Source organism: Dawidia cretensis (genome assembly GCF_018598175.1).
GTDB lineage: Bacteria > Bacteroidota > Bacteroidia > Cytophagales > Cyclobacteriaceae > Ohtaekwangia > Ohtaekwangia cretensis.
Window position 1 is genome coordinate 173,014 of the sequence record NZ_JAHESE010000004.1, and the last position, 103,222, is coordinate 276,235.

The window sequence follows — 103,222 nt, forward strand, 5'->3', positions numbered from 1 at the left end:
GATGGCGAAAGCAACCCTTTGACCTCCGATCCGACCTTTTATAATTAAATTATCTATCTCTTCTATAGACTTATGGTGTGTGAAAGAAAAATTATAATACCTTTGCCGCATACGCTGTGAATCATCATGTAGTCACAGCACTATATAAAGAACCTATTCAAACGCTAACCGCTATGAAATTAAAAACAATCGCTTCGCCACTGTGCTGGATCCTGGGGCTGCTGGCACTGTCGGCTTTTTTGGAAAAGCCCGCGGAAGAAAAATTTGTAGTAGACACGCAAGCCAGTACCCTGGTGTGGACGGCTAAGAAAGTGACCGGGTCGCATACGGGCGCCGTAAAGGTAGGGGCAGGCGAGCTGGCGCTGGAAGGCAAGGCGCTGAAACGCGGTAGCTTTGATATCGACCTGGCGTCGATTACCGTGACGGATATTACCGATGCGCAGTCGAATGCCAAGCTGGTAGGACACTTGAAAGGTGAAGACTTCTTCTCGGTGAATGCTTTTCCGAAAGCCAGTTTTGTATTGTCATCGGCTACGCCACAGGCGGGTACCACGTACCTGGTAAAAGGCAAGCTGACGATCAAAGGCATTACGAATGACATTGAGTTTCCGGCGTCCATCGTGAAAGACGGCAAGAAGCTGACGGCCACGGCCAAGATCGTGGTGGACCGTACGAAGTATGACATTCGCTACCGGTCGACCAACTTTTTTGAGAACCTGGGCGACAAAGCCATTGAAAACGAATTTACACTCGACATTAAACTGGTAGCAGCAGCTCAGAAAGGAGTTTAGATAAAGGGGAAAGAGGGATTCATCGCTCTGGAAAAGTTTAGAATCTCCTTTCTCCCCATATCTGACCCGGCACATACAGGAAGTATAGCAAGATCATCAGGCTAAGGTAGTCAATTTAGTTGAGACGCTAAAGACCTCATTTTGTGGTCTTTCCCACCCTGATGTAATCGTGCTCTGGCATTGCCATGCCCCGCTGGACCATTACATCCAAGTTTCAACTCTACCGCATGAATTCTATTTTACAAACACGTACCGCTTTTTACCACCTTACCCGGCATGTATATGCTGTGCTGCTGGCTGCCGGCGCCCTGCTGGCTGTGCCCGGCTATGGACAAGACGGCAATATTACCATCAGCGGTAAAGTAACTGCCGACGATACGCCAGACGGTATACCCGGCGTAAACATCGTCGTGAAAGGATCGAACACCGGTGCCATTACCGACGCTGCCGGTTCCTATACTATTTCTGCACCCGCGTCGGCCACGCTGGTTTTTTCAAGCATCGGTTATACGACGACCGAGGTGGCCGTAAATAGCCGCACCGCATTGACAGTAGCCTTGAAGACGGACATCAACACGCTGTCGGAGATCGTGATCGTGGGCTATGATACCCGCGAGCGCAAGGACCTGGTGGGCTCTATTGCCAAGGTAGACCCGGCCGCGACGAAAGCTATTCCCGCCGGCAGCTTTGACGCGCAGCTGCAAGGCAAGATCTCGGGCGTACAGATTTCCAGCAATACCGGCGTGCCGGGTGAAGCCGTGAACGTACGCATCCGCGGGGTGACCTCGATTAATGCCGATGTCGACCCGCTGTACATTGTCGATGGCGTATTTGTCAACAGCAACAGCCTTCAGAAGATTAACACCGGTGGTAAGGCTACATCGCCCATTTCGGATATCAATCCAGCCGACATTGAAAGCGTGGAAGTATTAAAGGACGCATCGGCTACGGCGTTGTATGGTTCACGTGCCGCGAACGGCGTGATCGTTGTTACCACCAAACGTGGCAACTATGAGCAAAAGCCAACGATCAACTTCAATGCCTCGCATGGTTGGGCCAGGGCGGCGAAGCTGTGGGATTTGACCACAGGCCCCGAGCACGCGCAGCTGGTGAACGAATTTTATATCAACGCCTATAAAGACGCAGAAGCGGCGGGCAACACGGCCGACATGGCCAAGTATAAAACAGTGCCTTTCCGGGCGCTCGACGATCGCCCGGGCGACACGCCGGCAGCGCGCGGCTTGCCCGGAGATCAAAAGACCTACGACCGCTTGAGCGAACTGTTTCGTACCGCTCACCTGCAGAACTACGATCTGTCACTTTCCGGCGGTACGAAGACAACCAAGTATTATATCGGCGCCGGGTTTAATGAGCAGGAGGCAATCATTCGCCCCATCACGTTCGAGCGCGCCAGCTTTAAAGTAAACCTCGACCAGCGTGTGAACGACAACGTGCTGGTAGGACTGAGCAACACCTTTACGCGCACATACCGCAACCAGGCCCGTGCCGGTGACGGTCCGCAAGGTGGCCTACTACAGTCGGCGCTGCATACGCCCACCTATATTTCACCGTACGATGCCAACGGCGTGCTGGTGGCCGGTGGCAACTTTGACAACCTGACGCTGCTGCTGGACAACTACGATGTGAGCTCACGCAGCCTGCGCTACGTCGGTAACCTGTTTGTAGAGGCTGAGCTGCTGCCGGAGCTGAAATTCCGGACCAGCTTTGGTGCCGACTACAACAACTACGAAGAATCTGAATACTGGAACACGTTTACTACGGTAGGCGGCAAGACCGGTCTGGCTACGTCCGGCATAAGTCAAAACACGACGTTGCTGAACGAGCAGGTACTGACGTACCGCCATACGTTTGGCAACGCACATACTGTTGGTATACTGGTAGGGAACACGCTGCAGAGCGATGCCACGACGCGTACCTATGCGGAAGGGTCGGGCTTTGCCAACAACTCCGTGAAACTCATTTCGCAAGCGGCTACTGTGAAAGGCGCGCAGAGCTGGACCAAGAGCACGCTGGTATCGTTCTTTACCCGCCTGGATTATAACTACGCCGACAAATACCTGTTGGACGTGAGCTTCCGGGCCGATGGCTCGTCACGTTTTGGAGCGAACAACCGGTGGGGTTATTTCCCTTCGGTAGGAGCGGCATGGCGTATCAAGGAAGAAGGCTTCCTGCAAGACGTGGAGACGATCTCCGACCTGAAGCTCCGCGCAAGCTTTGGTATTTCGGGTAATCAGAACATCGGTGACTTTGCCTGGCAAGGGCAGTGGGCGGCGGGTGCATCGTACAACAGCAACCCCGGTATAGCGCCGTCGCAGCTCGCCAACCCGAATTTGAAGTGGGAAGAAACGCGCCAGCTGAACGTAGGCCTCGACCTGGCATTGCTGGATCGTCGCCTGACCTTTGAGCTCAACGCGTATGACAAATATACTTCTGACGGCCTGCTGAAGCGGAACATTCCCTCGAAGACCGGCTTTACATCGATCTGGGATAATGCCATCGAGGTGAGCAACCGCGGCTTCGAGCTCGGTATCACGACCGTGAACCTGCGCAAGACGGACCTGACGTGGACGACGTCGTTGAACGTTTCGCGTAACGTCAATAATATTGAAAAGCTGGAGACGCCGCTGCGGTTTGGCAGCCGCGACCTGATCTTACAAAAGGAAGGCTCGCCGCTGTATTCGTTCTGGGTATACAAACAAGACTATGTTGATCCGCAAACCGGTGACGTTGTATACCAGGATGTAGACGGCAAGGCGGGTATTACTGTAGACGACCGGCAGCTGATCGGCAGTATCTGGCCGAAATACTTCGGCGGCATTACCAACGAAGTGACGTATAAAGGCTTTGACCTGAACGCGTTCTTTGCGTTCTCCTATGGCAACAAGGTATACAATCTCAATAAGTTCTTTGGAGAGGGTGGTGGAGCGCGCGACGCAAGTCGTGTGATCTTTGCCAGCAATCTGGCGCGGTGGCAGCAGCCGGGTGACATCACCGATGTGCCGCGACCGCAGGTTACGAACGTCAACAACTACCGCGATGGTGGAAGTCGATGGTTGGAAGACGGTTCGTACCTGCGGCTGCGTTCCCTCACGCTGGGTTACACGCTGCCCGCGTCGATCACGGAGCGGCTGAAGCTGGAGAAACTGCGCATCTATGCGGTGGGCACCAACCTGTGGCTGTTGACCGACTACACCGGCCTGGACCCCGAGTCGAGCGCCAGCAGCAGCCAGAATGAACCGGGTCTCGACCTGGGCACACCGCCACAGCCGCGCGGTTTTCAAATCGGCATCGATCTCAGACTCTAATCATTCGCATCTATGAAAACATTCCATATATACCTGGGCCTCTTGCTAACGCTACTGCTGGCGGTGTCGTGCAGCGACTACCTGGACGTTCGGCCGAAGGAGACCATTCCCGATACCAACCCTATTTTTGATAAGACCTCGGCCGAGCAAGCAGTGCGGGCCATGTACAACAAGTTTTACTACGGTGCGGCCTCGTATACCGAGAATGGCACCAGCAGTGGCGGCAGCCCTTCGTTTGAAGCGATCGGCTACCTGTCTGGTGGCAACGTGAAGTGGACAGGCTCGCAGTCGCAGATCGGTGAATTTGAAAAGCACCGCGTAAACGCCGAGAACTCGACGGTGAGCAATACGTGGACGAATATCTACCGCGTGGTAAACCTGGCTAACAGTGTGCTGGCCAAGGTACCGCAGATCACGGGCGATCCTACATTAACGGAGGCGTTGCGCGATCAATACCTGGGCGAAGCCTACTTCGTTCGCGCAATAGCCTACTTTGACCTGGCGCGGGTGTGGGGTGGTGTGCCGATCATTACCAAGCCTACAGAAGTGGCGACCGACAACGTCGGCATCGGCCGCGGTACGGTGGAGGAGGCATATGCACAGGTGTTAAGCGACCTGGAAGCTGCGGAGCCATTGCTGCCGGAAACAACGGACCGCTACCGGGCTACCCGCAAGACCGTATGGGCGTTGCGCGCGCGGTACCATTTATACCAGCGCGAGTGGGCTCTGGCAGAAGGCTATGCCGATAAATTGATTGCCGACGAAGCCAACTATAAATTGGCGGGTCCTTATAACTCCTTCTTTTTCCCGGCCACGGTGCGGGGTTCAGTGGAGTCGGTATTCGAAATCTTTTTTAATGGTACCACCGAAATAAACAACCACTTCTCCTCGTGGCAGATACAGGCCAATGGTGGTACGCGTCAGTGGGCACCCAGCGACGAGATCGTGGAGCTGCTGAATGACCCGGCCATCGGCGGTAATCGCAATACGCTGTTCGCGAAAGACGGGTCGGGTAACTGGTATAACAATCTGTACTACCGCAAGCCCGGCTCCGACCCGGCCTTTGTGATCCGCATTGCGGAGCTATACCTCATTCGCGCGGAAGCCCGTGCGGAACAGGACGGGAAGCTGGTCGACGCTGTAAAAGACCTTGACGCCGTGCGGATACGTGCCGGACTGGCCGGCAGCACTGCGACAACACAAGAGGAGGTCCTGGAGGCTATTGCTCTGGAGCGCCGTGTGGAGTTTGCGTTCGAGCACCACCGCTGGTTTGACCTGGTGCGTACCGATCGCGCAGCGGATGTACTGAGCATTACCGATAAAGGACGCTACGTGATGCCGATACCGGCGGCGGAGCGGCTGGTGGACAAGACCCTCGATCAATACGCTCCTTATAATTAGACAACCCAATACCTTAACCGCCGATCGTTATGAACGTGGTAGAAACCCCCGTCGCGCCCGTACACCGGGACAAGGCCTACGCCGCTTCGCCCGTGGTGAAGCCGGCCGGCCAGCAAGAGCAGGCACCCGCCTGGAAAGGTTGGGAGAAAACGGCCTTCCGCTTCTTCTTTGTGTACTTCCTGATCCAGATCGTACCCCTCGACTGGAAGTATTACCGCGACTTGTTCGCGCCCGATGGCGCCTTCCTGTCGCTGCGTGATATATTTTATGCGGCCCGCTATACACCGCGTTTTTTTGACGACGTGCCCGTGCTCGCCGACTGGGGAGTGGCGGCGGCCCTGGCTATCGCCGCAACGGCGCTCTGGGGCTATTGGGACCGCGAGCGTAAAGAGTATAACAATCTTTATTACGCCCTGCGCGTGGTGCTGCGCTACCGCCTGGCTTTTGGACTGCTGGCCTATGCATTGATCAAGTTCTATCCGATACAAATGCCGCTGCCGTCGGTCGGTAACCTCAACACTCACTACGGAGACATCAGTGCCTGGAAGATTTTCTCGATGAGCACGGGCATTGTGCCCGGATATCAGTCGTTCCTCGGCCTGGTCGAAGCGGGCGCCGCGCTGCTGTTGTTATACCGAAAGACGGCTTCCATTGGAGCGTTTATTGTGCTGCCGTTTACGGGCAACGTGCTGATGTCGAACCTGGCGTACGAAGGTGGCGAGTATGTATATAGCTTGCTGCTGATCACGTTTGCAGCGTTCCTGCTGGCGTACGATGTGCCGCGCCTCTTACGGCTTACATCGTTCGAGCAGCCCACGGAGCCGAACCGCTATAAACCGGTATTCCAGCCGGGCTGGCAACAGTATGGACGCTGGTCGTTGAAGGTGCTGTTTGTGGTGTTTGTCGGCTGGTATGGCTATCAAAGCCTGCAAACATACCGACAGGGTGGCTACCAATTTCCGCAAGCTCCCGGGTTGGCGCATGCCGCAGGTCTTTACGACGTACGGACGTTCCGTCTCAACGGCCGGGATATACCGCCCAGCGCGACCGATGCACAACGCTGGCGCGATGTGGCCTTCGAGAAATGGGCGACGCTCAGCATCCGCACCAGCCAGCTGACGCCGTTGGTGACTGCCGGCACCGAAGAAATATTCGCAAATGACGATGACCGGAACTATGAGTACGCCGGCACAACGGGTCGTCACTACCTGCGCTATGAAGCCGACACGGTCAACCACGTGTTGACCTTCCGCGACGGCAGCAAACCCCTGACGCTGCACTACGCCCGCCCGGATGCCGCAACCATTACGCTGGCCGGTGTGACCGCGGAAAAAGACTCGGTATACATCGAGCTGCACAAGATCAATAAAAAATACCTGCTGGACGAAGCGGCCAAAGCCGGTCGTCGCAGAGGATTAAAACTATAAACCACGGCCATGCCTTCACGTACCACCGCATACCGACCCTGGAAGGAATACGAAAAGTTTGCCTTCCGCGTAGCATTTATATTCTTCATCAGCCTGAGCATTCCCAACAGCCCGGAGTGGTATAAGCATGTGTGGTCTATCGACTGGACCAACCTGCACTACCGCGATCTGTACGATGTTGCGCGGTTTGGCTCGGGATTAAACTTCTTTGGTAACGAGATCTTTGGCAGTCCACTGGCCGGTTACGCCAACTGGATCACAACGTTTTTGGTATCGCTTGGCCTGGGGGCCGTGTGGACGGTGATCGACCGCATCCGCAAGAAGCCGGAAGAGTACAACGTGTTATACTACTGGCTGCGCGCCATTGTGCGCTACCGGGCAGGGATCGGGATCATCGGTTTCGGCTTTACGAAGCTGCTGCCGGTACAGATGCCTTACCCCTCGACGGCATTGCTGAACACCGACTTCGGCGACTTTACCGCGCAGAAGATCTACTGGCTTTCGATCGGCATCGTGCCGTGGTACCAGGTGTTTGCGGGGATTGTAGAAGTGGCTGCCGGTACTTTGCTATTCTTTCGCAAGACGACGCTGCTGGGAGCCGCCTTGCTGTTCGGTGCGCTGGGCGATATTGTCTATGTAAACTTTGCCTACGACGGCGGTGTACACGTTTACAGCTCGTACTTTGTATTGCTGGCGGGCTTCCTGCTGGTACACTATATCCCGGCGTTGTATCGCTTGTTGATCCTGGAACAACCGGCCCGACTGGTGACGTTCTACCCGGCATTTGCAAAGCTCTGGCAGCAGGGTGCACGTGTAGGGCTCAAGTCGCTGACGATCGTGCTGTTCCTGGTGGTGCTCTTTTATCTTCAGCTGGTAAATTTCTGGTATGATCCGTACAAGCAGCCCTCTACAAAAGGTGTTTCGGCGCTGCGCGGATATTACAACGTGACGGAGTTTCGTATAAACAACCAGCCGCTGGCCTACCATCCGCTGGACTCGCTGCGGTGGTCGGAAGTGACCCTGGAGAACTGGACGACGCTGACCTTTAAAGTAAACAAGCCCACCGACCTCGACCTGTCGAACGGCGGCGGTGACCCGCAACGCGATATCAACCGCACCTTTGAGCTGGCCGGTGTTGGTGGCGGACGCCGGGCGTTCCATTACTACGCCGATACGGTGGACCAGGTATTATACCTGCAGGACAAGTATAAAGCAATTCCCGACCGACGCAACGTTACGGCAGGTGCCGGCGGCGATGGTGGTGACCCCGATGCGACACGGCTGGCAAAGAAGAAAAAGCCTGAAGTAAAAAAAGAAGGCATTTATGCGGACAATTGGATCAGCCCAAAAGCATGGACACACATTGGTGACGAGGTTACAAAAATCAATACCCAGGCGGCTTCGACCCGTCGTAACCGGGAGTTTGCCAAGGAGCAGGGTAAATACGACGATCGTAAACGCATGGTGCTGCACTACGCGGTAGAACGCGGCGGTGCACGGGTAATCTTGCAAGGCGTCGATGAGAAGCAAGATTCAGTGTATGTCGTGCTGGACAGGCAGGACAAACAATACGCACTGTCGGGCAGTACGCTGTCGGCAGGCGACTATCAATAATCAGTAAGGGAGTTGGCATGCGTTCTTTATTTGGGTTAGGTACGGTGCCAGCTTCACTTATTGCTGGTCGAGACAAACCAACAGTCTTTCAGGCAGGTGGGCGACGAGCGCTATACGTGGTGGTGTTAGCGTTCGCGCTTACCTCCTGTTTTTTTCGTAACAACGAGATCACAACAGGAGAAGGCGCCTGGCCGGCAACGTCGGGGTTGGGGCGCGTAGCCACGGCCGCGGAGATTGCGACGTTGGATATCGATGTTCGCCCGGATGGGCAAGGTCTGCCACCGGGCTCCGGAACGGTACGCAAGGGGCAGCGGCTATACCGGCAAAAGTGTGCGCGCTGTCATGGGTGCACAGGTGTAGAGGGGCCTTATAACGTACTGGTCTCTATTCAGGGTGATACTACCCGCAAAGGCAAACAAGAAAAGACCGTCGGCAATTACTGGCCTTACGCCAGCACCCTGTACGATTATATACATCGCGCTATGCCGTACGACAGCTCCGGATCGCTTACGCCGGAACAAGTATATAGCCTGACGGCATTCCTGCTACATGCCAACAATATTATCGATTCTACCACTGTACTAACCAATCAAAACCTGCCGCAGGTAGTGATGCCCGCGCGTGAAATGTTTGTGACGGACGACCGCAAGGGTGGCCCGGAGGTACGGTAACGCGAGAAGAGCTTATGGAGAAAGACAAAGAAGGGATACAGCACAATACAACGGCGCCGGAACGCACCAGTATCATGATGAAGCGGCGTACCTGGCTGGGTGGGGCCGCTACGGCGGCCGTTGTGTTGGTGCAGACAGCGTTTGGAAAGCGGCTACAGGCGGCGGTGACCCAAGCGGAGAAAAGCATTCAGGATTCCACAAAAAAGCTCGGTACGTCACCCGGTGTATTGGGCACGCGCTCGCCGTTTGAAACGCCGCACAAGAAACCGTCTGATACATCGTCGCGCACGCCGCTCCAAGAGCTTTACGGCATGATCACGCCGTCTGACTTGCATTTCGAGCGCAACCACGGCGGTGTGCCGCAGATCGACCCGGCGCATCATGAGCTGATGATACACGGCATGGTGGAGAAGCCTATGATCTTTACCCTGGCAGAATTGAAGCGTTTCCCCTCGGTATCGCGCATTTGCTTTGTCGAGTGCTCGGGGAATTTTCGCGGTGGCAGCGAGACGCTTACGCCGCAGGAAATCTGCGGCCTGACCAGTCAAAGTGAGTGGACGGGTGTCATGCTGTCGACGTTGTTTCGCGAAGTGGGCGTAAAATCTACGGCCACCTGGTTCCTGGCCGAAGGGGCTGACGCGGCTGTGATGACACGCAGTGTGTTGGTGAGCAAGGGCTGGGAAGATGCCATGATCGTTTATGCACAGAACGGAGAGGCAATCCGGCCTGAGCAAGGATATCCGCTGCGCCTGTTGCTGCCGGGGTGGGAGGGAAATACCAGTGTCAAGTGGCTGCGTCGCCTCGAGCTCTCAAACCAGCCGTTTATGACGCGCGAGGAGACTTCCAAGTACACCGAGTCCATCGGCGACGGTAACGTGCGGCAGTTCAGTTTTGTGATGGATGCCCGTTCGATCATTACGTTTCCGGCGTACCCGGCACATGTGGAGAGGGGATGGATCGAAATACGCGGCCTGGCCTGGAGTGGGCGGGGCAAAATTCAGGCGGTGGAGGTAAGCACCGACGCCGGCAAAACCTGGGCGCCCGCGCGCTTGCAGGATCCGGTGCTGGACAAGGCGCACACCCCATTCCGCTATATATGGCAGTGGAATGGTGAAGAGACTGAAATTATGAGTCGTGCAATCGATGAAACCGGTTATATTCAGCCTACTTTTCGTCAGCTTTCGGACGCCCGCGGGGGGAGCAAGGGGGGCTATCACTTTAATCCCATCACGGCGTGGCGCGTCAGGCGTACCGGTGAGGTACTGCTACAGCCGGAAGCGGGGAGAAAGTGACCAAATATGTAACGACGTGGGCAAAACAGAATATGATGCGATCGTGGTTGGGTCGGGGCCTAACGGTCTGGCCGCTGCGATTACCTTGCAGCAAGCGGGATGCTCCGTGTTGCTGATAGAGGGAAAAGACACTTTGGGCGGCGGCATGCGTTCGGAAACGCTGACATTGCCGGGCTTTACGCACGACGTGTGCTCGGCCATACATCCGCTCGCCATCGCGTCGCCATTCTTTAGCAAGCTGCCGCTGGAGAAGCACGGCCTGCGCTATATCCTGCCCGACATTGCTGCAGCGCATCCGTTGGAAGACGGCAGCGAGGCTTTTCTCGATATGTCACTCGATGTAACGGCCCATGCGCTACGCCACGACGAGCAAGCGTATCGTAACCTGATTAAACCGGTAGCAGACATGTGGCCAGACCTGGCCGAAGATGTACTGGGGCCGCTTTCTATACCGCGTCACCCCATGGCCATGGCGCGGTTTGGCATTCATGCGCTGCGTTCGGCCAAAGCGATTTCCCGCCGGTTCTCTACACCGCAAGGCAAAGGCCTTTGGGCCGGTATGGCGGCACACGGTATACAACCGCTGAGCAACCTCTCTTCTGCGGCCATCGGGTTGGTGCTGATGGCCAACGCGCATTTGAAAGGATGGCCCGTGCCTGTCGGTGGATCACAATCCATCGCCAACGCGCTGGTATCGTACTTTAAATCGCTTGGGGGTACCATTCAAACCGGCTTCTTTGTGAACAGCCTGCGCGACCTGCCGTCGTCGAAGGCGGTGCTGCTGGATGTCACGCCACGCCAGCTGTTGCAGATAGCAGGCCATACGTTCTCGTCGCTATATACCTGGCAGTTACAACGCTACCGGTATGGCATGGGTGTCTTTAAGATCGATTGGGCCCTGAACGGTCCGGTGCCCTTTACCGCGCCGGCATGCCGCATTGCGGGCACAGTTCACCTCGGCAATACCTTTGACGAGATTGCCCAGTCAGAATATGAGACGTCTACCGGCCGGCATGCAGACAAGCCGTTCGTGCTGCTGGCGCAGCAGAGTGTATTTGATCCGACGCGCGCTCCGGCCGGGCATCATACCGCCTGGGCGTATTGCCACGTGCCCCACGGCTCGACACGGGACATGACCGAGGTCATTGAAAAGCAGGTAGAGCGTTTTGCCCCGGGTTTCCGTGATCGCATCATGGCGCGCCACACCATGAATACCGTGCAGATGCATGAGCACAACCCCAACTATATAGGCGGCGACATCAACGGTGGTGTGATCGATCTCGGGCAGCTCTTTACGCGCCCTGCATTGCGCTTGTCGCCGTACCGTACTTCCGCCAAAGGCATTTATATCTGCTCGTCCTCTACACCGCCCGGTGGCGGTGTACACGGCATGTGCGGCTTTCATGCGGCGCGGCGCGCGCTAAGCGATATTTTCTAGATATATATTTTTTTATTCGATAACCACCTGGTATGAGCAACACAACAACTGCCAAAGCAAGAACCCCGCTACACGAAGATTGGGCCGTCGTGGCCCTTGGCTTCCTGATCATTTTCATCAGCTTCTTTTACCTTGTGCCGGCGCCGGCGTATGGCTGGAAAGATGGCGCCAGTCTGCGCGATACCGTGCTGACGGGGGCCAACCTCGCGGCGATACTCGTGCAGTTTGTTTTTGTATTTGCCGTGGGCTTGTTGGGTGCCTGGCTTACAGGCAAGTCGCTGAACGCTTTTGTGAAAGTGTTTCCGGTGATCGCGGTGCTGACGATACTCGCCCTGGTGATCGCCGGCAACAGCGGCATCAAAGGACTGGGGCTGGAGGCCGTGATCTTCAGTCTCTCGATAGGCTTGCTGGTGAGCAACACCCTTGACCTCCCGGAATGGTTTCGGTCTGCATTGACGGCCGAGATGTTTGTGAAGATCGGCCTCGTACTGTTAGGCACATCCGTGATTTTTACGGACATCCTCAAAGCCGGCTCCCTCGGTCTCATCCAAGCCCTGTTGGTCGTAGTGTCCGTGTGGTACTTTGCTTTTTGGGTGTGTAGGAAGTTTAAGCTCGACGACGAGCTGACCATGATGCTGTCAAGCGCGGTGTCGATCTGTGGTGTATCGGCAGCCATCGCGACGGCTGGAGCCATCAAGGGTGATAACAAGAAACTTTCCTATATCATTTCGCTGGTGCTAATCACGGCCATTCCGATGATGATCTTTATGCCATACATTGCCCGTTACTTCGACTTTCCGGAGGCGGTTACGGGCGCCTGGCTGGGCGGCAGCATCGATACAACGGGGGCAGTAGTAGCATCGGGAACGCTGGTAGGAGAGACGGCGCTCAAGATCAGTACCATTGTGAAGTTCTCGCAAAACGTACTGTTGGGATTGGCGGCCTTCGCCATCAGTGTTTATTGGACGTATACCAACAAGGGTAAAACCCAGGACGCCGTGAAACAGCCTACGTTGACCGTGATCTGGGAGCGCTTTCCGAAGTTTGTGCTGGGCTTCCTGGCGGCGTCGCTGCTGTTTACGTTGTTGTCTCCTACGGTAACCGAAGCGGGTACCGTGCGGGCTGGCTGGCTCCCGGATGACCAGTTAAAAAGTCTGAGTGCCAGCCTCAAAAGCGTGCAGCTGTTGTGGTTTGTACTGGCCTTTACGAGCATTGGTCTGGAAACCAAATTCTCAGACCTCTTCAACGCTGAAAGCCGCAAACCGCTATATGCGTTCCTGATCGCGCAGCTGTTTAATATCATCGTGACGTTGATTATAGCGTTCCTCCTTTTCAGCAATACGTAACGCCCTTCCCGAGCGGCTGCATACGTTGGAAATGATGATAATACTGTATATTCGCGGGATTGCCCTAGGGCGATCCCGCGTTTGTCTGTCGTCATTTCCCGCTTAAACTTCGATTACTCATGAATGGCATAACCGCCACCGCCGCGCTGAATAACCCCCGCACTGTACGGGCCTGGTACATGTTCGACTGGGCAAACTCCGTGTATTCCCTGATCATTATCACGGCCATCTTTCCGATCTACTACAAAGAGGTGGCCGTTTCCAGCGGAACGGATCAGGTGAACTTCCTGGGCTTTACACTGCAGAACTCCGTGCTATATTCCTACGCACTCTCGTTCTCATTCCTGGTGGTCGCTGCCATCCTGCCGTTGCTTTCCGGCATAGCGGATTATACCGGCAAGAAAAAGATCTTCATGAAGATCTTTGTATGGTTGGGCAGTCTGTCGTGTATGGGCTTATATCTTTTTGACAATGTATCGGCGTTGGAGTGGGGCATTGCCTGTTCTATTCTGGCCAGCATTGGCTACTCGGGCAGCCTGGTGTTTTACGATGCCTTCCTGCCGGAGATCGTTACCCGCGACCGTTACGATGCCACCAGCGCGAACGGCTATTCGATGGGGTATATCGGCAGCGTGTTATTGATGGTAGTCTGTACAGTTTTGATTTTGGGATTTGACACGTTTGGTTTTGATAACGGAGGCGCGGCGACACGCTTTTCATTTTTACTGGTAGGCTTATGGTGGGTAGGTTTCTCGATGATACCCTTTGCCCTGCTGCCCGAAAATGCGTCGGCGCGCAAGCTGGAAGGTAGTGGCAGTGTCTGGACGAAGGGTTATCAGGAAATTCGTAAAGTATGGCGCAGCCTGCGTGAACAGCCGGACCTAAAGCGTTACCTGGTAGCATTTTTCTTTTATAACGGCGGTGTACAAACAGTGATGTACCTGGCCACATTGTTCGGTACCGATGTACTACACCTGGGAACTACCAGCCTGATTGCAACCGTGGTCATCATTCAGTTAGTAGGCATCCTGGGAGCGTGGTTGTTCGCCCGCCTGTCGCAAGCCAAAGGCAATCGTTATTCGCTTACGGTCATGATCATGATCTGGATCGGCATCTGTATCAGCGCATATTTTATCACGACCGAATATCAGTTTTATGCGTTGGCATTTGTTGTCGGCATGGTGATGGGCGGCATTCAGTCACTGTCCCGCGCCACATACTCTAAGCTGATTCCCGACAACACCATCGATCATGCTTCATACTTCAGCTTCTACGACGTTACGTATAACCTTGCCATTGTGTTCGGTACATTCTCGTACGGGTTTATCGATCACCTGACGGGGAGCATGCGGTATAGCGCGCTGGCGTTGGCGCTGTATTTCATTGTTGGAGGGGGTGTTTTGTTTATGGTGAAGACGAAGTTGATACGGAAGGCTTAGTATCAACGTACTAAGACTGCCGGCAGCTATAGTCACAAGTTCCGTGCTTCGCACTTAAGCCTTGCGCTAGTAATCCGCTTTCTTCCCTTATAAGATATTGATTGTTAGGTTAATACCGCAAATGCTTCACCGTCATGCCATTGTTGATCAGCTGTCGCAGTGAGTCAATGCCAACACGGAGGTGAAGCTCGACGTAGTTTTTGGTGACGCTCAGATCGCTCACTTCGGTCTTGACGCCTTCGGGTACCATGGGTTGGTCGGATACCAGGAGGAGGGCGCCGGCGGGTATCTTGTTGTAAAAGGCCGTGGAGAAGATGGTGGCTGTTTCCATGTCGATGGCTTGCGCGCGAATCTTGCGCAGGTATTCTTTAAACTCTTCGTCCCATTCCCACACGCGGCGGTTGGTTGTATACACGGTGCCGGTCCAGTAGTCTTGTTTGTGGTCGCGGATGGTGGTGGAGATAGCTTTTTGTAGTGCGAAGGAAGGGAGGGCGGGCACTTCGGCGGGAAAGTAGTCGTTGGAGGTACCTTCGCCGCGGATCGCTGCGATGGGCAGGATCAGGTCGCCGATGTGGTTCTTGGCCTTGAGGCCGCCGCACTTACCCAGGAAGAGCGCTCCCTTGGGTTTGATCGCGCTGAGGCAGTCGATGATCGTGGCGGCATTGGGGCTGCCCATACCGAAGTTGATGATCGTGATACCTTCGGCCGTGGCGCTGCGCATGGCGCGGTCCTGGCCGATGATGGGCACGTTATGCCATTCGGCAAACATGCGCACGTAGTTGTCGAAGTTGGTCAGCAGTATATATTCACCAAACTGGTTGAGCGCCTGCCCGGTGTAACGGGGCAGCCAGTTTTCCACGATGTCCTGTTTCGTCTTCATGCGGCTAAAGGTACCAAAAGTTTATGTGCTAAAACTGCCTATCTTCGCCCCGGCATGTACGACCTCAACCTTCCGTCCTTTGAATATCAGGTCAAGAAAGCAGACGATCGTTATTGGATCTTCGATGTGCTGCGAAAGAAGTACCTGGTATTGACCCCTGAAGAGTGGGTGCGGCAGCATTTTGTGCATCATCTGTTGCGGGACCTGGCATACCCCCGCGCATTGATTCGCGTGGAGGGAGGGTTGTCGTATAACCAGCTGTCCAAGCGTTCGGACATTGTTGTATTCGACCGGCTGGGAGCACCCTGGATGGTGATCGAATGCAAAGCTCCTACCCAACCGATCAATCAAAATACCGTACACCAGGCATCGACGTATAACGCCACGCTACGGGCGCCCTACCTGGTAGTAACGAATGGCCTAAGCCATTATTATTTTCAAGTAGACTGGCAGGAAAACAAGACGGAGCGCTTGTCGTCCCTGCCAGCCTATATATCGCTTTAGTGGGTGATCACCAGCTTGCGGTGCATCACGCTACCTTCTGCCGAACGGACCTGTAAGATGTACACGCCGTCGGGAAAGCTTGCAGTAGAAATGGTTTTACGTTTATCGCCGCGTTGGAAGACCTGTTGGTATACGGTGCGTCCAAATCCATCTACCAGGCTTACGGGAAGATCTTGTGCCGCCTTCACAGGAAGGTCGATGTTTACTTCGCCGCGGGTGGGGTTAGGATATACACGTACCTGATCGCCAAAGGTAGGCTCGTTGGCTGTAACGAAGTCCGGCTCATCCGTAGCGTCGATCACCTTCGCCTGGAATACTTCTTTGTTTCCACCTTCAATGCTTTGCATGAATATGACCACGGCACCTTCACCGCTGGTCAGCAGGTCGCGGTTGCGCCAGACCACTTCGTCCAGCACGATGGTCTGCATGGGTGCGATGTCTTGTGTGAGGCGTATACCGGCCGCTGTCGGCAGCATTTCCTTTGCCACATAGTGGAACTCGGCGTTGCCGCTGGCACCCAGATAGGCAGGGTCGGTAATGGTCTTTTCAACGATGGTAGTGAAGACATTCACGCCGGCCGTAGGCAGTACCTGGCTTGTCGCGTTGGTGATCGAAGTCTTGATCTTGACCACTTCACCTTCCTTTGTCATCGTTACATCCAGGCGGATGGGTGACGGTGTCAGGATGCGTTCATTGTATAGGGCTTCCAGCGCCGGTGTGGTGTTCACTACGTTACCGTCGAGGCTGAAGGTAGGCGAGGTGGTGATACCATAGAAAGCGGTGCGCGCGTTGTTGATCTCTGCGTTGATGGCGTTCAGCGGGTCGCTGCCTGGGAATGCTGTGTGGAACTGGATCTTGGCGATCTCCGGAGAGTTTTGCGAGAAGGCATTGAACAGCGCATTGTGTGCCGTGCCGTTGGCAGCGGCCGACGAGTTGGTAAAGTTTTCGATCAGCACGGTACGGGTCCGCTCGCCGATAAAGATGTTGTCAAAAGCAAACCCTTCGCGGCGTGGGGCGTTGCTGGCAAAGGCGATACGGAAAACGACGTTGGCTTCGCCGATGAGGTTGTCGAGCTTGAACGTAGCAGTTTTCCAGTCTCCATAGGCACCGGTCCAGCCCAGGTCGTTGGAAGGCTGGTTGCCGGGACGGCTGGAGATACCACTTTCATCATACCAGTTCACGCCCTGGCCAATCTGGCCTACAACCTGCCACTGCGCTTCGTTCTCGATATTGCCGCTGGTATTGTATTGCAGCACCGCGCCGTCGTTGCCAGCAGGGGTGTCAGACCAGATGTCGAACGAGATGATGGGCTTCTGAGCCAACGAGAAATCGAAGCACCGGCTCATGACCCATGACTGCTCGCCGGCATTGCTGTTACCGGTGAGGTTGGTGTCCCAGGCGCCACCCAGGCCGTTGGGGGAAGCATCCTTGTTTACCGTGGCGCCGGCCGGGTGGCCGTGTGCCCACGACGAACGTATGCCACCGGTAATCCAGCCATCGGCCGTACCGTTGAAATCCTGCGTATAAGCATTGGTTTCGGTCACGGTGCCAAACGAAGGTACCATGTATACGGGTTTCTGGATTGTGTCCTTACACGATGCTGTCGTGGTGATGATCAACCGCACGGTGTCGGTCCCTACGGAGATATAATTTACGTTCGATATTTTGCCTGTGCCGGGAGCATTGACAGTGCCGACAACGAGCTGATTATGTTTTGAGAAGTTCCAATCATACGACTGGATATTCGCTTCCGAAATGTTGCTGGTACCAGCCAGGAACTCTGTATCCGAACCGCCGGAAGGATCGACGCAGACGTTGCGCCAGGCGAAGGTACCGTCGGGGTTCGGGTTGATCGTGATCGGGATCTTGGGGGGCGTGATGATACAGCCGCTGGATGTAACCATGGTGAATTCCGCCAGGAAGTTGCCAATGCCGTTAAAAATGTGGTTGGGGCTGAAATACGTTCCAGTAGTCTTGACCGTGTTGGGGCCGGGAAGAATCTCGCCGCTACCCGCCGAAAGCGAAGTCCCGTCGCCAAAGCTCCAGCTGGTAGAGGCAATGGTATCGGTAGCGTTAATGGGAACCATGGTTGAAGTATTCGTAATGCTGACAGGGAAGCCGTCGCAGGCAGTGCCGATGGTATAGCTCGGAGCGATAGTCGGTAGCACCGTCAGCGCCAGGTCTTTGGTGTTGGAGCATAAGGTGGTAGGATTTTGGTATACCAGGTGCAGTGTATAGCTATTCGGTAATAACAAGGACGCATTGAGCTGTACGGTACCGGCGGCAGCGATAGGAATGAGCGCCGAGTTAATACCGTTCGTACCAGACCAGGTGCCATTCTGAGCCGCCGCTCCGTTGTCGGTAGCCTGGAAGGTCTGTGAACCACCGGTCACACAGATTTTGTTCGGATCGCCCGTGGTCGGCAGAATGTCGAGGTTGGGCAGCGGTTTTATCATAACGCCTACTTTTGTTTTGGCGCCTTCGCAGCCGGCTACTGTTTGGGTAACCGTGAAGCCGTATGGCCCTGCCACCGTATTGTCAATGTCGAGGTCTGCTGCGGACGGGCTGCTGCCGGAGTGTGTCAACACGCTGTTGGCATCATACCACTTCACGGCCGTACCGGTCACCTGCAGCTCGCTGCTGGGAATATTCTGAAACTGGCAATACTCGCGGCTGAAGTCCGAACCGGGCGCAGCGGGGCTGGCCTTTACCTCGACGGTCAGCGACCGCGGAGCCTGTGTACTTTCGCAACCGTTGATGCTCTGCGTAACATAGAACGTCGACGTTCCGGCGATCAGGTTACTGACCGGAGGCACAAACGAGTTGCCGGCCCCTACGACGGTTGTCGGAGGGTTATTGGAATACCAAACGTATGAAGTTTGTGCCACCGCCGCAGCCGAGAATGAGCCAATGGTACCACCCTGACAAACCTCAATGGAGGTGCCGGGAGTAATGTTGCCCGAGGGCACGATCGGCGGGCGTAAGCTTACTTTGATCTGCTGCACCGCGGAGGTATTCTGACAACCTGTACTCGGGTCGCGATAGGTATAGGTCATGTTAAACGTTACCGGCGTAGAGGCCGTGACGCCTGTCACAGATGCCGGGTTGAACGACCACACACGGGGTGTACCCGAGGACGTCACCGAGGTAACGGCCGTGCCGGTAGCCGTGAAGAAGTCGTCGGAGGGGTTGTCGCCGTTCGCGGGACCACCGGTCAGGACGACAGGCGCCTCGTTCGAGCAGAACTCCATCTTGGGAATAAAGAAATTTACAGCAGGTGCCTGTTTGATCGGTACGAGCTGCCATTCCGGGAAAGTAGAAAAACCGTTCGATACGACAAATCCGATCCAGATGCCGTATGTGCCGTATATCGAGGCTGTGGCAGCATAGATGGGTTGGTACACCGCTTGCTTCGGGTCGAAGATATTGCTAGCAGGAAGCGCCATATCGGTTTGCCCGACGGAAGGATTAAAATACACAAACTTTTGAAACGCATAGCCTGGGCCATACTGGCTGGTGATATACGATGCGCTTACAGTCAACGTAGGAGATGGGTCTGCGTTATTGCAATACTCAATCTCGAGGTTGTTGATGTTGGTAACATATACTTCGAAGTCTTCGGTGTGTATAAATTCGCATTGCTGCGCAGTAGCGTCTTTATACGTATACGTGATGGTGTAGGTGTCGGCCGACAGGGTAGAAGGGTTAAAGCGGTATTCACCGCTGGTAAACGTTACACCCGGGCCGCTGAACACGCCACCGGCAGGTTGGCCGATCAGGCGTACAGCATTGGAACTCTTGCTGAAGCGTTTTTGGTTTGGGGCCACAGGCACTTCCCCTGTGAGCGCAGCAACGGTAAACGTAAAGGGCGACGGTGCGGTGCCGGAGACGGCAGTGACAGAACCATGAGGGTTGGCATCGCTCACCTGGTTGCCGGTAATGTTGGCGGTACCACCGAGACGGGTTATACTGCCAGAGGCTGCTGACGTGCCGGTATAGCGGACCTTCAATCCCGTGATTGTAATCGTCGAGAGCTTATCCGTTCCGACAACGGTATAGCTAAACTCCACTACGTTGGTGGCGGGGTAGCTCAGGTTGGAAGCATTCGAGATATCGGCGTTCGGTGCTGCGGGCGTGATGGTCGGATTGGTCGTGACAGTCTGATCGAAGACAAAGCCCGGGGGCAATGCCAGCGACACTGTGCCGGAGGTGGAGAAGTCGGTCACATCGGTTTCTGCGATGATAATATTGCCCAGCGGCCGGGCGATACCGCCAAAGCACAGATTTAGCGTTGCCGGTGGCGTGATCGTAACGCCATCACTGCTGATCGTTACGTTACCCGAAATATCGCTTAGATCGGGGTCGGGGTTGTAGGCGTCGTCGATTACTTTGAGCGTATAGGTGCCAGCGATGCTGAAATATATATTCGGCCAGGTATAGACGCCGTTGGACAGGGTCGGATGAAGATCGGTGCCGCCAGGCTGGATCGTTCCGGTGCCGCCGGTCACTTCCAGGTCTATCTGCTTATTGTAATCGACATCCAGGTTATTATAAGGGTTCCCGTCTACAGCACGCACCGTAAGGTTGAATGTCTGGCCGGTGCCTAGTGCTGCGCCGGGGAGCGCGGCATAGAGGAACTTGGAAGCCACGACGTTGATCTTGTTATCGGTTGACGGCGAAGAAACAGCGCCGCCACCGTTGGCCGCGGCAAATCGCGACGTAGGTGCGCTCGTGACGGTGGTGACCCCGGTAACAGTGAAGTGAATGGTTTGGTTGTCGTTTACGGAAGACTGAAACGTGGCCCGGATTGAAATGCTCGTATTGCCGTTGTCGTTTACCGTAATGGGAGTGCTGGGCGTGAAGGTGACTGAACTGCCCGCACTCTGTTCGGTGCCCGATATTTCCGTTGTGCCGTTGTACAGGGCTACGCGGCGCACGTTGGCGGAATTGGTGATACTGAAGGTAATGCTCTCTACAATGGTCGGCTTGTCGTCAGCATCGTTGTTAGACGCGCCCCCGTCACGGATCTGGAAGGTTCCCAGCGCGAGGCTGTTACTTCCGTCGTTGGTCATTGCGCCTGACTGGTAGATTCGGTAGGCAATGGTGGAGGCCGTTGTACCGGCTGTAAAGGCAACGGTCGAGATACTGGAAAGCGTTACGTCGTCGTCGGTAGTGAACGCGCCGCCGCGGTAATTATAGGTTTGTGCGTTTGTACCATTCCAGTTGTAGGGTACCACGGCATAGTAGTAACGCGTATTCGCGGTAAGGCCCGTGTTGGAATAGGTCGTTGTGCTGGTGTTGGTAATGGTGGTTACCAGCGTGGCGCCGTTCAGGTTTAGCGAGCCCGGAGCGACACCGTCCTGAATGCTGGCGGCGGTCGGGGCGGAGCCAGTAGTGCGCAAAATGATATATCCGGCCGCATCGGTAATTGTGCTGGCGGCGGGGAAGGTTAATGCGATCTCGGTGGGGCTTTGCGCTTCCGCGGTAACAGTCGGGTGCGTAGCCGGCGCCGTAGAGTAGGTATAGAATGAAGCTTCTGATGACAGGGTTGTGCCGACGGCGTTCGTTGCATAGGCGGCATAGTATATTCTTACACCCGACGGCAAGCTGCCGCGGTTATCCGTGAAGGTGCCCGTGCCGGTGCCGCCTTCGGCCAGTTTGTTGTCACCTATCGTTACGCCTGTGCCAGTTTTCCACACCGTGCCACGCTCTGTGATGTTGTTCGGAGAAGTACCAATTTCGCCGCCGAGGTCGGCACTGTTAACGGTAACGTTGCTGGCCGCCGTGGTAGAAACCATGACAGGCGCTTTGGTCGAGCCGGTAACAGAGGGTGGTGTGCCGTCGGTTTTATAGTACGGGTCGGGCGAACCGCCGGTCCTGTAAGGGTAGATAACGAAGGTAAAGGTCTCATTCGTGGGCAAGCCGTTAAACGTAAACGTGTTGGTTCCCACAGAATGGCCTACGTGTTCGAAGCCGACTCCGTCACCATAGTTGGCATCGTTGGGAGTCAATGTGCCATTGGTCGGTGGCGTAATGGTACCAGTGGAGGTTTTGACATACACCACATAGTTCGTCGGCAAGGTGCCTCCCGTGGATCCCGTCCACTCAACTTCGATGGAAGTGGCGCTGAGCGTTGTGGCGATTAGTCCCGTCGGGTAGTTGGTAGGTTGCGCGAATGCAGGCAGACCGGCCAGGACAAGCAGGATCGTAAAATACCTTCTCAGAGTAGAGTGATACATGCGTTAAACAATAAAAGATTTATACTAAAACTATAGCGTCAAGATGATGGCTGCTCGTGCGGCTGTCCGCCGGAGCAGGGTATTATTGTGTTAGTTCTCCGTTCTCGTCGGTCTTGATAATAAAGATCGAAGACAAACCCGATACTTCGTTGGAACCGCAAAGGAGCAGGCCGCCATCCGCTGTCTCGCGAATGCTGCTCACAGTCTCGTTGCCCGTACCGCCCAGGATCTTATTCCACATCACATTGCCAAACGCGTCGATCTTTACCAGGAATATATCTTTTCCACCTTTACCGCGCCCGGGCGTGGTCAGCATAGAACCGGCCAATACAAAACCACCGTCGCGTGTCGCGGTCAGGGCGTCGCCCGTGTCTTCGCTTTGCGAGTCACCTTCCGCTACCGTCGCATTTTCAGCCGACAAAATGCCGTCGAAGTAACGCTGGCTGCCCGGAATGATACCGCCGGCCTGCGTCACCCGTACAAAGAACATATTCGCGTTAGCGCCGGCCGGCGTGGCGTAGGTGCCAATCACACCAAAGCCCGACGCCGCAGAGGATGCAGGTTGTAAGTCATGGGCATAAAGCTGCTGTTCGGTTTGTTCACCGAACTGGGCAAAGTTCTCAAATGTGGAATTCTCCTGAATGTAGGGAATGCCCAGGAACGACCGCGAGAAGTTTTGATTTTCACGCAGCAGCGCCGTAGCCCAGATGATCTTGCCCGAAGGCGCGATGTGTACCGCGCGGGTATTGACATAGTCGCGTTCCAGTACATCGTATGTCCGTGTCCACACGGTGTCCAGCCCTTGCGGCTCCAGCACTACCAGGTACGGGTTTTCTGTCGTTGCAGCGCCAGCTTTACGCAGCGTACCCAATACCACGATCTGGCCCTGCTCGTTCAACGTCAGGGCGCCACCGTGTATATCGGTCATGTTTGTAGCGTTCTTGCGGTCGGCAATGACAAGCTTTTTCACGATGTTTCCGTTTAAGTCCAGCTTGAACAAGCGGGCGGAGTATACTACCAGGTCGAACACAGAGACGTCGCCCGACTCCAGGTTTGACTTTATACTGTCGCCGATTACGTAGTAACCATCGGTCGTTACCTTGAGGTCACTGACCGAGCCGCCTCCCAGGATCACATCGTCGGCTACCCGTTGGCCCCGGCTGTCGGTGCGAATGATGTAACCGTTTTGGTTGCCATTGGCCAGCAATTCGTTTCCGACGATAATATAACCATCGGCAAGAGGCTCTGCCTGCACGCCATACAGGTTGTGTGGCGCTTCATAAAAATGCATGAAGGTGCTGCGGTCGGATGGCGAAGCATCCTCAATGTTATTGCAACCCCAGCAGTATAGTCCAAACCCGCAAAGAATAATGCGTAACCTCATTTTCGTTTGTTCAGTTTTTTGGGGTTGAAGATGTTGTATACATACCCAGCCGTGATAGACAAAGAATTTAGCTTATAGACGCTGTCGGCATAACCATATTCAAACGGCAAGCTGCTGTCGACAGCAAAGGCGGTCTTGTCAGAATTCACCTTGGTGATACCATAGACAAACCGGATTTCTGTGACGACAAAACCACTGCCCAGCGGAAAGTGTGCGCCCGCCGTCGCCACGGCGCTGACATTGAATTTTTCCCGTTGCGGCTTCAGGTCAAACGATTTGTCTTCGATAAACTGGAAGCCCTGGCGGGTACGGTTGCCACTCAGCGAAGCGTTGACGAGGTACGCGGCCTCCACACCCAGGCCGACGTAGGGCATGAACGATTTGCGTGTTATTTGATACCGCAGGATTACGGGCAACGTGATCCAGGTTTGTTTTTCCTCGGCGGTCGTGGTAAAAGCCGTGTCGGTAAAGCTCAGATGGTTGGTATACTCGAAGTTGCGTTGTGCGAGGCCGAGCTCGGGGTTCAATATCAGGTTGCCGTTCAGCGGGATTTCGCCCGACACGTGCACCTGAAAGCCGATCTTACGGTTGTATTTGCTTTCGCCGTCGTTGGCCTCTACCGCGGTCACTACGTTCGGTGCGCTGGCGTTAACCCCCAGCTTGCCCCCGATGCGATAGATGGGGTGGGTGCGGAATGTATTATAGAGCGCAATAAACTCCGCGGGATCCGTGCCGGGATTGATCTTAAAGTAATGGTCGGTGCGCAGCAGGTTGAGCATGGCCTCATCGGCCTTCTGCGGCTCTTCCAGGTATATATACGACAGGCAAAGCAGCTTGTACGCTTCTACTTTTTCTTGTTGCGAGAAACCGCCGGCAAGACACTTGGCGAGCAGCGCCGGAATTTCATGCAGGCGGCCTTGCTCATACGTCGAGCGGGCAAGGCGTAAGGTCTGGGAGCAAGATACCAGCTGGGAATACCCTTCCAGCGAAATCAGCACCAGGAGAATGAGGGGTATAAGTCTTTTCATCGGCATTAATCATTGTTGGGTGGCAGGGCAGCGCAGGTAGACTCATAGGGAAGGTCATCACCCACGAAGATTTCCCATTCATCTTTGTTGATGTTGCGCCGTACGCGTCCGCAGAGGATGTCGGCCATCACCGGTATTTTGGTGGGCCATGCGTGGATGGTATGCTCGACGCCCTTCACGGTCTCCACCGAGCTGTGAATGCTGGCGAGCAGCTGCTCGTCATCGGGCGTAAAGGCCACGCTCCATACCCAGTCGCTGTGGTCGCTTAGCACAATAGGCTGCTCCTTGAGGCGGTTCAGGTTCCAGAGACGCACGGTCTTGTCTTTGCTGGCGGTAGCCAGGAAGTTGCCGCCGTGGTTGAAGCGGATCTCGGCGATCTCCGACGTGTGACCGGACAGCACACGAATAACCATATTGCTCAAGTAGTCAAAGATCTTCACGATACCGGTATTGTCACCCAACACGATGCGGCGGCCTTCCGGCGCAAAGGCAACCGACGAGAGGTGTACGCCCAGTTCTTTTACTTCTACTGGAGCGTAATTATTCCGCGTATCCCATAAGAACAGGCTGCCGTTGTCGCCGGCGCCTACCAACTGGGTACCGTCGGCGCTCAGGTCGATGGCGTTGATCTTCACGGTGGGAGTGATGACTTCACGGCTGGTGCTCAGATCGCTGTAGCGAATGCTCTTACCCGAGTTATCACGTGCATAGAAGCCTTTACCATCGGGTGTGAAGCGCAGATTTTCGATCGCATACGTATAACCGTCGATACGTTTAGGAGCAGCCCCCATATTCTCGAGGTCGTAGAGCTCGACAAAGTTGCGTGATTCGCTGAGGGTGTTCAGCCCTGCCGCCACCAGCCAGCGGCCATCGCGGCTGATGTCGATGGTATAATACTGGTAGTTGGTTTGTTTCACCAGCATCTCCGACTTCCATTGGTTGCCTTGCTCGGTCCAGCGGATAATCTTACCGTCGCTGCCCGCCGAAAACAGGTTGTTGCCTTTCGGGGATGCCATCAGGGCACGGGCGGCACCACGTTCGTGTGCTTCCAGGCTCTTGGTTAATGGATGATCCTGCTTCTTCAGCGCAGCATACAGGCCGTTGTAGATATCATTGTCATAGATATACCCTTCGTGCTCGGAGTTGAATTTATAAGCCTGCTGGGCGATGAGCGCCTGCTGCTCGATGTCGTTCAATTCTTTTGACTTCACCGCCATGGCCTTGGCCTGGGCGATGTAACGCTGGCGCATGGCTTCCTTCGCATTTTGGATCGCGATCAGCTCTTGCTCCTTGGCAAACTTCTCGTTGGTCTGCGCACGCATGGCGTTGAGGCGAGCCTCTTCGGCATTCTTGCGGGCTTCGGCAGCGTTGCGCTTGGCCAGCTCGGCGTTTTCAACCGCGGCGCGTTCGGCTTGCTGGGCAAGCTCGCGTTGCTGGGCCTCGGCTTCTTTTGCGGCGAGGGCCGCAGCGGTTGCCTTTTCAGCCTCGAGACGTTTTTCGTCAGCCACCTTCTCTGCTTTGCGGGCAGCTTCGGCATTGTTCTCCGCCTTGAGGCGCTGCACTTCGGCTAGTTGAAATTGCTCGTCGGCACGAGCCTTCTGCACGAACGCATACATGAGAAACAACAGACAGATCACCACGGCAGTAGCCATAATCAAGGCGAGGACGCGCGCGCGTTTGAGCTTGCGTTTCTGCTCGAGCTCTTTGATGCGCTGTTCGGTTTCCCATTCCTTCCGGGAATACTCCAGGAAGATCATAGTGCGCTCAAAGGCCGGGTTATAACGCTGGCCCCACACGAGCGTGGGCTTGTGTTTGGCTTGCCAGTTCAGTGCCAACTGGAGATCCGGCGGACGCCACAGACCGGCTTTGCCTACCTGGTGCATGGCAGCAGCTTCCGCCAGGCGCGTATACATTTGCACAGCTTCGGCTTCGTCGTCCACCCAGTTCTTCAGGCGCACCCAGATGCGCATCAAGCTCTCGTGCGAGATATCGACCATGGACTTCGACGAGATCGCTGCGCCTGCGGCAGGTGTCAGCAGCGAACGGCCTGCTTCGCGAAAGCGATCGATCACGGCAATAACATCTTCTTCCTGTACGTCCGAGATCGCCGCGATCTCGTGCAGTTTTGTAGGGCGACGGATACCAAAGTTCTCACCACGCTTTTCCGTGATGGCTTTGAACATCATTTCGCAGATGCGCTTCTGATCTTCGGTAAGCTCGTCGTAGGCTTCGTTGGCGTGTTGGGAAAGGGCCTCGGACATGGTGCCGATGGCCTCATAGTGTTTGAGGTCTACCGCTTCTTCGTCAAAGTCACGGTACCGCGACCAGTAGGTCCACGTACGCATGAGCGCGTGCTGCAGAATGGGCAACTGGTCGGGGTTGTCTCCCAGGTCGTTGAGCAACTGCTGCACTAAGCGCGGGGCAATCGCCGCGCCACCCACGGCCACAGGACCTTCGATGGCCTTGCGTTTCTGGTCGCGGGTAAGTTGGGGAATAAGGTAGTGACTATCGTTGATCTTACGCGTAAGCTCGGGGAATTGTGCGCAATCGCCGATGAAGTCTGAACGCATGGTAATGGCTACATATACCGGTGCATCCGGATAGTTCACGGCCTCCATCAGCAGGTTGACAAACGCCAGTGTCTCGTTGACCGAGTTGGCATCAAGGCCTTCCTTAAAGCGGAACAGCTCTTCAAACTGGTCGACCAGGATGAGGTAGTTGACATCAGTATCCTTGCGGGTCTGCTCGATCGCTTCCACCAGGCCCAGGGAGCTGCTGCGCAGCAGGGTAGAAAAGATGGTGCGCTTGATGCGTTTCTCTTCGGCTTCGGCTTTCTGATACTCGCGATTGTTCTTCAGCAATGCTTCTGCGAGGTTGTCGATCGGGCCGGCGCCGGGACGGGTAACAACCACTTCCCAGTTCGGGCTGGCATCGGTCAGGAAGCCACCGTAGAGGATGGGCATGACGCCGCAGTATATAAACGACGACTTACCACTACCGCTGGGGCCGATCACGCCAACGAAGCGGTTCTTCGAAAGCTTGAGCAGCACCTCGTCGCTCTGGCCTTCGCGGCCAAAGAACAAGTGACTCTCATCGATCTTAAACGGACGCAGCCCGGGGAACGGGTTGGCCGTTAAACTGTCTTCTGCTACAGCGTGCATGATCAGGCGTTAAATTCAAGTAAAAAATTCTTCAGGGACTCCAGCGGACGCTGTGCATCTTCTTCTATTACCTGCAGGTTCTGACTCTTAAAACCAGCAGGGTCGAGTGTAGCACCGGGGGCCGTGACGATAGCCTTGGCCACGATGGGCTTGCGGCGACCGAAACCGGGAGCCTTCAACAGATCCAGGGCTTTCATGCGTACCCATTGCTCGTTTACCTTACCCTGATAAATAATGGCGCCGTCGAGGTTGCACAAGTGGTCGATATGCTGCTGGCGCAGGTCCAGCAGGTCGCCTTCAAAAGATGGTACCAGTACGTCAAAGCCCGACTGTCTAATGACGTCAATGAGCGGCTTCGCCTCGCGGTGGTCTACCTTGTCGTGCATGAAGTAGATCGAGCGGCCGCCGGTCTCGGCAAACACACGCTTGCCACCGGCTTCTTCCAGCTCTTCCCGCATGATGTTCTTAAAGTCTTCGAGCGGAGTTTGTAATATTTCGGCACCTTCCTGCGCTTCGATATCGCGTTTGATGGTGTCGATAAATCCTTTTTGTTTTTCGCTGGCGTGGGTCAGGAGCGGCGAAATCCAGATCAGCCGGGTGAAGGCCTGGGTGTGTTCTTTGGTTTGCAGGCTTTTTTCGGCCGCCAGTTTATTCTGAATGTCTACCAGCGAGCGATCGGAACCTTCGGGTATTTCGCCATAGGCGTTGCCGATCAGATGGATCGAAAGCGCGGACTCGTCCAGGTCGCGGCGCACGAGGCGCTCGAGCTCTTGTACATTGCCGGGCAGGGTCTGGTTAGGGAGTACGGTATAGCCGTGCCGCTGTAGCTCGCGTTTGATGATGTTACGCTGTACCGAAAGATCGTGGGCTGTCTCGGCCAGGTAAATGGTTTTACGTTTGTATAGCGCTTTACCTTCGGTGGGAGCAGTGTTGCGCAGGCGGAGCAATGTTTCGTAGATGTCGTAGGCCAGGTCGACCATTTTCATCCAGTACTGCCGCTCCGCTTCGGTGCTGAAGTAATCAGTGTACTCGCGAATCTCGCCGGAGTCAGGGTCCAGCTGGTACATTTCATAGCCCAACATCTCGCGCAGTCGTGGCGGTTGTTCCTGTACGTTGAGGGGTGTCTTGAATACTTTGAAAACGCGGCCGCGAGCTTCGGCGCCGGCTTGTTTGAAGATTGCTTCGATATGATCCAGGCAACCGCCGGACTGGATAAAGTCCTGAGAGAGCAGCGCTACCCACACGGCAGCGTTGTCGATGCTGGCACGCAATGACGATTCGCGCTTTAGTTCTACGTTCGGTTTTTCGCCCAGTACCTGGGTTAACATCAGCTCCAGGAACTTGCGGAACTGCGTGACCCAGCCTGGCTCGCCAGGGAGAAGAGGTTCATTATCGCGGTCTGCATAGACAATTAATACGTCAATGTCGAAGGCCATGGTCTTTTGGTAAGGGTGTGGTATAGAGGATGCGTTAGGGTAGTAATTATTCGATTGGTGCCGGTTGTTCTTCTTTCAGATTCTTGATCAGCCCCTGTACCAGCTCGTGGTGATTGGCCATGACAAAATAGAAGTCCATGGCGTTGATCCGGAAAGCAACGGCTCGTTCGGGCGCAACGGCTTCGGATGCCTTTACGGTGGTGTCGCTAAAAAGTTCGCCGCGAATGTCACCTTTCCTGAGCCGGGCCACGGTCTCGCCGGCATTGCACAATACGATCTCTCCGTGTGCCATGATCAGGATCGGCGCATTGTGGTCTTCGCTGTTCAGGCGAATGCGCTCGCCCGGGTCGAAGTCCAGCGGCACGATCTTGTCGGCCAGGTCCGCCAGCAGTGAACCATGGATGGAGCGGAAGGCCGAGATTTGTTTGATGAACATGACCTTCTCTATCCACAGGAAAAATCCATCGTTGAGGCCGTCCAGCAACCGGTTGTTCTCGATCGAAGAGTCAATAAATTTTTTGTCGCGGTCGGGCAAACGTTCCAGGATCGCCTGGTAGGCTTGCACATCTTTGTGGTAGATCACCCACGCCGCAGTCTCTTGTAATAGCCGATCAGTATTGAACATCTGTGCCACCAGGCCGCGGCTGATGCGAAACTCCGGCAGGAATGCGGAGGCGTGAATGGCACAAGCCTTCGTCCAGCGGTTGTTGAGGTTAAAGTCGCGGTTCAGGATATAGTTGATAACCTGTACCGGGTTGTAGCTTTCGCGGGGAAAGTATAGCTGCAGTGCTTTGAGCTTGACTGGCGTGCGCGAGTCGTCCAGCAGTGGAAGTAACTTGGGTTTCAGCTCGGCGTCAATGAAAAGGTCGAGCAGCTCCAAGGCGAAGGCGATGTTGTCGGGGTCGTTGGTCTCGATATTGTCCCGCACAAGTTGCACCGATTGCGGGTCGTATAAGATCGAGAGCAGCATATAGAGCTGGTCGTAGCTCTCGGCCACCTCTTCCTCCAGGGCTTCACGCAGGTATTGGAAGGTGTCGGTTTCCGGCAGCTCGTGCAGGGCCGCCATGTTCCAGATGGCCTTGCTCATTTCGGTTTCCAGCAGGTTGATCACGTCGCGCGACTCGCGGCCTTTGGCCTGGTAGTTAATGTACCGCAGGGAGAACAGGATTTGCTTGACGATGCGTTTGTCGGGGTAGTCGGCTTTGCTCCACAGCAGCTCCAGCGCCTGGCGGCCGCCGATGCGACCCATGATCTGCACGATGCGCAGCATCACCAGGTCGCTCTGGCCAGATTTGTGAAAGGCCGCCTCAAGTGCCGGCAGCACGGGCTCACCAGCTTCCTGCAGGGCAGCGGTGGCATGGTGGCTATACCACGGCGAGCCTAACAGCTCGATCAGGATCGGCCAGGTCTCCTGGCGTTTTACTTTACGGGCAGTGTAGAGCGCCTCGTAGCGAACCCGCGGATCGGCGTCACGCAGCAACTCGAGTAATACGAAGATCGTCTTGGGGCCGATCAGCTTTCGTAGCAGTTTGGCCGCGAGGAGCCGGTCGGACTGACGCACCGATTTACTCATACGAAGTAATTTTTCCGGCGCGATGGATAGCACATCGCCGTCTTCCAGCTCGCCGTATGCCTTTTCGGCCAGGGTGCGGATCTCGCTCTTTTCTATTTCGGTGGTAAGCCCCAGCAACTGAATCTTCTCTTGCGCGAACTTGCGCACGGCCGCTGATGGTGGCCGTTCGGCCAGGCGGGTAATAGTGCTTTCAAATACGGCTGGCTCTAACTTCTCCATCAGCGTCAGGCCGTAGAGTACTTTATCTTCTGCTGTGCTGTTGACTTCCTTCTCCAACACCGTACTGAGGTTATACTCTTTTTCGTTTTGGCGTGCATTGCCGCCCTTGCTGCGCACGAGGGCGTTTTGCAAGGTGTGGCGGTAGCTGGCGTGCATGCGGTTGGAGACGAAGAACCAAAACGCCAACAGCGGCACCGTAAACAGGGTGATGTATAACAGGTCAAAGATTTCAACCCGATTGATCAGCAAGATCAATGTACCGGCCAGCAAGCTGGCAAAGGCGGTCACGAGACCTTCAATCTTGGTTTGTACGTCAATGCGGATGTGGGTTTCGATCGGAAGCAGGTATAGCTTAAAAGTAGGGTTGTCAAGCGCATCTTTCAGCGAGCGGATCAGCAGCTTACTGATGGCGATGATCAGGAAGAACACCACAAACAAGTTGTCCTCCGGCGAATAGCCAAAGATTGTACCCAGGATCAAGGCAGCCACGGTAAACAGACCGATGAGCACCGGTGTTACCAGCAGCGAAATGCGCATGCCATATTCACGGATGATGCGGTCTGTGGCGATGGTCTGGAACAAGAAACCGAAGATTACGATCGTCATCTCAAAGGAGGAGATGAAGCTCGCCAGACGACTTTCGTCCATGTACAACGTCGTAACGTTCAGGAACGAATAGTCTACGAAGTTTGCCGCCAGCATCGACACCACCACAAACAACGACATGTAGAGGATGTACCGGTTCTGAATAAAATCACCAATGACGAGCTTCTTGTAGATTATCTTCTCTTCCGCAAACGTACGCCGTTTGTTTAACCATTGAACGGACAGGTATAAGAATGAAACGGTAAAGGCGAGGATGCTGACCAGCGCTATGGTATAGAGATTTTCGGTGTCGGCGTTTTCAGCCTGTAGGTACTGCGTGATCGAGAAAAAGGCGATAAAAGAGGCGATCATAGCACCCATGTCCACGGTACCGATGAGACGCTTGGATTGTCGCAGGTTAAAGGCGCGGCCGAACGCACCCCAGAAGATAAGGTAAATGATGAAAGAAAACGGTGCCAGTACGGTAAAACCGAAGAAGTAAATGCTCTCCGAGTCGTTGAATGCCGACTCGCCAAATTCGATGAAGGCCGTCAGGATAATGATGGTCGTCAGGCTGATGGCGGCCAGCAGCTGGAAGGGGATGCGGTTCTGGAAAAAGTTGTATAACGCAGTGGCTGCCAACGCGAAAGCACCGGAAACAACCAGGGCGACGGGGAGCTCGCGCTGCTCGTCAAAGTATTTTAGAAACAGCGTCTGGGATGCCACGCTGAAAGTCGCCAGGAACATGCCCATGAAAAAGCTCATGACCAGAAGGAGTGCCACGCGGCTACCCTCACCATACTCAACATCCAGAAAACGTAGTATTTGTGCCTTCATGCCAATTCGACGGATAGCCATAAAAATCGGAATATTCCAGGGAATATCCTACCCAAGGATCCCGTGGAGTACTTTTTTGATACCTATACAAGGCATTAGTTCCGAACTTCTTAACTTTGTAACCTCAAGTGATACTTTATATCGGAGTTTAAAAGCGGATTTTTCCCCACTTTTCGTCGAATGGTTATCGACCGGGTGGTTTTGCGTCAGCAGGGACGGACGGCTGGGGGAGCAACGGGCATGTAGGTTTACTTTTCAAAACGCCGAATCTGTGGCATGCCGTGTGCTTACAATAATCCATATTCTTTAGTAGTATTGAAAACCAAAATAGAACCGAGTTCCTTATGATCAAGAAGTGTATTTATCTGTTGCTTTGCATATTTTTTGCAACAGGATCCTTGTTTGCGCAAAGCAACAAATCGCTGGCGGAAGCTGAGCGCTATTTCGGAATCAAGAGCTATGACGCCGCGTTGCCCAAATACCTGGAAGCCATCCAGGCGGGCGAAAAAGATCCCCTGGTGCACTACCGGGCCGGCGTTTGCTACCAGAAGTCTCCTGAGCTGACCGAGCAGATCAAAGCTATTCCGTACTTCGAGTACGCCATCGCCAATGGCAAGGATGTACCTACCACGTTGCACTACGACCTGGGCGACCTGTACCTGAAGGACGAGAACGTGCCGAAGGCTCTCGAGAGCTTTACCATGTTCCGCAAGCTAAGCAACAAGGCCGACAAAAAGGCTATTACGCTTGCCGACGACGCCATTCGCACATGCTCCAACGCAATGGCCCTTATGTCGGTACCGCGCGACTTTAAAGTGAACTACTTCAACTCGATGATCAACACCAAATACACGGAGTATAACCCCGTGGTGTCGGCCGACGAAAGCGTCATGGCATATACTGCCCTGCGCCCGAACACGGGCAAGACGCGCACCGGCGACAAGTTCATCGAAGAGCTATATATCTCGTACAACAACAACGGCACCTGGACGGAACCCCAGCAAATCCCGCTGGCCCACGAATACAACGTCGGTACCGGTGGTATCTCGGCCGATGGCCAGAAGATGATTGTCTTCATGGGCGGTGCCACCGATCCGGGCGGCCTGTATCAAATTGCCAAGACCGGCGAAGCATGGTCAAAGCCGGCATTGCTGACGCCAAACCTGAACACTCCCAAGTACCTGGAGTCTACTGCCAGCATTACGCCCGACGGTAAGACCATTTACTTTGCCAGCGACCGCCTCGGCGGTCAGGGTGGATTGGATATTTACAAGACAACCTTGCAGGCCAACGGCAGCTGGAGCGCACCGGCAAACCTGGGCGTCCCTGTAAACACCAAGGCTGACGAAGATGCCCCTTTTATTCACCCCGACCAGAAGACGCTGTTCTTTACCTCCAACGGTCACAACTCCATGGGCGGACGTGATATCTTTATGTCTAAGCTCGTAGGAGAAAGATGGTCGTCGCCCGAGAATATGGGCTACCCGGTGAACACCACGGCCAATGACAACTACTTTACGCTGATTGCCGACGGTACGCGCGCATACTTCTCGTCTGACCGCAAAGGCGGTCACGGGGGCCAGGATATTTATTACCTCGACATGCCGGCATCCTCCGCAGACATTCCGCTGACCATGATCAAAGGTAAGATCCTCAATGCCGAAACCGGCAAGCCCATGCCGACCAAGATCTACCTGATCGACAACAGCACCGGCAAGAAACTCGACTTCGTATACGATCCCGATCCGAAAACCGGCAACTACCTCGTGATCCTGCCGCCGTCGAAGAACTACGACATGGTGATCGAGTCGGAAGGATTCCTGCCTTATACATTGAACATCAACATTCCGAACCAGACATACTTCTACGAGCTGTACCAGATGATCAACCTGCGTACCATCAAACAATTCGATGTAGTCGTAGGGCAGGAAGTGGAGGTAAAAAACGCCTTCTATGATACCGACCAGGACGTGAAGGCCGACCTGCGCAAAACGCATGAGGCGAAACTGGTACAAGGCGGCAACGTCGATGTATACGATATGATGCTCGACCTGATGGCTTCAGGCGACAAAGAAGGTATTGCTTACCTCACCGATCTGATCCAGATGAAGAATCCGATCGAGGATGTAAACTTTAATGAAAAGGAAAACTCCCGCATCGAAGTAGCATCGCGCACATACTATTACGACGAAAGTGACGAAAGCAAGTTTGAGCAGAAGAAGATCGACGGCAAGACGATCTTCTCGTTGCCTACGTTCAGCTTCTCGGAAGAGGCTAAGAAACTGAAGGATCAGGCCTCCAAAAAGTCTACCTTCGACAAAACATCGCTGACCAAGTTCGTGAAGATCTACTTTGATGCTGGCAAGAGCGATCTGAAAACTCAATATACCGCCCAACTTGACGCCGTCCTGACCGAGCTCAGCAAGTTCCCCGACCTGGGGGTTGAGATCTCGGGCTTCGCGTCGGCAGAAGGTAGCGAAGAGTTGAATCGGGAGATTTCTAACAAGCGCGCCATCGCGGTGTTGGATTACTTCAACCACAAGGGTGTTGTACGCCGTCGCATTGTCGCGAAGGGATATGGGGCAACACAGACAGCGGCTACGGCTTCGAAAGAGGAGGGAAGACGTGTGGAAGTGCGGGTGGTGGATTTGAATGCGTCGGCGGAGAAGAAGTAATTATATGCCTAAATGAATCTAAGAGCCCTGGCAAACGCCGGGGCTTTTATTTCGGATAGCGCTTGAGAAGTATCCACACCTGTTCAAATAGCGGAATTAGCTTAAAGATTCCCTTGTGTAAACAACCTGTTGATCAACAGCTGCGAAGGCAGTATCCGTTCCTGATCATCGAGTGACTTCCAAACAAAATAGCTACCGCGCTTCAGGTACGTAAATCCTGCTTCCGACAGTTGCCGCCCCTGTGCTTTCAGCACATCGTTTGAGCTAAAGTTAAAGGTGCGGATCAGCGGCACGCGCTGTTTGTGCAGAATGTCCACCAGGCTGCGGATGCCGTTGTGTTGAGGGCTCTTGACAGGAGCGAAGATCTGCTCGATATACCCTACATTCGGGCGGGTGTTCACCAGGGCATCAAAGGTACCCGTGGCTGACCGATAGCTACGGTAGTGGTTGCCGAAAGGGTTGTGGCCCAGGCGCCAGGTGAGGTATGCTGTTGTCTCGTGCAGGGTGAAGAGGTCCTGACCGGCATAGAGCCTTTGGAAGGCTCTGTCCTTGTCGGATAGTGGAGTTTCCGTCATTGTCAGATGATCACCGAACAGGCGTTTCAAGCCTTTGAACCACGACAGGTAGCTCAGGCCCAGGATCTTTATTTTGTCGAGTGTTTTATTTTGCTCGTTCAGGCTTTTCAGATAGCGGTAGGCTGCCAACGGCTGCAACACCAGCAGGGCTTGCTCGGTAGCGAAAGGTATGGCAAAGCCTATGCGCTCAAAGGCCTTTTTGGCAGGGGTAAAGCCCCAGATATAGCGGATGCCGGCGGTGCGACAGGCTTCGAACAACAGGTCGTACATGCGCTCGAAGATTTTCTGTCCGCGGTAGGCGGGGTCTACCAGGGTGTCTTCCGACTTGGCGGTTAAGACACGCTCGCCCCGGCCGTTGATCAGCTCAATGGGAATGGCACACTGGATGCCGACGATCTTTATAGTGTCGGTCACGCTGTCATCGATTGCCACGACGTAAATAGCTTTGCCGAACGGACCTTCCAAAAACTCCCATCGGAAGTTTACCAGGGGGCGGTTCGTTTGGTAGATAGCGTTAAAGAAGTTATTGGCTAACTGAATTTCGTCGTCGCGAAGTAAGCGTATCGTAATGGCCATTAGTGAATCGAATACTGGTTGATGATCTCCTGTTGGGAAATCGTTGTAAACTTATTGTCGCGAATATAAGCCAGTATTTTCTTGTATAGGTCCAGGTAGCCTTTAAACTTATAGTTTGTAAAGAAGTTATTATGCCAAAGCACGGAAAGTACGCAGTTTTCCCGGTGCTGGTCGAAAAAACCCAGGATGTCTTTTTCGGCCTCTGCCGGTGTGAATTTCTTGTATTGGAAATACGTGCGGTCCATGACGTGCAAGGGCACCTCTATGAACGAAAAAGGCTTTTGAGCCTGGAAGTTATAGGGGTTGAAGGGCAGGCCATAGTTGTTTCGGAAGCCGGCCTCTTCGGCAAACCCTACACTGGCGTCAAGTTTGAGCCCGGCAGTCTCGATGTCGTGGTAGGCCTGAGGAAGGTGAAACTTGAGATAATGGTAGCGGTTGGAAATTGCGCCGCGCTGGTACTTTTGAAGCTCTTGGGCGAGCGATTCCTCGGAGATACTCTTATGCAGGCCGTTCTCCGATCCACCCGTAGTCACCGCCTCGAACTGGCGCTGCATGCGCGGAGAGTGAAATGTATAGTCGGCATTCAACCCGCCGCGGTTTACGATCCAGAAGAACACCGACCGGCAGTCGTACAGGCTTTCAAGCTTTACAATCTGGTCGATGTTGAGCCAGTCGGGCCGGCCCATTGCGACACGCATCAGGACTGCCAGGAATTGATCGATTCGTCCCTTCTTCAACACGTTAAACCCGTCTTCGATCATGGCGCGGTTTACCAGGTCGATGTCGTGCGAAAGCATAAAGTGTGTCTTCTCTTGCCGGGGTGAGATGCCGGCAGCCTTCGAGATAGTATCAAAGCACTCTTGTACAATGTTCTTGCGGGCGACACCAAGCCGATGCTGGTAACTGCTGGCATATTGGAAACGGCCCAACGAGTCGGGTTGTGAGTCGTTATATTCCTGTAAGGTATTGATCAAATAAAACGCCGTACGCAAGACATCGGGTTGGCCATCTGCCCCGAGGAGCATACACGCCGGACTGAGTGCGTCGTGACCAAAGTCGTTGGGTTGAAAGCCACCACTGATTCGAAAGGTGGCATCGGCTGACGTCCCAATGGTTAGTGCGCCATCGGGCATAGGGGAGAACGTCATGGCGGCACCGGTATGTTTCGACCAGATTTTTAGGATGTATGATATCGGGGGTTGATAGACAGCAACTTCGGGATATAGATAAAACTTGACCATAGGGTGAATTTGGGCAAAAGATACCAATATCTGACGAACCGCAATGGCCGTTGGTAAACTGGGAAGGCGTACGCGGCTGTCGATCAGGCCACCGGAGAAACATGTTGCCTTGTTTTACGTATGAAGGGAATCCGCGATAGCATAAGGTAGCTATTTCTTGCGCCACAACGACTTAAGTGTACGGACAGCGAAGCCTGTGCCGACGATGGCTATGATCGTTAGTATAATAAAGATAGTGATCAATATCCACGATGGGTCCCGCAAGGAAAAAGCAGGACCTGTTTTTTTATCTGCCACCTCGCCCGTGGGCCCAGTCTCATCGACCACGCCGGGGCCATGCGCGCGTTGCTCCGGCGCCACGGTTTCAACCATGCTTGTGGAGGAGAATGCGATGTAGTTCAGTATGTCGGTAATGTCATCCTCGGTCAGAAATTCCATCGATACCATCACCCGCTTGTGATAGCGGTTGAAAAGTTCTTGCGCATATTCATCGCCACTTTGAATCACCTTTTGTGAGTTCTGAATAAACGGTATAAGCCACGCCCGGGGTAGGCGTTTCGAGACGCTGCCCAGCGCCGGGGCATACCGGCCTTCGTAGTGGATAAAATGACACGACGAGCACTGGTCGCGAAACAACATCCGGCCACGCAGGATGCTGCTGTCGCTTTTGACGGTAATCCGGTCGTGTACGGGTGTCTCGTCTACCTGCACGAGCGACTCACGCTCGATATACACCAGAATGGATTGGATGTCTTGCTGCGACAGCATGGGAAAGGTTGGCATGACCTGGTTATTAAATGCGTCCATCATGTGCCGGGCGTAGGGATCGCCGCTTTTTATTACTTCTTCGGAGTTTTTGATGAAGCGTACCAACCACTCCTGGCTGCGTTTCCGGGTGACACTGGCAAGCATCGGGCCGACTACCTCGCGGTGCACGCTATGACAGGCGCTGCAATGCCGGCGAAAGAGCTGCTCGCCGTGTTGTAAGATTTGTGTGGAGTCACCTTGCGGGAGCGAGGTAAAACCATATCCTGCGGACAACACACAGGTCAGGATCGCTACCAGCACGATACGCCAGGGTGTGGAACCAGATGCACACGCGGCGACGCAGGCGTTGAAGAAAAGTAACACCGCGCGGGCCGCCCGGCACTGGCCAAAGCAGCGCCGCTGCGTGAAGAAAGAGCCAAATGCCACGGGTAACCTATCCATAATCTGCCGTCAATGCTGGAAACTATACTCCATACAGGGAAAAATTGTACCCGCACGTCGGTCCGGGCTGTGCCCGGTAGGTTGAAAACCGTATCTTGGGGAGTCATGATCATCCGGAAAATCCTTCGCTACGCCGGCATCACCCTGGCCGTCCTCCTGGGCATCTTGCTCGTATTCCTCCTGATTACTATTGTGCCGCTTAGCCGCACCCCCGTGGGGGAGCAAGCTACGTACAAGACCATGATGCAACGGCTGGACAGCGTGCAACCCCTGGTGTCCGAACAGATGAAGGGATTCGCCGTGGGATTTGCGAAAGTGAATATGACACCGGAGACTCCCATTGCTCTGGCGGGCTACGGCAATCGTATGGGCAAAGTATATAGCAGCGTACGGGATTCCATCTACGTCCGCACGATCGTGATCGACAACGGTACGGCCCGTGTGGCCATTGTCAGTGCCGACCTGCTGATCATACCGCCAACAGTCACTGCGTTGTTACAACGTCAGCTGCCGGACATCGGCTTCCACATAGACAACACCTATCTCGGGGCTACCCATACGCATAACAGCATCGGTAACTGGGGGGAAGGAGCGACGGGCATTCTCTTTGGAAACTATGAGGACACTGTCGTTCAGTTCATCGTCCGTAAGATCAAACAGTCCATTCAAAAAGCATCCGCCAACCTGGTACCCGCTCAGTTGCGGGCGGCAGAAATTCCGGTGCGACACGCAGTGCTGAACCGGCTGGCAAAAGGCGGCGCGGTGGACTCGCTGCTGCGCGTAGTAGAAGTGCGCCGTGCAGACAGCACCCGGTTGTTGCTCATGAGCTTTACCGCGCACGCCACGTGTCTGTTCTCGAAAGACCTGGCGCTGTCGCGCGACTATCCGGGCGAGCTGGTAGACCAGATGGAAAAATCGGGCTACACGTTTGCCATGTATATGGCCGGCGCCGTAGGCAGTCACAAAGCGGCTGCGCCGGAGTATGGCGAGCCATGCATCGACTGGATGGCCACGACGTTAAAAGATACTTTCCAGGCCCATCGAAACGACCTGCAGCCCCTGGCGGACACTACGCTCGGCATGTACCGTGTGCAGCTGGCGTTGCCTCGGCCGAACGCCAAGGTGCTGGAGGATTGGGGAGTGCGTCCATGGTTTTTCCGCGCGGCATTTGGCGAATACCCGGTATACCTCACAACCTTGCGGATGGGCAACCTCATCATGCTGGGCACGCCTTGTGATTACTCTGGTGAGCTTACCAGACCCCTCGACTCGCTGGCAGCCGTTCGCGGCCAACATGCGATGGTCACCAGCTTCAACGGCGGTTATATCGGCTACATCACCAACGACCGCTACTACGATAAAGATCACTACGAAACCCGCCTCATGAACTGGTACGGTCCCGGCAGTGGCGCGTATGTTACCTATTGCCTGTATCGCCTGCTGGACCAGACATCGCCACCGATTGAGTAACGGCTATCGGACTTCCCGTCCGTGTGCATTACCTTTACTGCCCTGATGCAGTATCCGGTTCTTGAGACACTTCCGGCCCTTCGTACGAGGCTTGCCGAATCTAACATCGCTATCCTTCAGGCGCCCCCAGGCGCCGGTAAATCCACTGTGCTGCCGCTGGAGCTGCTGGATGAGCCCTGGCTGCAAGGCAAAAAGATTATTATGCTGGAGCCACGCCGCCTGGCTGCCCGGTCGGTGGCACAGCGCATGGCCAGCCTGCGTCAGGAAAGTGTAGGCGATACCATCGGCTACCGCGTACGGTTCGAAACCCGTGTCGGCAAACATACCCGCATTGAAGTAGTGACCGAGGGCATCCTCACCCGCATGCTGCAAACCGACAACAACCTGGAAGAAGTCGGCCTGTTGATCTTTGATGAATTCCACGAGCGGAGCTTGCACGCCGACCTGGCATTGGCCCTGGCGTTGCAGGCGCAACAGCTGCTGCGTGACGATCTGCGCATCCTCATTATGTCGGCGACGCTCGACGGCGATTATCTCTCGGCTTTGCTCAAGGCGCCGATCATTACTTCTACCGGACGGCAATACCCGGTGGCCATTCGCTATAGCCTGGACGATGACTTTGTACCCATTGCCACCCGCATGGCGAAAGCCATCCGCCGTGCCCTGCGCGACGAGGAGGGAGACATACTTGCCTTCCTGCCCGGTGCCGGTGAGATCAACCGCGTACAGTCCCTGCTGGAAGAGGAGGGGGTAAATGCAAGCCTGCACCCGCTCTATGGCGACCTGCCTTTTCAGAAACAACAAGAAGCCATCCTGCCGCACCCTGCGGGCCGGCGCAAAATCGTCATCGCGACATCGATTGCCGAAACATCATTGACCATTGAGGGCGTTCGTATTGTGATCGACTGCGGGTTGGCGCGCGTACCAAAGTTTGATCCGCGCAGCGGTCTGACGCGACTCGACACCGTGCGTGTTACCAAAGATGCGGCTGACCAGCGTGCCGGTCGTGCGGGTCGTCTGACTGCCGGTACATGCTATAGACTGTGGACGGAGTCAATCCAGGCCACCCTCCTCGCAAACCGTACCCCCGAGATACTCGAAGCCGACCTCGCACCCCTTGTACTGGAACTGAGCCAGTGGGGTGTGCGCGACATGCGAGACCTTACGTGGGCTACCATACCGCCGGCCGGTACAGTGAACCAGGCGAAGGAATTGCTACAAGCGCTGGGCGCGACAAACGAAGGTATCATCACCAGCCGCGGACGGGAAATGTTAAAGTTGCCGACGCATCCGCGTATAGCCCACTTGTTACTGGAAGCCGCGGCCGATAAACAGGTGGCCCTGGCCGCGGATATCGCCGCGCTGATGGAAGAGCGTGACCCGCTTCCCAAAGAGGCAGGGGCCGACCTGGCATTGCGAATAGAGGCACTGCGCAAATGGCGCAACAGAGAAAAATCTTTCGCCGACCGCGGTGTGTTGGAGCGCGTAGAAAAGCTTGCGGCCAACTGGCGCCGGATGCTAAAGGTCGAGGAAGACAATATCATTCCAAAAGATGAAACGATCGGCCGGCTGTTGCTGGCGGCCTACCCCGAGCGTGTTGCCCAACAGCAGGGCAAAAACAGTGAGCGCTACAAGCTGGCCAACGGCCGCATAGCCAAACTGGCGGACCACGACCCGCTGCACCGTGAGACATGGTTGTGCGTGGCACAGCTGGATGCCGGCAGCGGCGAAGGCAAGATCTTTCTCGCGACGGCTGTCAACCCGGCCGACCTGGTCGCCCAGGCACGCGCGCAGGAAGTAGTGCGGTGGGACGACGAGCGCAAAGCCGTGGTCGGCAACCTCGAAAAGCGCGTAGGCACCCTGTTGCTGGAAAGTAAACCGTTGGCCCAGGTGTCCGATGAAAACCGCGTGACCGTCATTTGCCACTATATACGCGACAAGGGCTTGAAAGCCATCGGCTGGGACGAAGCGCAACAAGCCTGGCAGGCCCGTGTCATGAGCCTGAAACAGTGGCGCCCCGAAGAGGCATGGCCCGACGTGCAGGACGAGGCTTTACTCGAAACACTCGAGGTATGGCTCGCGCCATTCCTGACGGGCCTGTCGCGTCTGAGTGAATTGCAACGACTGAACTGGCACGATATACTTCCCTCGCTATTACCCTGGGAGCTTAGCAGCCGACTGGATACATTGGCCCCCGTACGTATACCGGTACCGAGTGGATCGATGATCCAGTTACAGTATTTTGTAGACGGACGTTTCCCGGTGATAGAGGTACGGCTACAAGAAATGTTTGGATTATTGGAAACACCCTCAATCAATGAAGGGCGCACGAAAGTGCTGCTACATTTACTTTCCCCAGGATATAAACCTGTGCAGGTAACACAAGATCTAAAGAGCTTCTGGCAGACAACGTACCACGAAGTACGAAAAGAGCTACGCATGCGCTACCCGCGCCACCACTGGCCCGAAGACCCCTGGACAGCGGAGGCCGTGAGAGGCGCGAAGCGGCGGACTTCTTGACAGCTTGTAAGAACGACAAGGGGAGTCGCAATACGGGGGCTGGCGCAAGTTTAAGCGCCCAGTTTGGCTTTAACGTCGCTGAAAACAAAAGGCCCCGGTCATAACCGAGGCCTTTACATTTTATACAGACTATAAACTATATCCGCGGAGGTATAAGCTTATACACCACCGGCGTCACAATCCGCGACAGCAGCGTCGAGCTGATCAACCCACCAATCAACACCACCGCCAGCGGCGAGATCAACGGATTAACCGACAACGCAATCGGCATCAAACCACCGATAGCCGTCAGCGATGTCAACACAATCGGCAGGAACCGTACTTCACCGGCTTCACGAATTGCATCATCCACCGACTTACCCTGCTGACGCAGCTGATTGGTGAAGTCCACGAGGAGAATAGAATTCTTTACCTCGACACCCGCCAGCGCAATCAACCCAACGATGGCGATAAACGATAAAGTGTTACCTGTTACCAACAAACCGATAACCGCACCCACAATGCCCAGCGGAATTACACTCAATACAATCAGCAGGCTCTTGAATGTCTTGAACATCAACAACAATACCGCTACGAACAGAAACACGGTTACGATAATGATCGTGCCCAGGCCTCCGAACGACTCCTGGCTGGCTTCTACATCGCCGCCCATGCGGTAGCTATAGCCGGCGGGCAATTTCATGTGGTCCATCTTATTGATGACTTCCGTAATGACCCGATCGGCGAGGTAGCCTTTTTCAACGAATGACGAGATGGCCACGATGCGGATTTTGTCGTAATGGTCAATGCTGACAGGAGAGGTCTCCAGCTTCAACTCGGCAATTTGCGCCAACGGTATAGCGCCGCCGCTCCGGTTGTTGACGAAGAGGTTGTCGAGCGATGCGAGTGTGGCACGTTCTTGCTTGGGTGTGGTAACGACGATGTCGTAGTCCTCACCATCGCTGTCGGAGAAGCTGCCCAAGTTCAGGCCGGCCACGGCCAGGCGTACGGTGCGGTCGATGTCTACGGTGCTGATCCCCGCCATGCGTGATTTCTCCTGATTGATGTCGACGCGGATGTTACTCATCAAATTGCTGACGGGATTGGTCACATAGATGGTACCTTCTGTTTGCTTCAGCATCGTCTCTACACGACCAGCCAGTACGCGAAGGGTATCGAGGTTGTCGCCAAAGAGACGTACTTCGACTGGGGCCAGCACGGGCGGGCCTTGTTCAAAGTTCTTCACTTCGATCTTCGCGCCGGGATAGTATTTAAACTTGTCGCGCAGCGAATTGATGATGGCCATTTTTGTGTCTACCGGGGCGTGATCGTCGAGTTGTACGAACGTCTGCGAGAAGTCGGTACGCTCGTTTTCCTGGATCACGTTGTAGTATACGCGCGGGTTACCACGGCCTACGTTGGTAGCGAAGAATTTTACCTCGGGAATGGTATCCAGCGTAGCTTCCACATAGCGCGATACCGAATCCGTTTGCTCGAGGCTGGTTTGCAGCGGCGTAATGGTGTTGATCAGGAACTGTGGCTTTTCCGACGACGGGAAGATGCTAAAGCCGATCACGGGAAAGAGTTGCAAAGAGCCAAAGAAGATAACACCAGCAATGATCAGTGTAGCAATGGGATGCTTCAGGGCCTTATCCAGCAGACGTGCATAGCTGCCCGAGATGAGGCGCTGCAATGCTTTCAGGAAGATGTTCTCACCGGTGTGGTTCTTGAGCAGACGACTGGACAGGAAGGGTATTACCGTCAGCGATACAATCATGGATGCAAAGACACCAAAGATTACAGCCAGGGGCAGACCACGTATAAAGTCTCCCGCTGCTTCAGGAAGGAATACCAGGGGCAGGAAAGCGATAATCAGCGTGGCGGTACAGCCAATGACCGCGAGGCCTATTTGACTTGTGCCCTTGATCGTGGCTTCCAGGCGAGAGTGACCTTCGCGCATCCAACGTTCGATGTTTTCCACCACCACAATGCTGTCGTCCACCAACAAGCCCAACGCTACCACTAAGCCTACAATGCTAAGCTGGTTCAGACTGATGCCAAAGAGGTTGAGCATTACCAGGCCGACGGCCAGCGACAGTGGGATGGAGATCATGACGATAATAGCGGCTCTCCAGCCCAGCGGTAATAAGGTAATAGATACAAGCAAGATGGCGATCAGGAAGTCCATGCCGAGGCCGCCCAAGCGCTTGTTGACGTTGTCGGCCTGGTCGAAGTTTTGGACCATGGCGATGTTGCCGGGTAAGGTCTTGGCGAACTTCTCCAATACCGGTGCGTAGATCTCTTTTGTACTGGAGATGTTGAACCCGGGCTTTTGCGCCGCGACGACAAATACACTGCGATGGCCGTTCAGACGTGTACTGTGATTACTTTCTTCAAAGGTCAGGTAAGCATCGGCTACATCGCGCAGCAAGATGTTGTGATTGTTGGCGGTGAAGACAATCGTGTTTTTAATTTCGTCCAGCGAGGTATAGTTGCCGCTGGTTTTAATGTTGATCGATTTGCTGCCCGCCACGACACTACCACCCGGTATATTGGCCATCTCACTTTGAATGCTGCCGGTAATGGCTTCCAGCGGAATATGCATTTGCGCAATCTTTTCCAACCGCAGGTCCACGCGCACGATCTGTTCGGGAAGGCCGTGGATCTCCACGTTCTTCAACGGCGATAATCGCTCCAGCTCGTCTTGCAGGTTTTCAGCGTATTCTTTCATGCGGCTGCGCGAGGCATTGTCCGACACCAGGGCTACCTGCAGGACGTTTACATCCGAAGGCTGGAACTTCATGATGTCGATGCTATAGATATCGCGGGGCAATTCCTGGCGCAGGCTCCCGATCTCGCGCACCATTTCCTGGTACTTGTCATCGGGGTCGGTTTCGTATTTGTAGATCACGTTCACCACGGCCAGGCCGTCTTTAATGGTGGTCTTGATCTTTTTGATATCGTCCAATTCGTGAATGCGTTCTTCCATCGGATCGACCACCAGTTCTTCCATATCCTTCGGACTGGTGCCGGGGTATACTACGATGACAGAGAACTGCGGCGATTCGGTTTCAGGGTCTTCACCCCGGGGCATGGTCAGCAGCGTGGTGATGCCCACGGCAGCGGCCATTAAGAACATGATCAGCGTAAACTGATAATTCCTGACAGCGTATTCAGAGATCTTCATATAGCTTACGGTATAATGGTGATAGGAGAGTTGTCGGACAGGTATGCGCTGCCGGAGATGATCAGCTTGCCGGCATCTTCCAGGCCGCCGCGAATGTTGATGTGCTGGCCGTCAAAGGAGGCCACCGTAACGCGTTGCTTATGGGCGGTTTTATCGTCGCGTGTAACAAAGACAAATCCTTCGTCGCCACTGGCATCGAGCACGCTTTCATAGGGCACCGACCAGAAGGTATTGGTTTGTGCGGATTGGATCTTCGCCGAGCCAAACATGCCGGTAGCCAGGCGTGCTTTGGTAGCGTCCAGACGAAGCTCTACTGTAAAGGTGCCGGTCTGGCGATCTACGGTTTCAGACTTCCGGGAAATAAGGGCGGGGAACGATTGATCCGGAAAGGCATCGATGGAGATCGTGGCTTTTTCTCCGACCTTCAGCAGTGCCCATTGTTTATCGCTCACACTTACTTTCAGGACCCAGTTGCCATTGGACGTAACGTTACACTGCAGGGCCCGTTCGCCTACGCCTACTACCTGGCCGGGATTGATAAACTTGCTTAATACATAACCGTTGCCGGCAGCCCGTATCTCCGCGTGGCTCTTGTTAAAGCGGGCGGCAGCGAGCTGTTCGCGTGCTACGTCCAGCGCGGTTTGGGAGTTCTGCCATTGTTCCAGGGTAGCGACGCTGTCGTGGTACAAGTGGCTGGTGCGTTCGTAGTCGCGCTGGGCTTTCTCAAAGCCGTGGCGTGCCTGTGCTACCGTGGCGTCGATCTCGGTTTGGTCGAGTATTGCCAGCAGTTGCCCTTTCCTGACGGCGTCACCTTCTTTGACCAGCACGCGGCTGACCACGCCGCCGATCTTAAAGCTCAGGATCGACTCGTCTTCGGTACTCAGCTGACCAGAGGCAATGACGGCGGCAGCGGAAGAGCTTTTCTCCAGGGCCATGACTTTCACGGGCACGGCCTCGGAGCGGGACGGAATGCTGCGGGTGTTTCCCTTGCTGTCAGAGCAAGCCTGCACCGCGGCCAGGATGGCGATGAACGCCAGGGAAGAAAGAAAGGATGTACGGATACGTTTCATAATGCGTATGTTGAGGTCGTTAGAATCGGTTAGTTTGAAGTGAAGGCGTAGGAAGCTGTTTCGCGTTCCAGTCGTGCTATGGCGCGCAGCACGTCAAAGGTGCGCAGGTTGAGCTGCAGGGCGGAGGCCGTCAACTGGTTGCGGGCATCGAGAAACTCGATCAGGCTGTTTACACCTTGTTGGTATCCTTTTTCGATCAGTGTAAAGTAGCTCTGGGCCGAGCGTTGTTGCTGGTGCGCGGCCTGCAGGTTTTGCGTGGCAGTTTGCAAGTCATTCTGAGCGATCGATGTAGCAAGCTCCAGCTGGCGCGTGGTATTGTTCAGCTCAAGCTCTGTCTTGTGCAGCTCGTGTTGATATTGGCGAATGGTATAACCGTTGCGGAAGCCTTGAAAGAGTGGCAAAGAGAGTTGTACACCCACCAGGTAGTACCGCGAGTCGTTGTTGAACTCCCAATGTGTAGCCTGCGAGCCAAGGTCCAGGAATGCGCTAAGCTTCGGCACGCGGTTGAGACGGGTCATGCGAATCTGCGATTGATTGATAGACCTTGCCGTGCGCAGCATGGAAAGCTCTTCGCGCGCGGCAGCATCGTGCTCCACCGAGTCGGGCAGCGGCACACTCATGACGGCCGTGTCTACGGTGACGATACTTTCAAGGGATTTGTTCAGCAGGAAGTTGAAATAGCGGCGAGCGTTCTCCGCCGTATTGTTGGCACTGTTCAGGTCGGCGCGCAGACGGTCGGCTTCACTGCGCGACCGCAGCAGGTTGGCGGGAAGCCCTTTGCCGTTGCGTGTCAGCGATTCATTTATTTCTACATTCTTGTTTACCAGCACCAGCCCGCTTTCATAGATCTTTACCGCCTCGATCGCTGCCAGGTAGTCGTAGTACGAGCGTTTAATGTCGAACACCAGCTGGCGTTTATAGGCGTCGACCTCAAATTGTTTGAGCACCACCTGGTCGTGCTGAATGGCGCGGTTCATATACAGGTCGGTGTTTATCAACGGGAGGGATGTGCGCACCTTGGCGTCGTAGAAGTCGTGGGGAAAGAAGTTCTGGCTGACGTTCTGCACTTGCGGAAAGGCGTCACTGCCGGTAAGCTGGTTCAACGATGAGTACACGGGATTGAGCAGATCGCCTATGGGGATGTCGATGCTCCGGCCGCCTTTGCCCGAGGTATAGTCGCCCTGCAAGGTGACCGACGGAAGGAAGTACGTGCGCGCAATGCGCAGGGAGTTTTCGGCTTGCAGCAGCGAAATGTTCCGCTGCTGAAGCACGACGTTGCTACGCAGTCCCTCGGCCACGTAGGCGTCGAGCACCGGCTGAGCGTACACACCGGCCGGAAGAAGGGCTACCAGCAGCAGGAGCCAGTAATTCCGGAGAGCCTTGAAGGGTGTTGAAATGTTCATCGGTTATTTAGTTTACACTGTTAAGTCGTAAGACAAATTTTTTTAGTCTAGCGGGGTGGATTCATTTTTTCTAAAATGTGCAGTACCTGGGCGGTAGCCTTGGCGACGATATTTTCATGCGTAGCATTACTGAGCACCTTGCTGCATCGGCCACGGATCTCCAGGCTGCAGATGCCATGTACCATCGACCAGACGGTGTAGGAGAGGACCTCGGCGTCCATACCCTCGAAATATCCGATCGCCTGGCAGTCGCGGATAGTCTGCAGCAGAAAGCCAAAGGCACTGTCGCCTTCCGTCCATTCCTCTTTCTGCAACGCGTTCATGGGCGCGGGCATGGTAAACATCAGGTCGTAAAACTCGGTATTTTCCATAGCGAAGGTGGTATAGACCTTCGCCAGGGCCTTCAGGCGCTCGAAAGGGTTAGAAACGTGCTCCAGGGGCCGCATGAACTGCCGCAGCAGTGCGAAGCCTTCCTGGTGCAGGGCATAAAAGACATCGTCCTTGTCCTTAAAATAGAGGTAGATTGTCGTTGGGGAGTATTCGATCTTGTCGGCAATGTTGCGGATAGACGTCTGCTCATAGCCTTGCTCCAGGAACAACATACGCGCCGCGTCCAGGATCTTGGCCCGTAACTCGATTTTCTGACGTTCTTTTCTCTCGGCGATGGACATATTGTTCAGCGGTTACTTACTTAACGGTGTAAAGTTAGTTATGGTTGCAAAGAAAACCAATAAAGATTCCTTCACTGGCAGATCACTGTTCACCCCGTGTTTTGGGGTAAATGACAAGCCAGATCGGCAAAGATGCTCAGAAGAACGGAGAGAGGCGGGGCTTTTTCAGGAAAAATGACGGTTTGAGAGATAAACGGTAGGGCAAAAGCGACTTTGTGTTCGATGTGGGGGTGTTTTGAAATAGAATTGTAATAGCCCTATAAGGCTATTACAATTCTATTTCAATGCTATATCAATTCTATTTCGATGCTATTATATATGCGAAGTATCCCCCTTTATGCTATGAATTTGGCGAAAAGTGAGCGCCCGCAACGAACAGTCATTTCGGGAAATACTGCCCTTTAGCAAACAGCCGCACCGAGCCGGCAATAACTGCCACCAGCACCAGGTTGGTCAATATAAAGGCAACGATGGCCAGGCCATTCACCGCCGGATCGTTAGCTTTTAAGCAAAGAAGTGATAATCCCTGCGAAAGCGTCGCGATCCCAAACGTATACGCCCAGTACCCCGGCGCGAAAGGCTGCTGCCGCAGCCAGCGGAGCGCAAAAGTCAGCGCTACGACGATAAAGACAGCATATCCCGCCAAAGCATAGCTAATGGAAAGGTTGCTCTGCGCACCCGCCAACACCTGGTACGCAACAAATATGACCACGGACGGAGCCATGTAAATACCCATGAAATTCCGGGTCTTCGCGGCCAACCCGCCTGCAATAAGTTGCTGCGTTATAACAGAGTCCATGACCAGCCACGAGATTGTACCAATACCCAGTAATGCGAAACCATAAGAAGTATATCCGAAGATGCCTGCCGCCAACGCGTTCACCAATATGCTAGCCGTAAACGTCAGAAAAAGTGATGGCGTGGTCTGTGTGGGTTCTCGCTCCGTCGTCCAGAGTGTAGACAGGCGATACGCGCCATAGAGCAGGTTGAAAAGAGAGCCCATCCAGAAGATATAAGCTGCCGCGCCGGCGTGGTACGGTAATAAGGCTAGTGCGATGAGAATGATAGACTCCGGAATCAGCGCAATAAACGATGCTTGCACCGGATCGTTAAACTCCCGCTTTGCTTCCGCCGTGTAGTTGATCCATTTGTTTATATAGATCGCAAGCCACACCAGGAACGATACGATCGCAAGCACTTCCAGCATCTCACCCACCCACGCAGGGACATGCCAGAGAGCGGACGCGTTTCGCCAGGCATTGCCCGTCTCGGCCAGGCCCAGGGTCATAGCAAAAAACGATGCGGGCGCCAGCGGCAGCATCCTCTTCTTACCTGGTACTGCTTTCTTTTCGCGCGCCAATAAATCAGCTGATTGAGTCATAATTGATTATTTTTGACAAAATTATACTGACGAAGTGAGCTGTTCTCAGTAATATTCTTCGCTAATTCAGTAAAAAGGATGCTATGGAAGGAAAAAGTGGATATGAGCCTTTTGAGATCAGCTTCAAGGAAGTAAGCGATTCGATCACCACCGCGCATGGCCACAACTTCTTTGAGCTGATCTACATTCTCAAGGGTACCGGCGTTCAAACCATCAATAAGCATAAGCTTCCGTACATACCGGGCCACTTATTTCTCATAACACCCGAAGACACCCATGGGCTAGCCGTGGAGGAACCGACCACCTTTTTCCAGATCCGGTTCACCCATGTATATATTAAGAACAACGTGCTGCACCGGGAGAGTGTTCGGAAGCTGGAGTATATTCTGCAGCACGCCAACCACCAGCCGGGCTGTATCCTCAAGAAGCAGACCGACAAGAGCCTGCTGCGCCCGGTGATCGATGCCATCATCCGCGAGTATGTAAACCGCGACCTCTACAACAAGGAGCTGATTCACCTGCTGGTCAATACCATCATTGTTATCGTGGCCAGAAACATAGCCGAGTATCTTCCCGAAAAAGCAAATGAGCAATCCGAAACAAAGACGCTCGACATCCTGGAATACATCCAAAGCAACATCTATAATCCAGCAAAGCTGAGCGCAAAATATATCAGCGGCACCTTCGGAATTTCAGAGTCTTACCTGGGTAGGTATTTCAAGAAGCAGTTTAGTCAGACCTTGCAGGATTATATTGTGCGCTACAAATTGAAACTCATCGTAAATCGACTGCTGTATAGCGATCTGCGGATTGGAGAGATTGCCGAAGAGCTGGGATTCTCAGATGAGAGTCATTTGAATAAAATCTTCAAGAAATATAAAGGCGCCTCACCGACAATGTTCAGAAAAAATAACGCTGCCAACGTTCCTCGCCCATAAAAGAAAAAGCCACCCAACGGGCGGCTTTCTTTATATCTTTTATTGGAATCCTAGAGCCTCATGCCAAGATACACCCCGGGGCCGTTTGAATACACCGGCAGCACCGTCAGGTTGCTGTTCTTGTTCTTCCACTTATACTGATGCGTGAGATACGCCAGGTTTGTAGATAAGATACCAATACCGGCACCGGCCAGCACATCCGAAACCCAGTGGCGGTTGTTCAAAATGCGCATAGCGCCTACCGTAGTAGCCATAGTATACGCGCCGATTTTGTACCATACGCTTTGGTCGCCGTATTCCTTGGCGAGGAACGTAGCGGTGGCAAACGCCTGGGCGGTGTGGCCCGACGGGAACGAGAAGTTATTGCTTTCGTCCGGACGCGACACGTTGGTCACTTTCTTGAAGGAGAATGTCAGGGCAGCCATGATCATTTCTGATTTTGCGAGCAGCAGTGTGCGGTTGCGAAAATCGTGTTTGCCTTTTACGCCGGCAGCGTTCAAACCATACACGATTAAAATTGGGGCGTGCATGAGATAGTTATCGACCGTGCAATGGAAATTGGGCAGGTGCTCGTTCCGTTCCTCGCGTACCTGGTACCGGTTAATGACGTCGCGGCGGACGGTGGAGTAGACGCCCAAACCGATCAGGATCGTGGGCACGCGCGCGGCTTGCCACAGGGCAAGACCTTTGCTGGGCGCCACCGGTTCGGCCTCTACGGCCTTCTCTTGCATAAACAGGTCGATCTTTGCCGGAGCAGTGGGCTTGGTACGGGCAGCAAAGTGCTGATTGTACTGAGCCTTTGCCAGTGGGCAGGCCAAACACAGGAGGAGTACTGCAGGGGTTAGTTTCATGCGCATTATTGTTGGCAAAACGTATACCAAAGATACGTTATTGCAGACTATGGTTACGATTGTAATTCCTACCCAAAAGGTACAAGGGTTGGTAAATCCCAGCTTCCTCTCTGCACGCGTCAATTCCCCTATAACTCTCTAATATACAATATTCTACCGTGCTCAGCGCCATGGCCGGAGCAGATTTTCGTCATCGTGAAATATTGTGCTAATGGGGTGAAAACAAGCCAGCCGGTGCATTTGGTTCCAATTCCCGGCTGGTTTTCGAAAACGATTGTGGTAATATGGCTTTCCGGCTTAATCCTCGCGTTCGCGCTTGATCTTGACACGCGCCTGCGGTCCGACCTGGATCGGCACGCGCTCCAGCTCTAAGTTGGCCGCTTCGATGCCGTACAATTCTTCGGTCGACAGGCTGTATTCTTTCAACAGGCGATAACCCTGAATGATCAACCGGTCAAAGCTCGAGATCTCACTGTCGGACGACGCCCACGAGTGTAAGATGATAAACTTAAAGTCAGCCATCATGCTGTATTTGTGCAGCGATGAATAGGGGCTGGTCAGGTCTATTTCACCCGCGTCGGCCATTTCGTGAATGATCTTATTAAACAACAGATTCACGCGGTGGTCGGTTTTGAAGCCAAGTTTGATCCGCACAAAGAAGCACTTGCGTGGAATAATCGTGTCTACCACGTACTTGCTGGTGAACGGATTGTCTACGGTGTCAACGTGCACAAACCAGAATACATCGGCACGCTTGGGGCGCTTCTTGAAGATGGAATAGATAATGTTGGAGTCGATGTAGCGCTTGCTGTCGGCCATGGCCAGGTACACGAGGTTGGTTGCCTCTTTCGGCACGGTGCTGTCGGCCTGTAAATCTTGTAGCATGCCCACATAGTGTTTCAAGTCGACAAACTCGGTATGCCGGTCGCGCAGGCGGCGTGCGTGCAGCAACACATACATCATGATAAAGAACAGGAACGCGATGCTAAACGCAAACCAACCTCCGTGGTGAAATTTGTCCAGGTTGGAGAAGAGGAACATGCCTTCCAGCGAAAAGAAGATCACCGCCATGACGGCTGAACGTACTTTCGATTTTTTGGTGGTGATAAAATAAAACACCAGCAGGGAAGTTGTCATCAACATGTCGATGGTGATGGCAAGCCCGTAGGCTCCTTCCATCCGCGACGACTCGCGGAAGATGAGCACCACGCCAATACAGCCCACCAGCAAGATCCAGTTGATGGCCGGCACATAGATCTGGCCTTTCACCTGGCTCGGGTAACGCACGCGGGTAGCAGGCCACAGTTTCAGTTTCATGGCTTCGTTTACCAGGGTGAACGTGCCCGAGATCAACGCCTGGCTGGCGATGATGGCCGCCAGGGTGGCGATGATGATCCCGAAGAGCAGGAAGTCACGCGGAATGATTGCATAAAAGGGAATCTGCTCACCCAGTACGGTGCCCTGGTGGTCGAGCAGCCAGGCACCCTGGCCGAAGTAGTTACAGAGCAGCGCGATCTTCACAATCGTCCAGCCTACGCGAATGTTGGTTTTACCGCAGTGCCCCAGGTCGGAGTAGAGCGCCTCGGCCCCGGTCGTACAAAGGAACACCGCGCCCAGCAGCCAGAAGCCTTTGGGATATTCGGCTATGAGATGATAGGCGTAGTACGGGTTCAGCGCCTGGAAGATCTGCGGGTGGTCGTAGAACTGCATGATGCCGAATACGGCGATCGTACAAAACCAAACCGTCATGATCGGGCCAAAAATCTTGCCTACCACGCTGGTACCAAACTGTTGAAAGAAAAACAGGGCTGCCAGGATCACGATCACAATTGTGACCGTGGGAATTTCAGGGTTGAGAATACGCAAGCCTTCAATGGCCGAGGACACCGAGATGGCCGGTGTAATAAACCCGTCGGCAATCAGGGTACAGCAACCGATGATGGCGGGGTAGATCACCCACCCGGCTTTATACCGGCGCACCAATGCGTAGAGGGCGAATATTCCACCTTCACCTTTGTTATCGGCGTTCAGCGCCAGGTATACATACTTGATGGTCGTGACCAGCGTCAATGTCCAGAAGACACAGGATAGCCCACCGAAGATCAGGTCCTGGTTGATGGTTTGGGTACCGACAATGGCCTTGAATACGTACAACGGTGAGGTACCAATGTCGCCATAAATGATGCCTAACGAGACCAGTACGCCGCCAACGGATAATGGCGTCAGGTGTTTATCAGATGAATTAGCCATATACTATTGAACGCCGTCTTTGGGACGGGCGATAATCAAGCGGTTACTCTTGTCGTAGGAGAAGTAGCTCCACAGCCAGCTCAACAAAACAAAGAATTTGTTCTTAAAGCCGATAATGGAGATGAGGTGAATAAACATCCAAACCATCCAGGCTGAGAATCCTTTGAGCTTCACCTTGCCCAGGTCCGCTACAGCACGGTTCCGGCCGACGGTTGCCATCGACCCCAGGTCCTTGTACTTAAAAGGCTTGAGCGGTTTGTTACTAATCAGCCGGCGCAGGTTGTGGGCCAGCAGCCGTCCTTGTTGAATAGCAGGCTGCGCCATCTGCGGGTGGCCATTGGGGAAACCTGCATCGCCGGTCATGATGGCGGCGTCGCCAATGGCGAAGATATTCGCATAGCCCGTCACGCGGTTGTATTCGTCCACCGTCATGCGCGCCGCGCGTCCCAGCGACGAAGCGGCAATGCCTTGTACGGGCTGGCCTTTCACACCCGCCGCCCAGATCATGGTACGCGTGATGAGCCGCTCGCCGGTGTTGAACATGGTCTCGTGACCATCGTAAGACTTCACGGCGCAGTTGAGGTGTACTTTTACACCCATGTGTTGTAAATACTCCAGTGCCTTTTTAGAAGCAGCCTCCGACATACCGTTCAGCAGCTTGGGTGTAGCTTCTACCAGGTGGATGTCCATCTGGCTCATTTCGAGTTCGGGATAGTCTTTGGGAAAGACGTGGTTCTTCAGCTCGCTCAGTGCGCCGGCCAGCTCGACACCCGTGGGGCCGCCGCCAACGATCACGATATCCATCAGGCTATTGACCAGTTCCGGGTCGTCGGTCAGCAGGGCTGTTTCGAAGTTGCGTATGATGAGGTTACGAAGCTTGATCGAGTCGACGATCGTCTTCATGGGCATGGCATGCTCTTCGACGTCCTTCATGCCGTAGTAATTGGTGGTGGCACCGTTGGCCAGCACCAGGTAATCGTATTTTATACTGCCGATCGAAGTTTCAATAGTATTTTCTTCCGGTTTTAACTGTGTTACTTCTCCTAACCGAAAGTAAAAGTCGCGTTGAGGACCAAAGCGCTTACGAAACGGAAACACGATCGAGCTTGACTCGAGTCCCGAGGTGGCTACCTGGTATAGCAGGGGTTGAAAGCAGTGGTGATTATACTTGTCGAAGAGTACGGTTTGCGCTTTGAAACCCTTGAGGCCTTTCACGACTTCCAGCCCGCCAAAGCCGCCACCGATGACGATGATACGAGGTTTGCCCTCGTCGACAATACGGGTATGCGTGTTTATCAGTTTGGGCATGTGTGTATCCGGAAAAGTGTATATGTCTAAACCGCTATTATTTCCTAAAATGTCACATTTCCCTCTGCCCGTCTGGTGAGAACGCATCCATGGGGGAGAGGGGTAATGCCGGCCGCCCGGAACAATCGCGTGACAACGTAAAAAAATATGCCACCGCGTATTGCCGAAAGTGCTTTGTTACCCCTACTGGTTGCAAAACGGTGACAAATGTAATCCCTTCCGGGTAGGGTAAAAAGAAAAAGCCGGTAATGTTGCGGCGGATACACCGCGGCTACAGGTCGCCGCTAATGGCAATTCGGCGTATAACAAAAATAATTTGTGGTAGTGCAACCGTTTGACAGCAAAATCAACTGTACTTTTGCCCTATAACCTCTAAAATCAACGAGTTATGACTAGAAATTTAGTTTTTGCATTGCCGCTTGCCGCCCTCGTTTTTGGGTGTGATACAAAAGAGAAGGATCAACTGCGTACTCAGGTGGATTCTCTGAAAGTGGAACTTGAGACCAGCCAGAAAATGGCCAATACCCTGACCGAAGTAGGTGTGCTGATGGATTCCATCGATGCCAGCCGCCAACTACTTCGTGTAAACATGGTAGAAGGCACTACCTACGACGATTATACATCGCGTATGAAAGACATCAACGGCTATGTGCGTGACACACAAAAGAAGATCGACGACCTGGAAAAAACCGTAACGGCTTCTAACTCCAAGAACAGTGCAAACGCTAAGCTTCTCAGAAAACTGAAAGCAGACCTGGAAAACAAAACCCAGGAGATTGTACAACTGCAAGAGCAAGTTGAAAAATACCGCAGCGAAAACCAGAACCTGATCTCTACCGTGAGCATGCAGGAAGCCGAGCTGTCGGACAAGGCGTCACAAATCGAAGCTAAAACACAAGAGCTCGCCCTGATCGAAGCCCGCGTGCAAGAGCTGATGATCCAAAGCAAAATGACCGAAGCCGACGCATACTTTGCCCGTGCCCAGGCAGTGGAAGAAGCTGCTAACCGCACCAAGCTGGCTCCCCGTAAGAAGAAAGAAACGTTGAAAGAGGCTGTCGAACTGTACAAGAAAGCACTGTCGATGGGCAAGAACGAAGCGCAAGACAAAATCACCGAGCTGGAAAAGAAGATCTAATCTCCTTAACAGTTAATATAAAAAAGCCATCTGTGCAGACAGATGGCTTTTTTTATATTCTTACCGTTGGCGCAGCCATTCGAAGATGGAGACGTTCATCAGGATCATGAGCATACCGTAAAACAGATCCTCCAGCGGAATGGTACCCATGCGAATACCGAGGTTGTGCGCGTTATTATACCACACCACTTCGCCGTCAATAAAGGAGCCCGTCAGAACACCATTGACCAAAAAGAACGGGATCAGGATCACAGCAAAGGCCAGGTAAAAACGGCCCATATACCGTGGGCGCAGCTTCAACAGCTGGAACGCCAGGAAAAGCCCCAGGCCCACGAAGGTCGTACCGGTATACAATTTCTCAAGGTGATACATGCCGAGCACAAGCATGGCGATAATCAGCGCGCTTGAGATCAGCTCCTGGTGCGGAAAGAGATGATCGCGTTCCACCAGGTGTCCCAGCGCGAAATACGTGAATACACAGGCATACGGTATACAAATAAAGAACAAGATCTCTTCGAGTGGTAAAGAGCCCACCATAATGCCCGTCAGGTATTGGGGATTGAAGCCCCAGATGCCGGCCTGGGTAAAGGCCTCGTCCCACGCCAGGAAGAGAATGGCGGGAATCAGGATGGCAGGCCACAGGTATTTCCATTGCCGGTAAAACGGTGCCGGCCGGTAAAAGCTGAACAAAAGTGGGAACGCAAGCGAAAGCAGGTTGAGCAGTAAGTAAAGATAGTGCGGGTTCAAAATGATTTTAGTAGGGTGTTAATTATTGCGTCTCCCGCCGGTCTTTCTTAAGCTCAAACTTCCCGGGCTCGTATTTCGGGGGAGCATATAAAAAGCCGAAGGCTTCGCAGTCTTCTTTGGTATGCCGGGCGTGGTGTACGTAATGCGCATGGATCATCCGTTGCAGGTAACGGCTGCGTTTGGCCGGCCGCCACCGCAGGCGTTGGTGGACGATGATGTCGTGGAAGATAAAGTAAAAGATACCGTAACACAGAATGCCGAGCCCCACGGCGATCAGGTATGGATTATACGTTACCAATGTAGCGTAATAAAACAAACCGATGGACGGAAGGCTGAAGACCACGGCAAACCAGTCGTTGCGCTCGAGCGCGTGGTCGTGTACGGTGTGATGCGAGCGGTGCCAGATCCATAAAAAACCATGCATGATGTACTTGTGCGTAAACCACGCCACAAGCTCCCAGAACAAAAACGTTCCGATCACGATCAGCGCACACAATATGATGGTTAGGGGATTCATTGTTATGCAAAATGCCGGGTCAGCACCTGGCGGCGGTAGTCAAAAATAGTACTTAGCTGGCGCTTCACAAACAGCCAGTGGGCGAATCGCCCCAGAATTCCGAAGGGAAGGGCATAGTGTACCTCGTCGGTCATTTCTACGCCACTCGGTACCGCGCGAAAGGTATGCTGATGATGCCACAGCGCGTAGGGGCCAAAACGTTGCTCGTCTACAAAAAAGTCAGGCTCCTGCACATGGGTGATCTCCGTTAGCCAGTCGGTGGTAACGCCGGGCAACACGCTGATCGTATAGCGTATCAGCTGTCCGGCATACATTTTCTCCGAACCGGAGATATGCTGTATGCGGATGTTAAGCTTGCCGGGGGTGAGGATCGCCAGGTTGCGCGGCGAAGAAAAGAAGTCCCAGGCTTCGGGCAATGTAATGGGTACCACGTGTACCTGCTTTATAGAATAAATCTTCATGATGCTTATCCCAATCCTTTTTTATATGTATTCAACGCACGCTGGCGCGCCAGGGCGTGCTCTACCACGGGCCGGGCATACGCGTCGGTCTGGTATTCGGGTACCCACTTTTTGATATAGGCGTGGTCCGGATCAAATTTCTTCGTTTGTAGCGCCGGATTAAATACCCGGAAGTACGGCGCCGCATCACAGCCCGAGCCCGCGGCCCACTGCCAGCCACCATTGTTGGAGGCCAGGTCGTAGTCGAGTAGCTTCTGGCCGAAGTACGCTTCGCCCCAGCGCCAGTCAATCAGCAGGTGCTTGGTCAAAAAGCTTGCCGTGATCATGCGCACCCGGTTGTGCATGAAGCCGGTGGCATTCAGCTCGCGCATGCCGGCGTCGACGATGGGGTAGCCCGTCTGCCCCGTGCACCACAAGTCAAACTCCGCGGGGTCATTGCGCCAGGCAATACGGTCATACTTTGGCTTAAAAGACTCGGTCTGCACGTGCGGGAAATGCCACAGAATCATCGCATAGAATTCACGCCAGATAAGTTCATTCAGCCACACCTGGTTCTTCTGCTGTGCCACCTGGCATAGCTTGCGAATGCTGACCGTACCAAAGCGCAGGTGTACACTCAGGCGTGTTGTGCCGTGCACGTCTGGAAAGTCACGCGTGCGATCATATTTCTCTATAATGCCGGTGCGAATCACACGCTCGGGAAACTGCGCGCCCGTGCGCTGAAAGCCAATGTCTTCCAGGCCAGGGAAGGGTTGATGTTTGATCTTCTTAAAGTGGCCGGTATACTTTTCTACCGGGTAGCGCTTGAGGTAGAATGGCGTAAGCGCCGCCTTCCACTTGCGGCTATAGGGTGTAAAGACGGTATAGGGCTTGCCATCGTCTTTGACAACTTCATCTTTTTCAAAGATCACCTGATCTTTGTATGCATGGAAGCCAATGCCTTTTTTCTCCAACAGCTTCTGGATGGCCCCGTCGCGTTCGCGGGCGTAGGGTTCGTAATCGTGATTTGTATAGACCGCCCGTGGATGAAGGACGCGGTAGAGCGTCACGGGGTTGCCATGCAAAATAACGAGCGAGGAGCCCAGCGCTTCCAGTTGCGCTTTTAATCCTGCCAGCGTTTGATGAATAAATTCTACGCGCCGGTCTTCGATGTCTTCCAACGCGTCGAGTATGACGGTATCGAAGATAAATACCGGCACCACGTGTTCATTGTCGCGCAGCGCATGGTACAATCCGGCGTTGTCCGTCAGGCGCAGGTCGCGGCGAAACCAGAAGATAGTCGTATCGTTGCCGATGACATCGGCCGCGGCTGCCGGGGTGTAGGAGGAGGTCTTTTTTTTCAAAGCTTGGTCACGACGGTATGGCTGACCTGCCCGAATTCCAGGCCTTCCACGATGAGCCTGAACCAGTACGTATAATCCGCCGGGTGCAGACGCATATCTTCCCGCAGCAAAAGCATGTCCATGTATTTCCAGCTGGCTACTTCGTCCTGGTTGATGGCCGGCTCGCCGTCGTAGTAGCCTATATATACATGGTCGTATTCATGCTCGATCAGGTCATGGTCCAGCGCGGCGCGGTAGATGAACTTATAGGCAAATGCCGGTTGCAGGTCGATGCCCATTTCCTGGTATAGCTTGCGGCGGGTGGCGGCTTCCATTGTTTCGCCGGGCAGCGGATGACTGCAGCAGGTGTTGGTCCATAAGCCACCGCTGTGATATTTGTCCAGGGCGCGTTGCTGCAACAGCATTTCTCCCTTGGAATTAAACAGCAAAATAGAGAATGCCCGGTGCAAAATGCCCTTGCGGTGCGCCTCCATTTTTTCCATGGTTCCGATGGCTTCGTCTTGCTCATTTACCAGTATCACATGTTCCATCAGATCATATTCAGTTGATGTTTTACATACGAGTACGCCAACAGCCGTGCCTTGTGCCGGTTTCGAATGCGGATGCGGCTTTTCATTACCAGCTCCGACGGCGTGTTGCGTATCTTCCGAAAGAGGGCAAGGTAATATACGTACGCGACATATACACCCAACCGCGCGGCACGTGGCAGTTTTTTGATGCCGAGGTACGCCGCGTGTAAGTCGTCGGCGATGCTGGCTTCGATGGTTGCCTTGCACGTGTCGTTAAAGATGTGCAAGTCAATGCCCGGAAAATACGAGCGCCCCATGCCACTAAAGTCGGCCTGCAGGTCGCGCAGGAAATTGATCTTCTGAAAGGCCGCGCCCAGCCGCATGGCGGAAGGCTTCAGCTGCTGGTACAGGGTGTCATTATGCTGACAAAATACCCGCAGGCACATCAATCCCACCACCTCGGCCGAACCCAGAATATATTCCTGGAACGTTTCCGGCGTATAGTCTATGTGCGTTAGGTCCATTTCCATGCTGTGGAGGAATTGGTCGATCAGCTCCCGGTCAATCTGGTAATGCCGAACGGTATGCTGAAAGCTGTTCAGGATCGGATTCAGGCTGATGCCCTCGTCGATGGCACGATACGTCTCTTCGCGAAAGCGCGCCAGCAACGTGGCTTTGTCGTAATCGTGAAAGGAGTCGACAATCTCGTCGGCGAAGCGCACAAATCCATAGATGGAATAGATCGGGTCGCGCAGCCCTTTGCCCAGGCACAAAATGCCCAGCGAGAACGAGGTGCTATAAGCCTTTGTTGTCAGCCGGCTGCACCGGATCGAAACATGATCAAAGAGCTGCTTCATAACAATTAATGTACAAATTCCTGATGGGTTTTAATAAGCTCACGCGCGGCCACCTGGCCCGATATCAGGGCGGGTGGTACACCCGGGCCCGGTACTGTAAGCTGGCCTGTATAGAACAGGTTACGCACCTTTTTGTTTCGCATGGAAGGCTTCAGGTTTGCCGTCTGCCACAAGGTATTGGCGAGCCCATAAGCATTTCCCTTAAACGCATTGTAGTCCTGTATAAAATCCTGGTGGGCATAGCTGCGTTGGTAAACAATATGCTCACGCACCGATTGTCCCGTGAGCTGTTCGAGACGCGTCAGCACGCGCTGCAGGTAGTGCTCGCGGATCGCCGCTGTATCCGTTAGGCCGGGGGCGACGGGGATTAGTATAAAAAGGTTTTCGCAACCGTCGGGCGCGGTCGTTAGATCTGTCTGCGACGGACAGGAAACATAGAACTGGGGCGCCGAAGGCCACTGCGGCCGGTCGTAGATCTCCGCGGCGTGCAGGCGAAAGTCTTCGTCGAAGAAAAGCGTGTGGTGCAGCAACCCCTGGAGTTTTTTGTTGATGCCGAGAAAGTATATCAGGCTCGACGGCGCCAGCACGCGTTTTTGCCAATAGGCCTCGCTATACTGCCGGTGCGACGGGGGCAGCAGATGCTGTTCCACATGGTGGTAATCGGCGCCGGCCACGATATAGTCGAATGCCTGGAATTCGCCGTGGACGACTACGCCGGTGGCTTCCGAGCCTTCCAGCACCAGCTTTTCTACGGGGCTGTTAAAGGCGAACCGTACGCCCAGCTCGCGGGCCAGCGCCGTCATGCCTTCAATAATGCGATACATGCCGCCCTGCGGGTACCAGGTGCCCAACGCCATGTCGGCATAGTTCATGAGACTGTATAACGCAGGAATCTTTTCCGGCGATGCGCCCAGAAAGAGTACGGGAAACTCCAGCAACTGTATAAGTCGCGGATTACGAAAGAACTTTCGGATGTATGCCGAAATAGATTGGAATACGTGCAGGCGAAACGTGCTTTTGATTACGTCCGCACGCAACAGCTCGCGCACCGACAGTCCGGGCTGGTATACCAGGTCGCGCATGCCGATGTCGTATTTAAATTTACCTTCTTCTAAAAAACGCAAGAGCTGCCGGCGGCTGCCGGGCTCTACCCGCTCGAACATTCGGCACAGGGCTTCTGTGCCCGCGGGTACGTCGAGTACATCCCCCGCGGCATATACAATACGGTAGGAGGGATCGAGTCGCTCGAGCGTGTAATAGTCAGCGGTCTTTTTACCAAACTGCTCGAAGAACTGGTCGAATACATCGGGCATCCAATACCAGCTGGGCCCCATATCGAACGTAAAGCCATCGGCCCGAAACATGCTGGCACGTCCACCGGGTTGGGCGTTCTTTTCGAAAACCGTTACCTCAAAGCCGTCACGTGCCAGGAAACACGCTGCCGACAACCCGGCAAAGCCGGAACCGATCACTGCTACGCGCCCCATGGTTTAGTAACCCTGCAGTCTTTTCTGAATCTCTTTACGTGCCTGGAAGATGCGGTTCTTCACCGTGCCGATGGGAATGCCCAGTCGCTCGGCAATCTCGTGGTAGTGATAGCCGGTGGTATACATCTTAAACGGCATCAGCAGGTCGTTTTTGATGGCGTGCACATTGCGCCAGATCTCCTGGAACTGCAGGCGCTCCTGCGGACGGGCAAAGGTGTGTTCTTCCTCTACGTTGAGGAAATACAGCTCCTTGGTCCCATCGTGCGTAGTGCGCGCGCGCTGTGCGCGGCGGTAATTGTTAATGAACGTGTTCCGCATGATGGTAAAGAGCCATCCGTTCAGGTTTGAGTCGTCGCGGAACTTGTCACGGTATAGCAGGGCTTTGAGCATGGTGTCCTGCACCAGGTCATGCGATTCCTCACGGTTGCGGGTGAATCGACGCGTAAACATCTGCAGCGTAGGCCGCAGGCGGGCAATCTGATAGGTGAATTCAACAGAGGTCATGGTCTTTTTTGTTTAAGTAACACCTAATTTATATTCAACAAATATAGAGAAAGACCAATTTTAAGCAATAATTGTTTAGTTTTTTGTTTAAAAAACTAAACGAAACAGTACGAGCGTAAAATGACGGGACAGGCGGTGGGCGTCCGTTACATAGATAATTTACACAATGAAAATATCATACCCGCTAACGATTCCGTGGGATTTTAAAGATTAAAGCTGTTTAAGCTGCGTTAGAAGAAGCGTTGTAGCTCGGTGGGTGTAGAAAAGATCTGCACGTTGCCCAACTTCTCGCCCTGGAACCGGGTGGTTTGCACACCCGAGGCCAGCACCGTGGCGTTCGGGAAGTCGGTCGAGAGCTTTTTGAAATACGTTTCGAGGCTGCCCGTCAGCGGACCGGTAATAACCGTTATCAGTATGCCGGGCTGGTGTATCTCCACGATCTTGACCAGGTCTTCGTATGGCACGTTCTGACCCAGATAGTATGTACGATAGCCCGCTTTGCGTGCCAGGAAGTTGGAGAACAACAGGCTCAGCTCGTGCATTTCGCCTTCGGGCAGATACAACAGCGCTTTGCGTGTTCCCTTGACGGGAAGGGTCAGGCCGTCGATCGCAACGATGATCTTCTGACGGATGAGGTTCGAGATAAAATGTTCGTGGGCCGGCGTAATGTTCTGGGTCTGCCAGAGGATGCCGATCTTTTCGAGAAAGGGGTAGATGATGTCGGAGATGGTCTTCTCAAAACCGTAGCGCAAAATGAGCGTATTCAGATTCTTCTCAAACATCTCTTCTTCCAGGCCGATCATGGCCAGCACGAGTTGATCGATGTGCACGGCGGCGTCGCTGTGCAGCTCGCTGATCTCAAGTACCTTGCGGTTCATCTCTTCGATACTCATGTCGGCAATACGCGAGATCTTGATGCCGTTGTTGTTGAGCAGCGAAACGTTGATCAGCTTCTTGAGGTCGTCGTCGGAGTAAAACCGGATGTTGGTGGTGGTGCGGGCGGGCGCAATTATTTTATGACGTTTCTCCCAGATGCGGATTGTGTGCGCTTTGATGCCGGAGAGCTTTTCAAGTTCCTTGATCGAATATTTACCCATAACCGCTGATTACCGTTCTAAAAACCACAGAAGCCCAAAAATGTTTCTTTTATCTGTCATTATCTGCGCGATGTTCTATATTCCTGATTCCAACCCTGGTTCGGTATGTCGGTGGAGGTTTTAAAAATAGCAAAAGACTGGTTTTCCGCGCAGGGCTGGCGTCCTTTTCCTTTTCAGGAAGAGTCATGGCAGGCGTACCTGGATGGCGGCAGTGGTCTGGTCAATGCGCCCACCGGCAGCGGCAAGACCTATTCACTTCTGATGCCGGTCATGCTGGAGTATATACGCCGTCATCCCGACGACTATAAGACGCGCCGTAATGCCGGACTGCAAGCCATTTGGATCACGCCCATCCGCGCACTATCCAAAGAGATCGAGCTGTCGGCCCGCCGCCTTATCGACGGACTGGAGCTGCCCTGGCGCATCGGCGTGCGCTCCGGCGATACATCCACCAAGGAGCGCGCCGCGCAACGCAGCAAACCACCCGAGCTGCTGATCACGACACCCGAAAGCCTGCATTTGCTGCTGGCATCGAAAGGCTATGCTGACTTCTTCAAAGAATTGAAGATATTGGTCGCCGACGAATGGCACGAGCTCATGGGCAGCAAACGTGGCGTACAGGTGGAGCTGGCCCTGTCGCGGCTCAAGACAGTCGTGCCGGCACTTAAGGTATGGGGCATCTCGGCGACGATCGGCAACATGGACGAAGCCCTGCAGGCACTGCTTGGTAATTATTACCACGAGCGTCCCTATAGCGTGATACGCGCCGACCTTCATAAAGAGATCGAAGTGATCTCGGTCATGCCCGACACGCTGGAGCGTATGCCGTGGGCAGGTCACCTGGGTATAGTATTGTTAGAGAAGGTAATTGAGATCGTACGCAACAGTAAGACGACGCTCATCTTTACCAATACGCGGTCGTTTGCCGAGATCTGGTATCAAAAGATGCTCGACAAAGCGCCCGAGCTTTCGGGGCTCATGGCCATGCACCACGGCTCGATCAGCCAGGAGCTGCGCAACTGGGTAGAAGAGCAACTCCACCTGGGCAAGCTCAAGGCCGTAGTCTGTACCTCCAGTCTCGACCTGGGCGTGGACTTTCGTCCGGTGGAAACGGTCGTACAGGTCGGTGGACCGAAAGGTGTTGCGCGCTTTTTGCAGCGTGCCGGCCGCAGCGGTCACCAGCCCGGCGCGGTAAGCCGTATATACTTTGTGCCGACGCACTCGCTGGAGCTCATCGAAGCAGCCGCTATACGCGAAGCCATTGTCCGCAAGGTAGTCGAAGACCGGCTGCCCTATCTCCGTTCGTTTGATGTGTTGATGCAATACCTGGTGACACTCGCCGTGTCAGACGGTTTTGAGCCTGACACTACGCTGGCCGAAATACGCGGCACCTTCAGCTTTGGCAGCGTGACCGACGACGAATGGCACTGGATGCTGAACTTCCTCACCCATGGCGGCGACTCCTTACAGGCATACGATGAATACCGCAAGGTGGTGTTGCAAAACGGTATATACCGTGTCGAGAACAGAGCGATTGCCATGCGTCACCGCTTGTCGATCGGCACCATTGTGAGCGACAGCTCTATGCACGTCAAGTTTTTGTCGGGCAAATACCTGGGCACAATCGAAGAGTACTTTATAACACGCATGAGTCCCGGCGATGTATTTTGGTTTGCGGGCCGCAACCTGGAGCTGGTACGCGTCAAGGACATGGTGGCGCAGGTGCGCAAGTCCAACAAAAAGTCGGGCCGGGTGCCGTCGTGGCAGGGGGGACGTATGCCGCTGTCGTCGCAGATGAGCGAGCTGATACGCAACAAGCTCGACGAGGTCGTGCGTGGTGTGGAGCACGACGAAGAGCTGACGTTTTTAAAGCCGCTGTTCGACCTGCAACGCCAGCGCTCGCACTTGCCCGGCGCGGGTGATTTCCTGGTAGAATACTTTGAGAGTGATGAAGGGTATCACGTTATCATGTACCCTTTTGAAGGCCGGTTTGTGCACGAAGGTATCGCCGCTCTGGTGGCGTATCGCATTGCGCAGATCCAGCCCATCACGTTTTCGATCGCCATGAACGACTATGGCTTCGAGCTGTTGTCGGATCAGCCCATTCCGATCGAAGAAGCCCTGGAGACCGACGTGCTCGGCACCACCGACCTGCTCAAAGATATTCAAGCCAGTGTCAACTCCACGGAGATGGCCCGCCGCAAGTTTCGCGACATCGCCGCCATTTCAGGCTTGGTGTTTAAAGGTTATCCGGGCAAGCCGGTCAAGGACCGCCACCTGCAGTCGTCGTCGCAGCTGTTCTTTAACGTCTTTCACGATTACGAGGGTCACAACCTGCTCTTGCGGCAGGCGTATGAAGAGGTAATGGACTTTCAGCTGGAGGAGGCACGGCTGCGCCGGGCGTTGGACCGCATTGCGCGCCAAAAGATCATGATCACGTATCCACCCAAACCAACGCCGTTTGCTTTCCCGATCATGGTAGACCGCATGCGCGAAAAGCTTACGACCGAGAAGATCGAAGACCGCATCCGCAAGATGGTGGTGGAATACGACGAATCGTGACGCACGACATGTACCTTCGGGAAGAAATATGTAGGAAAACTGCGAGAAGAGGAGTTGTTTCAGTGATAGTGTATTAACAACGCTTAATAATGGCGTAACGTAACTGTCGGGCGGAGCACCTAAACAAAAATGTCCTGACAGGGAGGCCAGGACATTATTTGTATTTCCATTGGGGATTAATAGTCGTTTCTGCGGTTATAACCACCGCCACCACCGCCACCGCTTCTGTAGCCGCCACCGCCACTGCGGGGAGCATCGGTCTTCGGTCTTGCTTCGTTTACAACCAGGGTTTTGCCGAGGAAGTTGAATCCGTTAAGGCTAGTAATAGCCTGACGACCAGCAGACTCATCCGCCATTTCGATAAAACCGAAACCACGGCTGCGCTGCGTTACTTTGTCCATGATAATCTTGGCAGAAGAAACTTCGCCATACTCTTCGAATAATCCCTTCAATTCCTGCTCGGACGCCTTAAAAGGGATGTTGGCAACGTAAATGTTCATTGTTGAAAAATAGTAAATGAGAAATTAGTTTGTGTGAACTGGCAAACTTAACCTGCAAACTACATAGAGGGGTTTTGAGTAAGCGTGACAATTAACATATGCAAGGTAAGGATTTTTTTGAATTTTCAAATTTTGCCGCTTTTCCTTGTTTCCAGCCTAAAAACGCAGCTTTTTTAGTGTTTCGGACAATTTCGGTGCCTTCCCGATACCCATTACTCCGCCTTTTTTACCGCCCGAGGAATACACGTTGGAGGATATAAATCACGTTTTTCAAACCGTTGCGCTGGACGCGCCAAAAGCGGCAGAGGTATCGTTTGCCCTACACGACAAACGTCGCCCGGAAGCACGCAAGCCCACAACGGTGCACTCACCGTGTGTTCCGGCAAAAGCACGATAATGCGTGCAGACACATGCGCACACGGTAGTTTGATAGAATACAATTCCGCATATTCGCCGACCTAACCGAACAACCCAATATGACGCGAACATTTTTGGCTGCCTGGCTGTTGGTCCTCGCCCTGGCAGCACCCACCGTGGCAGCCCCCGGCTTTGACGCCAGGTACCTGCAGGTGCGCTGGGAGATTGTCGAAAACAACTACCAGGGCAAAACCCAATTCCTCTCGGCCTTTACGTTCACCAACACCGGCAAGACGGACTTCCCCAGGGAAGGGTGGACGCTTTACTTCAACTTTATCCGCACCCCCATCGCAGGCACCACCACGGGCGGGGTAAACGTCGAGCGCCTGAACGGCGACTTGTTCCGCCTCACGCCGCAAACCGACTTTGCCGGGTTGCCCGCCGGTAAATCCTTACGCGTAGAATTTATGGCACACGACTGGGTGATCAATTATACCGACGCGCCCGCCGGATTATACCTGGTCTGGCAGGATGCACCTGCCGTGGGTGTGCCGGTAACAAACTATACCATTTTGCCGTCGACCGAGCCGCGCCAGTACAACCGCTTTGAAGCCGACAAGATCGGACTCATCACACCGCAGGTGCTATACGAGCAAAACAAGCTATACCACGACGTACCCACACAACAACAAGTGCCCATCTTTCCGACACCGGTATCCTACCGCGGCGGCCAGGGCACCTTCATTCTTACACCGCAAGTACCCATCCAGGCAGATGCTGCCTTTAAACGCGAAGCCAATTACCTGGCGGGCGAGCTGGCTACCTTGCTCGGCAAACGCCCGCTCTTATCAGCAGCCACGGGGGGTACCGCCAGGATCGTATTGCAACAGAAGGCAATGCCCAAAGAGGCCTATACCCTCGACGTAAAGTCAGCGGAGATTACCATCACGGCAGGTTCCGCCAACGGTATATTCTACGGTATACAGTCGTTGAAGACCCTGATACCACCGACGGCGTGGGCCGCACCCGCCAACGTCATTCGCATTCCGGAAACGATGGTACAGGACGCGCCGCGCTTTGGACACCGCGCTTTCTTTATCGATGTCTGCCGCAACTTCCAGGAGAAGAAAGAGATCCTGAAGCTGCTCGACCTGATGGCGCTATACAAGCTTAACGTGTTGCACTTTCACCTGACCGAAGACGAAGGGTGGCGTTTGGAGATACCCGGCTTGCCGGAGCTGACCGAGATCGGCGCACGCCGCGGGCATACCGTCACGGGCGAAGATTACCTGCAACCATCGTTTGGCTCCGGCCCGGATGTGAACGGCCGCATTGGTTCGGGCCATTATACACGCGCGGACTATATCGAGATTCTGAAGTATGCTACCGAGCGGCACATCGAAGTGATTCCCGAGTTGGAAACACCGGGCCATGCACGCGCCGCCGTGGTCGCGATGAACGTTCGCTACAAACGCCTGCAAAAGGAGGGGAGACGCGACGAAGCTGCCCGCTACCTGCTGAGCGATCCGGAAGACGCTTCCGAATATCACTCGGTGCAGGGCTGGACGGACAACGTCATTAACGTGGCCATGCCATCCACCTATACGTTCCTCGAAAAAGTGACCGACGAGCTGGTTGCCATGTATAAAGAAGCCGGTGCACCGCTCAAAACGGTTCACTACGGTGGTGACGAAGTGCCCGCGGGGGTGTGGGAGAAGTCCCCCGCCGTGAAGAAGCTCATGGCCGCCGAGCCGGCGATCAAAACAACCAACGACCTGTGGTATTACTTCTACGGTAAAGTAAGTCGCATGGCCGCCGGCAAGGGTTTGTATATGTATGGCTGGGAAGAGATTGCCATGCGCAAGACACAACTTGACGGCAACCCGCAGTATATACCCAATCCCGACTTTGTGCAGAAGGGCTTCCAGGTAGACGTTTGGAACAACGCCCTGGGCTGGGGCGCCGAAGACCTGGCCTACCGACTGGCCAACGCCGGCTACAAGGTTGTGCTGTCGTGCGTGAGCAATATGTACTTCGACATGTCGGTATATAAGGCCTTCGACGAGCCCGGATATTACTGGGGCGCGTTTGTGGATGTCGACAAGCTCTTCTATTTCATTCCATACGACTATTTCAAGAATGCCAAAGAAGACCGTCTGGGCAATCCGTTGGATCGATCGATCTTTATGGGTAAAGAACGTCTGACGGACTATGGTAAGTCAAACGTCGTAGGCATTCAGGGACTGATCTGGTCCGAGACCGTGCGTGGTCCGGAGCAGTTGGAGTATAAAATACTGCCGAAGATGTTGGGCCTGGCGGAACGCGCCTGGGCCGCAGACCCGGCATGGGCTACGGAGAAAGATCCGGCCCGCAGCGAGGCGCTGTATGCAGATGCCTGGTCGTCCTTCGCGACAACCGTCGGCACCCGCGAGCTGCCACGCCTGGATTATTATGCCGGTGGTTTCCAATACCGCATACCTTCGCCGGGGGCAACCGTGGTCGACGGCAAAGTAGCATTGAATCAACAATTGCCGGGCTTTACGTTGCGCTATACCACCGACGGCACGGAGCCGACGGTGAAGAGCCCGGTCTATACGGCGCCCATTGCCGCCAAAGGCGATATTAAAATAAAAGCATTCAACACCCGTGGCCGCGCGGGAAAGACCAGTACTGTTAAGAACCCCTAAACCGATAGCCCCATGCAAAACTCCCTAACCACCCAACGCGTGTTATCGATCGATGCCTTTCGCGGCATTACGATCCTGGTCATGATCTTTGTCAACGAGCTGGCCGGTGTACAAGGCATACCGGCGTGGATGAAACATATGCCGGCGACAGCCGATGCCATGACGTTTGTCGACGTGGTGTTTCCGGCCTTCCTGTTTATTGTCGGAATGTCCATTCCCTTCGCCATGGCCAGTCGCCGGGCCAAAGGCGACAGCGTGGGCCAGCTAAACGCCCACATACTCTTTCGCACCCTGGGGCTACTGGTCCTGGGCTTCTTTATGGTCAACGCCGAAGGCGGCTATAACGAAGCGGCCATGGCCATACCGCTGGCCTTGTGGTCGCTGTTGTTCTACGTGGGCGTGATCCTGATTTGGAATGTCTATACTTCCCTGAGCAAGCCTGTTGTCTACGCGCTCCGGGCGACGGGCGCCGTATTACTGCTGGTGCTGGCATGGCTGTACCGGGGTGGCGAAGACGGCACCGGCACGATGACACCGCAGTGGTGGGGAATCCTCGGCCTCATCGGCTGGGCGTACCTGGTAGCCTGCCTGTGGTACCAGCTCGTGCGTGGCAAGCTGGCCGGAATCTGCGCGGGGATCGTGCTGTGTTTAGGACTGTATATACTGGGCAAAGCCGGGATCGTCAGCGACGTGCCGGTACTGGGTTGGACTGTCGGCCAGATGGGACACGCCATCCATACGGCCATCGTGCTCTGCGGTATTGCGGCATCGCTCATATTCTTTGACCGCAAGCACGCCCATACCAATGACCGCCGGTTGCTGGAAGTGCTTGCCTTTGCGCTTATCCTGGTGGCCGCCGCCTTTCTGGCGCGCCCTTACTATAAGATCTCGAAGATCTTCGCGACGCCGTCCTGGGCTCTCTACAGCGCGGCGATTTGCTGTGTCATCTTCACATTCCTGTATTGGCTCATCGATTTGAAGCACGTCAGTCGCTGGACGGCCTTTTTTAAGCCCGCGGCCTCCAACCCCTTGCTGACGTATATCATACCGTTTATCTTGTACGCATTGCTGCGCCTGCTCCATACACACTTTCCCGGCTTCCTGTACGAAGGGGTCGTCGGCATTGTGTGGTCCTTGGTGTTCGCGGTGGCCGTCATGGCCCTCGTGATCGGGTTGAATAAGCTCAAGATCAGGTTGCAGCTGTAGCCAACGTAGTTGCGTATGCAATCTGCCTTACAACAGCATATTCAAAAGTTTGTCAGTATCCCGGAGGAAGACATGCCCGGGATACTGGCATACTTCACGCCGATGCACCTCCAAAAAAAGGAGAACCTGTTGGTGGAAGGTAACGTCTGTCACTCGAATTACTTCGTAGTGAAAGGCTACCTGCGCATGTTTTACGTTAGCGACAAAGGCGACGAGAAGACAATTCAATTTGCCCTGGAGAACTGGTGGATGGCCGACTACGATTCATTCTCCCACCAACGGCCCGGCGTGTTTTCCATTCAGGCCGTCGAGCGTGCCGAGGTACTGGCCTTGCATTACCAGGCGCAGGAAAAAATGCTGCAACAATACCCGTTACTCGAACGCTATTTTCGTCTCATGCACCAGCGTGCCCACGCGGCCTCGCAGCAGCGCATTCGCGGGCAGTTTAGCTTCTCGCGCGAAGACCAGTACCTGAACTTTGCCCGGCGATACCCGGAGTTCGTGCAACGGGTTCCTCAATACCTGCTGGCATCCTTCCTGGGCTTTACGCCTGAATACCTGAGCGAAATCCGCGCAAAGAAACGATCTTAAACCTGTTTAAGAATTCCCATTGGACGGCCCGATACCTTTGATCCATCAAAACAACAACTATGGACCAGAGAGTAAAAATCGAACAGGTATTTCCCGAAGCCTATAAAGGCATGATAGGCCTCGTCACCGCGTTGAGTAAAATCAACCTGACGCCGATCCAGAAAGAGCTGATCAAAATCCGCGCGTCTCAAATCAACGGCTGCAGCTACTGCCTCGACATGCACACCCGCGATGCCCTGAAATACGGAGAGACCCAACAACGTCTCTTCGTCCTCAGCGCCTGGCGCGAGACAGACCTCTTTACAGAGGAAGAGAAAGCGCTCCTGGCGCTGATCGAGGAGGTTACGCTCATTCACCAGAAAGGCGTGACGGACGAGACTTATAAAGGAGCTGAGAAGTTCTTTCGTGCAGAGACGATCGCGCAGATCATTATGGCAATTGTGCTGATCAATGCCTGGAATAGAATTGCGATTAGTACACATATGCCGATACCACGGTAGGAGTCAGCGTGAGCGTGGGTGTGAGAGCGAAGAAAGAAACAACCGACATCGGGTACAAGCAAAAAGACCTCGCGCCAGCGCGCATGTTGAGCCACCACGCTCTTTCTATCCACGATCTCACAGAAAAAGGCCATCCGGTCGCAAGACAGAATGGCCTTTTATATACTATAAGCGACTAATAAGCCCGGTCCACCGTTCCGGATCCATAGATCTTCTTGGTAGCGGTCTTTGTATTCCCTTTGTGTTTGATGCTGCCGCTGCCTTGAATGGTCGCGTCGAGGTTGCTGGCCACATTCAGTTCAGCGGTACCGCTGCCGGTAACTTTGGCCTTTGCCGTTTCCAGCGGGCAGTTAAAGCCCTTGATAGCACCCGAGCCACTGACCGTAGCATCGATCGAGGTAGCATAGCCCTTCAGTGTCAATATGCCGGAGCCGCTCACGTCGGCTTTTACCGTGTTGCCTTTGATGTCGACGTCCATGGCGCCGTTGCCATTTACGCCGAGGGTTACGTAGTCCGCGGCAATCGAGTTTTCAGAGATAATCTTGCCGCCACCGTTCACCTGCAGGTCGTTGATGCTTTTCACGCTCACGAACAGTTTCATGGTAGGGTTGAGTTTGATGTCGTCGATCTTGGCCCACAGGCTTTTGTTCGGCGACTCGGGCTTGCGCTCGATGTTGATCATGAGGATGCCGTTTTCTACTTTGATATCGCTTACCGAAAAAATCTCGGTCAGGGCTTCTACGGTAACCTCCTGCTTGTTGGTTTGCTTCAGGTAAACGGTATAGTTGGAGTTTACATAGATCCCCTTAAACTCAGGGAGTTCCAGGACCTTTTTGGTGGTTTGAGCAAACGTCACGACGGCCAGTAAAAGGGCTACGGAGAGAGCAAGTGTCTTTTTCATACAGAATTTGATCATTGAATGTTCTGGGGCTAAATAACGATCCCCCCGTTGAAATTATAAAATCATCCTGACGATTAAAAGCGTCATTGATCGCCGGATTCGCCGGCGATGGTAACAAACCAGCTACAAACCTTACCTCCCTTTGCGGAATATGGCCTTGAATATCAGGATAAAAGCAATCCCGCCGATGCACATAATAAGCAGTACTTCAGGGGTTATTTGGTCGACGGCATGCATCCGGAAAAGCGGTTTTAGAGATGATCAGTAAAGTGTAGGGCCTGGCCTTAGTCACGCAAATGTACGCGTACCACGTGCATATCCGCCGTCATAAACAGAGTTTTCTCATCGGCCGTCAGGGCGCAGTTCGATACCGGCACCGGCATTTTGATCTTGCCCAGTACCTTGCCGGCACTGTTAAAGATCCAAAGTCCGCCCGGACCGCTGGCGAAGATATTGCCTTGCTTGTCGATCTTCAGGCCGTCGGGCAGTCCCTGTTCGGACTCCGCTGCTTTCGTAGCATCATAGAAGATCCGGGCATTTACGATCGAGTCGTTGTCGGCAATGTCGAACGCGTACCAGATGGCTTTCTTCGAGTCGGAGTTGGCGACGATGAACGTCTTGCCGCCGGGCAGAAAAGCAATGCCGTTCGGGCGCGTAAGCGAGTCTACCGCGACCGTGGTCTTGCCATGCGACACGCGGTAGACGCCATTGATGGGTGTTTCTTTCGCGCTGTCCTGGTCGGACTGGGTAAGCAGACCGTAGGGCGGGTCAGTGAAGTATAGGTCACCGTTGGGGCGATACACGGCGTCATTGGGGCTGTTGAGCTTTTTGCCGCCGAGGGTGTCCGACAGGGTAACAAAGTTAGGTTGCGGGTTGCTGAGCGGTGCGGCCATCATCGCGATGCGGCGGTCGCCATGCTGGCAGAGTACCAGTTTTCCATCCAGGCTAAGCGTTAGGCCGTTGGAGCCCATCTCGCCGCCGCGGGGTGTCTCGCCGGTATAGCCGGAGGGTGTAAGGTACACTGATACACCCTTTCCTTCCGACCACTGGTGAATGGTGTTTTTGGGTACATCCGAGAAAATTAGTGTCTTGGTCTCTTCGAGCCAGAGAGGGCCTTCGCTCCACTCAAAGCCTGATGCAATCACCTCTGGCTGTGTGCCCCGTTGTATAATGGCGTCCAGGGACGGGTCGAGGCGTTCTACGGTGCCGATGGGACCGGTTTCTTTGGAAGTACAGGCTGCCAGGAGAAGAAACATAGCGGATAGGGTTACGTATTTCATACAGGCTAAGGTTAGGCATCAAACGATTGTGCTGGTAAAGTAAGCCCGATCGGGGTATCCTCCAAGGGGCCGGCAGGTTTTTTGCGCCGGGGCGTGATCTTCGGGGGTTTGTGCTTACTTTTGCCCGCTATACCAGTGGCACCGTGCGCATCAGTAAAGGGTTCATTAAGAGTTCGTTGATCTATACCGTGGCAGGCATGCTGCCCATGGCGAGCGCGGTGATCCTCATGCCGTTTTACCTCCGTTACTTGCCTGGCGAACTGTACGGTGTGGGAATGACCTGCCTGGCGTTTTCGGTATTGGTGCAGATCCTCGCGTCGTATAGCTTTGATACTTCGTTATATGTAACCTATCATGAGCTCAAGCACGACCGCGCACGCCTGGGCACCTATGTCAGCTCCGCGTTTATTTTTATGCTGCTATTAGGTGCCGTGCTGACAGTATTTTTTGCGCTCAGCGGTGAGTTCATTTTTACGTATTTCATCAAGGGGAAAGAACTTTCGTTTTATCCCTATGGTTTGATCTCCGTGGGGATCGGTGTATTTCAGGCGATCTTCAAAGTGCACAGCAACCTGCTGCAGACACGCGAGAAATCAGAGACATACCTGTGGGCCAATGTCATCAATTTTACGATTATTGCCGCAGCGTCGATTACGGGTATGGTACTTTTTCCAAATACCCTGGTCGGTCCGTTAGGTGGTCGGCTGCTGGCGGGTGGCCTGATGACCTTATGGGTGCTCTTTCGTGTATTCCGCGCGTATGGATGGCACGTCAAAAGTCCCTGGCAGCAGACGTCGGCCCGGTTTAATGCCCTGGCGTTTGTATACCAGGTCCTGCAGTGGGTAATCAATTACTTCGACCGGCTGATGATCGCCGCCTACTTTACTTTTTCGATGGTGGCGACCTATGACTTTGCCATCAAGTGCCTGGTGCCGGTGGAGCTCATGCTTAACGGATTAAACAGCACCATTGGTCCCAAGGTAGTGAAGCGTATGAACGAGCAAACGGTCAAGACCGCTACCCAGGAGATTAATCGTTATTACTATGGCCTGGTGTCGGTTGTACTGTTGGTGCTATGCTTGTCCATCGCTTTTATCCCCTCGATTTTAGCGCCGCTTGTCAAGAAAAATAGTTATGCCAGCGAGGCCCTGCCGTATATACCGTATATCGCCGTGATCTTTATTTTCCGCGCGATGCGCCTGTATTTTGTCACACCGTATACCATCTTGAAAAAGATGGGTACCCTCACGGTGATTAACGTTTTTGTCTCGGCATTGAAGATCGGCCTGATGGTCGTACTCATCTCGCGGTGGCAGCTGTACGGCATTGTGGCATCGGCGGTATTGGCCTATGCGGTCGAGCTGGTGTTGCTGTGGTATAATCTGCGGCACGACTATGAGATGCGTTTTAATGCCTTTAAATTATTTGTCGCTCCACTGCTGATGTTCGCGGTCATCGTGATCAGCGAGCCGTTGCTGGGTATCCATTATCCGCTACCGGTGCATCTGGGCTATGGCATATTGTGTACAGGGCTGTTGTACGCAGCGTACCGCAACGAAATAAAACTGATTGACCCATTTAAAATACTAAAATAACGATGGCCGGATTTGTAGGCGCCTGTAGTCGTGCATTGTCTGTCACCGAGGCTTCCGTGGCCCGCGCGGCACAAATGACTGTATACTCTCCGAAGGCTACCGAGGTTCCTGTCTTCGCCGATCGCGCGCTGATCGTGCACCGGTCGTTCTTTGGCTTTTTAGAAACCACACGAAACCATGCTCAAGCCGGTGGCCTGCACGCGTGGGTTGACGGTGAGATCTACAACCAGGCGGAGCTGGCAACCGCCCCCGGCGAAGTATTTGCCGACACGCTCTTGCGGCACTATCGCGACGGCCGTTTAGAGCAATTGCTGGCCCGCGTAGACGGTGTATACATTGCCTTGCTGTACGATACCGACCGCCGGCAACTGCACGTCCTGGTCGATCGCTATGGCCTGCGCCCGTTCTATCTGTACCACGGCCAGGGCCACCTGCTCTTTGGCGCGGAGGTAAAGTGTTTTCTCGAGCTCGAAACCTTTACACCCCGCATACGTCGCGATGTAGTCGACAGCTTTATGCACCTGGAGCATTTCCTGGGCGACACCACCTGGTTCGAAGGTGTATGGGTAGCCGCGCCGTCCACGTGGTACACCTACTCGCTGGACGACGATAGCCTGCGTCAGAAACGATACTGGACCTGGGCCGCGATGAAGCCCCGGACCCTGACACTGGATGAAGCCGCCGAAGAAATGGGCATGCTACTGGACCAGGCCAACAAGTCACGCGCGATCCACGACGGCTATACGGTAGGCGTAGCGTTGAGTGGCGGCATGGATTCCCGCGCCATTCTCGCCGCGGTGCACGAGCAAAACCCACCCACCTATACCTTTGGCATTGAAGGCAGTGCGGATGTGGCGGTAGCCAAACAGGTCGTTGCCGTGGCCGGCGTTACACACATAGCCTACGATACGCATGTCGACCACTGGCTGGAGCAGCGCTTCAGCGGCATCTGGAAGACCGACGGCATGTTTAACGTGTATCACATGCACTACTCGCACCTCATGGACAAGATCGCTGCCGTGATGGATGTGAACCTGAGTGGATTCCTGGGCGATGCCGTGATCGGTGGCACCTACCTCAGCAAAAAAGGCAAGACCTTCCTGAGTCAACGCATTAATACGGAAGTCGCCAGACATTACTATGGTCCCTACTATACCCAGTGCGACCTGAACGACTCCTTCTTCGACCTCGACAAAGTCGATCCCTACCTGTTCTACAACCGCGGCCGCCGCATGATCGGCATGGGCGCCGAGGAGGCCGCCAAGATCATACCACAGCGCGTGCCCTTTATGGACAACAAGCTGATGGAGCTGTCGTACGCCTTACCCGACGCGTACCGCGTTAACAGCGGTGTATACTATCGCGCCCTGCTGCGCAAATACCCGGCGTTCTACGAAACCATACCCAACGCCTCGTCCGGCGTGCCGCTCACGGAGCATCCCACACTGGCGTATGCGCTGCGCAAGAAATACAACAAGCTGGTATATGCCGTAAAATACAAGCTGGGTATTCCGACCTCCTACACGGATGTATACAATTGGATCAAAGTACCCGAAACAGCCGCCGCGATCCGTCAGTTACTCGATCCCAAAACGGCCTTGTATGCACAATACACGTCGGATGATTACGTGACGAAGTTTCTGGAGCCGCACGTGCAGGGCAAGCACAACTATATGAAACAGGTCATGGGGGCCGTGACCGTGGAGATCTGGCTGCAGCAGGTGTTCAACAAAAAATACCGGCGGTACGAAGCGAAGCACTAAAACAACCTCAACAAGCACGCCATGAACGGAACCATACGCGCCAACATCAAGCCCGGCAGCCACGTCAGGATCGTCCTCAAGAAAGACCAGCGCACGGGCACCCTCACCGAAGGCATCGTCAAAGACCTGCTGACATCCGCCCCCAAACACCACCGCGGCATCAAGGTACGCCTGCAAGACGGCCAGATCGGCCGCGTACAGGAAATTTTAGAATAACCCGCTTTAAAATGCCTACGCCGCCTATCCACCCCGTGCCCATTGCAGAGCCTTCGGCCGATGGCCTGGAGCAGGAAGTGCTGCGCCTGGAGGCGGAGCTGCAACAAGCGGAAGCAACGCTTAATACTTTCGAGCAAACTGTACGCGCGCAGCTGGGTGAGCAGATCCGGCAAATGCGCGCACTGACGGATCTATACAAAGCACAAAAGACGGCCAAGAAGGAAAAGCGTCGTGAGCAGAAGCGGCGAGGAAAGAACTATCAAGAGCCGCAGGGTTTGTTGAAGGCAAGGAGGGAAGAGGAGGAGCTGGCGAGCGACGACCCTGCTGAATTGAAGCGGTTATACCGCGAGGCGATTGTACAGGTACATCCGGATAAATTTCCAGCGGCAAGCGAAGCGGAGGGGAAACAGGCGGCGGCATTGACCACGCATCTGAATGCGTTGTATGAGCGTGGAGATTTAGAAGCGTTGCGTGATTTTCATGAGCACATTCTCGGAGAGCATCCCCTGCGGCATACGGCATATGTGGCGGGAAACGCCACACACAATTTCTTACTGCGCAAGAAGGAGCAGTTGGCGGCTGCGTTAGCGGAATTGCTTCAATCGCAAAGTTATCAGCTGGCGGTTACACCCGATCGTGATGAGCTTATGGATGAGCTGCGCGAGCAGTTTGAGCAGAAGATTGTGCAGCTCAAGAAACGCACGCGGCAATAGTAACAATCATAACGAGTAAGGTAAAGAGGCCACCCACCTAAGGCGGCTGGCGCAAGTTTTAGCACCGAGCGTTAGCGCAGGTGCGGAACTTGTGCCTAAAACTGAATGCAGTCTCTAGACTGTCGGGTAACCCCCGCAGGGGGGCAACCCGTTTATTGGCCCCACGTCTTTACCTTATCCCACGGCGGTTAATAAACTGCCGGCAGTTGTAGTCATCCCGACAGGGTCGGGACGCCAGCAATGCAATTGCATTGGGCTCCGCCCAACACTCAATCTAACTACGACGCCGTCATATTCTCCCGCCGCTCCTCCTGATACACCTGCGACAACCTTGTCGACACCACCGTCGTCACAACAGCCAGCGCCAGCAACACTCCCGCGCAAATAAATACATTCGTCGCCCCGGCGAAGAAATCCCCCGAAGCATAGATGGCGAGAATCTGAATCACCGAAAACGGCATCGAGCACGCCAGCACATTCATTGCAAAATCCTGATCAAACGTCTTGACCGCATTGTTCGCCTCCAGCTTACTCACGGCCGCCATATGCGCACATGGCCAGAAGCTACAGGCGCTCTGCGGAAACACCACAATCAACAGAATAGTCGGTATATCACTCACAGGAAAAAGTACGAGCAACGCCCCACTGATCAAATAGGCCACGCCCGACCGAAAGAACAGAAACGAAAAGATCGTCCGCACCTGTTCCCACGTGAGCCGCATGGACATGCCGATGAACAAAAGGACCAGCGGCGTCATCATGATACTCAGCCGGTCAACGCTCAAGCGAATAAACTCCGGAAAGGCGTTATAGCCAAGCCCCAGTCCCAACATCAACAGCGCCGTTACAATCACAATGTTCACGGGCTCGTTCACGAGGGAGAGTAGCAGGTCTTTCACTTTGCTGCGGCCGTTGGCGGTATGATGTTTATTGTTTTCGTAGTACCACTTCATGGCGATGGTATACGAGATGATGAGTACAAAGATTTTATTCCCTACGTCGGCTAAGGCAGCCATCGCCAAAGGCCCCTGCCCGCTATACTCCATGATGAACGGAAAACAGGAAAGCCCCGGCGCCAGGGAGGGTATGAGCATGATGAGTGTGCGATATTGATTCACCGGGATGTTGAACACCGGCCGCAGGGGCAGCTTGTCAATGAGCAAGTGCATGATGATGTTAAAGCCCAACGAAAGAATGGGAATGATGATCAGGTCGGATTTAAAATCGATCTGGAGCAGGGCGATAAAAATGGTGGCCGGCAGGGCCAGGCTTAGAATTAGTGTTTTGATGCCGTCGCGCTGTTCTTTGCTCCTGATCTTGTTTCGGAACAGATAGCCTATGAAAATAAGCAGCAGTAACGATATAGTCTTGGTGGTGGCAGAGCTCATGCGTAAAATCTTCTCAAACGAATGGTGATAAAAATAGTGACCCGAGCGAGCGCGTATCTGCGCTCCCTGGACGGGGCGGCGGCTATTACCGCCGCCCCTTTACAGGAGACGATCCCCTCCGGTTGGATCGTACTCTGTCCGTACAGCTTTTGTTAGCTGACGATTTCGTTTAGCGTCTTGACAAAGAGCTTGAGCTCATCCATGGTGCCAATGCTCACGCGCCCGTAGGGCTTACCATGAATGTCATAGCCACGTATACCCACACCCTTTGCCAGCATGCCGTCCATCATTTGCTTGACGGGCATCTGCAGCGGGAACAACACAAAGCTGGTATACGACGGGATGGGATTGAGCCCGGCTTTCTTCAACTCCTGGAAGACATACTCGCGGTTCTTTTTAGTGTTGGTGCGGGTGAACATTTGGAACTCGGTATCCTGCATGCTGGCCAACGCGCCTTCGAGCGATGTTACGCTAATGCCCATTTCGGTACGAACAAGATCCTGGATCATCTTCACACGCTCGGGCTTGGCGATCATGTAGCCGATGCGCAGGCCGGCCATGCCGTGGATCTTGGAGAACGTGCGGCTGATGATCACGTCATGGCCTTCTTTTACCAGGCTCACCGCCGTTTGAGATTCCGGTGCGTCGAGCAGCTCGAGGTAGGCTTCGTCGATAAAGATCGGCGCCTTCGAGGCTACCTGGCGGCAGAAGGTTTGGATCTCGGCGATCGGTGTGAGTGTACCCGTCGGGTTGTTGGGATTGCAGATATAGACCAGTTTCGTTTGTGCATCGACGGCGCCGGCCATGGACGTCAGGTCGTGTGCGTAGTCGGCCCGCAGCGGTATATTCTTCCAGGTGGCACCGATCGACGTGGCGGTGTTGACCAGCGACATGTAAGAGGGGTCTGCAGAAATGACGTTGCCGCCGTTACGACAAAGCGCAAAGGCCACTTTCTCCAATACATCGGTAGACCCCGGTGCGAGCAGAATGTTCTCTTTGGCCACGCCTTCTTTCTCTGCCAGGATCTCGATCATCTTCAGGCAGCTGCTGTATACATAGCGGTTGCCTTTGGCAGCGGCCAGGCCGATGGCGGCAACCGCTTTCTTGGAAGGGCCCCAGGGATTCTCGTTGGCCAGCAAACGGGCCTTGAGATTTTCCATGTCGGGCGGCGCGATGTGATATTGCTCCAGCAGATGATAGTTCCCTTTGAACGGCGCCATACCAAAGGCGGGCTTTGCCAGGAGCGACTCGGAGAGTGTCATACCCGTCAAGACGGCGCCGGCCGTTACCGTGCTGCGTTTCAACCATGCTCTTCTGCTAATACCGGGTGTTGTCATGTTCTGTTTTTTTAGGTGGATTTGGGATGTCATGTTCAGAGAAAATTACTCACCGACGGCGACCGGCGCTGCGTTCATGCCGACATCGCCGGTGGCGACTATGTCATCACCCAATAGCACACTCACGTGTGCATCGTAGGTGTCGAGGGAAGCAAAGAATTCTTTGTCGCTTATTATATAGAATTTCGATGTACTGAAAGATCCGGTGGCACCATCGATGTCGTACAGCGGCTCCAGCTTGGTCGCGGAGGCTTCTGCCACGGCACCGTCGAATATAGCGGAAGGGTACGACGTGCCCTCTTCCGTATTATAGAGCGAAAGCTGTACGAGTGTATTGCCGGCGTTATCCTGCCAGAAAACAACCCGGCCATTCACGTCGCTGCCGGGAGCGGCATCGATTGTATAGGCCTTATACGTAGAGATAGTACCGCCGCCGGGCGCAGTCTGCAGGTCGGGCTCGAGCTGCTCTTGCTCGCACGACGTGATCAGCGTAATAATGAGACAGAGACTGAGCAGGATCAGGATCGATTGTTTGATATGGATGGGTTTCATAGCTGGTATACACATTAAAAGTTGAACATGATACGACCATAATAATACGCCCCGCTGGATCCTTGCTGATTGTTGGAGTACAGATAGAATCCCCTGTTTTCCACACGCATAAGATCGGGATAAGTATCGAGTATATTATTACCGCCTATGGATAATTTAATGTTGGGGTTGACATCGTAGCTCACGCTGAGGTCAAATATAGTTTGCGCCGAAAACGTTTGATCCCAGTAATTTCCCGCGCCATCGTCTTCGATGGAGAGCTCGGTAACTTTTCCGAAATATGTTCCGCGAAACATGGTGGAAAGTTTGCCGACACGATAGTTGATCGATCCGATCAGCTTGGTACGGGGTGTACCGGTCTCGAACTGCCCCATCACCTGGCGGTTCAGGTATTTATTCACCAGCTCTTCGTCGGTCAGGTTGTCGACATCCAGGTCTATAATTTTGCGTTTGGTAATCTCATTCTTGCTGAAGACGGATGCCAGGCTGATAGTGATCTGCGAGGTGCCCGTCAGGCTGGTGGTATAGGCGCCCACCATTTCGAGACCTTTCGAGCGAACATTGGCACCATTGACGAAGAACTGCGCTTCGCTGCCGACACCGATCACCTCTTCATAATTGTGACCTACTTCGGTTGAATTGAAGGTATTGGTGCGGAAGATGCGGTCGCGTACATCGATTTGGTAAGCATCGATAGTAAGCTCAAGTCCCATGATCGGCTGGTAGGTAAGACCGGCGCCGTAAGAAGTCGAACGTTCCTCCGACAGCTCTTTGATACCAATGGCCCGCGCGGCGGTGCTATTAGTAGGGAAGGTGGTGTAGTCGACGGGCTGAGGAACACCGTTTGCATCGGGCAGGAAGGCTGTCGCCGTATGGGTATAATTAAGTTCTTGCAGGGAAGGTGCGCGGAAGCCGGAAGATGCCGAAGCACGTATGGCAAGGTTCTTCATGACCGTATACCGTGCGGCAATCTTACCCGTCACGACACTGCCAAAGTCGGAGTAATTTTCAATGCGGGTAGCACCGGCTATCAGCAGGTCTTCCGTCAGGTCTAATTCTGCGTCAATGTAGCCGGCCAGCATGGTGCGATATTCATCGCGCTCGTTCTTGGGACCGAAGCCTGCAAAGCACTGGCAGTTGGCGGCAAAATTCTTCACCACGACTTCATCGCCGCGTTGCACCCACACCGGGTCGCCGTTGGCATCGACGATCGGCTCGCCTTTTTCATTTTCCAGCGGTTTGCCGTCGGCACCAACGAGGTACCCGTCTTCCGTGACTTTCAATACACCGGCATCGCCGAATGTATAGCTTTCTTCCTGACCATGTAGGATTTTATAATTCTCTACGCGCATCTCTGCTCCAAAGGCTATATTAAGACCGTTAGCAACTTCTTTGAAGTTATGCGAGAAGTCGAGGTTGGTAGAGTTCTGTGTAAACTGGTGTGTGCCCAGGTTCATTTCCACCGGCGAGTTCGAGCCGATCGAGGCGTTGAACGTATTCACCATGCCTATGCGCATCTTGTTGCGGCCAAAGGTGTTGCTGAAATCCATGTTGAAAAGTCCGGCTTTACTGCGAATGCCGACGGTGTTGGAGAAGTCGCTGGTGTTCGAGGTCATCTGCGGACGGAAACCGTTCGGATAGAGCAAATAATTAAAACGATCCGTCTGCTCCGGCCGGCGGAAGTAGCAGGAGTATCCCTCCAGGAATTTATAGGACAGGCCGCCAAACGTATAGAAGGTTGTGTTGGGGCCCATTTCATATTCCGAGTTATAAAATAAGCTGCCCAGTGTAATGGCGGGCATGCCGGCATAGACAGCATAATCTTCCGGCGACAATCCACGGGCATTCATCAACCCCTCCTGTGTCTGGAGCGAGGCCGCCAGTGACTCATTGCCCGAAACCTGGGCAGCAATAAGCTCGGGATTGGTAATGATGGGATTGCCGGTTTTATCCGTGCGCGTATTGTTCAGGTAGGAAGGATCGTATACCCCCCAGTCGTTTACAAACGGCCGTAGCGTGGCGCGGCGTTGGGTGATCTCGCCCGACAGGTTGATGAACCCTTTCGAGCCGAGCGAAAAACCGTAATTGGCCGTGAGCTGATAATTATAGCCATCCGGGTCGCCTTTATCGGTCAGTGGGCCGGCATCGCCCCCCGAGTTCAGGTAGCCACCACCGGTAAAGCTGCCGGTAAGTTTATCGGTGCCCTTCTTTAGCACGATATTTATAACACCCGCCACTGCGTCAGAACCATATTGGGCGGCCGCGCCATCGCGCAAGATCTCGACCTTCTCAATAGCCGAGGCAGGGATCGTCATTAAATCAACCGAGGTAGAAGGGCTGCCGACGGCGGTCGATGTAATCAGCAGGGCCGACGTATGACGACGCTTGCCGTTGACGAGCACCAGCGTTTGGTTGGGCGCGAGGTTGCGCAGCTGCGCGGGGTCGACGTGTGAGTCGAGGTCACCCCCCTGTGAACGGACGGCGTTAAAGCTCGGGGCCAGGATCGCCAGCATCTGGCCCAGGTCGATCTGGGGGAGCTCACCCATGATATCCTGGATCGGAATCACATCGACCGGTACCGGCGTTTCCAGCACGGTACGCCCCACGCTACGGGTACCCGTTACCACGATCTCGGTAAGCTCATTCAGCGATTCTTCCATGGGGGCATCCAGGGTAGAACCTGTTCCTACCGGCAGCTCTTTTGACTTCAGGCCGATAAAGGAAAAGACCAGTACGTCTTCCGGCGTAACCTCCAGTGTATAGCCCCCCTGCGCATCGGTCAGCGTGCCTTTGCCGGCGCTTCCCTTGATGATGACACTCACGCCGGGCAAGGGTGTACCGTCGGTGGAATATACTTTGCCGGTAATAGTCTTCGTCTGCGCAAGGCCTGGAAGGGCCGCGACCGACAAAAGGAGTGTGCATAAAAGGGGTATAAATAATTTCATCTTCATGTTGGGATTGGTATACTTTTAAAACAATAGGGTCTCGCTTCGCCACACGCGGGCGAATGCTCCGTACAAAAAAGAAAATAGATGGCATCAGGGTGCCGTGCAGGCAACCGATACACCGGACAAACAATGAGGATCAGTTAGATTTTGAACTGCAATTGCCTGCTCAGAGGCGAAGAGGATGAAAAGTAGGTTTCATATGTAGCATAGATTTAGGTTTCAGGATAGTTTTTTTGCTATAGTAAGGTAATACTGACACCATGAATGAATCAATCCGCATTTTTACCTAGGCGGCGCCGGAAAAAATACGGAGGCCTGTATCGGTACTGCGAAGCGAAACGGCGATTCACTTTTTTTCGATCGTTAGCAGTAAAAATGGCGTGATAAAAGACTGTTGCGACGAATACCGAGGCGGGTTGATGAAATGTTGAAGGAATAAGGAGTGTAGAAGGACTAACGAGGGGGGCTGGTTGCCGGTTATGGCAGACGGCAGCGGGCTCACAGCGTGAGATGACAGTGCCATGTCTCCGTCCTTTAGCACGGGCTTATATCGGACTATACTCGGGCTATACACGGACTCAACACGGAGACATCCTCGCTTTTGATGGGCATATTGAAGATAGTGGCTGGTCGCGGGAGATGTTCGCGCGGCTTTAGCGTGGGTTGACCGGGTGATGTCCTGGTCCTTTAGCACTAGCTTATCTCTAGCATAAGTCTAGCTTAACACTAGCTCAAGACTAGCTTATCTGGCCTTTTGGCAGGCGTCGTGCAGCTATTTTGCTGACTGATTCCTATTACCGGAATGTACAAAATGATGTTGGGAATGTAACTACAGCCTGATCTTCTGCTCAGCAATGCGCGTGATCAGCTCCGTTGTGTTCTTGAGATTGAATTTGCCCAGGATGTTGGCGCGGTGAGTATCGATGGTACGCGGACTGACCTCCAACAAAGCAGCGATCTCTTTGCTCGAGTAACCTTCCATGATATAGCGTATAATCTCCTTCTCTTTGCTGGTCAGGAACGGATGCCCGCGATAGTTTTTCTTGGCCAGGTTGCCGATCAGGAGGTTGGAGACTTCGCGTGAAAAGAACTTCTCGCCCTCCAATACCCGGTTTATTCCGAGCAGCAATTCCTCCGCCTCGGAGTCTTTATGGATGTATCCATCGATACCGGTCTCCACGGCATTCAGGATATGAAACTCTTCCTTGTGGAAAGTCAGGATAATGACCTTAATGTCCTGGCGCAGGTGTTTGATGTGGGTGGCGACGTCTTCCCCCTCACCTTCGCGGTTCAGGGAGATATCGATGATGACCAGGTCGGCGTCCAGGGTGGGAATGAGCGGTCGCACGGTATGAAAACTTTTGAAATCACCCACAAGCTCAAACCGCGCATCCTGCTTCAAGAGCGCCACCAGACCGATTCTGGAAAGGGCATTCTGATCGACAACGACTATCTTCACCATGTTATGTTAAATATACTTTATTAACACAAGGAAGAAAAGATGTCATTGGTGCCGATAAGTTTACCGGCATGACCACAATCGTTTGAATGATTTAACGAAGAGCGTAGATGCGTTAAAAAATCTTTAAAAGTTTTATCATATCGTTAAACGGTGCCGCTATACTTTGTGGATATACCTGAATTATGGGGTATATAGCTGCACCTACCGTATTTGTTTCGATTCTTCCTCAAATAGTCCAATCGTCCGTTCCCAACCCTCGGGCTTTGTCTCTCGCACAAACGCGATGGCCTCCTTCGCGATCTTCTGCGCATCCGCCGGTTTTCCTTGCCGAATATAAATATCCATCTTCAGCCGATACAACCATGCGCTTTTCTTAATTGCCAATGCCCGGTCCAGCACTTGCAACTGCCGCGGCATGTCTTTATTATAATGCAGCGCCCAATATTCCGCCGCCTGCCCCAGCAAATCGGGATTGTCGGGAGTTTGTTTCAATGCTGTCTCTAACCGGGCTGTTGCCACACTATCACTGTGCGTCAACAGGCTGAAACGGATCTGTGTATTTTCCCAGGCCACTATAAGCTCGGCGTCGTACCGCGCTCCGTCCAGCGTCAAGCTCAGCGACTCGTAATAGCGTGCGGTCTTCTCGGGCTTGACCTCAAAGCGATGGACTTCTGTTGTTGTACGATAGTCGGCTGGTCGCCCGTAGACCTTGGTTGTATCGGCGTTAAGGATGACAGTCCAGTGATTGGTATTGGGGATTGTCAATAGCGCATACGCCCCCGGCGGCATATCCCGTCCACCGATTGTTACCGGTGCATCGAATTGCACGATGGTACACCGGCCGGCGCCGGTACGCCATACCTTGCCGTAGGGAACGAGGCCGCCGAAGATCATGCGGCCTCGGGCGGCAGGGCGGCCATAGCGCAGGTTCATGCGTGTGTAGCCTACGTGTTGTGAGTATGATGCTTCGGGGCTGGGATCGGGGAGTTCTACCTGGGCGGAGGCGATATGACATAGTATAATCAGGCAGACGGTATAGAATGATTTCATGGTCGTTAGTTTATGTGGGCTAAGATCGTTTGGTTCTTGCAACGATGTCGTTAATGAGATGTTAACGGTGTTTCGGATTTCTGAAGAATGGCGCCATGACACAGTGTGAGTGTGAGCGTGAGCGCGAAGAAAAACGGTGTGCCCGTGTTCGCTCTCACGCTCACACTGTTTTTTGTCGCCCTGCCTTCGGTCGGAAGACTTGACCAGAGATGTGGGACAAACAAAAAGCCCCTGCCAGAAAAACCGGCAGGGGCTTTTCATCGCCGTTAGGCGATGTATAGTGTAGTCGTTAATTTACTTTGATCAGCTCGACTTCGAATACAAGCGTAGCAAACGGAGGGATTTGTCCGCCGGCGCCGCGCTCGCCGTAGGCCAGGTCGGAGGGGATATATAGTTCCCATTTGTCACCTTCGTGCATCAGTTGCAGGGCTTCGGTCCAGCCGCCGATCACGTCGCTTACACCAAAGGAGGCGGGCTCGCCGCGCTCGACGGAGCTATCGAATACAGTGCCGTCCAGCAGCTTGCCGGTGTAGTGTACCGTGACGTTGGAGGTGGCGACGGGGGCTTTGCCTTTGCCGGCTGTTATGACTTTGTATTGCAGGCCGCTGGCGGTTGTTACCACGCCGGGCTTGGTTTTGTTGCCTTCGAGAAAGGATTGGCCTTCGGCCTTCAGGACGGCCGTTTTCCGTTCCATGGCAGCTTGCATGTATTCTTGTACGATCGTCAATGCTTCCTGTTTCTCGATCTTCAGCGCTTTGCCTTGAAATACATCGCGGAAGGCAATGTTGATCGCTTCGACGTCGAGGGAGTCTGCACCCTGTGTCTTGATGTTGGTGGCCATGAGCACGCCCAGGCCGTAGCTGGCTTTCTTGTGCTTGTCGGTCAGTTCAACATCTTTGGGCTTCTTCAGCTCGGTAATTTCAGCTTTCAGCTTGGTCACTTCGGCCTGAAGCTCTTTCTTGGATTGGGCATGCACGACAGTTCCGGTCAAGACAGCGGCACAGAAAACGAGTACTTTCATAGATACTTTTTTATTAAACCGCAAAGAAAGGCAAATATTGTCAAATGTGCAGCCGAAAGCGGCAAGATGTAGCCTGAGAACTACTGCTGCTGTTTTTGCTGGCCCAGGTACAAGGCCAGCAGCACCAGCACGGTGCCCACAAGTGTAAAGATTGTCAGGGGCTCATGCAATAAAACGGCGGCATATAGAAAGCCAAAGACCGGGCAGAGGTACAGCCAAAGCGAGGCCCGCACGGCGTCGGTTTTAAGCAGCCGCAGCCAGAGCTGCACGGCCCCGATCGAGACCGGCACAATGAGCCAGGCAAGCGAAAGCCAGAAGGTGAGGTCAAACTGGCTCGGTGCCTTGTGCAGCAGCCAGGCAAAGGGGGCGATCAAAATACCACCCAGGAACACTTGCCAGGCATTGATCGTCGTGCGGGAAAGCTGCCAGCCCACCCCGGCATAATAGACCGAACCGTATGAGTAGGCCACCATGCTGGCCGCCAGCAATAGCATGCCTGTAGTCGTGGCCTGGCTGTCGCGCAGGAGGGGATAGGCGGCGACAATGACCCCTGCCACGCCCAACGCGATGCTCAGCCACTCGACACCCTTCACGCGGCGTTTCATGAGCAGTGCCGACATGATGCTGATGAACAAAGGATTGAGCGCAATGGCCAGCGTGGTAATGCCCGGCGTGACGTGCTGCAGCGCCACGACAAAAAGGCCCAGGTACAGCGTTGTATTTAAGGCACCGAAAATGGTCAGCTGTTTCCACTCCTTGCCTATGGGTAGACGGCTTTTCCCGACCAGGTAAACATACCCCAGCAGAATAACTCCCGCCAATAGAAAGCGTAGGGTGAAGAACACGAGCGGCTCCGCGCCCCTCAGGCCAAACTTGCCGGCCACGGAGGCCGACGCCCATAACATCGAAAATAGTAATCCGGTGAGAATATAACGACGATCTGATGTATCCATGCTGCAAAAGCCCCGCGGCGCCGAACCGATAATGCGCGCGCAAGGTAAAACAAAAAGTCCCGCCGGAAACCCTTCCGGCGGGCCGCTCCGATAGATTAGTCGCCTGGGGGCAGCGCTTTTACGCGCCCAGTTTCCAGCCCTGGCGGTATTCGCGTTTCACAAACTGGTTGGCCGCGTCGAAGTTGGTGATCTTCATGTTGGCGCCATCCCAGAGCAATTTGATGTTACGGCCCGGGAAGTCGAACTGATCGGGTTTATCGGCCTTCGGCACGCGCACGTCAAAGCTGCGGATGGCGAGGTTGCCCATGAGCACGGTCTCGGTCAGCGGACCGGCGATCTCAAATGGCGAGCTCACTTCCATCTTGCCATAGCCGGCCAGACAGGCCTCCACCCACTGCGCGTAGTGTCCTTCGGCACCGCCGGGCACACGTTTGATGGTCACCGGTGTTTTGTCATCTTTATTCTTCGCGGTAGGTAGCAGCTTCGGGTCTGCACCGTACGTGCCGCACATCATCTTGCCTTTGCTGCCGATGAAGATTACGCCGTTGCCGCCGTCGCCCATGACTTCGTTCGGGCCCAGTTCCTCGGGGCGTTCGGGTTGAATGCCACCGTCCATCCAGTGCATCTTCACGGGCGGCTTGCCGTTCCTGCCGGGGAAGGTCAGTACGGTGTAGGATGATGGCGGGCAGCTGTCGGGGAAATAGCCGCGTTTAAATTCATCGACGTAGACGCTGCCTACGCTGGCCGTTACGTCGGTGGGGTATTGCAGGCCGAGTACACGGAAGGGAGGTTCTACAATGTGGCAACCCATGTCGCCGAGGGCGCCTGTGCCGTAATCCCACCAACCGCGCCAGTTGAAGGGCACGAGCTTTTCAACGTACTCCTTATGCGGCGCTGTGCCGAGCCACAGATCCCAGTCGAGGTCTGCGGGCACGGCGGTTTTTTTATCCGACCACGCAATGCCTTGTGGCCACACGGGGCGGTTGGTCCAGCAGTATACTTCGTTGACTTCACCGATCAGACCGGCCTGGTACCATTCCATCAGCTTGCGCACGCCGTCGCCGGAAGAGCCCTGGTTGCCCATCTGGGTAACCACTTTATACTTCTTCGCGGCTTCGGTCAACATGCGGGCTTCGTAGATGTCGTGCGTGAGCGGCTTCTGTACATATACGTGTTTGCCCAGCTGCATGGCAGCCATGGCTTGCACCGCGTGGTTGTGGTCGGGTGTAGACACTGACACGGCGTCGATATGCTTGTGCTCTTTGTCGAGCATCTTGCGGAAGTCTTTATAGTATACGGCCTTCGGGAAAGCCTTCACCGAGTTGGCGGCACGGCTGTCGTGCACGTCGCACAGAAAGGAGATCTCGGCCTTGCCGCTCTTGGCGAAGCTGGAAATATCGCTCTGGCCTTTGCCGCCCACACCGATACCGGCAATGTAGAGCTTGTCGCTGGGCGCGCGATAGCCTTGTCCACCCAACACAAAACGGGGAACAATGGTAAAGGCGGCGGCCGTTATACCGGCTGTCTTGATAAAGCTTCTCCGCGATATAGCGGACGGGGGCGTTGACTTTTTCAGGGGCATGGTAATATCGTGATGGTTGTTTACAAAAAAGAATTAACAGAACGATGATACGCCAAAAAGAGGAGGGAGGCAAATCGAATTTGACCAACGGTACCCGCGACGGCTGTAATGCCGGCGACGCCTTACTGTGCTTTGTGGTTTTTCCGGGGCACCGGATCATACCCGCTTGTGCCCCACGGATGGCACCGCACAATACGGCGCAACCCCAGCCACATGCCTTTGAGCACGCCCCACTCGCGAATAGCCTCGATGGCATATTGCGAGCATGTCGGCGTATGCCGGCAGTTCGATCCCAGCAAGGGGGAAATAAAGAGCTGATAGAACCGTATGGGCAATATAAAAAGCTTGCGCAGCATAACCTTGAAAAAAGGAGAAGCACAGCGGTAGCGCCAGGCGCCGCCGCGGTGCGGTAATATTATTCCAGTGTGTAGCCCATCTCGCCATCCTTGCCGTCCATCAGCTGAACGCCCAGCTTTTTGAGGTCGTCGCGGATGCGGTCCGACAGGGCATAGTTACGATCTTCACGCGCCTTCTTGCGCAGGTCGATTAGTACGTGGATGACGCCTTTCAGCAGTTCGTGATCGTGCTCCTGCTCTTCACGCAGGCCGAGCACATCTTCCATCACGCCGGTATAGGTCTTCTTAAAGTCCTGAAAGCTTTCTTCGGACAGACTCTTCAGTGACAGGTTGCCCGACTTCATGTCGTTGATGCGCGAGGCCATTTCAAACAGCACCGCCAGTGCCTTGGCCGTGTTGAAGTCGTCGCTCATGTTGGCATAGCAGTCTGCTATCAGCTTGTCCAGCTCGCTGTTGCTTGTCGCGGCGCCGCCGCCCGGGTGGTTCATCTTTTTGATGATGCCCAGGGCGTTGGATAATTTCTTAAAGCCTTTCTCGGCGGCGTTCAAGGCTTCGTTCGAGAAGTCCAGGGTGCTGGAGTAATGCGACTGCAGCATAAAGAACCGCACCGTCATCGGGCCGTAGCCACGCTCCAGCATCGGGTGGTCGCCCGTAAACAGCTGACGCGGAAGGAACGAGTTGCCGAGCGACTTGCTCATCTTCTGTCCGTTTACTGTCAGCATGTTGGAGTGCAACCAGTAATTGGCCGGGGCTTTGCCGTGGGCGCCTACCGCCTGCGCGATCTCGCACTCGTGGTGGGGGAACTTGAGGTCCATGCCACCACCGTGGATATCGAACGTCTCGCCCAGGTACTTCGTGCTCATGACGGTACATTCGATGTGCCAGCCGGGAAACCCTTCGCCCCACGGCGAGGGCCAGCGCATGATGTGATACGGCGATGCTCTCTTCCACAGGGCAAAGTCGATCTTGTTTCGCTTCTCGTCCTGGCTGTCGAGCTTGCGACCGCTCTCCATGAGATCTTCAATGACACGGCCCGACAAGATGCCGTAGTGATTGTTTTTGTCGTAGGCCAATACATCAAAGTATACCGAGCCGTTTACCTCATAGGCAAGGCCAAGGTCGATCAGCTTTTGGGTGATCTGGATCTGTTCAACAATGTGGCCGGTAGCAGAAGGCTCGATGCTGGGCGGCAGGATATTAAACTGGCGCGACACTTCGTGAAAACCTTCGGTATAGTGTTTCACCACTTCCATCGGCTCTAATTGTTCCAGGCGGGCTTTCTTGGAGATTTTGTCCTCGCCTTCGTCGGCGTCGTTTTCCAGGTGGCCCACGTCGGTGATGTTGCGTACATAACGCACTTTATAGCCGAGGTGGCGGAAATAGCGGGATACTATATCAAAGGTCAGGAAGGTGCGTACATTGCCCAGGTGCACGTCGTTGTAAACAGTAGGACCACAGACATACATGCCGACGTGGCCGGGGTTGACGGGGGTGAAAAGTTCTTTTTTACCTCCCAGGGAATTCGATAGGTGGACGGGGTATTTATCGTAAAGCTCCATAACTAAAATCGGCCGAAAATACTTATTTAATGTGTAGGCGCCCAATCTGGACATTTGCGGACAGTTATCGTTTACGTTTGCGGTATTATTTTGTTGGGAAGCCATTTCTACAACGCCAACCCATACCGCTATTTGGGGCTATCCGTGTGTTTAGCCATCAAACACAAAGAATGTTCGGACATGTTCGCGCGCACACCTGCTATGTTGTCGGCAACGTGCGTTTCAGCAATTCACACGACACGCAGAACAAACGTGTTAACATGCGTTTTTCTTAATAGCAGACTTTATCCCGATTTGGTTCTCTGGGCCCACAGAAAACGCTTGCACAACAATCTTCACAAACGGATTCGTAATCGTTTGTGGCAACGTTTGTTAAAGTATTTTTACGGCTTTTTAATTACATGAGTGGCGGAATATTTACATTCGGGTTAGTATTATTTCCAAACAAAATTCTGAAAGGAGTTTTGAAACGAAATTTTCAACCTAAATCAATTAACCCAAACGTAAACCTTATGATGAAAAGATTTACCCCTTTTCTGTTTGCCTGTGCCGTGGCGCTGCTGCTGATCAGGTGCGACGACGACGAGGCATCTTCTCCTCCGAAGTCCTCCTTCACGGTGGACAAAACCTCCGGTCTGGCTAATGATACCGAGTTCACATTCGTGGTGGAACAGGTAAGTGCAGGCGACATTTCGCTATTACCGTACGGCACCGAACGCCCCAATTTGGGGGGTATCCGGATCACCAATTTTAAGGACGGGAAAGCCACCGTAACCTTTAAGTACGAAGAAGTCGGAACGTTCGAGGCTGTCGTGGTGACCAACAATCACACCGCCGACGGGGAAAGTGTCAAGTCGACGTTTTCGGATCCAAAAACGGTGACAATCACCAGCGACCGCAAAGAAATCTCTGACTTCACCTTTGAGAAGAGCACCAGCACGGTGATCGATCAGGACGCCCGCACCATTACAATCGTTGTGCCGTACGGCACAGATGTAACGGCGCTGAAAGCAAAGTTTGCGGTAAGCGCCTTTACGACAGTGACCGTGGGCAGCACCGCGCAAACCAGCGACGGTACGACAAACAACTTTACGAACCCGGTTGTCTATACTGTCAAATCGAACGATGGCACTTCGGTGAATTATACCGTTACGGTAAACGTCACGCCGGTTGAACAGACCTTTGAGCTGAAGGGCGCTACCGGCAAAGTGCTGGCCGGTGATCTCAAAGACAAAGTGTTTACCGGTGCGGTGGACAATGACAATCACACGATCGTACTTTATGGCCCTGCCGGGACGCCCGCCACGGCTTTCGACGAGATTTCCCTGAACTATGAGATGGCCGGCAAATTCGCCTACCTCAAGTTCGATAACAAGAAGCTCAAGCAGGACACGGAGTTCGATCTGAATCCCGCTGCGGCTACAGTGGAAGCCTATTCGCAAGATTCACTGGGCGCTGGCGGTACACAGGACTATATGGTATATGGCACTGATGCACCGAAATTAAACTTCTCATTCCCCAGCCTCGTGCCCTCTGTCGAAGGTACGGTGGATGGATTTACCACTACGCTGAAGGTGCTGAAGATCGCCGGAACGGAGTTTTCTACAGACGCGTGGATCGAAGAGCTGCCTGCGGGAGTTACTGCTTCGGTGGAAGACCTCGAATACCAGGACGTTAACGGCAGCTGGGTACCCTTCTCGCCGGGTGACGAAGTAGACTATACCAAGAACGTAAACTTCAGGCTGCCCGTAATGGATAGCCGCCTGGACGGCGGTGTAACGTACTGGGCTATGTACAAAGTCAGTGTTCTTTACCTCCAATAACCCAAACCTGAGCGAACGATGAAAAATCTATATACATTATGGTTGCGCGTTACCCTGGTAATTGGGTTGATGAGCGCAGCCAGCGCACTCTATGCGCAGAAGTCGGTGTCCGGAACGGTCCTGGACGAGGCCGGCTCCCCGATACCCGGGGTGAGCATTCTTGAAAAAGGTACGACCAACGGTACCACCACGGATACCGAAGGCAAGTATAATTTGACAGTACGCACGGATAATCCGGTGCTGACGTTCTCCTTCATCGGTTATAAAACACAAGAAGTGTCGGTGGATAACCGCACATCGATAGCCGTCTCCCTGGACCCGGATGTGTCCTCCCTCGAAGAAGTCGTGGTGACGGGGTATACAACGGAACGGAAGCAGGATATCGTCGCGGCCGTTTCGACACTGTCGAATAAAAACACGACGGCGATTCCGATCCCGAACGTTGAGCAAGCTATCCAGGGGCGCGTTGCCGGTGTGCAAGTAATCACCTCGGGTCAGCCCGGTGCTACGAGCCAGGTGCGTATCCGTGGGTATGGTTCGTTTACAAACAACACGCCGCTGTATATCGTGGACGGTGTTCCTACCTTCAACGTCGACAACCTGAACCCGAATGACATCGAGTCTACTACCGTACTGAAAGATGCCGGTGCGGCCTCTATCTATGGTGCGCGCGCTGCGTCGGGTGTCATCGTATATACGACGAAGCATGGCAAGCCCGACGGCACCATCAAAGTAACCTACGACATGAGCGTTGGTATGAACTTTCCGGGCGAGGGCATCGAGCTGCTGAATCCGCAGCAAACTGCCAACAAGACCTGGGAAGCTTTCCGTAATGCCGGCCAGGACACCAAGCACCCGCAATATGGTGAGGGTGCTGCCCCTGTGCTGCCGGATTACATCAACGTAGGCGTGCAAGATGACAAAGGCAACTGGTCTGTGGCCGCGGGTGTGAATGAAGGAGATCCGCGGATCCAAAATGCCCGTGATAATTACAACGTAGACTTCGACAAAGGCTCTATCGTACAAGTGGTACGCGCAAATAAAGGTGGTACTGACTGGTACGACGAAATGACGCGTGTGGCACCCGTTACACGGCACTCGTTAGGCCTGTCGGGCGGCAACGAACGCAGCCACTACTATATGGGCCTTGGCTACTATAACCAACAAGGTATTGCCATCAACCAGTACCTGAAGCGTTATACAGCTCGTTTTAACTCAGAGTTCAAGCCGGCGTCTATCGTACGCATCGGCGAAAACCTGCAAGTTACCTACCGCGATAACCCGCAAATCGGTGATCCGCAAAGCGAGAACCAGCTGAACATGGCGTATCGTATGAACCCGATCATCCCGGTATACGATGAGTATGGTGGATGGGCCGGCACGGCCGCGCCTGGTTTGAATAACCCGGCTAACCCGGTGGCCAGCTTGAAGCGCCTGAGCAAAGATTACAACCAGCAAACCGCCTGGGGCCTGTTCGGCAATGCTTATGCAGAAGTGGATGTGCTGAAGAATTTAACGGTACGTACATCGTTTGGTGGTTCGCTTGCCAGCGGTTATGCCATGCAGTTTGGTTACCGCACGTATGAGAACTCTGAAAACAATGGCGCTTACTCCATCAACGAAGCCGGCTTCTACGGTGCCAACTGGATCTGGACGAATACAATCAATTATAGCCTGAAACTGAGCGACCACAGCTTTAAAGCCCTCGTGGGGTATGAAGCCATTAAGGATCCGGCCCGTGGTCGGTTCATCAACGGTGTGGGTCTGAACCCGTTCAGCATCGACCCGAACTACATCAGCATTTCCAACTCGTCGTCTACCGGCCGCCAGGTAAACAGCGGTCCGCAAGGCACGTCACGCACACTGGTGTCTGAGTTCGGTAAACTGGACTACAACTTCCAGGAGAAATACTACGCCAGCTTCACGCTGCGTCACGACGGTTCGTCCGCCTTCGGTAGCGAAAAACGCTTCGGCTACTTTCCGTCTATCACCGGTGCATGGCGTGTTTCGCAAGAGAGCTTTATGCAGGGGGTCACGATTATCGACGACTTGAAACTGCGCGGTGGCTGGGGTATCATGGGTAACCAGAACATCAACCCGACCAACCAGTATACATTGTACGGCGGCAATCCGTCGGTAGGGTATGACATCAACGGCGCGAACAGCTCGGTATCGCCGGGTATCGTGCCGCTGCAGATCGGTAACCCTTCCGGTAAGTGGGAGAAAAACATCACCACCAACATCGGCATCGATGCAACCCTCATGAAAGGTACCCTCGAGATCGTGCTGGACGTATGGCGCAAGAAAACAGAAGACCTGTTGTATAACCCGGCTTTTGCCGCGACCGGCGGCGTGTTCTCGCAATATCCGTTTGTGAACGTGGGTAGTATCGACAACCGCGGTGTGGATCTGCAGATCATCAAACGCCATCGCGTGAGCCAGGACCTGGATTTCGTGGTAGAAGGTAACATCGGCTTTATCCACAACGAGATCAAAACCATTGCCGACGGTCTCGACTTCTTTGATAACGGCACGTACCGTAACCTGACCTTCGTGCGCAACGCGGTAGGACAGAGCTTGTCGTCTTTCTACGGTTATAAAACGATAGGCTTTTTCCAGTCTGCTGAAGACGTGGCATCGTCACCGAGGCAGGATGGCGCCGCCCCGGGCCGCTTCAAGTTTGCTGACGTCAACGGCGACAACCGCATCGATCCCAACGACCGGGTATATATGGGCACGCCGATTCCTAAATTCACGTACGGTCTGAACCTCATGGCAAACTACAAGGCCTTCACGATTGAAGCATTCTTCTATGGTAAGGCGGGTAATGACATCGTAAACTTCTCGAAGTGGTTTACCGATTTCTATCCTTCCTTCTCGGGTGCTGCCATCGGTGCCCGCACCATGGATTCGTGGACGCCGGAGAACACGGGCGCCGAAACGCCGATTTTCGAAAACGTATCGAACTTCAGCACCAACACCCAGGCCAACTCCTGGTACGTGGAAAGCGGTGCGTACATGCGTATGAAGAACCTGCAGGTGACCTACAACGTACCGCTGCCATTACTCGATCGCGCGGGCATCAAACAACTGAAGGTTTACCTGCAGGCCGTGAACCTGTTTACGATCACCAAGTATCAGGGCAAAGATCCTGAGATCGCTTCCAGCGTTGATACCACCCTGGGGATCGACGTCGGTAACTACCCGGCTACACGGATCTATTCTCTCGGTGTTAACCTTGGGTTTTAATTGACAGACGACTTTAACAGAAATTCCTATGAATAAGAATATAATCATCAAGACGATTGCCTGGATGTTTCCGGTTGCGCTCATGGTTGCCTATTCGTGTGAGGATAGCTTCCTGGAGCAGCCGCAAAAAGGCGCGCTGGGCGACGAGCTGGTCATCACCAAGAAGGGTGCCGAGCAAAGCCTGATCGGTGCCTATGCTGCCCTGAAAGGCACGCAGGGTAACTACAATGGTTCTAACACCGGCTGGGTGTTCGGCAGTATCGTCGGCGGCGACGCCCACAAAGGGTCTGATGCCGGTGACCAGTCGGATATCAACCCAATTGCGAACTTCACGGCGACGTCGACCAACAGCTACTTCAATGCGAAGTGGATCACGAACTACGACGGGATCAACCGCGCGAATTCGACGATCAAGATCCTCGACAAATTGGAGCCGAGCGAGATTGCCGACGCCGACAAAACCACGCTGCGTGCCGAGGCCCGCTTCCTGCGCGGGTTCTATCACTTCGAAGTGAAGAAGATGTGGAACATGGTGCCGTATGTAGACGAGAAGATCGACTACCTGCTGGGTAACTTCAAAGTGCCCAACGACCGCGACATCTGGGCCGACATCGAAGCGGACTTTAAGTTCGGCTACGACAACCTGGCCGGCAGCGGCATGGCCGCAGGCCGTGCGAACAAATGGGCTGCCGGAGCTTTCCTGGCGAAGACCTATATCTTCCAGCGCAAGTGGACAGAAGCAAAAGCGGTATTGGATGCCATCATTGCCGAAGGCACAACCCCCGGCGGTGCCCGTTACGGCCTCCTGGACAGGTTCCACGATAACTTCGAAATGAAGAATGACAACACCAAAGAATCTGTATTTGCCTACCAGGCATCGATCAACGACGGTTCCGGTGGTAACAACTCCAACTTCGACGAGATCCTGAACTGGCCCTACAACAACGGCCCGGGTGGCTGCTGCGGGTTCTTCCAGCCTTCATTCGAGCTGGCCAACTCGTACCGTACCGACGGTGCCGGCTTGCCGCTGCTCGACCGCTCGTACAACAGCTCGGGCGAGCAATTGAAAGACGACATGGGCATCGCGGTAGACGACGCCGGATTTACACCGGACGCAGGCAACCTCGATCCCCGCATCGACTGGACGATCGGCCGCCGCGGTATACCCTATCTCGACTGGGGTGCACACCCGGGTGCTTCGTGGGTACGTCTGCAATCCAACGGTGGACCGTATTCACCTAAGAAACATGCTTATGCCAAAGCTGACGAGTCGTCTGTTACAGACGGTAGCTCGTGGACGAAAGGTCTGACCGGTATCAACGTGCAGTTCATCCGTTACGCCCAGGTACTGTTGTGGGCCGCCGAAGCGGAAGCCGAGCTGGTGAAAGCCGGTAGTGGCGGCAGCCTGGAGAAAGCACGGGAGTATGTAAACATGATCCGCGCCAGAGCTGCCAACCCGGCGGGATTTGTGAAGGCCAGCGTACAAAACGGGAAGACCGACTGGGACGCTTACCTGGACGCCAATGTGGCCTCACAGCCTGCCGCAAAATATGTTGTTGCCGAATATCCCTCGTTCCCCGATGCCACGTACGCGCTTCGTGCCATTCACTTTGAGCACAAGCTTGAATTCGGGATGGAAGGCCACCGCTTCTTCGACCTGGTACGCTGGGACGAGACGACCAATGCAGGCGGTAACCCGGTAAACTTGCAAGCCTACCTGGACTATGAAGGTACACGTCTGGGCATCTACAGAGGTGTGACATTCGTCCGTGGCAAGCACGACTACTATCCGCTGCCGCAAAATCAGATCGATCTCGAGCAGACGGGTGGCGTTTCTGCGCTGAATCAGAACCCGGGATATTGAGAATACGATAATATTTTTAAGAAAGGCAAGACCAGTCTATATTGGTCTTGCCTTTTTATTAGCCTGACCCCGGATCTCCATGTACAAAGTATCTTTATTTCCGTTCGCACTGCTTGTCGTCCTGGCATGCTCGTGCGACAAACCTTCCACGACGCTTTTTCGGCGGCTGTCTGCCGACAAGACCGGTATAGATTTCGAGAATACTATACAAGAAAGCGATTCCTTTAATATCCTTACACAAGAGTATATTTACAATGGCGGTGGGGTAGGTGTAGCCGACTTTAACAACGACGGGCTGCAAGATATTTTCTTCGCGGGCAATGCCGTGCCCAACCGGTTGTACCTGAATCGGGGCAATCTGGCGTTTGAAGACGTGACGGCCACTGCCAATGTAACGATACCCGGCCGGTGGAACTCGGGTGTGGCGGTAGCCGACGTCAATCAGGATGGCAAGATGGATATCTACGTTTGTGCGACCATGAAGCCCGACTCAGCCGACCGTAAGAACATGTTGTTTATCAACAAGGGACTGAATGAACAAGGCCTGCCCGTCTTTGCCGACGAAGCGGAAGCCTACGGTGTTACCGACGGAGGGTACAGTGTAACCGCTGCTTTCCTGGATTACGATCGCGATAGTGATCTCGACCTGTTTGTGCTGATCAACCAACGCATGGACCACCTGCCTACAAACTACCGGCCCAAAATTGCCGACGGCACGGCACTCAACAACGACCGCCTCTATCGCAACAATGGCAACGGCACCTTTACAGATGTATCGGTAACCGCGGGGATCACCCTGGAAGGCTTTGGCCTGGGCCTCTCGGTTGCCGATCTGAACCTCGATGGTTGGCCGGATCTCTATGTTTCAAACGACTACTTGTCGAACGATGTATTGTACATTAACCAGCGCGACGGCACCTTCCGTAACAAAATTGCCGAATACGTAGGCCATCAAAGTCAATTCTCGATGGGCAACGACGCCGGTGACATCAACAATGACGGCCGACCGGACATCATTACTGTCGACATGCTGCCCGAAAACAACGATCGTAAGAAGACGACCATCGGCAATAAATCGTACCTCAACTATATCCACAACGAAAAGTACGGCTACGAATACCAGTATGTGCGTAACATGCTGCACCTGAACAACGGGTTCGAGAAAGGTATCAAGTTCAGCGAGATGGGGCAGATGGCGGGAGTATACCAGACAGAGTGGAGCTGGTCACCCTTGTTTGCCGACATCGATAACGACGGGTATAAAGACCTGCTCGTCACCAACGGTTTCCCCAAAGACGTAACCGACAAAGATTTTTCAAATTACCGTAACGACGTGGGGAAAGTGGCCAGCGCTGCACAGCTCATCGACTCGATTCCAGTAGTACGTATACCGAACTATGCCTTTCGCAATAACGGGGATTTGACCTTTACGGATGCCACCAAAGCGTGGGGCTTCGACGTACCGTCGTTTTCCAACGGCGCCGCCTATGCGGACTTCGACAACGACGGTGACCTGGACTATGTCGTCAGCGATATCAACGAAGCTGCCTTGTTTTTTGAAAATACATTATATACCACGGATAGCGATGCACCGCCCGCGACCAACTTCCTGCGGGTACGTTTCCCGCAAGGCGTGATGGCGATGGGTGCCAAAGTGTGGTTGCGCGACGGCGATCGCACACAGTACCAGGAGTATTATCCTTCGCGTGGGTTTTTGTCTACGGTGGAGCCGATGCTGCACTTTGGCCTGGGCGCTTCCCGCCAGGCAGATACGGTGTGGATTGCGTGGCCCGACGGCAAGTTGCAACAGCTGGTCCAGGTGCCGGCAAACCAGGTGCTGGATGTTAAACCCGAAGCTGACGCCCCGATGGCGCCACGGCCGGCCTGGATGAACCCTGTGGCTGCGCCGTTACTGGCGGCCGCTCCGGACAAGGTTGCGTACCTGCACGCGGAGGAAGACAAGATTGACTTTAACCTGCAGCGCACCTTGCCCCATAAGTTCTCACAGGCAGGCCCCGCGTTGTGCAGTGGTGACATTAATGGCGACGGCCTCGACGATGTGATCATCGGCGCCTCGGCCAATCAGGAACCGGCCGTATTTGTTCAAAAGAAAGACGGCACCTTCCAACGGATACCCCAGGCGCTCAGCTCCGACGACACGCAACGCGAAATGGCCGGAATGCTGCTGTTCGACGCCGACCTTGATGGTGACCTCGACTTGTACGTATCTGCGGGAAGTGTTGAAAATACTGCGTCTGAACGGTATCGACACAGTTTGTACATCAATAACGGCAACGGGCAGTTCACCGCGGCGCCCGATAGGCTCCCCGTTATTCAAGCCAGCAGCTCGTGCGTACGGGCCGCGGACTATGACGCCGACGGCGACCTCGACCTGTTCGTCGGCGGGCGCGTGATTCCCGGCAGCTATCCGCTGTCACCCGACAGCTACCTGTTGCAGAACCAGGGCGGCCGGTTTACCGATGTGACGGAAGCAATGGCCCCTGCGTTGCGCCGGGTGGGCATGGTCACGGATGCTCTCTGGTCGGATATCGATAACGACGGTCGTGGAGACCTGGTGGTGGCCGGCGAGTTTATGCCGATCACCTTTTTCCGGAACCAGGCGGGCACGTTGCAACGCATAGAACAGACAGGGGT

At 54.2% G+C, this 103,222-nt stretch carries 70 protein-coding genes; 29 read left to right on the top strand and 41 right to left on the bottom strand.

Annotated elements, in window-relative coordinates:
* Positions 1 to 173 precede the first annotated feature (173 nt).
* From KK062_RS07065 to KK062_RS07110, 10 genes are all read left to right on the top strand, one after another.
* The gene (locus KK062_RS07065; RefSeq protein ID WP_254083564.1) at positions 174 to 791 is read left to right on the top strand and encodes a YceI family protein; all 618 of its coding nucleotides are present in this window, start codon (positions 174 to 176) and stop codon (positions 789 to 791) included.
* A gap of 227 nt (positions 792 to 1,018) precedes the next feature.
* Positions 1,019 to 4,117 (top strand): SusC/RagA family TonB-linked outer membrane protein, encoded by a 3,099-nt coding sequence (locus KK062_RS07070; RefSeq protein WP_254083565.1) that lies wholly within the window; start codon positions 1,019 to 1,021, stop codon positions 4,115 to 4,117.
* A gap of 12 nt (positions 4,118 to 4,129) precedes the next feature.
* Positions 4,130 to 5,518: a RagB/SusD family nutrient uptake outer membrane protein gene (locus tag KK062_RS07075; protein WP_254083566.1), complete on the top strand. Its 1,389-nt coding sequence runs from the start codon at positions 4,130 to 4,132 to the stop codon at positions 5,516 to 5,518.
* 29 nt (positions 5,519 to 5,547) lie between these two features.
* Positions 5,548 to 6,945, top strand: coding sequence for a DoxX family protein (locus tag KK062_RS07080; RefSeq protein WP_254083567.1), 1,398 nt, complete (start codon positions 5,548 to 5,550; stop codon positions 6,943 to 6,945).
* A 9-nt stretch (positions 6,946 to 6,954) separates the two neighbouring features.
* Complete coding sequence (locus KK062_RS07085; RefSeq protein WP_254083568.1) at positions 6,955 to 8,559, top strand: hypothetical protein; 1,605 nt, start codon at positions 6,955 to 6,957, stop codon at positions 8,557 to 8,559.
* A 17-nt stretch (positions 8,560 to 8,576) separates the two neighbouring features.
* A complete protein-coding gene (locus tag KK062_RS07090) occupies positions 8,577 to 9,230 on the top strand; it encodes a c-type cytochrome (RefSeq protein WP_254083569.1) in 654 nt (217 codons plus the stop codon).
* A 74-nt stretch (positions 9,231 to 9,304) separates the two neighbouring features.
* Positions 9,305 to 10,522 (top strand): sulfite dehydrogenase, encoded by a 1,218-nt coding sequence (gene soxC / locus KK062_RS07095; RefSeq protein WP_254083633.1) that lies wholly within the window; start codon positions 9,305 to 9,307, stop codon positions 10,520 to 10,522.
* Between the two features lie 16 nt (positions 10,523 to 10,538).
* On the top strand, positions 10,539 to 11,960 hold the full coding sequence (locus tag KK062_RS07100; protein WP_254083570.1) for a phytoene desaturase family protein: 1,422 nt from the start codon (positions 10,539 to 10,541) through the stop codon (positions 11,958 to 11,960).
* 32 nt (positions 11,961 to 11,992) lie between these two features.
* A complete protein-coding gene (locus KK062_RS07105) occupies positions 11,993 to 13,306 on the top strand; it encodes a YeiH family protein (RefSeq protein ID WP_254083571.1) in 1,314 nt (437 codons plus the stop codon).
* A 119-nt stretch (positions 13,307 to 13,425) separates the two neighbouring features.
* Complete coding sequence (locus tag KK062_RS07110) at positions 13,426 to 14,745, top strand: MFS transporter (RefSeq protein WP_254083572.1); 1,320 nt, start codon at positions 13,426 to 13,428, stop codon at positions 14,743 to 14,745.
* A 109-nt stretch (positions 14,746 to 14,854) separates the two neighbouring features.
* On the opposite strand, the gene KK062_RS07115 is transcribed toward KK062_RS07110, so the two are convergent.
* A complete protein-coding gene (locus KK062_RS07115; RefSeq protein WP_254083573.1) occupies positions 14,855 to 15,625 on the bottom strand; it encodes an AMP nucleosidase in 771 nt (256 codons plus the stop codon).
* A 54-nt stretch (positions 15,626 to 15,679) separates the two neighbouring features.
* On the opposite strand from KK062_RS07115, the gene KK062_RS07120 reads away from it, so the two are divergent.
* Positions 15,680 to 16,129 carry a type I restriction enzyme HsdR N-terminal domain-containing protein gene (locus KK062_RS07120; protein ID WP_254083574.1) on the top strand — a complete coding sequence of 150 codons (450 nt, stop codon included), beginning with the start codon at positions 15,680 to 15,682 and terminating at the stop codon, positions 16,127 to 16,129.
* Here KK062_RS07120 and KK062_RS07125 read toward each other — a convergent pair.
* From KK062_RS07125 to KK062_RS07150, 6 genes are all read right to left on the bottom strand, one after another.
* Entirely contained in the window at positions 16,126 to 22,368 is a 6,243-nt protein-coding gene (locus tag KK062_RS07125; RefSeq protein ID WP_254083575.1) for a T9SS type A sorting domain-containing protein, read from the bottom strand. The two genes, KK062_RS07120 and KK062_RS07125, sit on opposite strands and share 4 nt — an antisense overlap.
* Before the next feature lie 82 nt (positions 22,369 to 22,450).
* A complete protein-coding gene (locus KK062_RS07130; protein WP_254083576.1) occupies positions 22,451 to 23,752 on the bottom strand; it encodes a hypothetical protein in 1,302 nt (433 codons plus the stop codon).
* Positions 23,749 to 24,780, bottom strand: coding sequence for a porin family protein (locus tag KK062_RS07135; protein WP_254083577.1), 1,032 nt, complete (start codon positions 24,778 to 24,780; stop codon positions 23,749 to 23,751). Before KK062_RS07135 ends, KK062_RS07130 begins: the two co-directional genes overlap by 4 nt.
* Before the next feature lie 5 nt (positions 24,781 to 24,785).
* A complete protein-coding gene (locus KK062_RS07140) occupies positions 24,786 to 27,941 on the bottom strand; it encodes an nSTAND1 domain-containing NTPase (protein ID WP_254083578.1) in 3,156 nt (1,051 codons plus the stop codon).
* 2 nt (positions 27,942 to 27,943) lie between these two features.
* Positions 27,944 to 29,377, bottom strand: a complete 1,434-nt coding sequence (locus KK062_RS07145) for a DUF4062 domain-containing protein (RefSeq protein ID WP_254083579.1) — start codon at positions 29,375 to 29,377, stop codon at positions 27,944 to 27,946.
* 46 nt (positions 29,378 to 29,423) lie between these two features.
* Positions 29,424 to 32,612: a HEAT repeat domain-containing protein gene (locus tag KK062_RS07150; RefSeq protein ID WP_254083580.1), complete on the bottom strand. Its 3,189-nt coding sequence runs from the start codon at positions 32,610 to 32,612 to the stop codon at positions 29,424 to 29,426.
* Between the two features lie 323 nt (positions 32,613 to 32,935).
* Here KK062_RS07150 and KK062_RS07155 point away from each other — a divergent pair, with 323 nt between their 5' ends.
* Positions 32,936 to 35,266 (top strand): OmpA family protein, encoded by a 2,331-nt coding sequence (locus tag KK062_RS07155; RefSeq protein WP_254083581.1) that lies wholly within the window; start codon positions 32,936 to 32,938, stop codon positions 35,264 to 35,266.
* 101 nt (positions 35,267 to 35,367) lie between these two features.
* Here the strand turns inward: KK062_RS07155 and KK062_RS07160 are convergent, their stop codons facing one another.
* The 3 genes from KK062_RS07160 to KK062_RS07170 all read right to left on the bottom strand — a co-directional run bounded on the left by KK062_RS07160 (position 35,368) and on the right by KK062_RS07170 (position 38,867).
* Positions 35,368 to 36,417, bottom strand: a complete 1,050-nt coding sequence (locus tag KK062_RS07160; RefSeq protein ID WP_254083582.1) for a GNAT family N-acetyltransferase — start codon at positions 36,415 to 36,417, stop codon at positions 35,368 to 35,370.
* Positions 36,417 to 37,658, bottom strand: coding sequence for a DUF7033 domain-containing protein (locus KK062_RS07165; protein WP_254083583.1), 1,242 nt, complete (start codon positions 37,656 to 37,658; stop codon positions 36,417 to 36,419). Before KK062_RS07165 ends, KK062_RS07160 begins: the two co-directional genes overlap by 1 nt.
* 150 nt (positions 37,659 to 37,808) lie before the next feature.
* The gene (locus tag KK062_RS07170) at positions 37,809 to 38,867 is read right to left on the bottom strand and encodes a c-type cytochrome (RefSeq protein ID WP_254083584.1); all 1,059 of its coding nucleotides are present in this window, start codon (positions 38,865 to 38,867) and stop codon (positions 37,809 to 37,811) included.
* Between the two features lie 105 nt (positions 38,868 to 38,972).
* On the opposite strand from KK062_RS07170, the gene KK062_RS07175 reads away from it, so the two are divergent.
* Together KK062_RS07175 and hrpB are read left to right on the top strand one after the other, a co-directional pair.
* Positions 38,973 to 40,337, top strand: coding sequence for a neutral/alkaline non-lysosomal ceramidase N-terminal domain-containing protein (locus tag KK062_RS07175; protein ID WP_254083585.1), 1,365 nt, complete (start codon positions 38,973 to 38,975; stop codon positions 40,335 to 40,337).
* Positions 40,338 to 40,382: 45 nt separating this feature from the next.
* Positions 40,383 to 42,857, top strand: coding sequence for an ATP-dependent helicase HrpB (gene hrpB / locus KK062_RS07180; protein WP_254083586.1), 2,475 nt, complete (start codon positions 40,383 to 40,385; stop codon positions 42,855 to 42,857).
* A 136-nt stretch (positions 42,858 to 42,993) separates the two neighbouring features.
* Here hrpB and KK062_RS07185 read toward each other — a convergent pair whose 3' ends face one another.
* The 5 genes from KK062_RS07185 to KK062_RS07205 all read right to left on the bottom strand — a co-directional run bounded on the left by KK062_RS07185 (position 42,994) and on the right by KK062_RS07205 (position 50,548).
* Positions 42,994 to 46,023, bottom strand: coding sequence for an efflux RND transporter permease subunit (locus tag KK062_RS07185; RefSeq protein WP_254083587.1), 3,030 nt, complete (start codon positions 46,021 to 46,023; stop codon positions 42,994 to 42,996).
* Between the two features lie 5 nt (positions 46,024 to 46,028).
* Positions 46,029 to 47,093: an efflux RND transporter periplasmic adaptor subunit gene (locus KK062_RS07190; protein WP_254083588.1), complete on the bottom strand. Its 1,065-nt coding sequence runs from the start codon at positions 47,091 to 47,093 to the stop codon at positions 46,029 to 46,031.
* Between the two features lie 29 nt (positions 47,094 to 47,122).
* Positions 47,123 to 48,496, bottom strand: a complete 1,374-nt coding sequence (locus KK062_RS07195) for a TolC family protein (protein WP_254083589.1) — start codon at positions 48,494 to 48,496, stop codon at positions 47,123 to 47,125.
* Between the two features lie 47 nt (positions 48,497 to 48,543).
* Entirely contained in the window at positions 48,544 to 49,167 is a 624-nt protein-coding gene (locus tag KK062_RS07200) for a TetR/AcrR family transcriptional regulator (RefSeq protein WP_254083590.1), read from the bottom strand.
* Positions 49,168 to 49,546: 379 nt separating this feature from the next.
* A complete protein-coding gene (locus KK062_RS07205; protein WP_254083591.1) occupies positions 49,547 to 50,548 on the bottom strand; it encodes an SLAC1 family transporter in 1,002 nt (333 codons plus the stop codon).
* An 83-nt stretch (positions 50,549 to 50,631) separates the two neighbouring features.
* On the opposite strand from KK062_RS07205, the gene KK062_RS07210 reads away from it, so the two are divergent.
* Positions 50,632 to 51,486: a helix-turn-helix domain-containing protein gene (locus tag KK062_RS07210; protein ID WP_254083592.1), complete on the top strand. Its 855-nt coding sequence runs from the start codon at positions 50,632 to 50,634 to the stop codon at positions 51,484 to 51,486.
* A 50-nt stretch (positions 51,487 to 51,536) separates the two neighbouring features.
* On the opposite strand, the gene KK062_RS07215 is transcribed toward KK062_RS07210, so the two are convergent.
* The 3 genes from KK062_RS07215 to KK062_RS07225 all read right to left on the bottom strand — a co-directional run bounded on the left by KK062_RS07215 (position 51,537) and on the right by KK062_RS07225 (position 55,895).
* Positions 51,537 to 52,337: a phosphatase PAP2 family protein gene (locus KK062_RS07215; protein ID WP_254083593.1), complete on the bottom strand. Its 801-nt coding sequence runs from the start codon at positions 52,335 to 52,337 to the stop codon at positions 51,537 to 51,539.
* Between the two features lie 297 nt (positions 52,338 to 52,634).
* The gene (locus KK062_RS07220; RefSeq protein ID WP_254083594.1) at positions 52,635 to 54,587 is read right to left on the bottom strand and encodes a KUP/HAK/KT family potassium transporter; all 1,953 of its coding nucleotides are present in this window, start codon (positions 54,585 to 54,587) and stop codon (positions 52,635 to 52,637) included.
* 3 nt (positions 54,588 to 54,590) lie between these two features.
* Positions 54,591 to 55,895, bottom strand: a complete 1,305-nt coding sequence (locus KK062_RS07225) for an NAD(P)/FAD-dependent oxidoreductase (protein ID WP_254083595.1) — start codon at positions 55,893 to 55,895, stop codon at positions 54,591 to 54,593.
* A gap of 388 nt (positions 55,896 to 56,283) precedes the next feature.
* On the opposite strand from KK062_RS07225, the gene KK062_RS07230 reads away from it, so the two are divergent.
* On the top strand, positions 56,284 to 57,030 hold the full coding sequence (locus tag KK062_RS07230) for a hypothetical protein (protein WP_254083596.1): 747 nt from the start codon (positions 56,284 to 56,286) through the stop codon (positions 57,028 to 57,030).
* A 60-nt stretch (positions 57,031 to 57,090) separates the two neighbouring features.
* On the opposite strand, the gene KK062_RS07235 is transcribed toward KK062_RS07230, so the two are convergent.
* From KK062_RS07235 to KK062_RS07275, 9 genes are all read right to left on the bottom strand, one after another.
* On the bottom strand, positions 57,091 to 57,777 hold the full coding sequence (locus KK062_RS07235) for a lycopene cyclase domain-containing protein (RefSeq protein ID WP_254083597.1): 687 nt from the start codon (positions 57,775 to 57,777) through the stop codon (positions 57,091 to 57,093).
* A 22-nt stretch (positions 57,778 to 57,799) separates the two neighbouring features.
* Positions 57,800 to 58,294, bottom strand: coding sequence for a sterol desaturase family protein (locus tag KK062_RS07240; RefSeq protein ID WP_254083598.1), 495 nt, complete (start codon positions 58,292 to 58,294; stop codon positions 57,800 to 57,802).
* A 2-nt stretch (positions 58,295 to 58,296) separates the two neighbouring features.
* A complete protein-coding gene (locus KK062_RS07245; protein WP_254083599.1) occupies positions 58,297 to 58,755 on the bottom strand; it encodes an SRPBCC family protein in 459 nt (152 codons plus the stop codon).
* A gap of 5 nt (positions 58,756 to 58,760) precedes the next feature.
* Positions 58,761 to 60,098, bottom strand: a complete 1,338-nt coding sequence (locus KK062_RS07250) for a cryptochrome/photolyase family protein (RefSeq protein ID WP_262899168.1) — start codon at positions 60,096 to 60,098, stop codon at positions 58,761 to 58,763.
* The gene (idi, locus tag KK062_RS07255; protein ID WP_254083600.1) at positions 60,095 to 60,628 is read right to left on the bottom strand and encodes an isopentenyl-diphosphate Delta-isomerase; all 534 of its coding nucleotides are present in this window, start codon (positions 60,626 to 60,628) and stop codon (positions 60,095 to 60,097) included. Before idi ends, KK062_RS07250 begins: the two co-directional genes overlap by 4 nt.
* Complete coding sequence (locus KK062_RS07260; protein WP_254083601.1) at positions 60,628 to 61,464, bottom strand: phytoene/squalene synthase family protein; 837 nt, start codon at positions 61,462 to 61,464, stop codon at positions 60,628 to 60,630. Before KK062_RS07260 ends, idi begins: the two co-directional genes overlap by 1 nt.
* A 5-nt stretch (positions 61,465 to 61,469) precedes the next feature.
* Positions 61,470 to 62,951, bottom strand: coding sequence for a bifunctional phytoene desaturase/3,4-desaturase (crtID, locus tag KK062_RS07265; protein WP_254083602.1), 1,482 nt, complete (start codon positions 62,949 to 62,951; stop codon positions 61,470 to 61,472).
* A 3-nt stretch (positions 62,952 to 62,954) separates the two neighbouring features.
* Complete coding sequence (locus KK062_RS07270) at positions 62,955 to 63,455, bottom strand: RNA polymerase sigma factor (protein WP_254083603.1); 501 nt, start codon at positions 63,453 to 63,455, stop codon at positions 62,955 to 62,957.
* Between the two features lie 230 nt (positions 63,456 to 63,685).
* Positions 63,686 to 64,552 carry a MerR family transcriptional regulator gene (locus KK062_RS07275; RefSeq protein ID WP_254083604.1) on the bottom strand — a complete coding sequence of 289 codons (867 nt, stop codon included), beginning with the start codon at positions 64,550 to 64,552 and terminating at the stop codon, positions 63,686 to 63,688.
* A gap of 105 nt (positions 64,553 to 64,657) precedes the next feature.
* On the opposite strand from KK062_RS07275, the gene KK062_RS07280 reads away from it, so the two are divergent.
* Positions 64,658 to 67,114, top strand: a complete 2,457-nt coding sequence (locus KK062_RS07280; RefSeq protein ID WP_254083605.1) for a ligase-associated DNA damage response DEXH box helicase — start codon at positions 64,658 to 64,660, stop codon at positions 67,112 to 67,114.
* A 176-nt stretch (positions 67,115 to 67,290) separates the two neighbouring features.
* Here the strand turns inward: KK062_RS07280 and rbp are convergent, their stop codons facing one another.
* Positions 67,291 to 67,614, bottom strand: a complete 324-nt coding sequence (gene rbp / locus KK062_RS07285; RefSeq protein WP_254083606.1) for an RNA-binding regulator — start codon at positions 67,612 to 67,614, stop codon at positions 67,291 to 67,293.
* Between the two features lie 476 nt (positions 67,615 to 68,090).
* Between rbp and KK062_RS07290 the strand changes: the two genes are divergently transcribed.
* Genes KK062_RS07290 through KK062_RS07305 form a run of 4 tightly spaced genes read left to right on the top strand, consistent with a single transcriptional unit; the run spans position 68,091 to position 72,955 of the window.
* On the top strand, positions 68,091 to 70,658 hold the full coding sequence (locus KK062_RS07290) for a family 20 glycosylhydrolase (protein WP_254083607.1): 2,568 nt from the start codon (positions 68,091 to 68,093) through the stop codon (positions 70,656 to 70,658).
* Positions 70,659 to 70,670: 12 nt separating this feature from the next.
* Positions 70,671 to 71,864, top strand: a complete 1,194-nt coding sequence (locus tag KK062_RS07295; RefSeq protein ID WP_254083608.1) for a DUF5009 domain-containing protein — start codon at positions 70,671 to 70,673, stop codon at positions 71,862 to 71,864.
* 15 nt (positions 71,865 to 71,879) lie between these two features.
* Complete coding sequence (locus KK062_RS07300) at positions 71,880 to 72,455, top strand: Crp/Fnr family transcriptional regulator (protein WP_254083609.1); 576 nt, start codon at positions 71,880 to 71,882, stop codon at positions 72,453 to 72,455.
* Positions 72,456 to 72,514: 59 nt separating this feature from the next.
* Positions 72,515 to 72,955 (top strand): carboxymuconolactone decarboxylase family protein, encoded by a 441-nt coding sequence (locus KK062_RS07305; protein WP_254083610.1) that lies wholly within the window; start codon positions 72,515 to 72,517, stop codon positions 72,953 to 72,955.
* Between the two features lie 175 nt (positions 72,956 to 73,130).
* Here the strand turns inward: KK062_RS07305 and KK062_RS07310 are convergent, their stop codons facing one another.
* Entirely contained in the window at positions 73,131 to 73,856 is a 726-nt protein-coding gene (locus KK062_RS07310) for a head GIN domain-containing protein (RefSeq protein ID WP_254083611.1), read from the bottom strand.
* A gap of 284 nt (positions 73,857 to 74,140) precedes the next feature.
* Entirely contained in the window at positions 74,141 to 75,136 is a 996-nt protein-coding gene (locus KK062_RS07315; RefSeq protein ID WP_254083612.1) for an SMP-30/gluconolactonase/LRE family protein, read from the bottom strand.
* Positions 75,137 to 75,279: 143 nt separating this feature from the next.
* Here KK062_RS07315 and KK062_RS07320 point away from each other — a divergent pair, with 143 nt between their 5' ends.
* The 4 genes from KK062_RS07320 to KK062_RS07335 are packed head-to-tail and all read left to right on the top strand — an operon-like array spanning position 75,280 to position 79,423.
* Positions 75,280 to 76,731, top strand: a complete 1,452-nt coding sequence (locus tag KK062_RS07320; RefSeq protein WP_254083613.1) for a lipopolysaccharide biosynthesis protein — start codon at positions 75,280 to 75,282, stop codon at positions 76,729 to 76,731.
* Between the two features lie 2 nt (positions 76,732 to 76,733).
* A complete protein-coding gene (locus tag KK062_RS07325) occupies positions 76,734 to 78,494 on the top strand; it encodes an asparagine synthase-related protein (protein ID WP_254083614.1) in 1,761 nt (586 codons plus the stop codon).
* A gap of 21 nt (positions 78,495 to 78,515) precedes the next feature.
* On the top strand, positions 78,516 to 78,710 hold the full coding sequence (locus tag KK062_RS07330) for a YwbE family protein (protein ID WP_254083615.1): 195 nt from the start codon (positions 78,516 to 78,518) through the stop codon (positions 78,708 to 78,710).
* 11 nt (positions 78,711 to 78,721) lie between these two features.
* Positions 78,722 to 79,423, top strand: coding sequence for a J domain-containing protein (locus KK062_RS07335; RefSeq protein ID WP_254083616.1), 702 nt, complete (start codon positions 78,722 to 78,724; stop codon positions 79,421 to 79,423).
* 278 nt (positions 79,424 to 79,701) lie between these two features.
* Here the strand turns inward: KK062_RS07335 and KK062_RS07340 are convergent, their stop codons facing one another.
* The 11 genes from KK062_RS07340 to cysS form a co-directional block, all read right to left on the bottom strand.
* Positions 79,702 to 80,811, bottom strand: a complete 1,110-nt coding sequence (locus KK062_RS07340; RefSeq protein WP_254083617.1) for an AEC family transporter — start codon at positions 80,809 to 80,811, stop codon at positions 79,702 to 79,704.
* 152 nt (positions 80,812 to 80,963) lie between these two features.
* Positions 80,964 to 82,148 carry a pyridoxal phosphate-dependent aminotransferase gene (locus tag KK062_RS07345; RefSeq protein WP_254083618.1) on the bottom strand — a complete coding sequence of 395 codons (1,185 nt, stop codon included), beginning with the start codon at positions 82,146 to 82,148 and terminating at the stop codon, positions 80,964 to 80,966.
* A 45-nt stretch (positions 82,149 to 82,193) separates the two neighbouring features.
* Positions 82,194 to 82,700, bottom strand: coding sequence for a hypothetical protein (locus KK062_RS07350; RefSeq protein WP_254083619.1), 507 nt, complete (start codon positions 82,698 to 82,700; stop codon positions 82,194 to 82,196).
* Positions 82,701 to 82,714: 14 nt separating this feature from the next.
* On the bottom strand, positions 82,715 to 85,651 hold the full coding sequence (locus tag KK062_RS07355; RefSeq protein WP_254083620.1) for a TonB-dependent receptor: 2,937 nt from the start codon (positions 85,649 to 85,651) through the stop codon (positions 82,715 to 82,717).
* 826 nt (positions 85,652 to 86,477) lie between these two features.
* Positions 86,478 to 87,110 carry a LuxR C-terminal-related transcriptional regulator gene (locus KK062_RS07360; RefSeq protein ID WP_254083621.1) on the bottom strand — a complete coding sequence of 211 codons (633 nt, stop codon included), beginning with the start codon at positions 87,108 to 87,110 and terminating at the stop codon, positions 86,478 to 86,480.
* A 201-nt stretch (positions 87,111 to 87,311) separates the two neighbouring features.
* Positions 87,312 to 88,160, bottom strand: a complete 849-nt coding sequence (locus KK062_RS07365) for a DUF2911 domain-containing protein (RefSeq protein ID WP_254083622.1) — start codon at positions 88,158 to 88,160, stop codon at positions 87,312 to 87,314.
* Positions 88,161 to 88,449: 289 nt separating this feature from the next.
* A complete protein-coding gene (gene bamJ, locus KK062_RS07370) occupies positions 88,450 to 89,181 on the bottom strand; it encodes a BamJ family beta-barrel-assembly machinery protein (protein WP_262899169.1) in 732 nt (243 codons plus the stop codon).
* Positions 89,182 to 89,261: 80 nt separating this feature from the next.
* The gene (locus tag KK062_RS07375) at positions 89,262 to 90,134 is read right to left on the bottom strand and encodes a DMT family transporter (protein WP_254083623.1); all 873 of its coding nucleotides are present in this window, start codon (positions 90,132 to 90,134) and stop codon (positions 89,262 to 89,264) included.
* Positions 90,135 to 90,252: 118 nt separating this feature from the next.
* On the bottom strand, positions 90,253 to 91,716 hold the full coding sequence (locus tag KK062_RS07380; protein ID WP_254083624.1) for a Gfo/Idh/MocA family protein: 1,464 nt from the start codon (positions 91,714 to 91,716) through the stop codon (positions 90,253 to 90,255).
* A gap of 122 nt (positions 91,717 to 91,838) precedes the next feature.
* Positions 91,839 to 92,072 carry a membrane protein insertion efficiency factor YidD gene (gene yidD, locus KK062_RS07385; protein ID WP_254083625.1) on the bottom strand — a complete coding sequence of 78 codons (234 nt, stop codon included), beginning with the start codon at positions 92,070 to 92,072 and terminating at the stop codon, positions 91,839 to 91,841.
* 59 nt (positions 92,073 to 92,131) lie between these two features.
* A complete protein-coding gene (gene cysS, locus KK062_RS07390; RefSeq protein ID WP_254083626.1) occupies positions 92,132 to 93,631 on the bottom strand; it encodes a cysteine--tRNA ligase in 1,500 nt (499 codons plus the stop codon).
* Between the two features lie 512 nt (positions 93,632 to 94,143).
* Between cysS and KK062_RS07395 the strand changes: the two genes are divergently transcribed.
* The 4 genes from KK062_RS07395 to KK062_RS07410 all read left to right on the top strand — a co-directional run.
* Complete coding sequence (locus KK062_RS07395; RefSeq protein ID WP_254083627.1) at positions 94,144 to 95,454, top strand: SGBP N-terminal domain-containing protein; 1,311 nt, start codon at positions 94,144 to 94,146, stop codon at positions 95,452 to 95,454.
* Between the two features lie 18 nt (positions 95,455 to 95,472).
* Positions 95,473 to 98,703 (top strand): SusC/RagA family TonB-linked outer membrane protein, encoded by a 3,231-nt coding sequence (locus KK062_RS07400; protein ID WP_254083628.1) that lies wholly within the window; start codon positions 95,473 to 95,475, stop codon positions 98,701 to 98,703.
* 28 nt (positions 98,704 to 98,731) lie between these two features.
* The gene (locus KK062_RS07405; RefSeq protein ID WP_254083629.1) at positions 98,732 to 100,567 is read left to right on the top strand and encodes a RagB/SusD family nutrient uptake outer membrane protein; all 1,836 of its coding nucleotides are present in this window, start codon (positions 98,732 to 98,734) and stop codon (positions 100,565 to 100,567) included.
* Positions 100,568 to 100,646: 79 nt separating this feature from the next.
* The coding region (locus KK062_RS07410; RefSeq protein WP_254083630.1) for a CRTAC1 family protein at positions 100,647 to 103,222 on the top strand (2,576 nt) is incomplete at its 3' end.

Excerpts from the sequence above, each read along its gene's own strand:
- KK062_RS07275 (WP_254083604.1), bottom strand. The coding sequence starts at position 64,552 with ATGGGTAAATATTCGATCAAGGAACTTGAAAAGCTCTCCGGCATCAAA.
- KK062_RS07315 (WP_254083612.1), bottom strand. The coding sequence starts at position 75,136 with ATGAAATACGTAACCCTATCCGCTATGTTTCTTCTCCTGGCAGCCTGT.
- KK062_RS07300 (WP_254083609.1), top strand. The coding sequence starts at position 71,880 with ATGCAATCTGCCTTACAACAGCATATTCAAAAGTTTGTCAGTATCCCG.
- bamJ (WP_262899169.1), bottom strand. The coding sequence starts at position 89,181 with ATGAAAGTACTCGTTTTCTGTGCCGCTGTCTTGACCGGAACTGTCGTG.
- KK062_RS07130 (WP_254083576.1), bottom strand. The coding sequence starts at position 23,752 with ATGAGGTTACGCATTATTCTTTGCGGGTTTGGACTATACTGCTGGGGT.
- KK062_RS07355 (WP_254083620.1), bottom strand. The coding sequence starts at position 85,651 with ATGAAGATGAAATTATTTATACCCCTTTTATGCACACTCCTTTTGTCG.
- KK062_RS07220 (WP_254083594.1), bottom strand. The coding sequence starts at position 54,587 with ATGGCTAATTCATCTGATAAACACCTGACGCCATTATCCGTTGGCGGC.
- KK062_RS07090 (WP_254083569.1), top strand. The coding sequence starts at position 8,577 with ATGCGTTCTTTATTTGGGTTAGGTACGGTGCCAGCTTCACTTATTGCT.
- KK062_RS07165 (WP_254083583.1), bottom strand. The coding sequence starts at position 37,658 with ATGGTCAAGTTTTATCTATATCCCGAAGTTGCTGTCTATCAACCCCCG.
- soxC (WP_254083633.1), top strand. The coding sequence starts at position 9,305 with ATGATGAAGCGGCGTACCTGGCTGGGTGGGGCCGCTACGGCGGCCGTT.
- KK062_RS07185 (WP_254083587.1), bottom strand. The coding sequence starts at position 46,023 with ATGAAGATCTCTGAATACGCTGTCAGGAATTATCAGTTTACGCTGATC.
- KK062_RS07135 (WP_254083577.1), bottom strand. The coding sequence starts at position 24,780 with ATGAAAAGACTTATACCCCTCATTCTCCTGGTGCTGATTTCGCTGGAA.
- KK062_RS07115 (WP_254083573.1), bottom strand. The coding sequence starts at position 15,625 with ATGAAGACGAAACAGGACATCGTGGAAAACTGGCTGCCCCGTTACACC.
- KK062_RS07290 (WP_254083607.1), top strand. The coding sequence starts at position 68,091 with ATGACGCGAACATTTTTGGCTGCCTGGCTGTTGGTCCTCGCCCTGGCA.
- KK062_RS07405 (WP_254083629.1), top strand. The coding sequence starts at position 98,732 with ATGAATAAGAATATAATCATCAAGACGATTGCCTGGATGTTTCCGGTT.
- KK062_RS07345 (WP_254083618.1), bottom strand. The coding sequence starts at position 82,148 with ATGACAACACCCGGTATTAGCAGAAGAGCATGGTTGAAACGCAGCACG.
- KK062_RS07170 (WP_254083584.1), bottom strand. The coding sequence starts at position 38,867 with ATGGATAGGTTACCCGTGGCATTTGGCTCTTTCTTCACGCAGCGGCGC.
- KK062_RS07360 (WP_254083621.1), bottom strand. The coding sequence starts at position 87,110 with ATGGTGAAGATAGTCGTTGTCGATCAGAATGCCCTTTCCAGAATCGGT.
- KK062_RS07175 (WP_254083585.1), top strand. The coding sequence starts at position 38,973 with ATGATCATCCGGAAAATCCTTCGCTACGCCGGCATCACCCTGGCCGTC.
- KK062_RS07105 (WP_254083571.1), top strand. The coding sequence starts at position 11,993 with ATGAGCAACACAACAACTGCCAAAGCAAGAACCCCGCTACACGAAGAT.
- KK062_RS07215 (WP_254083593.1), bottom strand. The coding sequence starts at position 52,337 with ATGAAACTAACCCCTGCAGTACTCCTCCTGTGTTTGGCCTGCCCACTG.
- KK062_RS07085 (WP_254083568.1), top strand. The coding sequence starts at position 6,955 with ATGCCTTCACGTACCACCGCATACCGACCCTGGAAGGAATACGAAAAG.
- KK062_RS07075 (WP_254083566.1), top strand. The coding sequence starts at position 4,130 with ATGAAAACATTCCATATATACCTGGGCCTCTTGCTAACGCTACTGCTG.
- KK062_RS07200 (WP_254083590.1), bottom strand. The coding sequence starts at position 49,167 with ATGTCCATCGCCGAGAGAAAAGAACGTCAGAAAATCGAGTTACGGGCC.
- KK062_RS07125 (WP_254083575.1), bottom strand. The coding sequence starts at position 22,368 with ATGTATCACTCTACTCTGAGAAGGTATTTTACGATCCTGCTTGTCCTG.
- rbp (WP_254083606.1), bottom strand. The coding sequence starts at position 67,614 with ATGAACATTTACGTTGCCAACATCCCTTTTAAGGCGTCCGAGCAGGAA.
- KK062_RS07160 (WP_254083582.1), bottom strand. The coding sequence starts at position 36,417 with ATGGCCATTACGATACGCTTACTTCGCGACGACGAAATTCAGTTAGCC.
- KK062_RS07230 (WP_254083596.1), top strand. The coding sequence starts at position 56,284 with ATGACTAGAAATTTAGTTTTTGCATTGCCGCTTGCCGCCCTCGTTTTT.
- KK062_RS07195 (WP_254083589.1), bottom strand. The coding sequence starts at position 48,496 with ATGAACATTTCAACACCCTTCAAGGCTCTCCGGAATTACTGGCTCCTG.
- KK062_RS07270 (WP_254083603.1), bottom strand. The coding sequence starts at position 63,455 with ATGACCTCTGTTGAATTCACCTATCAGATTGCCCGCCTGCGGCCTACG.
- KK062_RS07260 (WP_254083601.1), bottom strand. The coding sequence starts at position 61,464 with ATGAAGCAGCTCTTTGATCATGTTTCGATCCGGTGCAGCCGGCTGACA.
- KK062_RS07340 (WP_254083617.1), bottom strand. The coding sequence starts at position 80,811 with ATGAGCTCTGCCACCACCAAGACTATATCGTTACTGCTGCTTATTTTC.
- KK062_RS07080 (WP_254083567.1), top strand. The coding sequence starts at position 5,548 with ATGAACGTGGTAGAAACCCCCGTCGCGCCCGTACACCGGGACAAGGCC.
- crtID (WP_254083602.1), bottom strand. The coding sequence starts at position 62,951 with ATGGGGCGCGTAGCAGTGATCGGTTCCGGCTTTGCCGGGTTGTCGGCA.
- KK062_RS07225 (WP_254083595.1), bottom strand. The coding sequence starts at position 55,895 with ATGCCCAAACTGATAAACACGCATACCCGTATTGTCGACGAGGGCAAA.
- KK062_RS07070 (WP_254083565.1), top strand. The coding sequence starts at position 1,019 with ATGAATTCTATTTTACAAACACGTACCGCTTTTTACCACCTTACCCGG.
- KK062_RS07110 (WP_254083572.1), top strand. The coding sequence starts at position 13,426 with ATGAATGGCATAACCGCCACCGCCGCGCTGAATAACCCCCGCACTGTA.
- KK062_RS07150 (WP_254083580.1), bottom strand. The coding sequence starts at position 32,612 with ATGGCTATCCGTCGAATTGGCATGAAGGCACAAATACTACGTTTTCTG.
- KK062_RS07305 (WP_254083610.1), top strand. The coding sequence starts at position 72,515 with ATGGACCAGAGAGTAAAAATCGAACAGGTATTTCCCGAAGCCTATAAA.
- KK062_RS07330 (WP_254083615.1), top strand. The coding sequence starts at position 78,516 with ATGAACGGAACCATACGCGCCAACATCAAGCCCGGCAGCCACGTCAGG.
- KK062_RS07350 (WP_254083619.1), bottom strand. The coding sequence starts at position 82,700 with ATGAAACCCATCCATATCAAACAATCGATCCTGATCCTGCTCAGTCTC.
- KK062_RS07155 (WP_254083581.1), top strand. The coding sequence starts at position 32,936 with ATGATCAAGAAGTGTATTTATCTGTTGCTTTGCATATTTTTTGCAACA.
- KK062_RS07280 (WP_254083605.1), top strand. The coding sequence starts at position 64,658 with ATGTCGGTGGAGGTTTTAAAAATAGCAAAAGACTGGTTTTCCGCGCAG.
- yidD (WP_254083625.1), bottom strand. The coding sequence starts at position 92,072 with ATGCTGCGCAAGCTTTTTATATTGCCCATACGGTTCTATCAGCTCTTT.
- KK062_RS07295 (WP_254083608.1), top strand. The coding sequence starts at position 70,671 with ATGCAAAACTCCCTAACCACCCAACGCGTGTTATCGATCGATGCCTTT.
- KK062_RS07190 (WP_254083588.1), bottom strand. The coding sequence starts at position 47,093 with ATGAAACGTATCCGTACATCCTTTCTTTCTTCCCTGGCGTTCATCGCC.
- KK062_RS07245 (WP_254083599.1), bottom strand. The coding sequence starts at position 58,755 with ATGAAGATTTATTCTATAAAGCAGGTACACGTGGTACCCATTACATTG.
- cysS (WP_254083626.1), bottom strand. The coding sequence starts at position 93,631 with ATGGAGCTTTACGATAAATACCCCGTCCACCTATCGAATTCCCTGGGA.
- KK062_RS07325 (WP_254083614.1), top strand. The coding sequence starts at position 76,734 with ATGGCCGGATTTGTAGGCGCCTGTAGTCGTGCATTGTCTGTCACCGAG.
- KK062_RS07365 (WP_254083622.1), bottom strand. The coding sequence starts at position 88,160 with ATGAAATCATTCTATACCGTCTGCCTGATTATACTATGTCATATCGCC.
- KK062_RS07400 (WP_254083628.1), top strand. The coding sequence starts at position 95,473 with ATGAAAAATCTATATACATTATGGTTGCGCGTTACCCTGGTAATTGGG.
- KK062_RS07335 (WP_254083616.1), top strand. The coding sequence starts at position 78,722 with ATGCCTACGCCGCCTATCCACCCCGTGCCCATTGCAGAGCCTTCGGCC.
- idi (WP_254083600.1), bottom strand. The coding sequence starts at position 60,628 with ATGGAACATGTGATACTGGTAAATGAGCAAGACGAAGCCATCGGAACC.
- hrpB (WP_254083586.1), top strand. The coding sequence starts at position 40,383 with ATGCAGTATCCGGTTCTTGAGACACTTCCGGCCCTTCGTACGAGGCTT.
- KK062_RS07375 (WP_254083623.1), bottom strand. The coding sequence starts at position 90,134 with ATGGATACATCAGATCGTCGTTATATTCTCACCGGATTACTATTTTCG.
- KK062_RS07140 (WP_254083578.1), bottom strand. The coding sequence starts at position 27,941 with ATGCACGCTGTAGCAGAAGACAGTTTAACGGCCAACCCGTTCCCCGGG.
- KK062_RS07310 (WP_254083611.1), bottom strand. The coding sequence starts at position 73,856 with ATGAAAAAGACACTTGCTCTCTCCGTAGCCCTTTTACTGGCCGTCGTG.
- KK062_RS07380 (WP_254083624.1), bottom strand. The coding sequence starts at position 91,716 with ATGCCCCTGAAAAAGTCAACGCCCCCGTCCGCTATATCGCGGAGAAGC.
- KK062_RS07205 (WP_254083591.1), bottom strand. The coding sequence starts at position 50,548 with ATGACTCAATCAGCTGATTTATTGGCGCGCGAAAAGAAAGCAGTACCA.
- KK062_RS07395 (WP_254083627.1), top strand. The coding sequence starts at position 94,144 with ATGATGAAAAGATTTACCCCTTTTCTGTTTGCCTGTGCCGTGGCGCTG.
- KK062_RS07120 (WP_254083574.1), top strand. The coding sequence starts at position 15,680 with ATGTACGACCTCAACCTTCCGTCCTTTGAATATCAGGTCAAGAAAGCA.
- KK062_RS07210 (WP_254083592.1), top strand. The coding sequence starts at position 50,632 with ATGGAAGGAAAAAGTGGATATGAGCCTTTTGAGATCAGCTTCAAGGAA.
- KK062_RS07145 (WP_254083579.1), bottom strand. The coding sequence starts at position 29,377 with ATGGCCTTCGACATTGACGTATTAATTGTCTATGCAGACCGCGATAAT.
- KK062_RS07240 (WP_254083598.1), bottom strand. The coding sequence starts at position 58,294 with ATGAATCCCCTAACCATCATATTGTGTGCGCTGATCGTGATCGGAACG.
- KK062_RS07065 (WP_254083564.1), top strand. The coding sequence starts at position 174 with ATGAAATTAAAAACAATCGCTTCGCCACTGTGCTGGATCCTGGGGCTG.